At 72.0% G+C, this 94,179-nt stretch carries 81 protein-coding genes and 3 pseudogenes (1 of these 84 only partly in view); 40 read left to right on the top strand and 44 right to left on the bottom strand.

All coding sequences use genetic code 11. The features are described from left to right. Positions 1–761: the 3' portion of a hypothetical protein gene (locus ACLQ2W_RS12935; RefSeq protein ID WP_425786584.1), read on the top strand. 4 nt of this gene lie to the left of the window's left edge; only the last 761 of its 765 coding nucleotides appear in the window; its start codon lies off the left edge, out of view; it ends in the stop codon at positions 759–761. On the opposite strand, the gene ACLQ2W_RS12940 is transcribed toward ACLQ2W_RS12935, so the two are convergent. The 8 genes from ACLQ2W_RS12940 to ACLQ2W_RS12975 all read right to left on the bottom strand — a co-directional run bounded on the left by ACLQ2W_RS12940 (position 754) and on the right by ACLQ2W_RS12975 (position 8,299). After that, positions 754–1,368, bottom strand: a complete 615-nt coding sequence (locus ACLQ2W_RS12940) for a bifunctional 4-hydroxy-2-oxoglutarate aldolase/2-dehydro-3-deoxy-phosphogluconate aldolase (protein ID WP_425786585.1) — start codon at positions 1,366–1,368, stop codon at positions 754–756. The two genes, ACLQ2W_RS12935 and ACLQ2W_RS12940, sit on opposite strands and share 8 nt — an antisense overlap. Next, positions 1,365–2,348, bottom strand: a complete 984-nt coding sequence (locus tag ACLQ2W_RS12945; RefSeq protein WP_425786586.1) for a sugar kinase — start codon at positions 2,346–2,348, stop codon at positions 1,365–1,367. The genes ACLQ2W_RS12940 and ACLQ2W_RS12945 overlap by 4 nt, the downstream gene beginning before the upstream one ends. Beyond that, complete coding sequence (locus ACLQ2W_RS12950) at positions 2,345–3,313, bottom strand: PmoA family protein (protein WP_425786587.1); 969 nt, start codon at positions 3,311–3,313, stop codon at positions 2,345–2,347. The genes ACLQ2W_RS12945 and ACLQ2W_RS12950 overlap by 4 nt, the downstream gene beginning before the upstream one ends. Next, complete coding sequence (locus tag ACLQ2W_RS12955) at positions 3,310–3,936, bottom strand: hypothetical protein (protein WP_425786588.1); 627 nt, start codon at positions 3,934–3,936, stop codon at positions 3,310–3,312. The genes ACLQ2W_RS12950 and ACLQ2W_RS12955 overlap by 4 nt, the downstream gene beginning before the upstream one ends. Further along, positions 3,933–4,805 (bottom strand): carbohydrate ABC transporter permease, encoded by an 873-nt coding sequence (locus ACLQ2W_RS12960; RefSeq protein ID WP_425786589.1) that lies wholly within the window; start codon positions 4,803–4,805, stop codon positions 3,933–3,935. The genes ACLQ2W_RS12955 and ACLQ2W_RS12960 overlap by 4 nt, the downstream gene beginning before the upstream one ends. Beyond that, positions 4,802–5,785, bottom strand: a complete 984-nt coding sequence (locus ACLQ2W_RS12965) for a carbohydrate ABC transporter permease (RefSeq protein WP_281941823.1) — start codon at positions 5,783–5,785, stop codon at positions 4,802–4,804. The genes ACLQ2W_RS12960 and ACLQ2W_RS12965 overlap by 4 nt, the downstream gene beginning before the upstream one ends. Before the next feature lie 26 nt (positions 5,786–5,811). Beyond that, positions 5,812–7,155, bottom strand: coding sequence for an ABC transporter substrate-binding protein (locus ACLQ2W_RS12970; protein ID WP_425786590.1), 1,344 nt, complete (start codon positions 7,153–7,155; stop codon positions 5,812–5,814). 97 nt (positions 7,156–7,252) lie between these two features. After that, the gene (locus tag ACLQ2W_RS12975; RefSeq protein WP_405089737.1) at positions 7,253–8,299 is read right to left on the bottom strand and encodes a LacI family DNA-binding transcriptional regulator; all 1,047 of its coding nucleotides are present in this window, start codon (positions 8,297–8,299) and stop codon (positions 7,253–7,255) included. Between the two features lie 238 nt (positions 8,300–8,537). On the opposite strand from ACLQ2W_RS12975, the gene ACLQ2W_RS12980 reads away from it, so the two are divergent. From ACLQ2W_RS12980 to ACLQ2W_RS13015, 8 genes are all read left to right on the top strand, one after another. After that, on the top strand, positions 8,538–9,866 hold the full coding sequence (locus ACLQ2W_RS12980) for a Gfo/Idh/MocA family protein (RefSeq protein ID WP_425786591.1): 1,329 nt from the start codon (positions 8,538–8,540) through the stop codon (positions 9,864–9,866). A 13-nt stretch (positions 9,867–9,879) separates the two neighbouring features. Next, positions 9,880–11,313 carry a glucuronate isomerase gene (gene uxaC / locus ACLQ2W_RS12985; protein ID WP_425786593.1) on the top strand — a complete coding sequence of 478 codons (1,434 nt, stop codon included), beginning with the start codon at positions 9,880–9,882 and terminating at the stop codon, positions 11,311–11,313. Beyond that, a complete protein-coding gene (locus ACLQ2W_RS12990) occupies positions 11,310–12,611 on the top strand; it encodes an enolase C-terminal domain-like protein (protein WP_425786594.1) in 1,302 nt (433 codons plus the stop codon). Before uxaC ends, ACLQ2W_RS12990 begins: the two co-directional genes overlap by 4 nt. Beyond that, positions 12,602–14,092 (top strand): mannitol dehydrogenase family protein, encoded by a 1,491-nt coding sequence (locus ACLQ2W_RS12995; protein ID WP_425786595.1) that lies wholly within the window; start codon positions 12,602–12,604, stop codon positions 14,090–14,092. Before ACLQ2W_RS12990 ends, ACLQ2W_RS12995 begins: the two co-directional genes overlap by 10 nt. Positions 14,093–14,168: 76 nt before the next feature. Continuing rightward, positions 14,169–15,374: a Gfo/Idh/MocA family protein gene (locus ACLQ2W_RS13000; RefSeq protein WP_425786596.1), complete on the top strand. Its 1,206-nt coding sequence runs from the start codon at positions 14,169–14,171 to the stop codon at positions 15,372–15,374. Then, on the top strand, positions 15,367–16,746 hold the full coding sequence (locus tag ACLQ2W_RS13005) for a pectate lyase family protein (protein ID WP_425786597.1): 1,380 nt from the start codon (positions 15,367–15,369) through the stop codon (positions 16,744–16,746). The genes ACLQ2W_RS13000 and ACLQ2W_RS13005 overlap by 8 nt, the downstream gene beginning before the upstream one ends. Before the next feature lie 234 nt (positions 16,747–16,980). Next, positions 16,981–17,391 carry an ATP-binding protein gene (locus ACLQ2W_RS13010; RefSeq protein ID WP_425786598.1) on the top strand — a complete coding sequence of 137 codons (411 nt, stop codon included), beginning with the start codon at positions 16,981–16,983 and terminating at the stop codon, positions 17,389–17,391. 59 nt (positions 17,392–17,450) lie between these two features. Continuing rightward, complete coding sequence (locus tag ACLQ2W_RS13015) at positions 17,451–18,170, top strand: HD domain-containing protein (protein WP_425786599.1); 720 nt, start codon at positions 17,451–17,453, stop codon at positions 18,168–18,170. 124 nt (positions 18,171–18,294) lie between these two features. Here the strand turns inward: ACLQ2W_RS13015 and ACLQ2W_RS13020 are convergent, their stop codons facing one another. From ACLQ2W_RS13020 to pglY, 9 genes are all read right to left on the bottom strand, one after another. After that, complete coding sequence (locus ACLQ2W_RS13020; protein WP_425786600.1) at positions 18,295–18,636, bottom strand: barstar family protein; 342 nt, start codon at positions 18,634–18,636, stop codon at positions 18,295–18,297. A gap of 129 nt (positions 18,637–18,765) precedes the next feature. Beyond that, complete coding sequence (locus tag ACLQ2W_RS13025; protein ID WP_425786601.1) at positions 18,766–19,206, bottom strand: ribonuclease domain-containing protein; 441 nt, start codon at positions 19,204–19,206, stop codon at positions 18,766–18,768. A gap of 177 nt (positions 19,207–19,383) precedes the next feature. Continuing rightward, on the bottom strand, positions 19,384–22,314 hold the full coding sequence (locus ACLQ2W_RS13030; protein ID WP_425786602.1) for a M36 family metallopeptidase: 2,931 nt from the start codon (positions 22,312–22,314) through the stop codon (positions 19,384–19,386). Positions 22,315–22,432: 118 nt separating this feature from the next. Next, positions 22,433–22,960: a hypothetical protein gene (locus ACLQ2W_RS13035; protein WP_425786603.1), complete on the bottom strand. Its 528-nt coding sequence runs from the start codon at positions 22,958–22,960 to the stop codon at positions 22,433–22,435. 199 nt (positions 22,961–23,159) lie between these two features. Beyond that, positions 23,160–23,798 carry a hypothetical protein gene (locus ACLQ2W_RS13040; protein WP_425786604.1) on the bottom strand — a complete coding sequence of 213 codons (639 nt, stop codon included), beginning with the start codon at positions 23,796–23,798 and terminating at the stop codon, positions 23,160–23,162. 359 nt (positions 23,799–24,157) lie between these two features. Continuing rightward, on the bottom strand, positions 24,158–26,281 hold the full coding sequence (locus ACLQ2W_RS13045) for a DEAD/DEAH box helicase (RefSeq protein WP_425786605.1): 2,124 nt from the start codon (positions 26,279–26,281) through the stop codon (positions 24,158–24,160). Between the two features lie 8 nt (positions 26,282–26,289). Then, positions 26,290–27,603, bottom strand: a complete 1,314-nt coding sequence (gene brxD / locus ACLQ2W_RS13050) for a BREX system ATP-binding protein BrxD (protein WP_425786607.1) — start codon at positions 27,601–27,603, stop codon at positions 26,290–26,292. Next, positions 27,600–30,329 carry a BREX-2 system phosphatase PglZ gene (pglZ, locus tag ACLQ2W_RS13055; protein ID WP_425786608.1) on the bottom strand — a complete coding sequence of 910 codons (2,730 nt, stop codon included), beginning with the start codon at positions 30,327–30,329 and terminating at the stop codon, positions 27,600–27,602. The genes brxD and pglZ overlap by 4 nt, the downstream gene beginning before the upstream one ends. Beyond that, a complete protein-coding gene (gene pglY / locus ACLQ2W_RS13060; protein WP_425786609.1) occupies positions 30,326–34,015 on the bottom strand; it encodes a BREX-2 system ATPase PglY in 3,690 nt (1,229 codons plus the stop codon). The genes pglZ and pglY overlap by 4 nt, the downstream gene beginning before the upstream one ends. A 307-nt stretch (positions 34,016–34,322) precedes the next feature. Between pglY and ACLQ2W_RS13065 the strand changes: the two genes are divergently transcribed. Together ACLQ2W_RS13065 and ACLQ2W_RS13070 are read left to right on the top strand one after the other, a co-directional pair. Further along, on the top strand, positions 34,323–36,305 hold the full coding sequence (locus ACLQ2W_RS13065) for a GmrSD restriction endonuclease domain-containing protein (RefSeq protein WP_425786610.1): 1,983 nt from the start codon (positions 34,323–34,325) through the stop codon (positions 36,303–36,305). 29 nt (positions 36,306–36,334) lie between these two features. Next, positions 36,335–37,522, top strand: a complete 1,188-nt coding sequence (locus ACLQ2W_RS13070) for a restriction endonuclease (protein WP_425786611.1) — start codon at positions 36,335–36,337, stop codon at positions 37,520–37,522. Between the two features lie 420 nt (positions 37,523–37,942). Here ACLQ2W_RS13070 and ACLQ2W_RS13075 read toward each other — a convergent pair whose 3' ends face one another. Genes ACLQ2W_RS13075 through ACLQ2W_RS13095 form a run of 5 tightly spaced genes read right to left on the bottom strand, consistent with a single transcriptional unit; the run spans position 37,943 to position 41,529 of the window. After that, the gene (locus ACLQ2W_RS13075; RefSeq protein WP_425786612.1) at positions 37,943–39,019 is read right to left on the bottom strand and encodes a hypothetical protein; all 1,077 of its coding nucleotides are present in this window, start codon (positions 39,017–39,019) and stop codon (positions 37,943–37,945) included. Further along, the gene (locus tag ACLQ2W_RS13080; protein ID WP_425786613.1) at positions 39,016–39,618 is read right to left on the bottom strand and encodes a thymidylate synthase; all 603 of its coding nucleotides are present in this window, start codon (positions 39,616–39,618) and stop codon (positions 39,016–39,018) included. Before ACLQ2W_RS13080 ends, ACLQ2W_RS13075 begins: the two co-directional genes overlap by 4 nt. 15 nt (positions 39,619–39,633) lie before the next feature. Then, positions 39,634–40,251 (bottom strand): hypothetical protein, encoded by a 618-nt coding sequence (locus ACLQ2W_RS13085; protein WP_425786615.1) that lies wholly within the window; start codon positions 40,249–40,251, stop codon positions 39,634–39,636. Then, positions 40,248–40,574: a hypothetical protein gene (locus ACLQ2W_RS13090; protein ID WP_425786616.1), complete on the bottom strand. Its 327-nt coding sequence runs from the start codon at positions 40,572–40,574 to the stop codon at positions 40,248–40,250. The genes ACLQ2W_RS13085 and ACLQ2W_RS13090 overlap by 4 nt, the downstream gene beginning before the upstream one ends. Before the next feature lie 40 nt (positions 40,575–40,614). Further along, entirely contained in the window at positions 40,615–41,529 is a 915-nt protein-coding gene (locus tag ACLQ2W_RS13095; RefSeq protein ID WP_425786617.1) for a hypothetical protein, read from the bottom strand. A gap of 275 nt (positions 41,530–41,804) precedes the next feature. Here ACLQ2W_RS13095 and ACLQ2W_RS13100 point away from each other — a divergent pair. From ACLQ2W_RS13100 to ACLQ2W_RS13115, 4 genes and pseudogenes are all read left to right on the top strand, one after another. Further along, a pseudogene (locus tag ACLQ2W_RS13100) lies at positions 41,805–41,996 on the top strand (transposase); the annotation flags it as partial. Positions 41,997–42,188: 192 nt separating this feature from the next. After that, positions 42,189–42,836 (top strand): hypothetical protein, encoded by a 648-nt coding sequence (locus tag ACLQ2W_RS13105; RefSeq protein ID WP_425786618.1) that lies wholly within the window; start codon positions 42,189–42,191, stop codon positions 42,834–42,836. A gap of 75 nt (positions 42,837–42,911) precedes the next feature. After that, positions 42,912–43,883, top strand: a complete 972-nt coding sequence (locus tag ACLQ2W_RS13110; protein WP_425786619.1) for a protein NO VEIN domain-containing protein — start codon at positions 42,912–42,914, stop codon at positions 43,881–43,883. A gap of 34 nt (positions 43,884–43,917) precedes the next feature. After that, positions 43,918–44,187 (top strand): DUF7662 domain-containing protein, encoded by a 270-nt coding sequence (locus ACLQ2W_RS13115; protein ID WP_425786620.1) that lies wholly within the window; start codon positions 43,918–43,920, stop codon positions 44,185–44,187. Between the two features lie 61 nt (positions 44,188–44,248). Here the strand turns inward: ACLQ2W_RS13115 and ACLQ2W_RS13120 are convergent, their stop codons facing one another. The 7 genes from ACLQ2W_RS13120 to ACLQ2W_RS13150 all read right to left on the bottom strand — a co-directional run bounded on the left by ACLQ2W_RS13120 (position 44,249) and on the right by ACLQ2W_RS13150 (position 55,623). Further along, positions 44,249–44,647, bottom strand: a complete 399-nt coding sequence (locus ACLQ2W_RS13120) for a hypothetical protein (protein ID WP_425786621.1) — start codon at positions 44,645–44,647, stop codon at positions 44,249–44,251. Then, entirely contained in the window at positions 44,640–45,638 is a 999-nt protein-coding gene (locus ACLQ2W_RS13125) for a hypothetical protein (RefSeq protein WP_425786622.1), read from the bottom strand. The genes ACLQ2W_RS13120 and ACLQ2W_RS13125 overlap by 8 nt, the downstream gene beginning before the upstream one ends. Then, on the bottom strand, positions 45,623–46,861 hold the full coding sequence (locus ACLQ2W_RS13130) for a hypothetical protein (protein ID WP_425786623.1): 1,239 nt from the start codon (positions 46,859–46,861) through the stop codon (positions 45,623–45,625). The genes ACLQ2W_RS13125 and ACLQ2W_RS13130 overlap by 16 nt, the downstream gene beginning before the upstream one ends. A gap of 35 nt (positions 46,862–46,896) precedes the next feature. Then, positions 46,897–49,866, bottom strand: a complete 2,970-nt coding sequence (locus tag ACLQ2W_RS13135) for a hypothetical protein (RefSeq protein WP_425786624.1) — start codon at positions 49,864–49,866, stop codon at positions 46,897–46,899. 54 nt (positions 49,867–49,920) lie between these two features. Further along, positions 49,921–51,096, bottom strand: coding sequence for a hypothetical protein (locus ACLQ2W_RS13140; RefSeq protein ID WP_425786625.1), 1,176 nt, complete (start codon positions 51,094–51,096; stop codon positions 49,921–49,923). Beyond that, on the bottom strand, positions 51,093–54,683 hold the full coding sequence (pglX, locus tag ACLQ2W_RS13145) for a BREX-2 system adenine-specific DNA-methyltransferase PglX (protein WP_425786626.1): 3,591 nt from the start codon (positions 54,681–54,683) through the stop codon (positions 51,093–51,095). The genes ACLQ2W_RS13140 and pglX overlap by 4 nt, the downstream gene beginning before the upstream one ends. Before the next feature lie 94 nt (positions 54,684–54,777). After that, positions 54,778–55,623: an alpha/beta fold hydrolase gene (locus ACLQ2W_RS13150; protein WP_425786627.1), complete on the bottom strand. Its 846-nt coding sequence runs from the start codon at positions 55,621–55,623 to the stop codon at positions 54,778–54,780. Positions 55,624–55,697: 74 nt separating this feature from the next. Between ACLQ2W_RS13150 and ACLQ2W_RS13155 the strand changes: the two genes are divergently transcribed. The 3 genes from ACLQ2W_RS13155 to ACLQ2W_RS13165 are packed head-to-tail and all read left to right on the top strand — an operon-like array spanning position 55,698 to position 56,469. Next, on the top strand, positions 55,698–55,895 hold the full coding sequence (locus ACLQ2W_RS13155) for a hypothetical protein (RefSeq protein WP_425786628.1): 198 nt from the start codon (positions 55,698–55,700) through the stop codon (positions 55,893–55,895). 12 nt (positions 55,896–55,907) lie between these two features. Further along, positions 55,908–56,330, top strand: coding sequence for a phosphotransferase (locus tag ACLQ2W_RS13160; protein WP_425786629.1), 423 nt, complete (start codon positions 55,908–55,910; stop codon positions 56,328–56,330). Continuing rightward, the gene (locus ACLQ2W_RS13165) at positions 56,323–56,469 is read left to right on the top strand and encodes a hypothetical protein (RefSeq protein WP_425786630.1); all 147 of its coding nucleotides are present in this window, start codon (positions 56,323–56,325) and stop codon (positions 56,467–56,469) included. Before ACLQ2W_RS13160 ends, ACLQ2W_RS13165 begins: the two co-directional genes overlap by 8 nt. 6 nt (positions 56,470–56,475) lie before the next feature. On the opposite strand, the gene ACLQ2W_RS13170 is transcribed toward ACLQ2W_RS13165, so the two are convergent. After that, positions 56,476–56,715 carry a winged helix-turn-helix domain-containing protein gene (locus ACLQ2W_RS13170; protein ID WP_281941888.1) on the bottom strand — a complete coding sequence of 80 codons (240 nt, stop codon included), beginning with the start codon at positions 56,713–56,715 and terminating at the stop codon, positions 56,476–56,478. Between the two features lie 313 nt (positions 56,716–57,028). Here ACLQ2W_RS13170 and ACLQ2W_RS13175 point away from each other — a divergent pair, with 313 nt between their 5' ends. From ACLQ2W_RS13175 to ACLQ2W_RS13195, 5 genes are all read left to right on the top strand, one after another. Then, positions 57,029–57,307: a DivIVA domain-containing protein gene (locus tag ACLQ2W_RS13175; RefSeq protein ID WP_425786631.1), complete on the top strand. Its 279-nt coding sequence runs from the start codon at positions 57,029–57,031 to the stop codon at positions 57,305–57,307. Between the two features lie 2 nt (positions 57,308–57,309). Then, positions 57,310–57,633: a hypothetical protein gene (locus ACLQ2W_RS13180; RefSeq protein ID WP_425786632.1), complete on the top strand. Its 324-nt coding sequence runs from the start codon at positions 57,310–57,312 to the stop codon at positions 57,631–57,633. Beyond that, complete coding sequence (locus ACLQ2W_RS13185) at positions 57,578–58,606, top strand: ADP-ribosylglycohydrolase family protein (protein WP_425786633.1); 1,029 nt, start codon at positions 57,578–57,580, stop codon at positions 58,604–58,606. The genes ACLQ2W_RS13180 and ACLQ2W_RS13185 overlap by 56 nt, the downstream gene beginning before the upstream one ends. Before the next feature lie 79 nt (positions 58,607–58,685). Beyond that, positions 58,686–58,982, top strand: a complete 297-nt coding sequence (locus tag ACLQ2W_RS13190; RefSeq protein ID WP_425786635.1) for a hypothetical protein — start codon at positions 58,686–58,688, stop codon at positions 58,980–58,982. 18 nt (positions 58,983–59,000) lie between these two features. Continuing rightward, positions 59,001–59,654: a hypothetical protein gene (locus tag ACLQ2W_RS13195; RefSeq protein WP_425786636.1), complete on the top strand. Its 654-nt coding sequence runs from the start codon at positions 59,001–59,003 to the stop codon at positions 59,652–59,654. Here the strand turns inward: ACLQ2W_RS13195 and ACLQ2W_RS13200 are convergent. From ACLQ2W_RS13200 to ACLQ2W_RS13210, 3 genes are all read right to left on the bottom strand, one after another. Then, positions 59,651–60,676 carry a hypothetical protein gene (locus tag ACLQ2W_RS13200; protein ID WP_425786637.1) on the bottom strand — a complete coding sequence of 342 codons (1,026 nt, stop codon included), beginning with the start codon at positions 60,674–60,676 and terminating at the stop codon, positions 59,651–59,653. The two genes, ACLQ2W_RS13195 and ACLQ2W_RS13200, sit on opposite strands and share 4 nt — an antisense overlap. Before the next feature lie 502 nt (positions 60,677–61,178). Next, positions 61,179–65,594, bottom strand: a complete 4,416-nt coding sequence (pglW, locus tag ACLQ2W_RS13205; RefSeq protein ID WP_425786638.1) for a BREX system serine/threonine kinase PglW — start codon at positions 65,592–65,594, stop codon at positions 61,179–61,181. A gap of 87 nt (positions 65,595–65,681) precedes the next feature. Continuing rightward, the gene (locus tag ACLQ2W_RS13210) at positions 65,682–66,230 is read right to left on the bottom strand and encodes a hypothetical protein (protein ID WP_425786639.1); all 549 of its coding nucleotides are present in this window, start codon (positions 66,228–66,230) and stop codon (positions 65,682–65,684) included. Between the two features lie 346 nt (positions 66,231–66,576). On the opposite strand from ACLQ2W_RS13210, the gene ACLQ2W_RS13215 reads away from it, so the two are divergent. After that, positions 66,577–67,473: a hypothetical protein gene (locus ACLQ2W_RS13215; protein ID WP_425786640.1), complete on the top strand. Its 897-nt coding sequence runs from the start codon at positions 66,577–66,579 to the stop codon at positions 67,471–67,473. Positions 67,474–67,681: 208 nt separating this feature from the next. Here ACLQ2W_RS13215 and ACLQ2W_RS13220 read toward each other — a convergent pair whose 3' ends face one another. Then, positions 67,682–69,433, bottom strand: a complete 1,752-nt coding sequence (locus tag ACLQ2W_RS13220; RefSeq protein WP_425786641.1) for an ABC transporter ATP-binding protein — start codon at positions 69,431–69,433, stop codon at positions 67,682–67,684. 119 nt (positions 69,434–69,552) lie between these two features. Between ACLQ2W_RS13220 and ACLQ2W_RS13225 the strand changes: the two genes are divergently transcribed. Then, positions 69,553–69,972: a MarR family winged helix-turn-helix transcriptional regulator gene (locus tag ACLQ2W_RS13225; protein ID WP_281941906.1), complete on the top strand. Its 420-nt coding sequence runs from the start codon at positions 69,553–69,555 to the stop codon at positions 69,970–69,972. 71 nt (positions 69,973–70,043) lie between these two features. Here ACLQ2W_RS13225 and ACLQ2W_RS13230 read toward each other — a convergent pair whose 3' ends face one another. Beyond that, positions 70,044–71,249, bottom strand: coding sequence for an RNA polymerase sigma factor (locus ACLQ2W_RS13230; protein ID WP_425786642.1), 1,206 nt, complete (start codon positions 71,247–71,249; stop codon positions 70,044–70,046). Beyond that, entirely contained in the window at positions 71,246–71,596 is a 351-nt protein-coding gene (locus ACLQ2W_RS13235; RefSeq protein ID WP_405089757.1) for a YciI family protein, read from the bottom strand. The genes ACLQ2W_RS13230 and ACLQ2W_RS13235 overlap by 4 nt, the downstream gene beginning before the upstream one ends. Positions 71,597–71,717: 121 nt before the next feature. On the opposite strand from ACLQ2W_RS13235, the gene ACLQ2W_RS13240 reads away from it, so the two are divergent. From ACLQ2W_RS13240 to ACLQ2W_RS13250, 3 genes are all read left to right on the top strand, one after another. After that, complete coding sequence (locus tag ACLQ2W_RS13240; RefSeq protein WP_425786643.1) at positions 71,718–73,043, top strand: flavin monoamine oxidase family protein; 1,326 nt, start codon at positions 71,718–71,720, stop codon at positions 73,041–73,043. Positions 73,044–73,166: 123 nt separating this feature from the next. Continuing rightward, positions 73,167–73,913 carry a lysozyme gene (locus ACLQ2W_RS13245; RefSeq protein WP_281941912.1) on the top strand — a complete coding sequence of 249 codons (747 nt, stop codon included), beginning with the start codon at positions 73,167–73,169 and terminating at the stop codon, positions 73,911–73,913. 68 nt (positions 73,914–73,981) lie between these two features. Continuing rightward, the gene (locus ACLQ2W_RS13250) at positions 73,982–74,656 is read left to right on the top strand and encodes a peptidoglycan recognition protein family protein (RefSeq protein ID WP_107159717.1); all 675 of its coding nucleotides are present in this window, start codon (positions 73,982–73,984) and stop codon (positions 74,654–74,656) included. Between the two features lie 52 nt (positions 74,657–74,708). On the opposite strand, the gene ACLQ2W_RS13255 is transcribed toward ACLQ2W_RS13250, so the two are convergent. From ACLQ2W_RS13255 to ACLQ2W_RS13265, 3 genes and pseudogenes are all read right to left on the bottom strand, one after another. Further along, positions 74,709–75,563, bottom strand: coding sequence for an MMPL family transporter (locus ACLQ2W_RS13255; protein WP_425786644.1), 855 nt, complete (start codon positions 75,561–75,563; stop codon positions 74,709–74,711). A 244-nt stretch (positions 75,564–75,807) separates the two neighbouring features. Beyond that, positions 75,808–76,236, bottom strand: a pseudogene (locus ACLQ2W_RS13260) (MMPL family transporter); the annotation flags it as partial. Between the two features lie 127 nt (positions 76,237–76,363). Further along, positions 76,364–76,636 (bottom strand): annotated as a pseudogene (locus tag ACLQ2W_RS13265) (response regulator); the annotation flags it as partial. Between the two features lie 84 nt (positions 76,637–76,720). Between ACLQ2W_RS13265 and ACLQ2W_RS13270 the strand changes: the two are divergent. The 4 genes from ACLQ2W_RS13270 (at position 76,721) to ACLQ2W_RS13285 (ending at position 79,009) form a co-directional block, all read left to right on the top strand. Next, entirely contained in the window at positions 76,721–77,086 is a 366-nt protein-coding gene (locus ACLQ2W_RS13270) for an ArsR/SmtB family transcription factor (protein WP_405089764.1), read from the top strand. Then, complete coding sequence (locus ACLQ2W_RS13275; protein ID WP_425786645.1) at positions 77,083–77,727, top strand: SRPBCC family protein; 645 nt, start codon at positions 77,083–77,085, stop codon at positions 77,725–77,727. The genes ACLQ2W_RS13270 and ACLQ2W_RS13275 overlap by 4 nt, the downstream gene beginning before the upstream one ends. A 120-nt stretch (positions 77,728–77,847) precedes the next feature. Continuing rightward, positions 77,848–78,405, top strand: coding sequence for an NADAR family protein (locus tag ACLQ2W_RS13280; RefSeq protein WP_425786646.1), 558 nt, complete (start codon positions 77,848–77,850; stop codon positions 78,403–78,405). Between the two features lie 94 nt (positions 78,406–78,499). Further along, positions 78,500–79,009, top strand: a complete 510-nt coding sequence (locus ACLQ2W_RS13285; protein WP_405089767.1) for an NUDIX domain-containing protein — start codon at positions 78,500–78,502, stop codon at positions 79,007–79,009. 13 nt (positions 79,010–79,022) lie between these two features. On the opposite strand, the gene ACLQ2W_RS13290 is transcribed toward ACLQ2W_RS13285, so the two are convergent. After that, positions 79,023–80,189, bottom strand: coding sequence for an LLM class flavin-dependent oxidoreductase (locus ACLQ2W_RS13290; protein WP_425786648.1), 1,167 nt, complete (start codon positions 80,187–80,189; stop codon positions 79,023–79,025). 142 nt (positions 80,190–80,331) lie between these two features. On the opposite strand from ACLQ2W_RS13290, the gene ACLQ2W_RS13295 reads away from it, so the two are divergent. Genes ACLQ2W_RS13295 through ACLQ2W_RS13315 form a run of 5 tightly spaced genes read left to right on the top strand, consistent with a single transcriptional unit; the run spans position 80,332 to position 84,889 of the window. Next, on the top strand, positions 80,332–81,303 hold the full coding sequence (locus tag ACLQ2W_RS13295) for a sulfonate ABC transporter substrate-binding protein (protein WP_425786649.1): 972 nt from the start codon (positions 80,332–80,334) through the stop codon (positions 81,301–81,303). After that, positions 81,300–82,133, top strand: coding sequence for an ABC transporter permease (locus tag ACLQ2W_RS13300; protein WP_425786650.1), 834 nt, complete (start codon positions 81,300–81,302; stop codon positions 82,131–82,133). The genes ACLQ2W_RS13295 and ACLQ2W_RS13300 overlap by 4 nt, the downstream gene beginning before the upstream one ends. Then, complete coding sequence (locus ACLQ2W_RS13305; RefSeq protein WP_425786651.1) at positions 82,106–82,831, top strand: ABC transporter ATP-binding protein; 726 nt, start codon at positions 82,106–82,108, stop codon at positions 82,829–82,831. The genes ACLQ2W_RS13300 and ACLQ2W_RS13305 overlap by 28 nt, the downstream gene beginning before the upstream one ends. A gap of 16 nt (positions 82,832–82,847) precedes the next feature. Continuing rightward, on the top strand, positions 82,848–84,254 hold the full coding sequence (locus ACLQ2W_RS13310; RefSeq protein ID WP_425786653.1) for a selenium-binding protein SBP56-related protein: 1,407 nt from the start codon (positions 82,848–82,850) through the stop codon (positions 84,252–84,254). Continuing rightward, the gene (locus ACLQ2W_RS13315) at positions 84,251–84,889 is read left to right on the top strand and encodes a hypothetical protein (RefSeq protein ID WP_425786654.1); all 639 of its coding nucleotides are present in this window, start codon (positions 84,251–84,253) and stop codon (positions 84,887–84,889) included. Before ACLQ2W_RS13310 ends, ACLQ2W_RS13315 begins: the two co-directional genes overlap by 4 nt. Positions 84,890–84,995: 106 nt before the next feature. Here ACLQ2W_RS13315 and ACLQ2W_RS13320 read toward each other — a convergent pair whose 3' ends face one another. Both ACLQ2W_RS13320 and ACLQ2W_RS13325 read right to left on the bottom strand, forming a co-directional pair. Continuing rightward, a complete protein-coding gene (locus ACLQ2W_RS13320) occupies positions 84,996–85,997 on the bottom strand; it encodes a hypothetical protein (RefSeq protein ID WP_425786655.1) in 1,002 nt (333 codons plus the stop codon). A gap of 99 nt (positions 85,998–86,096) precedes the next feature. Beyond that, positions 86,097–86,984 carry a helix-turn-helix transcriptional regulator gene (locus tag ACLQ2W_RS13325; protein WP_425786656.1) on the bottom strand — a complete coding sequence of 296 codons (888 nt, stop codon included), beginning with the start codon at positions 86,982–86,984 and terminating at the stop codon, positions 86,097–86,099. Between the two features lie 142 nt (positions 86,985–87,126). Between ACLQ2W_RS13325 and ACLQ2W_RS13330 the strand changes: the two genes are divergently transcribed. Further along, on the top strand, positions 87,127–88,398 hold the full coding sequence (locus ACLQ2W_RS13330) for a sulfite oxidase (RefSeq protein WP_425786657.1): 1,272 nt from the start codon (positions 87,127–87,129) through the stop codon (positions 88,396–88,398). Here the strand turns inward: ACLQ2W_RS13330 and ACLQ2W_RS13335 are convergent. Continuing rightward, positions 88,385–88,933 (bottom strand): RNA 2'-phosphotransferase, encoded by a 549-nt coding sequence (locus ACLQ2W_RS13335; RefSeq protein WP_425786658.1) that lies wholly within the window; start codon positions 88,931–88,933, stop codon positions 88,385–88,387. The two genes, ACLQ2W_RS13330 and ACLQ2W_RS13335, sit on opposite strands and share 14 nt — an antisense overlap. A 195-nt stretch (positions 88,934–89,128) precedes the next feature. Further along, positions 89,129–90,178 (bottom strand): aldo/keto reductase, encoded by a 1,050-nt coding sequence (locus ACLQ2W_RS13340; RefSeq protein ID WP_425786659.1) that lies wholly within the window; start codon positions 90,176–90,178, stop codon positions 89,129–89,131. A 281-nt stretch (positions 90,179–90,459) separates the two neighbouring features. Between ACLQ2W_RS13340 and pgi the strand changes: the two genes are divergently transcribed. Continuing rightward, a complete protein-coding gene (gene pgi, locus ACLQ2W_RS13345; RefSeq protein WP_425786660.1) occupies positions 90,460–92,094 on the top strand; it encodes a glucose-6-phosphate isomerase in 1,635 nt (544 codons plus the stop codon). 390 nt (positions 92,095–92,484) lie between these two features. Continuing rightward, positions 92,485–93,909 (top strand): hypothetical protein, encoded by a 1,425-nt coding sequence (locus ACLQ2W_RS13350; RefSeq protein ID WP_425786661.1) that lies wholly within the window; start codon positions 92,485–92,487, stop codon positions 93,907–93,909. Positions 93,910–94,179 lie beyond the last annotated feature (270 nt).

The following is a 94,179-nucleotide window of genomic DNA, read 5'->3' on the forward strand; positions in this document are numbered from 1 at the left end:
GTGAGCTGCGGAAGCCGTTCCTGCTGCTGGCGCTGCTGGCGGTGGCGCTGGTGGTGGGCGTGGAGCTGGGCGCGGCGGCGCTGACCGGCGGCGGGGACGCGGGCGCCGCGCTGCGGGACAGCGCCGGCGGGCTCGGCGTCGAGCTGGGCGACGTCGGCGCGGTGGCCGAGCCGTCCGGTCGGGGCACCGGCTACCTGGCGCTGATCGACGTGGTGGCGCTCTGGACCACCGGGCTGTTCGCGCTGAGCCTGGTGCTGCCCGACCGGGTCCAGGGCCGGGTGCAGGGCGCGGCCACGCTGGTCTTCTCGGTGGTGCTGCTGCTGGTGTCGCTGGTGCTGCTGGTCGTCGCGTTCGTCGAGCTGACGGTGATGGTCTCGCTGTTCCTGGCGGTCCCGTTCGGCACGCTGGCGTACCTCGCGGTGTGGGGGTTCTTCCCGGTCGGCGACGCGGCCGTGCTGCTCGGGCTGGCGCTGCTGCTCAAGCTGGTCTGGGCCGGGCTGCTGCTGGCCGCGCAGCCGCGCTTCCTGCGCAACAAGGGGCTGGTGCTGCTGGCGTCGACCACGCTGCTGTGCACTGTGGTGTTGCAGTTCCTGCACGGCCTGGTGCCGGTGATCCTGGTCAGCGTCGTCGACGACCTGGGCGCGGTGGTCTTCGCGGTGGTGGCGATCATCTGGGCGCTGGTGCTGCTGGTCGGCTCGATCCCGGCGATCGTCAAGGCGGTGCGGACCACCGCGACGACGTCCGGGCGCACCGTCAGCTGACCGGGTCGCCGGTGGCGAGCGCGGCCAGGCGCGGGAGCTGTGCCGGGTCGGTGAGCGCCGAGCCGACCGCCACCACGCGTACGCCGGCGGCCAGGAAGTCGCCCGCGTTGCCGGCGTCGATGCCGCCGGTGGCCACGAACCGTGCCTCCGGCAGCGGCCCGGCGACCGCCCGGAACCAGGCCGGGCCGAGACTGACCGCCGGGAACGCCTTGAGCCAGACCAGGCCGTGGTCGAGCGCCCGCTGCGCCTCGGTCGGGGTGGCCACGCCGGGCAGGTGCGGAATGCCGTAGCCGCGCGCCGTGTCCGCGACGGCCAGGTCCAGGCCGGGGGCGACGGTGAACGCCGCGCCGGCGCTCATCGCCTGGCGGACCTGCGCCGGGGTCCGGACCGTGCCGGCGCCGACGAGGCGGTCCCGGCGACGTCCGGCGGTGACCGCGGCGCTCAGCGCGGGCACCGCCGCGGGGGTACGGATCGGGACCTCCACCACGCCGATGCCGAGATCCCAGGCCAGCTCCGCGAGCCGGACCGTCTCCTCCGGCGGCAGGTCGCGCAGGATCACCATGACCCGCCCGTCGCCGAACAGCGGTGCGAAGTCGTGCTCGGTCATGTGCCGCTCCCTTCGTCGCGCCGCCTTGCCGGCGCCGCCCATTCCCGGTCCGTCAGCGCCAGCGCCCGGGCGATCCCGGCCGGATCGGGCGGCGGCGCGGTGTCGCCCGGCGTGGCCAGCACCGGCGCGGCGGTGAGATGACCCATCCGCAGGCAGGCGCGCAGGTCGAGGTCGCGCAGCAGCCCGGCGAGGAAGCCGGCGGCGAACGCGTCCCCGGCGCCGACCGGCTCCACCACGTCCACCGGGGGCGTCGGCACGAAGACCGCCGGCCCGGTACGCGGCAGCGCGGTCGCGCCGACCGGCCCGTCCTTGACCACCACCAGCTCCGGCCCCGGCAGCAGGTCGCGGACGGCGGCCGGGTCGGCGCCGCCCCACAGCGTCCCCGCCTCGTCCAGCCCGACGAGCACCACGTCGGCGCGGTCGGCCAGGTCGCGCAGCGCCGGCGCGGCCCGGTCGGCGGGCCAGAGCGCCGGACGGTGGTTCACGTCGAACGTGGTCCGGGCCCCGGGCAGCGCCCGCCCGGCCAGCGCGTGCGCGAGCAACTCCCGGCAGGAGTCGGAGAGCGCGGCGGTGATCCCGGACAGGTGCAGCAGCCGCACCCCGGCCAGCCGCGGATCGGCCAGGTCCGACGCGCCGAGGCGGCTCGCCGCGGACCCGGCGCGGTGGTAGTGCACGCGGGTGCCGGCCGGGCCGGGATCCTTGAGGTAGACGCCGGTCGGCGCGGCCGGGTCGACCGTGACCGTGCGGACGTCCACCCCGGCGGCGGCGATCTCGGCGACCACCCGGCGGCCGAACGGGTCGTCGCCGACCCGGCTGACCCAGGCGGCGCGGTGGCCGAGCCGGGCCAGCCCCATGGCCACGTTGGACTCCGCGCCGCCGACACCGACCGCCAACCGGCCGGCGTGCTCCAGCGGCCCGCCGTCGTCGGGCGCGAGCACCACCATGGTCTCCCCCACGCAGGCGACCTCCGGGCCAGTCATGGTGTGTCCTGTGTGCGCGACTGCGGGGCTCGCAACCCCGGCTCACTCCTCGCGCTCACGGTGCCCACCTTTGTGCGCGACTGCGGGGCTCGCAACCCCGGCTCACTCCTCGCGCTCACGGGAGCCGCCATCCGTTCCGCGACCTCGGCCCGGGCCAGGTGGCCGTCGACGACGAGCACCCGGTGCCGGTTGCGGCGCGGCCGGTCGGCGGCGACCACCGCCGGGCGGTCGAACGCGTACGCGACGCAGACGCCCGGGTACATGGCGGTGCGGACGAACCACCTGTCGCCCGGCCCGAGCCCGCTGAACACCAGCGTGTACGCGGCGCCGCCGGGCGCGGTGCCGGACAGCGCCAGCCAGGGCGCGGCCGAGCCGTTGACCTCCTCCTCGCCGACCGCGTCCACGGTGCACACCCGGGGTTCCGGGCCGGCGACGGCCCGCCAGAAGAAGCCGCCGTAGCCGGCGCCGCCGGGGCGACCGTTGGTGGCCGGGCTGCCCAGGTGGACGTCGGCGCCGGTGGCGGACGTGAAGGTGGCGGACAGGTCGAGCCACCAGGCGTCGTCGCCGGCCGGCGCGGCGGTGAGCCGGCGGTGCTCGCGCAGCAGCGTCCGGCCGTCGGCGTCCCGCCAGTCGAGGTCGTGGTCGAGCCGGTCGGCGGCCCGTTCCCGCCAGCCGGTGTGGGCGATGACGCCGTGGTCGTCCCGCCAGGTGTAGCCGGTGCCGCGCACGTACGTCCGGCCGCCCCAGAAGTTGGCGCCGGCCACGTCCGGCACGGTGAGGGACGCGCCGAGGTGCCAGAGGTGGTCGGCCGGGAGCGCGTCGGTGACCGGGGTGCCGGCGCGGGTGCGCACCGGATGCAGGTAGGGACGCGGGCCGTGGCGCGGGTCGAGGTCGGGGCGGACCAGGTAGCGGGCCACCTCGACCCCGGCCACGACCAGCCGCTCCTCGCCGGGATCAGCGGTCACGACGCCTCCGGCCGGAGCGCGGCGGAGTGGGCGCGCGCCCGGCGTCGGGCGTCCACCGCGTGCAGCGCGGCGAGGGCGTATCCGCCGAGGATCGGCACCGCCACCGGGGTGACGAGCGCGGCGAGCAGCGCGGCGAGCCCGCCGATCCCGGCCGCGGCGGCCCAGCCGCCGGGGTGTCGGGCGCAGACGCGGGCCACCTCGCGGGCGGCGCGACGCCAGCCCCGCCCTCCGGTGCGTCCGACCGCGACGGCGACCAGGCCGGCGTACCCGAGCACTGCCGCGACCACGACGGCGGTGACCGCCAGGGCGGGCCCGCCGCCGGGCACCCGGCCGGTGGCCAGCGCCAGCAGGTCGACGGCGAGCAGCGCGGCGACCGCGAGCACGACGGCGCTGACCGCCGTGCCGGCCGGCACCGCGCGGCCGAACCGGGTCAGGCTGGTCCGGGCCGGCGGCCAGCTCCCGGTGACGGACCGGTCGTGCAGCGCGGCGGAGGCGGTGGCGACGGCCGGGGCGAGCGTGAGCACCGGCAGCGACGCCGCCGCCACGGCGAGGCCGAGCAGCGCCAGGTCGGCCGCCTCGGCCACGGTGTCCTGCCAGTCCCGGCGGGGGGCCTCGGCGCTCATCCCTTCAACCCGCTGGTGTTGATGCCCTCGACCAGCATCCGCTGGAAGGCGAGGAAGAACAGGAACACCGGCAGCAGCGACAGCACCGACATGGCGAACATCGGGCCGACCGCGCTCTGGCTGGTCGAGTCGATGAACAGGGTCAGCGCCACCGGGACGGTGTAGTCCTCCAGCGTGGACAGGAAGACCAGTTGCCGGAAGAAGTCGTTCCAGGTCCAGATGAACGAGAAGATCGCGGTGGTGACCAGCGCGGGGCGGCTCAGCGGCAGGATCACGTGCCGGAAGACGCCGTACGGCGACGCGCCGTCGATCTTGGCGGCCTCGTCCAGCTCGCGGGGGATGCCGCGCATGAACTGCACCATGAGGAAGACGAAGAACGCCTCGGTGGCCAGGAAGTGCGGGATGAGCAGCGGCAGGTACGGCCAGTCGCCGCCGACCAGGCCGAGGCTGCGGAACAGGATGTACTGCGGCACGATCAGCACGTGCCCGGGCAGCAGCAGGGTGCCGATCATGACGGTGAACCACGCCTTGCGGAAGCGGAACCGCAACCGCCCCAGGGCGTACGCGGCCAGCAGGCAGGACAGCGCGTTGCCGACCACGGTGAGCAGGCTGACCATGGCGCTGTTGAGGAAGAACCGGCCGAAGCTGACGTCGAAGTTCGTCCAGCCCTCGGTGTAGTTGCCGGGGGTGAACTCCTCCGGCAGCAGGCCGATGTTGTTGACGATCTCGGCCGGCGACTTGACCGAGGTGCCGAGCATCCAGATCAGCGGGTAGAGCACCACCGCCACGATCGCCACGAGCACCACCAGGCGCAGCGCCTGCCGGTTGCGCGGGCGGCGGCGGCCGGCGACGGCGGTCACCGCAGTCATGAGTCGTCCCCTCCGTCCGAGTAGTGCACCCAGAACCGGCCGGTGCTGAAGAACACGGCCGTGATGAGCGCGATGGCCAGCAGGAACACCCAGGCCATCGCCGAGGCGTAGCCCATCTCCAGGTCGGTGAAGCCGGAGATGTAGAGCTTGAGCGTGTACATCAGGGTGGAGTCGACCGGGCCGCCGGTGCCGTTGCTGAGCACGAACGCGGCGGTGAAGCCCTGGAAGCCGTGGATGGTCTCCAGCACCAGGTTGAAGAAGATCACCGGGGAGAGCATGGGCAGGGTGACCGCGCGGAACCGCCGCCAGGTGCCGGCGCCGTCCACGGCCGCCGCCTCGTACAGCTCGACCGGGACCTGCTTGAGCCCGGCCAGGAAGATCACCATGGGCGCGCCGAACTGCCAGATCGCCAGCACCATCAGCGTCTGGAGCGCCCAGTCCGGGTCGGCGACCCAGGGCAGCCCCTCGATGCCGAAGAGCGCGAGGAACGAGTTGAACGCGCCGTCCCGGTTGAACATGTTGACCCAGACGATGGCCAGCGCGACGCTGCCGCCGAGCAGCGACGGCAGGTAGAACAGGCCGCGAAACAGCCCGACGCCGCGCCAGGTGCGGTTGAGCAGCAGCGCCACGCCGAGCGCGGCGGCGAGCTTCAACGGTACGGCGACAAGCGCGAACGTCAGCGTGACGCGTACCGCGTGCCAGTACGACGGGTCGGCGGTGAACATCCGCTCGTAGTTGGCCAGTCCGACCCAGCGCACCTCGGACAGCGGGGTGAGGATGTCGTAGTCGGTGAAGCTCAGCCAGAGCGAGAGCAGCATGGGGATCGCCGTGACGCCCATCAGTCCGATGAGCCAGGGCGAGAGGAAGACGTACCCTGCCAGGCCCTCGCCGAGCCGGGCCCGGCCGGCCCCGCGCCGCGTGGGGCGGGGGCCGACCGGTCCGGTTCGCGGGCTCCGGCCGGGCGCCGTGGTGAGGGCCACGGGTCCGGTTCCTTTCCGTCGAGGGGTCAGGCGATCGCGGCTTTGCAGGCGGTGACGAACTGCTCCGCCGCCTGGGCCGGGGTGGCGCGGCCGTACTGGGCGTTCTCGGCGGCCTTGGTCAGCTCCGACTTGACCTTGCTGTGTCCCTTGATCGGGACCTGCGGGGACGGCCCGAACTTCTGCGCCAGCTCGGACTCGACCTGGATGGACTGCTTCATGGCCGGGTCGGTGGCGGTCTCACTGACCTTGGCCCGCAGGTCCATGTTGGAGGGCAGGCCACGGTCGGTGCCGAGCAGCGCCACCGCCTCCGGGTCGTTGTTCAGGAAGTTGATCACGTCGACCGCGACGTCGCGGTGCTTGCTGCCCTTGAACACCGACCAGTACATGGAGGCGCGGGCCCACTGGGCGCTCGGGTCACCCGGGTACGCGACCACGCCCAGCTCGTCCTTGGTGTTCTTCTTCAGGTCCGGCATCTGGTTGGCCCAGACCCAGGAGGTGGCCGCCTTGCCGGTGACCACGAGCTGCTTGGTGATGTCGGTGGCGTTGCCCTGGTGGATGACGTCCGCGGTCGGGGTGGCGCCGGAGTCCCGGGCGCCCTTCCACAGCTCGAACCACTTCGTCACGTCCTCGACCGTGAAGCCGAGTTCCTTGCCCCGGTACAGGTCCTTGCCCTGCTGGCGCAGCCAGACCCAGAGCGCCTTGTAGTCGGCGCTCGGGTCCTGGGTGCCGGGCACCTTCGTCTTCTTCGCCACCTGCTCCGCCCAGGCGATGTGCTCCTCCCAGCTCATCCCGGTGGTCGGCTCCGGCAGCCCGTTCTTCGTCAGCAGCGTCTTGTTGTAGACCAGGCCCTGGGTGTTCTCCCCGGCGGCCACCCCGGCGAGCTTGCCGTCGACCACGCCGTACTCCAGCAGGCTCTTCGGGAACTTCGACACGTCGAGCTTGCCGGAGTCGCGGTAGCTGCCCAGGTCGAGCGTGGTGCTGCGGCCGGCGTACTCGGCCAGGTAGTTGTCGTCGATCTGGAACAGGTCGGGCGGGTTGCCGCCGGCGGTCAGCGTGGCGAGCTTGTCGAAGTAGCCCTGGTTGGCCTGCCAGGTCTTCTCGAACGTCACGTCGGGGTGCTTCTTGGTGTAGAGGGCCAGGGCGTCCTCGGTGAGCTTGGCCCGGGCCTCGCCGCCCCACCAGAAGACGGAGAGCTTGACCGGGCCGCCGTCGCCGGCGGCGTCGTCGTCGCCGCAGCCGGCCGCGCCCAGCGCGAGCGGTGCGGCCAACGCGACGACGGCCAGGCCGCGGACGAATCGACGTCGGGACAGAGGGGTACGGTGATCCCGCCCGGCGGGTGCGCCGGCGGTGGGGGGCGTTGCGGCGTGCATCTGCGCTCACTCCTCGGCTGTGGGAGGCGACGACGTCACCGGCGGCCGTCCACGGGTCGCCCGGGTCCGCACCGCTATGCGGGCCCGGGCCACCTGCTCAGGCCCCGGTGCCGTCCCGACCGGGCTCGGGAACGGGCCCGGTCGAGTCGCGGACGACCAGTACGGTCTGGAGCATTACCTGTGCGGTGGTGCGACGGTCGCCGGCCGACGCGCCCCGGCCCCGCACGCCACGCGGCGCGTCGGAGTCGAGTTGCAGCAGCATGTCGACGGCCGTCCGGCCGGCGGCCGCGGTCGGCGTGGCCACCGTCGTCAACTTGGGGCGGGTGAGCCGGCTCAACGCGATGTCGTCGACGCCGACCACGCTGACGTCCTGCGGCACCCGCAGCCCGAGCGCGTCCAGCCCTTCGATCAGGCCGATCGCCATCAGGTCGTTGTAGGCGAGCACGGCGGTGACGCCGCTGCGGCGTACCTGGTCGGCGAGCGCGCCGCCGCCGGTCTCGGTGGGCTGGTTGGGCCCGAGCAGGGTCAGCTCGGCGCCGCCGCCCCGGGCGGCCGCCGAGGCGGCCCGGCGCATCTCCCGGGCGGTCCAGGAGCCGCGCGGGCCGCCGAGCAACGCGATCCGCCGGTGACCGAGGCCGAGCAGGTGCTCGATCGCGGACCGGGCGCCCTGCCCGACGTCCATCATCACGCAGGGCAGGCCGGCGACCTGGCGGTTTATCACCACCACCGGGACCTCGCGGCTGACCTGCTCGATCAGGCTGTTGCTCATCCGGGGGCTGCACAGCAGCACGCCGTCGACCTGTTTGGCGAGCGCGTGGACCAGGTCCTCCTCGGCGGCCACGTCCTCGTTGGTGTCGGCCACGAACACGTGGTAGTCGCGGTGCCGGGCCTGTCCCTCCGCCGCCTTGATCAGCGGCGGGAAGAACGGGTTGGCGATGTCGGCCACGATCAGGCCGATGTTGTGGGTCCGGCCGGTGATCAGGGCCCGGGCGGCCCGGTTGGGCCGGTAACCGAGGTCCTCCGCACAGGCCAGCACCCGGACCCGGGTCTCCGGGTTGACCAGGTGCGGGGCCGAGAACGTGCGGGAGACGGTGGAGATGTGCACGCCGGAGGCCCGGGCGACGTCCCGGATGGTGGCTGGCACGGCGGGCTCCCTCGTCCGATGTGGTGGGGGTCACGGGGTGCCGCCAATTAATGCAAACGGTTGCGCCGGTGTCAACGGTCCATTGTTACGGCTCGATTGCGGTACCGCTCCCGGGGGGTGCATAAAAACGCATCAATGCGGATTGATGGGGCGGGATGTTCATCGACCGTTGACGTCGTATCGGCCGACGTGGTTTCTTCGGCTGCAAACCTTTGCATAACCGCGGGAGGCCGACGTCATGTCACCACCGGCCCGGAAACGGGTCCGCCACGCCCTGGTCGGCGCCGGGGCGCGCGCCGAGATGTTCGTCCGCGCGCTCGCGCTCGACCACGCCGACACCGCCGAGCTGGTCGCCCTCGCCGACGTGAACCAGGCCCGGATGGACGCGCACAACCGCTGGCTCGCCGACCTCGGCCACCCGACGGTGCCCACCTACGCCGCCGCCGACTTCGCCACCATGCTGGCGAAGGAGCGGGTCGACGTGGTGCTGGTGACAAGCGTCGACGTCACCCACGACGAGTACGTGACCGCCGCGCTGCGGGCCGGCTGCGACGTGGTCACCGAGAAGCCGATGACCGTCGACGCGCCCCGCTGCCGGCGCGTGCTGGACGCGGTCGCGGAGACCGGCCGGCAGGTCACCGTCGCGTTCAACTACCGCTACAACCCGCTGCACGAGCAGCTCCGCCGGCTGCTCGCCGACGGCGCGGTGGGCGAGATCGGCTCGGTGCACTTCGAGTGGCTGCTGGACGTACGGCACGGCGCCGACTACTTCCGCCGCTGGCACCGGGACAAGGCCACCTCCGGCGGCCTGCTCGTGCACAAGGCCAGCCACCACTTCGACCTGGTCAACTGGTGGCTGGACGCCCGACCGGTCGAGGTGTACGCGGCCGGCCGGCTGTTCTTCTACGGCGAGACCGGCCGCCGGCACGGCTACGCCCGCGACTACGACCGGGCGCACGGCGCCCCCGCCGCCGCTGACGACCCGTTCGCGCTGCGACTGGCCGAGCACCCCCGGCTGCGCGAGCTGTACCTCGACGCCGAGGCCGAGGACGGCTACCACCGGGACCGCAACGTGTTCGCCCCCGGCGTGACCATCGAGGACGACCTCGCGGTGCTGGCCCGCTACTCCACCGGCGCGACCATGACCTACCACCTCACCGCGTACGCCCCCTGGGAGGGCTACCGGGTGATGGTGAACGGCAGCCGGGGTCGCCTCGAACTGGAGGTCACCGAGAGCGACCACGTCAGCCCCGGCGGCGCGTCCGCGCTCAAGGGCGCCGCGCTGCACGGCGACGAGGCCGCGGTGGAACGCGGCGCGGCCCGGCTCACGCTGCGCCCGTTCTGGGCGCCGCCGGTGGAGATCGGAGTGGAGGGCTGGACCCGGCGCGGGCACGGCGGCGCGGACGCCCGGATGACCCGGGTGCTGCTCGGCGGCGAACCCGACCCGCTCGGCCGTGCCGCCACCGCGTACGACGGCGCGCTCGCGCTGCTCACCGGCCTGGCCGCCAACCGCTCGCTGGAGACCGGCGCGCCCGTCCGGGTCGCCGACCTGCTCACCCTGCCCTGACCGAGGAGCCCCTGTGCCGATCGTCTCTCCCAGCGATCTGCTGCTGCCCGCCGAGCCCGGCCAACGCGCGCTGGCCCGCGAGCTGTACGCCCTGGCGGCCACGCAGCCGATCATCTCCCCGCACGGGCACGTCGACCCGGCGCTGCTGGCCGAGGACCGCCCGTTCCCCGACCCGGCCCGGCTGCTGATCGTGCCCGACCACTACCTGACCCGGATGCTGCTCAGCCAGGGCGTGCCGCCGGCCGACCTGGGCGTGCCGAGCGTCGACGGCAGCCCGGTCGAGACCGACGGGCGGACCATCTGGCGGCGTTTCGCCGCGCACTGGCACCTGTTCCGGGGCACCCCGTCGCGGCTGTGGCTGGAGCAGACGTTCCGGAACGTGTTCGACGTGCACACGCCGCTCTCCCCGGCCACCGCCGACCCGGTCTACGACGCGCTCGCCGCCCGCCTCGCCGAGCCGGCGTTCCGGCCCCGGGAGCTGTTCACCCGCTTCGGCATCGAGGTGCTCGCCACCACCGAGTCGCCCCTGGACGACCTGGGCCGGCACGCCAAGCTCGCCGCCGACGGCTGGGGCGGGCCGGGCGGGCGGGTGGTCACCACGTTCCGCCCGGACGACGTGGTGGACATGGAGTTCGACAACTGGGCGGCCAACGTGGACCGCCTCGCCGACGTCTCCGGCGAGGACACCGGCACGTACGCCGGCTACCTGGCCGCGCTGCGGCAGCGCCGGGCGGCGTTCGTCGCGGCCGGCGCGACCTCGTCCGACCACGGGCACCCGACCGCCCGTACCCTCGATCTCGACCCGGCGCAGGCGGCGGCGCTGTACGACAAGGGCCGGCGCGGCCTCGCCGACCCGGGCGACGCGGAGGCGTTCCGGGCGCACATGCTGCTGGAGTTCGCCCGGATGTCGCTCGACGACGGCCTGGTGATGCAGCTGCACCCGGGCGCGGTGCGCAACCACAACCGGTGGCTGCACGCCCGCCACGGCCGCGACGTCGGCGGCGACGTGCCGCAGGCCACCGACTACGTGCACGGGCTGGCCCCGCTGCTGGACGCGCACGGCAACGACCCCCGGCTGACCGTGGTGCTCTACACGCTCGACGAGGACACGTTCACCCGGGAGTTGGCGCCGCTCGCCGGCGGCTACGCCGCGCTGCGGCTCGGCGCGCCGTGGTGGTTCCTCGACTCGCCGGAGGTGCTGCGCCGGTTCCGGGAGGCGGTCACCGAGACCGCCGGCTTCTACAACACCGCCGGGTTCGTCGACGACACCCGCGCGTTCTGCTCCATCCCGGTCCGCCACGACGTGGCCCGCCGGGTCGACGCCGGTTTCCTGGCCCGCCTGGTCGCCGAGCACCGCCTCGACGCCGACGAGGCCGCCGAGACCATCGTCGACCTGGCGTACCGGCTGCCCAAGCAGGTCTTCAAGTTCTCCGGAGGGCGCTCATGACCAGGATCGTCGACGTCGAGGTGCACGACGTGCGCTTCCCCACCGCCGCCAGCGGCGACGGCTCGGACGCGATCAACCGGGGCGACTACTCGGCCACCTACGTGGAGCTGACCACCGACGGCGGGCCGACCGGCACCGGGTTCACGTTCACCAACGGCCGGGGCAACGAGATCACCTGCGCGGCGGTCCGCGCGCTCGCCCACCACGTACGCGGGCGCACGGTCGCCGAGATCGCCGCCGAGCCGGTGGCGTTCTGGCGGTCGCTCACCGCCGACGTGCAACTGCGCTGGCTCGGGCCGGAGAAGGGGGTGATCCACATGGCCACCGGCGCGCTTGTCAACGCGGTCTGGGACCTGCGCGCCAAGCTGGCCGGCAAGCCGATGTGGCGGTTCCTCGCCGAGCTGCCCACCGACGAGCTGGTGGCCACCGTCGACTTCCACCACATCACCGACGCGCTCACCCCGGACGAGGCGGCGGCCATCCTGGACAAGGGACGCGACGGGCTCGGCGAGCGGCTGGCCGGGCTGGAACGCGACGGCTTCCCGTCGTACACCACGTCGGTGGGCTGGCTCGGCTACCCGGACGAGCAGGTGCGCGCGCTGACCCGCGACGCGTACGCGGCGGGGTGGCGGGCGATGAAGATGAAGGTCGGCGGGCGGCTCGACGACGACCTGCGCCGGGCGAGGATCATCCGGGCCGAGATCGGCCCGGACGCGCTGCTGATGATGGACGCCAACCAGGTCTGGGACGTGGACGAGGCGATCGCCGCGATGAGCGTGCTGGTCGAGGTCGACCCGTACTGGATCGAGGAACCCACCCACGCCGACGACGTGCTCGGGCACGCCCGGATCGCCCGCGCGGTGACCGAGCTGTCCGGCGGCCGGTGCCGGGTCGCCACCGGCGAGGTCGCGGCCAACCGGGTCATCTTCAAGCAGTTGCTCCAGGCCGAGGCGATCGGCGTGATGCAGGTCGACGCGTGCCGGGTCGGCGGCGTCGACGAGGTGCTCGCCGAGCTGCTGCTGGCCGCGAAGTTCGGGGTGCCGGTCTGCCCGCACGCCGGCGGCGTCGGGCTGTGTGAATACGTGCAGCACCTCGCGGTCTTCGACCACCTGCGGGTGAGCACCGGCCTGGACGGCCGGATGGTCGAGTACGTGGACCACCTGCACGAGCACTTCGTCGACCCGGTCCGCACCCGCGGCGGACGCTACCTGCTGCCCACCGCGCCCGGCTACAGCGCCGCCATGCGGCCGGAGTCGATCGCGGAGTTCCGCTTCCCGGAGGGACCGGCATGGCGCTGACCGTCGACACCGACCGGCTCGGCCTGGCCACCCTGCGCCGGCTGCCCGAGGAGAGCCGGCCGCTGGTGCGCCCCGGCACCGTGCCGGCCGGCATCGTCCACCTCGGGCTCGGCGCGTTCCACCGCGCCCACCAGGCCGTGCACACCGAGGCCGCGGTCGGCGCGGCCGGCGGCGACTGGGGCATCGTCGGCGTCGCGCCGCGCAGCACCGACGTGGTCGAGGCCCTCGCTGCGCAGGACGCGCTGTTCAGCGTCACCACGCTCGCCGCCGACGGCGCGTCGACCCGGGTCGTCGGCGCGCTGGCCGGGGTGCGGCACGCCGCCGCCGACCCGGACGCGGTGGTGCGCCTGCTCGCCGACCCGGCGATCCGGGTGGTCACGCTGACCGTCACCGAGAAGGCGTACCAGCTCGACCCGGTGACCGGCGCGCTGGCCGCCGACGCGGAGCTGACCGCCGACCTGACCACCGACCGGCCGCCGCGCACCGTGCCCGGGCTGCTGGTCCGCGGGCTGCTCGCCCGGGCCGCCGCCGACGGCGGGCCGCTGGCGTTGGTGAGCTGCGACAACCTGCCGGCCAACGGGCGCCGGCTGCGCAGCCTGGTCGACCAGTGCCTGGCGCTGGCCCGGGTGCCCGACGCGACGCTGGACCGGGTGGCGGCGCAGGTCACCTGCCCCGGCACGATGGTCGACCGGATCGTGCCGGCCAGCACCGACGAGACCCGGGAGACCGCGCGGCGCGCGCTCGGCGTGACCGACCTGGCTGCGGTCGCGGCCGAACCGTGGTCGCAGTGGGTGATCGAGGACGACTTCCCCGGCGGCCGACCCGCCTGGGAGCGGGCCGGCGCGGTCCTCACCGACGACGCCGGCCCGTGGGAACGGCTGAAGCTGCGCGCGCTCAACGGCGTGCACTCCGCCACCGCGTACCTCGGGGCCCTCGCGGGCGCGGAGACGGTGCTCGACGCGCTGGCGCTGCCGCACCTGGACGCGGTGCTGCGCCGGCTGGTCGCCGAGGAGATCGCGCCGAGCTTCACCCCGCCGCCCGGCGTCTCCGTGCCGGACTACGGGGAGCAGGTGCTCGCCCGCTTCGCCAACCCGGCGATCCGCTACCGCACCGCGCAGGTCGCCTCGGACGGCTCGCAGAAGCTGCCGCAGCGGGTGCTGCACACGGCCGTCGACCTGCGCGCGGCCGGCCGGTCGGCGCGGTGGAGCGCGCTGGTGGTGGCCGCCTGGCTGCGGTTCCTGCACGGGCACACCGACGACGGCCGGCCGCTGCCGCTCGACGACCCGCTCGCCGACCGGCTGCGCGCGACGCTGGCCGACGGTCGGCACACGCCGGCCGGCGTGGTCGACGCGGTCTTCGCGGTCCGCGAGGTCTTCCCCGCCGAGCTGGCCGCCGACGAGGAGTTCCGGGCGGCCGTGACCGGCTGGCTGACCGCACTGGACCGGCACGGCGTCCGGGCCACCCTGGCCGGCGCCCGGTGACCGGCGGCACGCCGGCACGACCCGGCGACGGCGACGGCGCGCGGCCCGACAGCGACGACGCGCCGGGGGTGGACCGGTGAGCGGCGGCGCGCCGCCGCGGGTGGCGTTGGTCGGCGCGAACGGGCACGGCCGCTGGCACCGGCGGGTGATCGCCGCGCTGCACGGCGCCGGCCGGCTGCGGCTGGTCGCGCTTGTCGACGTGCGGCCCCCGGAGGAGGAACCGGACGCGCCGACGCCGCCCGGGACCGGGATCTTCACCGACCACCGGGCGATGCTGGCCGCGTCCCGGCCGGACGTGGTGGTGGTGTGCACGCCGCCGCACACCCACCTGCCGATCGCGCGCGACGTGCTCGCCGCCGGCGCGGACCTGCTGCTGGAGAAGCCGCCCGTGCTCGACCTGGCCGAACACCGGGCGCTTGTCGACGCCGCCACCGCCGCCGGGCGGGCGGTGCAGGTCAACTTCCAGGCGCTCGGCTCGGCGGCGCTGGCCGAGCTGACCGGCGCGCTGGCCGCCGGGCGGCTCGGCCCGGTCACCGGCATCGCCACCGTCGCGGCCTGGCAGCGTCCCGACGCCTACTACGCCCGCTCCCCGTGGGCCGGCCGGCGGTCGGTGGACGGCCGGCCGGCGCTGGACGGCGCCCTGGCCAACCCGCTCGCGCACGCGCTGATGCAGTGCCTGGCGGTGGCCGAGGCGGTGGCCGGCGAGCCGGTGCGACCGGCCCGGATCGAGGTGGAGCGCTACCGGGTCCGCCCGATCGAGGTGGACGACACCACGGTGCTGCGGCTGACCCCGGACGCCGGGCCACCGGTGCTGGCCGCGCTCACGCTGGCCGCCGAGGAGCACGTGGCCGGCGACGTGCTGGTCACCGGCGAGCGGGGACGGGCGGTGCTGGAGTACCCGACCGACCGGCTGCGCCTGCCCGGCGACGCCCGCCCGCGCGTCGTGCCGGGCCGGGTCGGGCTGCTGGCGAACCTGCTGGACCACCGCGCCGCCGGCGTGCCGCTGATCGCGCCGCTGGCGCGTACCGGGCCGTTCACCGAGGTGCTGGACGCGCTGCGGGACGCGCCCGAGCCGACGCTGCTCGACGGTGACCTGGTGCGCACCGTGGGCGACGGACCGGAGCGGGTCCGGGTGCTCCGCGGCGTCAACGCGGTGCTGCGGGACGCGGCGGAGACCGGCGTGCTGCCGTCCGAGGCGGGCGTGCCGTGGGCGGTCCGGCCGTACCTGGTGAACCTCGGCGTCGACATCCCCGACAGACAGGACGGAACACATCATGCGTAGACGAACGGTCACCGCCGCGATCCTCGCCGCCACGCTCGCGGCCACCACCGCCGTACCCGCGTCGGCCGCGCCGGCCGGGCAGCGGTCGTCCCGCGCGGCAGAGCCGATCGGCCGCCAGGAGCCGGCGGCGGGCCTGCTCGGCCGCCAGGCGCTGCCGGCGAACGACGGGTGGGCCGCCGAGGGCGCCGGCACCACCGGCGGCGGGGCCGCCACCGCGGACCGGGTACGCGTGGTGCGGACCCGCGCCGAGCTGGTCGCCGCGCTCGGCGGCGACAACGCCACGAACGCGACCGACGCCACTCCCAAGATCGTGTACGTGGCCGGGCCGATCGACGGCTTCGAAGGGCCCGACGGCACGCCGCTGGGCTGCGCCGACCTGGCCGACCCGGAGTACTCGCTGCCGGCCTACCTGGCCGCGTACGATCCGGCGGTCTGGGGCCGAGTGGACCCGAGCGGCCCGCTGGAGGCGGCCCGGGTCCGGTCGGTGGCCGCCCAGACCCGGCAGACGCAGATCAACGTCGGGTCCAACACCACGATCATCGGGCTGCGCGGCGCCCGGCTCACCGGGCTGACCCTGATGATCGACCGGGTCACCAACGTGATCGTGCGGAACCTGGAACTGGCCGACGCCCGGGACTGCTTCCCGGCCTGGTCCCCCACCGACGGCGACGCCGGCAACTGGAACTCGCAGTACGACCAGATCTCGGTGCGGCGCAGCGAGCACGTCTGGGTGGACCACAACACGTTCACCGACGGCGACAACCCGGACCGCGCGCAGCCGAGCTACTTCGGCCGGCCCTACCAGGTGCACGACGGCTCGCTCGACGTCACCCACACCGCCAGCCTGGTCACCGCGTCCTGGAACCGGTTCGTCGGGCGGGACAAGCTGATGCTGATCGGCTCCTCCAACACGGTCGGCCCGGACGTCGACCGGCTGAAGGTCAGCGTGCACCACAACCTGTTCGACGGGGACCTCCAGCGGCTGCCCCGGGTGCGGTTCGGCCAGGTGGACGTGCACGAGAACCACTACCGGCTCGGCGGCCCCGGCTTCGAGTACGCGCTCGGCGTCGGCGTCCGGTCCGCCATCGTCGCGGAGCACAACTTCTTCACGCTCGCCGACGACGTCGACCCGGCGGACCTCATCCGGGACTGGGGCGGCACCGCGCTCACCGAGCGCGGGAGCTGGGTGCGGCAGGGTGACGGCCGGGCCCGGCCGGTGGACCTGCTGGCCGCGTACAACGCCGCGCACGACCCGGACCTCGGCGGCGACGCCGGCTGGACGCCGACGCTGCGCGCCGCGCCGCCGCTGCCGACGCCGCTGGTGCCGCTGGTCGTCGGCGCCTGGGCGGGTGCCGGTCGCCTCCCGCTCTGACCGCTGACCCACCCGCGCTCCGGGCCGGCGTCCGCACCCGACGGACGCCGGCCCGACGGCTTCCGTCGGGGTGTCGGCTGACACGCCGGCCCCGATGCGCGATGATCACCTTTGCCGGACCTCACCGTCGGTGGCATGAATCGGCGGTCACCGGGGACAAGAGGGTGAGAAGCGGGTGGTGACAGCGGAAGTGGATGCCCAGGCCCGGAGACGGGCACGGGACGGAGGCCGGACGTGACGGGTGGGACATCCGGCCGGGTCCTCACCATCGACCTGCCGGCCGACCCCGGCCGGCTCGCGCCCACCCGGGAGCGGCTGCGCGGCTGGCTGCACGCGCACGGCATCGGCGAGTGGGATGTCGAGACGGTGCTGATCGCCACCGGGGAGGCCTGCGCCAACGCGATCGAGCACGGCTACCGTTTCGCCCCCGACGGGATCACCACGCTCCGGGTCGAACTGCGCGACGACCGGCTGGAGATCGAGGTACGCGACCACGGCGCCTGGCGACCGGCCGACGGCGGCGACGAGAGCGACCGCGGCCGGGGGCGGCTGATCATGGCGCGGGTGATGGACGAGGCGACAATCGTCGGCACGCCGGAGGGCACCTGCGTACGCCTGGTCAAGCGGCTCAACCCGGCCGGCTGACGCCGACCCGGGTTCCGGTCGGCTGTCCCCGGCGAGCGAAGATCAGCTATAAGGGACGTATGGAGTTCCCCGCGTACCTCGCCACCATGCCGATGCACGCGATCACCGAGATCCACGGTGAGCCCGGCCTGCTGGCCCGTTTCCGGCTGGAGGTCGCCGCGTTCGACGACGCGGCCCGCGACCGGTTGACCGAGGCGCTGGACCTCGCCACCGAGCTGCACCGCGACGACCGGCGGGTCCGGGAGCCGTACCTGAACCACCTGCTGCGGGTGGCGATCCGGCTGATGCACCACTACCAGGTGCGGGACGTGGACGTGATCGTCGCGGGACTGCTGCACGACGCGGTGGAGGACCACCCGGTCGAGCTGGCCGGACCAACTGTGGACGGGGACGTGACGACCGCGGCGCTGGCCACGCTCGCCGCGCGGTTCGGCGCGCGGGTGGCGCGACTGGTCGCGGCGGTCACCAACCCGGAGTACGACCCGGGCCGGGACCGGGACGCGCAGTACCGGGAGCACGTGGCGACCAGCCTGGACCGGGAGCCCTGGGCGCGGGTGATCAAGGTGTCCGACTTCACCGACAACGGCGTCGGCGTGATCCACACGGTCGGTCCGAAGGTGGCTCGGGCGGCCACCAAGTACCGCCCGCTGGTGCCGGTCTTCCGCGAGCTGGTCGCCCGCCCGGACACGCCGCTGTCCATGCCGGTCAAGCGACACATCTTCGCCCAGCTCGACCTCGCCGAGGAGCGCTTCAGCGCCATCCTCGACCCCCAGCCCTGACCCACCCCTACCCCCTCCACCCCAAACAGCCTCTTTCACGGAAAGCGTGGCTGATCCAGGCGGATCAGCCACGCTTTCCGTGAAACAGCGGCCAGGGGGTGGGGCGCCCAGGGGCGGCGGGTGGTCAGGCGGGGTCGGGGGTGCCCAGGGCGGCGGCGACCCTGGCGCGCAGCGCGGGCAGCCGCTCCGGGTGCTCGCGCAGCACCACCCGCAGGGTGGCGTGGCCGCCGGCGGCTGCCGCGCCGAGCACGTCGAGCAACGTGCCGAGCTGGGCCGGCGGCTCGTCGGCGAGCAGGTTCGCCGCGTCCCGGACGACGAGGGTCAGCGGCCCGGAGTCGATCCGGTCGGCCAGGGCGTCGGCGAGGGCGTCCCAGTTGCGGCCGTACCAGTCGGGCAGCGGCAGCGCCTCGGCAAGCGTCTCGTGCAGGGCCGCCCGGGTCCGGGTGGCCGGGCCGGGGAGCGGCACACCGGCCGGCTCGGGCGCCGCCCGGGCGTCGCGCGCCCGCCGGGCGGGGGGGTGGGGGTGCGGGGCGCCCGTGGTAACGGCCCTTGCCCCCCGCGGGCGCGGGCGGTGCGGGCCGGCCCCGACGGCAACTCAGAGCCGGTAGAAGTTGGCGTAGTGGTCGGGTGAGAACCAGGTCGCCCCGGTGCTCCTGTTCACCACGATCCGGTACGCGTCCCGGGCGGCGTTGCAGGCGCGCGGGTAGACGTCGTACTCGTAGTAGGCGGCGTTGGTGGGCAGTTGACCCTCGCGGTTGTAGAACTGCCCGCCGGCGAAGTTGCACTGGCCGCCGCTCCACGAGTACCAGCCCCGGCTGGTCGGGAAGCTCTTCGCCGACCAGCCGGAGCGGGCGGTCCGGGCGTCCGTGCAGCGCGACAGCGTGCAGGAGCTGTAGACGGCAGCCTCGGCGGGCTCGGCGAGTCGGGTGGAGACCGTGGCGGGGGCCACGAGCGCGGCGGCGGCCACGGCGGTGACCAGGGCGGACGCGGCCAGAGCGCGGCGTACGCGGGTGACGACGGCGCGGAACGGGGTCAAGGGATCCTCCTTGAGCGAGCCGACAGGGCATCGACCAACATCGTTGGCTGGTCGGCGCTCAGTCTGCCCAGGATCCTGCCCGGCGTACAGCCCTCACCCGGCGACCGTGCCCCGAATCCCGGGTGAACAGGCGGTGGCGGGTGCGGACGGACCGAGCCGCCCGCACCCGCCGTGTGCTCAGCGCGCGAACGCCTGGAACTCGGCGATCCGCACGTTCTGCGCCTGCGGGCTGGCCGTCGCGCAGTCGGTCGCCGCCCGCGGGTCGGCGTCCTGCTCACCGGCGTAGTCCGGCGCGCCGGTGCACTGGTTGGTCAGCACCTCGACGCGCAGGTGGGTGGCCCGGGTGCGGGGGATGTCGAACGAGCGCAGGATCAGCTCCGGCGCCCGGGGACGCGGCGCCACCGCCGGGAACGCGTCCGGCCGGCTCGTGAACACCGGCCGGAAGTCGGCCGCGTCGGCGCAGCTCACCGTGCCGTCGGCGGTGCACGCCAGGACCCGGAACTGCCGCACCGCGGAGTACCGGCTCTGGGTGCCGGCGTCCGGGTCCCCGGTCACCGGCGGGCGCAGCATCGCGCTGACCTGCACCCGGCGTACCTGCTGGAGGCCGCCGGCCAGGTCGACGGTGACCTGCCGCCCGGCCACCGGCGCGCCGAGCGAGGCCCAGTTGGTGGCCTCGTCGTCGTCCGCGACCGACGCCAGGTTGACGCCGTCGCCGGCGACCGTCGCGCCCGCCGTCGTCGAGGCCAGGTTGGGCCGCAGCACCACCGGCAGCGTCCGGTTCTGGCCGGCCTTCACGGTCACCGGGCCGATCCGGGTGTGCCCGTACCCGGGCGCCCGGACCACGAACTCGTACGTGCCGGGCACCAGGTCCACCCGGTCGGCGAGCGGGGTGGCCGCGTCGGTGTCCGCGACCGGCACCGCCCGCGCCTGGTAGCGCCCGACGAACAGCTGCGCGCCGGCCACCGGCCCGCGGTCGCCGAGCGGCAGCAGCCGCAGCGAGCCCTCCTCCGCGTACGGGGAGGTGAAGCCCGGCGTCGGATCGGGGTCGGCGTTGCCGACGCTGGCCGCGGTCTCGCCGAGGCCCCGCGCGGCGAACGCGTTCCAGAGCAGGTCCTGGTTGGCCCCGCCGAAGCGGATCCGGTCGGCGGCGAGCATCGCGTCCCGGGCGTCGACCATGCTGACCTGGCTGACCGCCATCAGCAGGAACGAGTCGACGACGAGCTGGATCCAGCGCCGGTTGCCCGGGCAGGCCGTCACGTCACGGGCCCCGGTCGCGCACGCCTTCTGCACGGCCGGCGTGCCGGCGCCCCAGCGACGCATCATGGCCGCCCGGATGTCGGTGTTGGTGGCGCTCCACACCTCGCCGGACGCGTGCACCTGGAGGCCGGTCACGTCGTAGTCGACCGACGAGTAGTTCAACGGGCTGGCGCTCATGTTGTAGTTGCGGATGCCCGCGTTCGGGTCCTGCGTGGTGTACTCGCCGATGGTGAAGCCACGCCGGCCGGGCGCGGCGTACCCGTGCTCGAACAGGTATTCCATGGCGAGCTGGTCGGACCAGCTCTCGCTCATGCCCTGCGGGGAGCTGACGCCCGCGCTCGGGCCGGCGATCATGCGGTTGGTGACCGCGTGGCCGTACTCGTGGGCGATCACCGACATGTCGAAGTCGCCGTCCACGCAGGGCGCGTAGAACGAGCCGGCGACCGGCTGCCACAGGTACATGTTGGTGGTCGGCGCGACGCCGTCCGGCGGGGTGATCTGGTTGGCGTTGTTGCGGGCCGGGAACGTCGGCGGGCCGCCGCTCACGCCGCCGGCCTGCGCGTTGCCCTGCTCGGCGTCGCCGCCGAGACCGCCCCGACCGAGGTTGTCCTGTTGCAGGTTCCAGGTCTCCTCGGTGAAGCCCAGGTGGTAGGTCCAGTCGTGCATCCGGTTGTGCATCCCGAACAGGTTCGCGCGGGCCGCGTCGATGTCGTTGGCCTGCGGCGAGGTGAACACCTCCGGGTCGCAGCGCCGCTCCTGCCACTGGTTCGTCCACGGGTACGCGTAGACGCGGTCCGGACGCGGCGTGGCGGGCTCGGTGCCGACGCTGAACGGGTCGTTGCTGAACCAGTTCTGCACCGCGATCGCGTTGTTGCCCCTCGTGGTGGTGGTGGACGCCCCGGTGGCCGGGTCCACGTCCCACGCCGGGTGCCCCGGCACGCCGACCACCTCGCGGCAGCCGGCCGCCGGCACGGCGCACCAACGCACCCGGGTGTCGACCGAGGACCTGTCGACGCGCGGCGAGTTCGGGAACACGTCCCAGGACGGATTGTCCTCCGCGTGGTCGATCAGGTCCGCACGGACCAGCACGCCGCCGTCGCGGGCGTCCACGTAGGTGGAGTAGGCGGCCGGGTCCGCGCCGGTGGTGTCCGCGCCCAGCACCACCTCCCAGGCCGCGCGCGGCCCCCGGTCCGCGGTGGGCACCGCGACCAACGAGGTACGCAGGACCTGCGCGTCGGCGCGGCCGGCGTCCGCGATGGCGGCGCTGCGGGCCTGCGCGGCGTCGATCGTGGCCGGCGCCGGCGTGCCGGCGTCCCGGGCCAGTGACGAGCTGACGTGCCAGACCGCCCCGTCGCGTACGCCAATCGCCAGCATGCCGTCGACGGCGGCCGGCAGGTTGCCGAAGCGCTGCCGGAACAGCACTGTCGCGCCCGGCCCCATCGGCGCCACGGTCAACTGCTCCAGCGCGGCGGCGCCCTCGGCGGTCAGCCCGAGCACGTCGGAGTTCGCCGTCACGTAGGCGCGCGCGGCGGCGGCCGGGTCGGCGGGCAGCCCGGTGGCGAGCGGCTTCCCGGTCGAGGTGAGCGTGGCCGGCGTACCGAAGTCGGTCCAGCGGACCCGCGCGCCCAGCGCGGCGACCCGGTCCCGCTGCCGCGCGCTGGCGGCGACGCGGCCCTTGCGGTTGTCCTTGGCCCGGGTGTCGTGCCGGTCCCCCGGCAGGTGGTCGGGTACGGCCCCGGTGCGGGCCTGGTCCCGGGGTGCGGCCTGACCGCCGGCTCCGGCGGTCAGGACCATGCCGGCTGCCATGAGCAGCGCGGTGGTCCCCGTCAACGCACGGGATGGTGTGCGCACGGTCCCTCCTGTCATCGTCGAACGGCGATGTCCGTGCCGCCATCCGACCAGGATGATCGACCGGCCGACACCCGCCGAACATCCATTAATTACAGTGCGTCGATGCCTTGGGCACCCGTCAGTGCGGCTGCTGGCCGATCAGGGCGCAGACCGCCAGGTACACCTCCCGACGGCGGATCTGGTCCTTCCGCTCGACCACGAACACGAGGTCGCCCCGGCGGGTGCGCAACAGGACACCCGGGAGCATGTTGGACGCCCCCAGGAGGCGGCTCACCGGATGCCTGACGTTGCGGTCGGCGACGGCTCCCGCGAGACCCGTCATCTGGAACTCGTCCTCGCGCGCCGACAGGATGTCGCCGGCGGCGAGCCGGTCGGTCACCAGCCGTCCGCCGGCCATCAGGCTGCGCGTCACGGCGAGGTGGTCGACGAAGACCCGCATCACCGCGTGGATCCGGCTGGCGTCGGCGCGGGCGCCGAGGCCGGCGGTGTACCCCTCGAACGTCACGAGTGGCGCGGCGTCCCCACCCGTGGGGGCGGTGCGCAGTCTCCGCTTGCCGCGACGGGCCGCCATGACGCCGAGCAGGAGCGGAGCACCCCCGATCAGCAGACACAGCAGGAAGCCGAGCGCGGGACTGTTCCGGCTCATGGGTGTTTCCCTTCCCTCGACGGCGGAGCGGGCCTCGATCCGACCACAAGGGACGGTTGGCGGGATCGGTTGCCGGGCCGCAATCAACGGCGCGGTCGCGGGCCACCGCGCCTGATCGGCCGACTCGACCGGCCTCGACGGCGACCCGGCCCGCCCGATCAGGCGGCCCTGACGGGCGTGTCCGGGCGCCCGAGGACCGTCAGGCGGACGGACGGGGCTGATCGTGGGAGTCTGCCGGCTGGCCCGGGTCCCGGTCCCGCGGGCTCCGGGGCGCCAGTGCCGCCGGTCCCGGTCGACCAGGTTTCGGGAGCAGGTGCCGCACCTGCTCCACCGAACCCCCGCGAACACCCAGGCTCTCCCGGGCGGCCCGGTAGAACCGGTCACGTCCCACGTCGGCCCGATGGATCATCCCGGGCACGTCCGACGGCGGCCGAGGCAGGTCCCGGGCCGCCGATTCGATGTCGCGGACCGCGTGCCGCCACTCGGCGGCGGCCCGGACCGTCGCCTCGTCACCGAGCAGCAGCACCGCCTCCCAGGCCAAGGTGTGCCGGACGTCGGCGTCGGCCAGTCGCGCCACTCCCTCGTGGTGGGCGAGCGCCGGCCGCCGCGCCCCGGGACGGTGCTCGCCGAGCATCTGGGTCGCCACGGCGTGGATCTCCTTGACCGCCTTCGTCAACTCCACGTACGCGTCGAGACGCCGTTCGTCCCACCGGACGGTCTGGCTCCGGCGCCACCGGGTCCGCTCGTTCAGGCCGGTGGCGAACATCGTGCCCACCGTTCCGATCAGGACGCCGAGCAGAGCCGGTAGTTGCGTCCCGAGGTTTCCCAGCACGCTCATCGACTCCACCTCACCCGTCCGTCCGCGCGGTCACACGCTATCGCGCGCCAGGAAGGCGGTCACCGCGTGGCGGAAGCCCTGCGGATCCCCGACCCAGGGCAGGTGACCGGCCGTCCAGAGCGCGGCACCGCGCGACCATGTCAGCGTCCCGCAATTCCCGCTTCACCCCGGCGTTGCTGTCCGGTTGCAGCCCCGGTTGACGCTCAGCCGCGGTCCGCGTCAACGAACGGGATGCTATACGCACGACTCCTCCTGTCATTGCCGAACAGCAATGTCCCTCGCAACCGCCGACCTAGATGACAGGGCCGTCGGCGCCTCGAAGATCCGTTAGCGGCAGTACCTCGATGTGTCAGGTCGAGTCAGCCCAGGTGTGTCACGCGCACCGGCTCGCCGAGGACCGCCTCCGCGGCCGGGACGTCGGCGAGCCGGGTGGCCAGGGTCGCCACGGCAAGGCGGGGTGGTAGTGCGGCACTGAACTTCAGACCGTTGACGGCGGCGTCGTCGACGACCGGCAGGCACACCCGTCCGGCGGTCGCGGCGAGCCCGGAACGGAGTTCGTCCCGGCTCAGGCCGGCCCGCAGCCGGATCGACGCGTCGTCGAGGCGCTGGGTCGGATCCGTCAGCTCACTGAGTGTGGAGATCAGGGTGGCGTTGGCCCGGTAGCCCGCCCAGGTCCACCATCGCGCCTCGCCGTCACGATCTTGCACCACCAGCGTGCCGCCCGGATGGACCAGCGACGAGTGTTCCTCGCGCAGACCGGCCAGCCGGCTCGCGGCCCGCCCGGTCATGGCGATCGGCGGGTCGACGCCGAGCAGGACATCCCGCATGGCGCGCAGCATCGGGAACGATCGCCCCGTCGGGGTTCCGCCGGTCATCCACAGCGCCTTGCCCCCGCTCTCCGCCGGCTCCACGAAGCATCGATGACGTTTCCAGTCGATGTGGGTGACCCGCCAACTGCGTCCGGCGAGCAGCAACAGTCGCGGTCCCTGCACCCTCGCGGTCAGCAGCGCCGGATCCGTGCGGCCGATCTCGGAGCGTCCCGACATCACCGTGAACTGGGGCGGCGCCGTGAACACCGCCAGCATGTCCATGAAGTGCCGCCGACCGAAAAGCCGTTCCGCCTCCGGACCGACGAAGAGCATCCCGGAGTCGGAGTCGAGGTATCCGTGGTCGACGAGGTGCCGCACGATGACCTCGGCGTTCCCGTCGAACGGGGGCAGGTCGTTCCATCCGTGCCGCCAGAGCCGGTCGCCGATCCGGTGCTCCTGCAACGCGAGCGCGAGCACCTGCTGGGCGACGATGTGTCGAGGCTCGGGCGGCGGGACGACCTCCTCGACCCACCCCTGGCCCCAGAGGTGGAGCAGCCCGGCCGCCTGAAGCAGCCCGTCGCCGTCGAGCGCCAGGAACAGGCAGTTCCGGTTGGTTCCCGGCCGGCGACCGGTCCGGCCGAGCCGTTGCAGGAAGGCGGCGACGCTGCGTGGCGCGTCGATCTGGACGACCCGGTCGAGGTCACCGACGTCGATGCCGAGTTCGAGTGTGCTGGTGGCGACGATGACGCAGTCGCGTTCCTGGGCGAACGCCTCCTCGGCGCGACGCCGCTCCTCCGCCGACAACGAGGCGTGCGACAGGTAGGTCGTCACCCCGAGCGCGCGGAGCCGCTGCCCGAACTCCTCGACCAACGCACGGGACTCACAGAACACCAAACGCTTCTCTCCCCGGTGCAACGCGGCCAGCACCTTGGCCGCGTTGTGCACCGAGCCCACATAGTCCACCTCCACGTCGCCCGGTGGCCGGCCGGTGAGCCCGGCGGAGGCCGGCCGCGCGTCGGACGCGACGACGCGACCGGGCTCGCGGTCCCGGCCGGCCCCCTGCAACCAGGTCAGCAGGGTCTCGGGATTGCCGACCGTGGCGGAGAGGCCAACGCGCTGCACGGGTCGACCGGCGACGCGGCTGAGCCGTTCCAGCAGGGCCAGCAGGTGCCAGCCCCGGTCGTCGCCGGCGAACGCGTGCACCTCGTCCACCACGACCGCCCGAAGCCCTCGGAAGAACTCGTCGTGATCGACAGTGACGCTGACCAGCATCGACTCCAGTGACTCCGGAGTGGTCAGCAGGACGTCCGGCCGCTCCCGGAGGATCCTGCGTCGTCTTCCCGCGGTCACGTCACCGTGCCAGAGCGCGGCCCGACGCCCCAACCAGCCGGTGTAGGTCTCGATGCGAGGCAGCAGATTGTTGAGCAGGGCCTTGAGCGGGCAGACGTAGAGCACCGACGTGCCGGACCATTCCTCCCGCGCCATCCGGGACAGCAGCGGGAACATGGCCGCCTCAGTCTTGCCGCCGGCGGTGGGTGCGAGAAGCAGCGCATGCTCGCCGTCGAGAAGCGGTCGCACGGCTGCCTCCTGCATGGGTCGGAGGGCCGGCCACTGCAACGAGTTCACCACGTGGTGCAGGACCACCGGGTGCAGCAGCTCGGCGTCCGTCGACATTCCGCTCCCTAGAGGTCCAGATCGACGTCGGCGGCGCTGGTGACGTTGCGTTCCACGTCGGTCATCTCCGTCGGCGACAGGGTCAGCGCGTAGTGGCGGCGCGGGTCGAACTCGGCGAACTGGTCCACCCGGTCGAGCACGTCGGCCACCAGTTTCTTGAGGAACAGCCGCGGCGCCACGCCCACCTTGCCGCCCAGCCCACCGGCGACGGCCCGGGCGAGGTCACCGAGGTAGGCGTCGTCCACACGGGTGCACAGCCGATCCGGCGCGGTCGACCCGTCCGCATACAGATCCCGCACGCGACCGCCCAGTTCGACCAGCGAGTCGACGGTGAAGCCGGGCAGCCGGACCTGGACCGCGCGCGGGTTGTCGAAGCGCGGGTCCGTGGTGAAGTCGACCGCGAGCCGCTGCGCAAGGGGTGCGAGCCGCTGGACTCCCTGCGGGCCCTCGTAGAAGGCCGGGGTTCCGGTGATCACCAGATACAGGCCGGGAAATCGGCCTGAGTGCACCTCGTCGATGAGCTGACGCAGCGCGTTCAGGGCCTTGTCCCGCGCGTCCGATCGGACCCGCTGCAGCGTTTCGACCTCGTCCAGGACCAGGAGCAGACCCGGATGGCCGCTGTCGCGCAGCACGGTCAGCATCCCCTGAAGGAAGCTGAGCGCGGCGAAGTGGTCGAGATCGCCCCGGACGCCCGCAACGCGGCGGGCCGACGCGGCGACGTGCGGCTGGCCACCGAGCCAGGCGAGCACTGCGTCAGCCGTGGCCGGGTCGTTGTCGAGACCGGCGCTGCGGTAGCCGCGTAGAGCGGCCGCGAAGGCGGGCGCGCTCCGGCTGACGGCGGCCAGTCGCTGCTCCAGCAGCGCCGTCACGGCCCAGTCGAACGCACCCCCGTCCTCCGGCGAGACCTCCCCGGTCGCGAGCACGTCCTCCTCGAGCGCGTAGAACCAGCTGTCGACCACCGGCCGCAGCGCGCTGGGCGGAAACGTAGCCGTGCTCAGGCGCTCGGTGAGCCGTCGGTAGACCGTCTCCAGCTTGTGCAGCGGTGTCTCGTTCTCGGAGATCTGCACTTCGGCGGCGGCCAGGTTGGCGCGTTTCGCCCGCTCGGCGATCCAGCGGGTGAAGAACGTCTTGCCGGAGCCATACTCACCGCGGACCGCCTTGAACACCGATCCTCCGGCGGCGACCGTTTCCAGGTCCTCGCTCACCGAGGTCAGGAAGCGGTCCAGGCCGACAGCCAGAAGGTCCAGGCCGGCCGACGGCACGGCGCCACGCCGCAGGGCGTCGATCACCTCCCGCCGCCGGGCCGGGCTGACCGTGGTCACGGCGCACCCGGCGGCAGACCGAACTGGGTCCGCAGCAACGAGATGTCCAGGCGAACGGTGCGTCCTTCGTCGATCAGGGACAGCACGGGATAGTTGTCGATGTTGAAGATCCTCTGCAGGGTGGCGAGGAAGCCGGACGCCCGTGCGGGCAGTTCCCCCGCCCGCTGGGCCAGGACGGCCAGCGCCAGCACACCCCGGGCCTCCACGAGCGCCCGCAGTGCGGCCTCGATCTTGCGGAGGTCGAGCCTCCGTGGGGTCAGGCTGTGCTGCGCACGGAAAATGTCCGAGCCCAGGAGGACCGTCACCAGGTCACTCTCGGCCGCCGTGGATGTCGGCGCCACCTCCGGCAGGTCGAACAGCGCGGGCTCGCCCGACCTCGCCTGCGGTTTGCGGCGAGGCTTGGACGCGCCCACCGGCGGCGGCCCGGTCTGCGCCACCTGTGGTTCGTTCGTCTCCCACCAGCGGGGCCGGTCCGCGGGCAGGGGCGCCCACCCGTCGGGGATCTCGTCGGCGTTGGGCAGCAGGAAGGTCAACAGCGGGATCGTCACCTCGCCCAGTGACGCTCCACCGTGGTAACCGGCCTTGGTGGGACGATAGCGCCGCAGCGGATCCCAGAGCGCGATGATCCGGTTTCCCTCGGCCACGACCCGAGGGCCGGTGAGTTCCACCTCGCCGTCGCCGGCAGGCCGGTCACCCGTCCGGTGCCGGGCCGAGGCCGCATCATCGGCCTTGACCAGCTCGCCACCCCGCTCCAGCACGTGCCCGTGGTCGCTGGTGATCACGACGATCCGCCCAGACGACCGCGCGAGGTCGAGCAGGCTGCCGAGGAAGCCCAGATCACCGAGTTGCCAGCCGGCTTCGTTTCCTTCCCTGCCATGGGACAGTGAATCGTCCACGGTATTGATCACCACGGCGACGAGGCGCGCGGTGCTCGCCAACGCGTCCGCCAGTTCGCCCGCGAGCACCTCTCCCGCGCCGCCACGAGCCGGCCCCTTGTGAAAGATCCGGGCGTCGTCCCCCCACCGGCCCTTGCCGAAGATCTGCTCTTCGTTGGACTGGGTGCCGGAACGAAGCGCGCCGGCGAACAGCGAGGTCCGGGACACCGCCGTCAAGGTGGGCAACGCCGCCGCGATGCCGCGCCGCCGGGCAGCACCGCTGCCGGCGAGGGCGTCGTATTCCACCCACTGGTGCGACAGCACGGCGGCGAGGTCGACCGAGACCGCCGCGCTCATGCCGTCGAGCACCACCAGGAGCACCTGCCGGTGCGCGCGAATCAGCGGATCGACGACCCGTGGCAGAAGGTTCTCGACCGTCAGGAGGTCACCGTCGTTGCTCGGGCCGGCGGTGGCCCACGCCGCGAGCCGGCTCGCGAACGCCCGGTCGAGATCACGGCGACGCTGGTACGCCCGGTCATGGATGGCGCCGAACGCGCGTTGCAACTCCGGGTGGACGTCCTCGCCGGCCCAGACATGGTTCAGCGCCAGGTCGACCCAGCCCCACTCCGCGACCTGTCGCTGCACGCCGTCAGCGACACTGGCCGGCGGCTCGGCCGGAACGCTCAGCCATCGGACCAGCCGCTGAGCCATCCGCACCCGCCGGACGCGTTCCGTCTCCTCCCCGGCCAACCGGTGCGTGGCGAGCCGGTCCACCTGAGCCTCCAGGTCAGGGGCGTCGGCCTTTCCCAGCGCGGAAAGAAGGGCCGCGGCGACGTCTTCGATCCGCCTGGACAAGCCGGTGCGGAGGATCTGACTGTGTCCGGCGCTGCCCACGGCGTTGAACTGGATGAGTAGCTGTTCGGCCCGGTCCAGGACGGCTTGCCCCTGCCGCCGCACCGCCGGGTCCCGATCGGTCAGCATGCCGCCGACCACACCGACGGTGGCGTCTGCGAACCCGCGGACCGTGGCATCGTCGTCGAGACCGCCGAAGTACTGCTCGATCCGGCCGCGCGCGCGGAGCGCCTCGGGCATGTCGACGGTCCACAGGGCGTCACACACCAGGCCCAGTGGCAGCGCGTCCGTGCCTCGCCCCACACCGACGAGGGCGAACAGCGCTCGGGCCGGACGCCGGAACTCGTCGACCAACCAGCGGGTGAGGCCGTCCTGCTCGTCTTGCGTCAGCAGGGTGAACGCCTCCACCGCTCCGGGTTCGACGCTCCACCGCAGCAGGGTTCGCACGTCGAGCGCGTCCGGGTCGTCCCCTCGTCGGGGCAGGCCGAGCCGGACCGCCGCGAGGTGCCGCAACGCGATGTCCCGGCTGAGCACCTTCGTGGCGATTCGCGGCCACCCACCGGGCGGCATCGCGTCGAGCAACGCCGGCCCCGCCCATTCCTCCCGCTCCAGCGCGGAGTCAGGCACTCGGGCACCGAACGCGTCGACCACGAGATCCCACGGCTCGACGGTGAGCACCCGCTGCCGGAACACGCGGCTCAGGATGCCCGGGCCGAGCTTCGACTCAGGGGCGCCGGTGAGCAGCACCAGCACCTCCGGCCCGCGCTCGGCGACGAGCCGCTCCCAGATAGCCAGCGGCGAGACGCACGGGACGACCCGGATCTGGCGTCCGTCGGGCAACGTCAACGTGGGCTCGTGCGGCCAGTCCGGCTCCGCGGCCACCACCATGACCGGGTACGCGTCGCCGCTACGGTGCCGGTCGAGCTCCTGCGCCACCTTCTGGGCGAGAGCCGCCGGGCTGATCCGCAGCACCTGGGAGGCAACGGTCGCCTGAGTCATCGCACGATTCTCCAGGTCACCTCGATGGTCGCCTCGGGATGATCCTCGACGTAGTCGCGCAATCTCCCGAACGCCTGATCCGACGCACCGCGAGTGATGACTTCCCGCTCCGTAGCCGTGGGCGGCGGAGGGGGCGGAGGCGGAGGCGGCAGCTTCCTGGTGGCCCGCCGGATGAGATCGACGGTCTCGGCCTGGGCACGGCGCATGGCTGGCGCCAGTGGTGCGGTCAGTTCGTCTGCCTTCGCCACGCGACGCAACTCGGACAGGATGGGGGCAGCATCCCCGGCATACGGCTCGGGAAGATCAGCGACGATTTCGAAGTTGTCCCACGAGGCGCCAGCCAACGCTGCCGCGATCGCCCCGGCACTGCTGATGCTCCGACCCATCCGATCTGGCGGTCCCGCCAGATCGGCGCGGGCGATCCTCTCGATGGCATCCTTGGATGTACGCGCTGTTGCGAGCGCCTCGATCAGCTCGGCGGCAGCACGGGCGGTTGCCAGTCGCCCCGAATCGCGATTTAGCTGCAGTTGGTCCGCGTGCTGCTTGAGCTCTGCGACCAAGGCGTGCGCGGCTTCACGGTGTCGCGACGCCTGCGTAATCAGGTCCCGGCCGAACAGTCCGACCAGGCGGCCCCGCCGCAGGGCGAGGGGCTGGAAGCCGAAGATCGCGGCGGCCCGAGCGCGCGCCTGTTCCCAGTCCTCCTCGCTCGGCAGGCTCTCCTCGCGCAGGGAATGGTCGGCGGTGATCCGGCCGATCTCCGGCACCGGCATGACCTGGCTGCCGTGCAGATAGAACGCCCGGTCGGTCTGCTCGGCGAAGGCGGCCACCACGAGCTGCGCCACGATCGGGTCCAGGCCGCGTGGTTTCGGCTCGTCGATCCAGCGCAGCAGGTCGGCGACCCGAAGCTCGCCGGTGATGCCCTCGCTGGCGGCCTTCTGATGGAAGTGCTGCGCCCACTCCCCCTCGGCGACGAAGGCGGCCTCGTGCATCGTGCCGAGCCGCAGCGGGTTGACGATCCGCCGCACGGTCAGCCGGTGGGCACGCTCCACCTCTACCCGGCCTTCCGGGGACTCCACCGCCTGTTGGACGTAGCCGAACACCGTCCTGACCTCGGGAAGTCGCAGCGGTTCGCCCTTGCGGTCAGGGTCGAAGTCCGGGTGCCCCGGATACTGCTGGCTGAGCATCTGGTCGCCGAGGCTGCGCAGGGCGTCGTTGAAGGTGGCGCCCATCGGCAACGTGGGTTCCAAGGCCCGGGTCAACGACTGGAGATGGTCGTCGAAGCCGAGCTGGACGTCGGACGACTGCTTGGTGGCCAGCCCGTAGGCCTGGCGCAGCACGCCCTGCATCTTGGCCAGCAGCGCGCTGCGCTGGTTGGTCAGCGCGCCGTGCGCGCGGCGGCGGTCGTCGGGGTTGAGGTGCTCGGCGTGACTGTCGAATCGTTGCCCCTCGAGCAGCTTGTCGATGATGACGAGCTTGCCCAGCTCGTTGCGCCGTTCCACGGTGAGGGCCGCCGGGATCCAGCAGATCGTCCGCGCGGTCGTGCGACTGAGCAGGTTCTGTACCCGCTGCCGATCGTCGGCCGGCCCGTGGGTGCCGTCGTCGAAGGGATAGTCGACGATCATCCGCCAGCCGGTCGGATCGTCCGGATGGAAGGCTTCGTCGCGGATGTCGTGGGGGTCGCGGACGTTGCCGTAGACCAGCTCGATCGCGCGCCGGCTGCCGCGCCAGGTCAGCCCGGCCTCGGCGAAGAACGAGTCGGTCCAGGGCACCCCGAGTTGCGTCCAGAGCAGCCGCTGGACGATGTGCTTGCGCGCGCCCTCGTTGTCGTAGTGCTTGGCGGTGGCGAGCACGCTGTCGACGTCGACACCGACCAGCTCCAGCGACACCACCGGGTCGTCGCCCTCCCCGATGCGGATCTCGGGGAACTGGCCCGCCCAGTCGGCGAGCTTCCGGTTGACCTGGGCCACCTCGCCGCCGGGGATGGGGCTGGTGATACTGCCGTGGTTGAGCGCGGAGAGGCGCCGACCGGTGAGGTTGCGCAACGCCGGGACGCTGGGTGCCAGAGCGGCCAGCAGCAGCGTCTTGATCAGGCGATCGTCGCCGGTGAAGGCTCGGATCCGCCCCGCGAGCTCGAGGCTCGGCCGGTCGCCGCGACGTGCGGCGTCGAGGTCCTCCTCGACGAGCCCGTGCTGGCCGAGCAGGTGTGGCCGCAGCTTCAGGTCGTAGAGCTTCTGGGCCATCTCGAACTCGGCCTTCAGCTTCTCGGTGAAGGGCTGGTCACCGCCGCCGCTGATCACGTCGTACAGGTCGCCGAGGGGCACGAGCTGCCCGAGCCGCAGCGTCTCGCGCCGGTCGACCAGGAGCTGCCGCATGAGCTTGAGTGCGGTACGGGAGCGCTGCAGGGCGCTGGAGACGTGCACCAGGGTGGAGAGGAAGGCGGGGCTGAACGGATACGTCGACCGGAACGCGTCGATGTCGGCGCCGCTGCCGGAGTCGCTGCCGAGGAGGGTGTCGAACACCTCCCGGCGTACCTTCGTAGTGCTCTCGAAGGCGCGCGACATCGCCTCCCCGGCCTCGCTGGTGAGCGGTTTGAGCAGCCGGCGGCGGGCGATCTCCGGGAGGTTGCGGTCCTCGAGCTTGATGACGTCGAAACGGCCGCTGGCCAGGTTGAGGGTGTCCTGATAGCTCAGCTCGTTCGCGCCGACCACCTCCTCGCCCACCAGCTCGCGAAGGTCACGCTGCCGGGCGATGAAGCTGATCACCGGAATGGGCCGCCGGGTGTCGCCGCCCTCGACGAAATTGGTGATCTTCTGGATCTCTCGAGAGACGAACTGCTGGTCACCGATGGAGTTGGCCAACCAGAGGATCAGCTCGTCGAGGAAGAGGATCAGGCCGTGGTAGCCGAGTTCCTTGGCGTGCCGGCTGATCTCGGTGAGCCCTCGGTCCAGTGAGATGAAGGCCTCGGCGTCCTCCCGGGCGTTGCTGAAGAACCCGACGTTCCAACTGGTCAGCAAGTCGTTGACCAGCTTCCGGCGCAGGTCGTCGGGGTAGGCACCGGCGAACGCCTGGTCCAGCCGCTCAGGCGTCCAGAACGCCTCGGTGTCACCCCACTCGTCCTCGACGTCGCCGCCGGGCAGGCCGGCGATGAACTGCGCGTCGCCGATCTTGTCCCGCAGCGAGGCGGCCTGCCCCAGCAGGGCGTCGGTGCGGTGCACCGCCGGGATGGACGCCTCCGGGTGCAGGGCCCGCACCCGGTCCACGTACCCGCCGAGGACCCGCTGCTCCAGCGACCGCGCGTCGAGCAGGTGGTACGGAACGAGCAGGAACTTCCGTCCGTCCAGCCAGACGCTGTGCTTGGCGACCAGGGGCGCCAACTCGTCCCGTCCGCGCGCGGCCGGCTCACCACGCAGCAGCGCGTGCAGCACCGCCATGAAGTGCGACTTGCCGGAACCGAAGGAACCGTGCAGGTAGGCAGCCTTGGAGGCGTGGCCCTCGACGGCGGAGCGGATCAATCCGAGCGCCTCGTCGAAGTTCGCCAGCAACCGGTCCGTGACGACATAGTCACGAAGGGTGGCATCGGCGTCGGCGACACTGTCCGCCAGCTTGAGCACGAAGTCGCTTGTGCTCGTGCGCTCCGGGATCTCGATGAACTCTCGAAGCAGCGGCGCGGGCGTGGGCGAAGACATGCTGAACACCGTACCGATCACGGTCGGTTGCCTGAGCGTGGGCGCGCAGTGCCGGAAGCGACATGGACCGACGGGGGACCCAGGCGCAACCGGACAATTGTTCCGGGCGGCGTAGGGCTGGGATAGAACGGCTGATCATGGGGTGGACACCCGAAACCAGACAGGGTAGGACATCAGTCGGGGCCGTTCCGTACCGCCGCCGTCGGCGCCTCACCGTCGGAAAGCGGCCTGGCTCGTTCAATGCCGCGGCAGAGGCCCTGGCTCGGCTTTCATCTTCTCGGCATGAAGAGGTTACTGACTGATGCACGTGGACAGGATCGAACGGTCCATCGGAAAGCTGATCGACGAGATCTCGAATGCCGAGATCCTGCTTCCCGAGATCCAGCGCGAATATGTCTGGAAGCCGACACAGGTGGCCAAGCTGATGGACTCCATCTACCGGGGCTATCCCTTCGGATCCCTGCTGTTCTGGGAGACCGACGAGGCGCCGGAGACCCGCGATATGTTCATCAGCGGACCGGAGGCGGTCCCGAGCAAGCCGCCGCTCTTCCTTCTCGACGGCCAGCAACGCCTTACGTCGCTGCACCGGGTGTTCACCGACCACCCGGAGGCCCAGGTCGTCTTCCACGTGGAGAACCAGAAGTTCCAGAACCAGAGCGCCGCTACCCAACGCGACCCGAAGTGGGTCAAGGTGGCGGACGTGCTCGATCAGAAGACCTCGATGGTGCGCCTGACCCAGCGGCTGCTCGATGCCAAGTCGTCCCTGGAGGACCACGAGATCGAAGATCGACTCAGCCGGATCAAGGACCTGCGCAATCGTCGATTCGTCATGGAGGTACTGAAGGGCTTTCCGTACGAGGAGGTCGCGGAGATCTTCGTCCGGGTCAACAGCGGTGGCCGCCGCCTCGGCACCCTCGACCTGGCGATGGCCACCCTGTCGACGCGGTGGAAGGGAGTGCTGGCCGAACTGCAGAGCGAGTCGGAGCACTGGCTCCGCCACGGCTACGGGCACATCGACGTCAATTTCCTGTCCCGGGCGTTGGCGGGGGTGGTCCTGGGACGGGGCCTGTCGGTGTGGTCCCACAGCAAGCTCCGGCAGACCAGCGACGCGGAACTGGAGCGGGGTTGGGAGGTGGTCAAGCACGGCCTGCGGCGACTGATCCCGCTGCTCCGGTCGCACCTCGGGCTCACCCGATCCGACCCGCTGCCGTCGATGATCGTCCTGATCCCGCTGGTCGTGCTCCTCGGCGAGCGCAGTGACGAGACCATCGATCCGGAAACCTCGAACGGCATCATCTACTGGTTGCTGCTGGCCACCATCCGCACCCGCTACAGCGGATCCACTGACACTCGTCTGAGCCAGGACATCCGCGCCGCCCGACAGCCTGATCCGGTCCGCTCCCTGCTGGAGGGACTCAACGTCGAGAACTCCCGGGCCGAGGTCACCGAACGAGCGCTTCGCGGACGGACGAAGGAGAGTCCCTACTTCTTCCTCAGCCTGCTGGTGGCGCTGGCCGCCAACGCCCACGACTGGTGGTACGGCGGCGAGATCCTCCCGGACGCCGCGAACGCGCCGAAGCTCGAGCACCACCATGTCCACCCGCCATCGACGCTTGACGACCCCCGGTTCGACAAGGGGATGATCAACGACCTGGCCAACCTGGTGTTCATCTCCAGCCAGGCCAACAAGAAGATCAACGGGCGGAGCCCGGCCGAGTACTTCCCGGATCTGAGCGATGACGAACTGCGGGCGCATCTTGTGCCCCTTCACGAGGCATTGCGGAGCCCCAAGGGTTACCAACGATTCCTCACTGCGCGTCGAGCCCTGCTCGTGGACGCCATGAACGCACTCCTGGACCGCTTCCGTCCATCGTTCCTCGACGAGGTGCCCCGCGAGAACGCCGACCCGAGTGCCGGCTATTCGCTCGACCTGGCGTTGTACGGCGGCATCCGCGACGGTGGCCGGATCGTGTTCACCGCCTTCGGGGACGGCATCGCCTGGACCGGGTCGGCAAGCATGGCCGAGTTGGACAGCGCGATCGAGTCGGCTCGGGTCGCCGGCATCGACAGTGATGTGACCATCTCGGGCGAGTCCGTGCCGGTCGAGATGATCGAGGATTCGCTGCAGGTGCCTATCGGACCGTTCCTGGTGACAGGCACCCCTGAGGAATGGCGGACCGTCTTCGATCGGGAGCTCGACACGTCGCTACCGCTCTCGACCCTGCCCGTCATCGAGACGAAGCCCTGGGACGGAAGCTCGGTGAAGTTCCCGATCACCAGCACGGACTGACCGCTCACGCACTCGCACAGAGGAACCTGATGGCACAAGCATGGATCGTCCGGGCCGGCCGTGACGACAACTACGATGCACTCGCCCTCGACAAGCACCTGATCGCGGTCGGCTGGTCGGCGGCGGGAGACCTGACCGGCACCGTGAGTCCCGCGGAGATCAAGGACCGGGTCCGGGCGGCCTATCCGGACGTCGAGGGGCGTGCGGTGGAGAACTATGCGATCCAGTTGATCGCGTTCCGATCGCGGATGGCCGTGGGCGACGTCGTGCTCTTCCTCCGGGCGACGAGCCCCGATGTCGCTATCGGCAAGGTGGTGGGGCCCTACGAGTACCGGACGGACCTCCCGTCGGGGATACGGCACGCGCGCGCGGTGAGCTGGTCGCGCACCGACGTGCCACGGGCGTCGGTGGAGCGAGAGGTGCTCGCGCTGCCGTCACTCACCACCGTCTACCGAATCAACCACGCCGACAGCATCGCGCGCCTCGAACGACTCCTGGGTTCGACGGCGCCGATGCTCGTCCTGCCCGAGGAGCCCGTCAACGCCGCCGAACTCGACCACGACGTCGCACCGTTCACCAACCTCAAGCGCAACCTCAACTACGCCCGTAGCCTTGCCACCGCTGGTCAGCATCTCGCTCAGCTCAAGGTGGGCGCATTCGAGGTGTCCGACGTCTTCCGGGCTGCCTGGGTGCAGAGCGTGGCAGCGCTCGACCACTGGGTACGGCAGGAGGTCCGCGCCCGGATGCTCAAACTCGTCGCTCAGCCCTCGATCCAGAAACCCAAGGCGTTCGCCGCCTTCCAGGTGGCACTCGGGCTGGTCGAGCAGGTCCAGCTCGGCACGAAGACCCTCGTGGACGCCCTCGACCAGCAACTGCGGGACCAAGGCCACCTCGTCTACCAGAACCCGGACAAGATCCGGGAAGGCTTCGCCCTCGTGCACGACACCAAGGGCTTCTGGGATCGCGTAGCGCAGGTACTCACCCAGCAGGGTGGGGACGGGGTCTCGTTCACCGGCAAGGAGGTGCAGGAGCAGCTCCGGCAGATCGTGCAGCGCCGGCACAAGATCGCCCACGAGTACGACGACGACCCGGCCAACCCCACGGGGAAGCGACCCATCGACGGGGCCGAGACCACCCGGACCATCGACTACATCGAGCAGGTTGCTGCCGCGATCCTGGATGTCCTCAACAGCGCTTCCGATCACCCGACCGGGTGAGACCATGACCGGCCTCGTCGGCGCGCGGGAGGGTCCTTGAGCCATGGTCGGCAGCGTGGCACTCTCCCCTCATGCCGGTGCCGATCTTCGCCCGTGAGGCTCCGACATGACGCTGTTCCGGTCGCGGCGTCGCATCACTCGCGGGGAGAGCCTGGCGATCGTCTCGGCGGCCGCCTCGCTCTCCTCGATGTTCGGGGTCGCGTGGACGGTCGAGGATCGGGTCCCGCAGCGGAGCGTGACGGCGTGCGCCGACGCTCTGCGTCTTGGTGGACGACGGGACGCCACGCTCCGCCTTCCACGGGAAGCTCGAGACTGGTTCGACCTGGATTTCGACGCCCCGGAGGCCGGCTACGCGTTGGCGTTCGTCCTCGTCTGGTCGCTTGCCGTGGCCGATACGGCGGCCGAGCCGTCGGGTCGAGATCATGTGCGGGTGGCGATGTGGCACCTCACCCACCTGCTGCCGGCGTCGGCGCGCCGCATACTGACGGACATCGAGGAAGCGCTGCGAAAAGCTGGTGGGCCGCCTCGACGCGCGGTCGCCGGCCTCAGGTGAGCCGGTCGGGGGCGTGACCCGACTGCCGGAGGGATCTCTCCAGGTGCATCAGGAGCAGGAACGGCCTCGCCCGCCGTACGGCCTTCCGCCAGGTCAGGGCACGTAAACCGTATTTGAGGCACGGTGGCGCCGAGGACGTCCCAGACCACCTCCTGGGCCACCTGCCCGCCGATGCGCGGTCGAGCGAACTCGGCAACGGTCTCCCGGTATCGACGTGCCAGTTCACGAGCGGTCGCCTCCGGGGTCAGGACCGGGTCGTGGCCCCGTGCCACTGCCGACAGAGACTCGTCGAGCAGTGTTCGGAAGCCAGCGTTGTATCGCCGCGACTCGAGGATCTGGTCGACGTTAAGCTGGTCGAGCGTCCCGATCTGGAGTTGTGCGAGCACGTCCCGCACCACCGCGGCCTCGAAGCGTTCGGGTTGCGGCCGGCCGAGATGCCGGGTCAGTTCGGTCCGCACCGCGGGGTTGGACAGCATGCCGTCCTGCCCCAGTTCGGAGGAGATGACGAGGGAGGCCATGTGGTTGCGCAGGCTCACGATCTCCGCCGCACCCTGGCGTAGCGAACCACGGTCGCCGTCGTGGCGGCGGTACGCCTCCTCCCGGATCGCACGCATCACCTCGTCCATGCGGGTCAGGCTCGTGCGCATCTGCCCCTGCGGGATGACCAGGTCGGCACGTCGCCGCCGCCCCGAGGGCGGGCCGTAGCGCACCCGGCCGCTATCATCGACCTCGTACTCGTGGCCCCACAGCCGCAGGAGCCCGGCCTCGTGCAGTTCGTCGACCCGACGGTTGATCTCGCCGGCACGCTCGCGGTAGGCGGACGCGACCTCGAAGGACGCGCGCAGGACGACACGGTCGGAGAAGAACATCACCGACTGCAGAACCCGGTCGATGGTGTGCGGGTCGACCAGGCCGCTATCCAGCAGCGTGAGCGAGCGGGTCATGACGCGCCTGCGAGATAGGTGAGGTAATCAACCTCGTAGATGTGGGCGCTCCACGAGTGGTAGCAGACCTTGGCGCCCTTCGTGCCGAGAGCGAGCGCGGCGCCGGCCGCCAACTGGGCGAAGGTCAGCATCTCGGGCACGAACCCGACCCACACGTCGACGCTGCGGGCGGTCAGGAAGAGCACGAGGTCGTCGCCGACGATCCGGAGCGCGCCGCCCACTGGCGAACCCGGAAAGCGGCCGCCCAGGTCCTCCTCCGGCCGCCACATCGAGAAGACCGCCGACCGGCTGTGTGCGTCCTGACGAAGCAGTTCCGTGGCTTGCGCGAGCTGGTCGATCGGTGCGCCGTCCGGGCCGATCCAGCCGCGCAGTCGCTGGTAGAGCAACGAGGACTCGCGCTGGTCACCGAAGATCCGGTCCCGGTAGTCCTTGATGAGTTCCGGGTAGAGGTAGCCGGACGGCGGTGTCAGGTCCGCCGCATTGCGCAGCCGGACCGTGAGGCCGGGAACGTCGAAACAGATGCCGTGCCGGGTCGTGACCCGGTCGGCACGGACGAAGATCGACAGGACGTCCGCCCAGCCGGCCGCGACGGTGGCCATCTCCATCTCCACTGCTCATCTCCCCGAGGAAAAGCTCGGCAGGGTGAGGGCCGTCAGATCGGCCGTCCCCGGCCATCTGACGGACTGGGACCGGGTCACGACGCACATGTCGGTCGCGAGGAGGGGTACGTCGATGTCCAGTCCATTCGCGGAAAGCGTCTCCCCCGACGTCACGAGCAACACGCCGGCACCATGGCCATCGACGCGGATCACACCCTCGGTTGAGCCGTGCAGCCGCACGATGCGCACTGGTCGCTGTTCGGCACGAGCGCTCAACCATGCCTCGGTGATGGCCGGGTACTCGGTATAGATCGTCTCGACGTCCCGGCCCGCGACGGTGCAGTAGGTGACGAAGGAGGTGCGGGCCGCGGGCAGCGCACGCATGATCAGTGGTTCGCCGGTGGCGAGACAGAACTCGACACGCACGTCATAACCGGTGATGCCCAGGTCGACGGCGCCCGAGGCCACCAGTTCGGGGATGTCGAAGCCCCGACACCGGACGAGCACATCCGTGCCGGACCGCTGCCACAGTGACCGTGGGTGCGATCCTTGTGGCGCGGCGAGGAGGTGACCGAACATGTCGGCGACCGGTTCGAACAATCGACTGGACGGCCCCGGGGCAGCAATGATCACGGTGACGTCCTAACCGCGCCGTCGGGATACCTCCCGGATCGGATGCCGTCGCTGATCCCGTAAACCGGCACCACCGCGTCGACGAGTGCGCGCAACGCGAATTCGGCCGGCAGCTCGGAGAACAGGACGGTCTTCCCCTGCCCGGCGGCGTAGCCGACCTCGATGCAGACGCTCGCGCCCGCGTAGCCGTCCTCGGCGACCACGAACACGGCATCCGATTTGGTGATCTTCGCGAGAAACTCGTGGGTGAGGCGGAACTTGTCCGCCTCGTCGACCGTGACCACTTGCTCGTTGTAGTCGTATCGCGGCGTGTAGACGATCATCCCGAGGGCACGGAAGGCCGCCTCCGCCTGGCGGGCCGTGTCATAGAACTTCGAGCTGCTGCAGATCGTGACGGACCTGAGGTCTGGCATCGTTCCTCCGAGTGCGGGCGACAGGTGAGGGGCTCAGGTGAGCGGTACCAGATGTCGCGGCATCGCGAGGTACCCGACGTGCCGCCGAAGAATTCCTTCCCAGGTGACTGAGGGAGCTTCGCCCGGGCCCGGTTAAGGCAGTCGCCGGCGATCGGCCTGCCAATGCCGGGTAGTCGAGATGGAAGGGGCGTACCGCCAGTCGTCGCGGAAGCCCGGTGCTGATCCGGACCAGTTCGGCGTAGAGCGATTCGAGTTGTGTGGCGGTCCAGTCACTCGCGCCGATCGCCGGGTACACGTCGAAGCCGATCTCGATCGCCAGGGCGAGCCCGTCGCGAATGGCTGGCCATTCCTGGCTGTCGGGTGGATGGTGCAGCGTGGTGTGGAGCTTTATGCCGCGGATCGCCGCCGGATCGCGCGCTGCGGGATGAGCGCCGTTCAGACGCCAGGCGTACGCCAGCGTGGAGAGGTTCGACTCCACCTTGAGGACCACGGAGTCCAGCAGGTCCCGCACGGCCAGCGCATGGTGGATCTCGAAGACGAGCGATGGCGCCAGCAACGGCTCTCCGCCACTGATTCGTAACAGGTTGAGTCTCCGGCCGGCCCGCAGGAGCGCCTCCCGGAGCGCGACGAACTCCGCGACGACGGCGTCGGCGCTCGCCACGAAGTGATCAGCGCCGGCCAGGTGCGCATAGTCGACGTAGCAGTAGGAACACCGAAAATTGCAAGCGGCGACGTGGGTGATGGCCGCCAGGTTGTGATCGGTCCAGTGGCCGCCGAGCTGGGCGGCCACCGTCACCGGGCTGTCCGACAGGTTGGCCACGTGGCGAAGCTCGGTGAACTCCGGCAGGGCGGTCGGAAGGCGCATCCGGGGGCGGCTGACCGGCGTGAAGAGGCGAACTGCCGCGTCTGCACGTTGCCGAGCTTGGTCCGGCGAAGGTCGGTGAAGGCATAGTCGCCTCCGTCGGCGTTGACGATCTGATATGCCCGGCGCAGGAGCGGGCGCACATCCGGGGTGGGAAGGGGGACCTCACGGGCCACACGGCCTACCTGCCTCGATCGAGCCTCGACGACGGATGCCATCGATGTCCTACGAATCGTCTCGTCAGCCGGGAATCAGGTCAAGGCATCAGCCCTCGGTCACTGCTGGACCACCTCTACCGCCGCTGCGCGAATACCGACCTGCCCGAACTCGAACGCCTCGCCACCACCGTGCAGACTCGGTGGCCCCAGATCCTCACGTTCATCCACACCGGGATCACCAACGCCGGCTCCGAAGGCACCAACCGAGTGATCAAGACCGTCGCCCGCGACGCCTACGCCTTCCGCAACCCCGCAATCTTCGTTGATCCTCGTTATCCCGGCCCCCGCCCGGAACGGGAACGAGGATGTCGCCGGCTGGCCCTATCGTGTACGGACATCCGCGCTCGCGTCTCAGGCGGTCCGGGTCGTACCTCCACTTTGTCGGCTCTACCAACAAGGAAATCGATGTTTCGCAATCTAATGGGCATTTCCATGGTCGCTGTCATGGCGACGTCTCTCACCCTTACCGGGTGCGGCCCTGAGTCGCCGCGCCCGGAGCCTGCCGCCTCGGGGGCGTCCGCACCGTCCACGGCGCCGACCCCCGAGCCCTCACCGAAGGCACCGACATACAAGATTCTCGACAAGAAAGCCCTCACGAAGGCGTTGCTGCCCCTCAGCGCCATGCCGACGGGTTACAGCGAAGACGAGTCCGGCAGCTCGGACGGCTCGGACAAAACCTTCTGCGACTACCGGCAGCCGTACACCGCCAAGATCAAGGTTTCCCGGTCGTACCAGAAGGGCGGCGGATTGAGCGCGCAGCTAATCATGCTGAGCCTGCGGCAGCACGCCAGCCCGGAGCAGGCGAAGGCGTCCTTCGACAAGATGGCGAAGACGCTGGAAACCTGCCGCAAGGACACGTCCGACGGCCAGAAGGTCACGTACGCCCTCATGAACCTCCCAGGGCTCGGCGAGAGGAGCCTCGGCGTACGCATCGAACTGCGGGGTGGCACCGCCCTGCAGGGCTTCGCTCTCGTCGGGCCGACTTTGGTCGCCGCGGGCACAGCGGGCGTGTTGAACGCCGATGCGGACGAGGTCGCAGATCTGCTCGGCAAGCAGGTGGACGGATATTCCAGCGTAGCCGTCGAGGAATGACAGCGGACGCGAACGGCAGCGCCCATCGGCCGATCCGGCGATGACGCACGACGACAGCCCCAGGAGTATGGGCCAATGACAGCACGCAACGTGGCAGCGATCCAGGCTCCCGATCCTGGGCGGCAGCAGGGCACGGTCGTGAATCGTCTGGTGACAGTGGAGAACCTGGGCGCCTGGATGCTGAAGTGCAACCCTGGGGTGTGGGATCTGGCAGCCTTCCTGGCGGACGGTGGAGAGACCATCGATCGATGGTCGGTCGTCCCCAATTACCGCAGCGCCCTCATGGCTGAAGGGCAGCAGGTTCTGTTCTGGGTGACCGGGCCGACCCGGGCTTATCCGGAACCCGGGCTGTGGGGGCGAGGGACGATCCTCGGGCGGGCTGGCTATTTCGACACGACGCACGAGGACCCGGGGTACTGGCAAGACGAGCGGCTACGACGGCAGTCCAAGCACTTCGTCCCTCTCGACATCCGCCTCTTCGATGAGCCGATCCCCCGGGCGAGCCTGAAGCGCAACCCTCGTCTGGCCGATCTGGAAGTCTTCCGGCAGCCTCAAATGGGCAACCCGCTGGCGGTCACGAAGACTGAACTTGCCCTCCTGGAACGGCTCCTGCCTTCCCAGCCGCAGAAGATCACGGTGACCACCGCCGGCGCGGGCTTCGGTAACCCAGTCACCAATGCCGAGGTCGAAGCAGCGGGGATGAAGGCGGTGACGAGACACTACAAGCGCGGCGGGTGGCGTGTGCAGGACGTGAGCAAGCAGAATCTCGGCTGGGATTTGGCTTGTTCCGCTCCGAACGGTGAGGTGCACCAGGTCGAGGTCAAAGGCGTCAGCGGCCTGGTGCCGAAGGTCTTGCTGACGCGCAATGAAGAGCGTGCCGCACGAGAGAAATCGGGTTGGCGGCTGGCGGTCGTCACCAAGGCGCTGATCGAGCCGACCCTGCATTTCTTCGACGCGGACACCACGATCAGGGCCGCCGAGTCCTTCCTGTTCGAAGTCGATCTCCGCCGGTCACGAGCTGTCGTACCTGACCAATCGCGGCTGTGAGCCGAGAGCCGCACCGTCTGAACGACCCGTCCACGTGCAGGAGGGTAGGGACTTGTCGAAGTATGACGGTCTGCGCGACCACCTTCGAACCCGAGGTGGCGAGGTGACGTACAGCCTGGAAGAAGTAGCGGGCTTGGTACCCGGCGGCTTGCCGCCCTCCGCCTACCGCCACGCGGCATGGTGGTCCAACGGCGATCGCACCCACTCGCACAGCCGCTCATGGGAGGACGCCGGCTACACCGCGCACCCCGATCTCGCGCTCCGGCGGGTCCGCTTCGTACCCACGCCGCATATCTCCCGCTGAACCTAGCCCGCCGCGCGCGGATCCCGACAGCGCCGTGTGCTCCTCACTGCCGCGTCGATTACTAGATCTCGATCACCGCGTTCGGGTCCGCCCACACGGATCGGAGTTCCACGATGTCGTTGAGCGGCGAGTGTTTGATGACGTCGACGATGCCGGTCACGCATGCACGGATGGTTTCCGGGTCGCGATCCTCGATAGCCTTGTCGAGTCTGACGAAGAAGCCCTGGTGCAGTTCGCGGCGCTCGTCGAAGACGCGATCCAGATAGTCCCGCAGGCCTTGGCTCGCGGCGCTGATCCTGGCGATCTCCTTGTCGCGGTCTGCAGCAATTCGGGCGCGCTCGGTCAGGTTGGCGTCGACGCGCTTGGCGACGTCGACAATTGCCATGAGGTACTGAGCGGCGTCCGGTGTCGCGGCCATCCAGCCGATCCCCTTGGCGGTGTTCCGACGGGCATCAGGCATTCGTGTGCTCCGGGTGGTAGTCGCGGTATTTTATTACGAGGAATTCACCATCGGGGTCGAGCGTCAAGTCGTCATCGACGATAGGCGCAGCGCTGACTTCGCCGACGCCCTTCACGACGTGGAGCGCCGCCTGAAGACGGTGGGCATGATCATCGCTGTCGAGATCAAACCCGCCAGGCTCGCGCTCGGCCTGCTCCAGACTGTCGATCGTCTCGCCTGCGCACCTCACGAGGTCGGCCAGCACCTCTTGCACCTCGCCGACCCGCTCGTCAACTCCGTGAAGTAGCTCGTTCTGATGGTGGTATGTGGCGATGGCCGTCTTGACGTCCGCATCGTACTTGGCGACAGCCTTGTCGGCGTCAGATTTCGACTTGATCATCAAGCCTACGCTGAGCGCGACTGCCGGGGCTGCGGTGATGATGTTGAGGCGGAGCGCACCTGCTGCGATCCCCCCGCCTCCTGCCGCCTTGGCGCCGCCTCCGATCGCCGCGAGGGTTGCGTTTCGCGCTGCCGCGCCGCTCAACGCGTTGATCGCAGTGCCCGTAGAGGCCGTGGCCACCTTCGCTACGGTTGTGTAGGCGGCAACACTGAGGCCATTTCCTGCGGCAGCCGATACGATGCCGGCCATCGCGGTCGCGATGTCGCCAGGACTTGAGACCTCAGGTGTCGCGTCGATCTCGCGCCTTTCGGGTGCTTCTCCGTCCTCGACGACCTGGCGTCCCCGCATCCGCAACTGACGCTCGTTCCGTTCGGCAAAGGCTTGTATGCGGGGCATCACCGCGTCGAGGGCCGACTGTTGGCACTCGCCCAGTCTTCTCAGCCTTTCTGAGGTGGAGTCGGCAACGGCACGGTGCCTCGCGTACTCCTCGTCGTGCTGGCCGGCTATCTCTGTAATTCTCTTCTTCGCTTGATTCTCAATGATCTTGTTTCCGATAAAACTGACTGCCGTGGTTCCTGCGGCAACGGCGACCAGAACTACAGGGAACGGCATGACCCACCTCGAAACTCCGTCATTGATGCTGCGGCTGCCGCCGCATCGAGCTTTGCGGGCCAGGTCGGCTCGTCTTCCGCGGTCAGCAGCAGCACTCCGCTGTCGGCGCATATCGCTGGCCAGACCGGGTCCGTGCACTGCGAGACCAGCAGGACTGCGGTAGTGGCAGCACCGTGGGCCGCGAGTCGATGCCGGTACTCCAGCACCTGCCCGAGGCCGAGCCGGAGCTGCTCGACCTCGTTGCCGGCGAGCACGCTCTTCACCTCGGCGATGAACTGGTGTCCGTCGGCGTCCCGCCACGCCAGATCGACGTTCACCCCTCCCAGGCCGGACCCCGCTGCCACAGCCGAACGGGACAGGTGAGCAATCAGCGAGCGGCACAGGCGGTCGTGCTCGTCCACGCCGGCCCGGTAGACCTCGGTGTCGAACGACCGCTGCGCCGGCAGGTCGCCGGTCATCGTCACACCGGTGTACGACCGATCAAAGCCGATCCCGCCACCGGTCAGCGCAGCATCAACGTCGCCGCCGGCCAGCAACTCCGACGCTCGCCAGGCTCGTCCGACGACCTCCGGCCGATACCGTCCCTCAAACGAATACGGTCCGGCGGCCACCCAGCAGGACAGCAGCCGAAGCCCGGCGACGATCGGCGGCTGCCGCAGCAGCCAGCGTGCGGTGTCGAGGTCGGGACAGCTGAGGAGGACTTTCTCATCCGCGAGGGTCTTGGTGCCGTCCACCTCCATGTCGATGCCGCGGCGCCCCCACTCCTCCGGGACGACTGCACCGACGTCCATGGCCGAGATGATCGGCGCGGCGTGGGACCGGAGCCAGACCTTGTCCCCCGTCTCGTGCAGGCCAAGGATCTCCAGCACCCCGACCGTCAGCCGCAACGTGGCAGGTGCGGCGTCGCGCAGGTGGGACAAGATCCAGTACTTACCCGCGGTGTGGGTGGCGTCCGGCACGACCATGCGGGCCACCCAGCCGGCGAACGCCCACGCCTCGTGACCCGCCTCGTCGAGGCCGCTCGCCCAGTCGTCGTCGACGTCGACCGGCGCTGGGGCGAACGGCGACGGAGCAGGCTCCGCGAAGACCCACGCGGCCAGTTCGGCGGGGTCCACGAGTTGCCAGAGCCGGGAGCGACGCGAAGCGAGCATCTCGGCCACGTCCTTCACGTCGCCCGCGTTCCACCACCTTGCGCCGGCATCAACCTCGACCAGGTCGGACACCCGTCACCTCCAGATCTCGTCTGTGAAAAGCGTGCTCAGCGGTTTTTCTTGTGAGGCTCCACGTAGGTGTGCGTGTCGGGCAGCTCGCGCTCCACGACCTGAAAGGATCGCACCGCTTCCTTGAAGGCCTCAATCCGTTCTTCGGATGCCTTTGCCCCAGATGGAAGCCGCCGCAGGTGTCCGGGCACTTTGTAGCCTCGCCGGTGCGGATGCCCCTCTGCGGATGCCGTCCGCTGCGCTTCCACGGCTTCCACTCGTGGGACGTACCGCAGGAGCGGTATGCGGTGTCGGCCGGGCTGAGCCGGATACCAGGGACGGCCATCGACGTCCAGGCTGCCCTGCACTCGCTGAATACGACCGGAACGCAGGAGTTGGTCGACGGCTGCGCCGACGCGGCCCGCACGGTGGCGCGGAAGCCCGAGAGCAAGACAGTTCCGCACGAGTGCGTCCTCGACGAGTGTGGCGGTGCCGTCCACGCTCAGATAGCCGAGCTTGCGCAAGGTGCGGAGGACCCAGCTCGCGTCGGACAGGTCCGGGACTTCCCGATCCTGGTCGAACCCGGGTGCGCTTTCCCGACTGACGACCTGAACGTCGTAGCGGTGCAGGAACTCGACGCCGTCCACCTGCTCAGGCTGCGGCAGCAGTGCCGTGCGCGCCTTGATCATGGAGGTGTCCGAGCGCCAGCGAAACGTGACGATCACACCCGGTGCCAGTCCGCGGGGCCAACGGATGTCCCCGAGCTCCCACTGGCCGCCGCGGCGGCGCACGGTCACCTCCTGCACCTGCGCGACCGACGGACGCAACCTCTCCTCGTGGTCGATCCGCAGGCGTAGCCGCCCCTCCTGCCACGACTCACCCGTGCGGGGTTCCGGCAGCGCACACCATCCGCCGTCGATATGCATCCGGTACAGAGCCGTCCGCCATGTCAGCTCGTTTCGGCGCGACGGCCCGGTCTCCTCCGCCGACAGCCACCAGGCGTGGTCGCCCTCCTCGTCAGGGCTGGTGGGCTTGTAGCCGACACCCCTGCCGAAGTTGCGGGCGATCATGTCGAGTTCGACGCGCAGACGACGAGATCTTCCGCCTGGCCCCTCGCCGGCGGAGAGAGCGAGCACGGCAAGGTGGCCGGCGGTCTCGGCGCCGCGGTGCGGACGTGGGCAGAGGTCGGCGTAGACGGAAATGTGCCGGCGGTACGAGACCATCTCGACGAGAAGGCCGATGGTGTCGCTCGACAGAGCGAATTCAGGGTTCGGCGGAACAGTGCCGGTCCGCAGGACGAGCTGCACGAAGGCGGCCGCTTTGGCGTTCCGCGAGACCAGATGTACTCGGCGCTGACATTCGCCGAGCCCGAGAGCGGCTCGGCAGAGGGCCTGGACGGACGCCTCCTGCGGATCCGCCGCCGCGCCGATACCGCTGCGCAGCTCGCCGTCTTCCGTCACCCAGGCGTAGCCGAACTGTGGTGTGCCCGGCACGGTGTGCGTCTCCACCACCGCAAACCCGCTCGGCGTCTCCGGCGCGAGCCGCTGTCGCGCTCCTGAGCAGATGAACGCGTTCGGGTTGTCGGGCTCGGTGGGTGCCGAGGCAGCCACCTGCTGTGTCAGTTCCGCGATGGCCCGGTCGACCTCTGCCTCGAGCGCCGCTTCCCGCGCGGGCGACCGCCCCGCCCGCTGCCGAGTTCGGTGCGGACGTACCCGCTCGGCGACCTCCTCGGCGCAGTTGGCGCACGGGTGCGGGTCGTTGACCTTGACGCATCGGGCACGGTGGTCCGCGCAGGCCGACGCGACCAGGGCGCCGAGCTCCGGGTCGGCGTCGGCGACCTGGCCCGCCGCCTCGGTGAAGCATTCGGCGCGCAGGCGCTGCATGGGAGGTTGCCGGTGGAACCGTACCGCGCGGAGCCGCAGTTCCTTGAGCAAGAGCTCGGACATGGCCCGGCGGGCACCGGCCCGCGCGAGGGCCTTGGCGTCTGCCTCCAGACGGCCAGGTCGTGAGCCCGCCTTCACCGCTTCGGCCCTGTCGAACGCGTCCGCGCTCTGGTCTCGGGTCGCCTTCAGGCGGGCGTACACCCGGCCGGACTGGGCATGCCATCGTTCGACGACGGCGGGGTGTGCGAGGAAGCCGTTCGGCCGGGTGCCGTCAGCATCGGCATGCAGTACCCGCAGGAAGGCCTGGGCGTCCATTCGCCGCAGGTCCCGCACCTCGGGCGGCAGGGCCTCCTCCGCGCACGTCGGGTCAAGTCGACTGTCCGCGATCCAGGCCCAGTATCCGCTCGTCGGGACGTCGACGGCACCGGGCGGCAATCCACGCTGGTGAATTACGGCGTCCAGGGCGCGCCGGAACGGCTTGCCGCCAACATGCCGCATCACCATCGCGTCGAGGTGGTCCGGTGCCTTGGAGGCCCTACGGGCGGCGGCGAGCCGCGTCTCGTACCGCTCGTGCAGCCGCTGTAGCGCGACGCCGCGCTCTTCGGCGAGGATGCCCGCGGCGTCGGCCGACCGCCGCCGGGAACGGCGGTCGAACTCGACCTGCGCTACCAGGGCGTCACCTTCGGCAAGCAATTCGGCGTAGCGCAGGGCGACGACAGTCACGTTCTCATCAGCCAGCGACTTCAGCGCCTTCCGGTCATCCGTCGCGAGCTGACGCTCACCCTCCTCGGCCCGGATCCGCAGCAGCTTCGCCAACTCGACGACGTTCCTGCGGAGTTGGTCGGCACGACCTCCCTCGGCACCCCCGATCGAGTCGGGCACCTGCCTCGGCTGGGCGGACGCTGGAGCAGGTGCCGCCGGCAGGGCCGAGGCCGCCTGCTCGTTCGACAAGAGGAAGCCATGGCAGCCGTTGCAGAGCAGCGACGACCAGCTCCCGTCGACGACACAGACCAACCGGGACGTCTTCTCCCGGTCGCAGCGCGTGCAGCGGAAAACGACTCGGTCCTGGAGCCGGACCTGCTGCAGCCGTCCGCGAGCTGGACGGACCGTAGCGACCGTCCAGCCATTCGGCGCGCCCATGGTCATTGCTCCTCCCCCGAAGCAGCGAGTGGCACGAGTCGACCCTTCAGGCGTGGTTCGTCAGGCGAGCCAAATGGGCAGGTCATCTTCGGCAAGCAGCACGACATCGCTGTCATCGCAGGTGCCCCACCAGGCAGGATCGCCGTACTGCGATACCAGCAGGACAGCGGTGACCGGCACGTCGAGTAGGGCCAACCGATGCCGATATTCCAGAACCTGACCGAGCCCTAACCGAAGCTGGTCGGTTGCATTGCCAGTCGTCACACTCTTCACCTCGGCGATGAACTGTCGACCCTGATCGTCCAGCCAGGCCAGATCCACCGGTACGCCGTGCAGGCGGGTGCCCGCCGTAAGCCCCAGCCGTCTCAAGTGTCCGATCAGAATCTTGCAGAGCCGGTCGTGTTCCTGCACGCCGGCCAGGTAGGCGTCGCCGTCGTAGGACCTCTGCTTCGGCACCCGTGCCGGTAACGCGGGTGCCGAGTAAGGCTCATCGAAACCCTGGCGGGTGGCAGGTAAGCCGGCCTGTACGGCCGTCCAGACCGCACACCAGACCTCGCCCGCCAGCCACGCCTTCGTCGCGTGGTCACGCCGGTACTTGCGCGGAAACGGATAGCCCTTGGAGGACAGCCCGGCGGCGAGCATGCGAAGGCTGGCCACGATCGGTCGCTGCAGTAGAAGCCCGATCGCTGCGCTCAGGTCCGGGCAGGTGAGCAGGACCTTGTCCTCCTCGAAGGTCACGGTTGGGTCGTCGCGCAGCTCGATTCCCCGCTCGGGCCAGTCGGTGTCCATGTCCAGCATGCCGGCATCGGTCGCGAGTTCGAGTGGGAGCTTGGCCAGCCGGAGCCACACCTCTCCCCCGTCCTCGGGGAGGGAAAGGAGCTCCAGCGGGCCGACGACCAGCCGCAGAATCGGACCGTCGCCCAGATCGAACCTCGCCACATGCCAGTGCTGACCTGCGGTGGACAGCGCCTCGGGTACGGCCATGCGGATCACGAAACCCACCAGCGCCCACGACAGCATCTGGGTCGCGTTCAGACTCGGGAGGCCCGGATCGACGCTCGCCGGCGCGGGTTCCGGCTCAGCCGGAACGGGATCAGCGAAGACCCACTCGGCGAGCGTGGCCGGGGAGGTCAGTTGCCACAGTCTGGATCGACCGCGGCCGGTCAGCCACCACTCGACGTGGGCGACATCCTCAGGGAGCCACCACGTCGTGTCGGCCTGGGCGGAAGTGGTCACGGCTTCGCCCTGCGGCCGCGGGTGGCCTTCGGCGGGCGCCACGAGGTGAGCGCCTCGTCGGTGAGGTGCAGCCGGTTGGTGGTCTCGGCGAGGAAGCCGGCGTAGATGTCCGCCGGCGACGAACCCCACATCGGGTCGAACTCGCCGTGCCACTGGCGTACCCAGGGCAGGATCTCGCGCAACCCCGCGACCAGCGGCAACAGCCGGTCGGCGGCCCAGCCGCCCTCCTGCTCGCGGGCCACGACCAGGGTGGCGAGTGCCTGGGCCTGCTCGCGGTGGTCCCAGCCGGCCCAGCCGATCAGCAGCGACGGGTCACCGTCGCGGCTGGCACCGGGGTACGAGACGAAGCGTTCCTTGGGTACGTCGAGCTTGCCGCGATGCTTCCAGTAGCTGCCCTTGAGGAAGTCCGCCGACGTGTACTTCGGCGGCACCGGGATCCGCTTGCGGAACTCCCGCTTCGCCGCCTCGTCGGGCAGCGCGTCCTCCTGCCGTTGCAGGTCCCACACCTGCTCCCAGTCGGCCCGCTTGGCCAGCCCCGAATCCTTGTAGCGCAGCGCGGCCAGGTGCGGCACGTGCTCGTCGGCGACCAGGTCGGCGATGACCTTGCCGAGGTCCTGAACGGGCGCGTAGATGCCGGCGACGGTGAGCACGTCGTCGTCGCGGCGCAGCTCGTCGGCGAGCTGCGCGGTGGTCAACGGGCGCGGCTGCTCCAGACCGTCGACGTGGTGGTACCACAGCTCCCGCGCCTCGCAGCGGTCCAGCAGCCAGTCGCGCAGCGCCTTGCGCTGCATCGCGTCCCAGCCCTCGGTGGCCCACCGCCGCTTGCACTCGGGCCGCTCGATCAACCCGATGTTGCGGTTGCCCTCGATGACCGCGATCCGCCGCTCCACGACCGCCCGGTACTCAGGCGACCAGTGCGCCGGCATCTCGGTGATCGGCTGGAACTTGTGGTTGTGGTGCGTGAACCACGTCGTCTCGACCTCGCCAGCCTCAACCTTCCGAGCAAGCACAATCTCAAAGGCTCGTTCCCCTGGCTTTAGCTCCGGCACCGAGCCTGCCGGGGCAATCAGCTCCTCAGCCAGCAGGCCGTACAGCGCGTAGACCCCCCAGTCCAGCTCCTCCTGCAAGGCGACCATTCGCGCCCGCGCCGAATGCCATTCCTCACGACAGGCAGCAAGGCGCTCACGTGAAGGCGTCACAGAAGCGGCAAGCACCGCCGGGCTCACTGCGTTTAGCCGCTGCGCCAGAGCATCGATCCCACGGCTTAGTTCGATTTGGAAGACCAACGGCAGCGGAAAGTCCTGCAGCTTCGTTCCGCTGAATTCATACCGGTGTTCCCACGGCTCGTCGGCTCCAGCCTGTTCCGCGCCTGGCCGGCCTTTATTGTGGCTAACCTGCTTAAGCCAGAAGCAGGCAGTTGAGCTATTAATCAAACCGAGAATCTTCAAATAGTCAGATTCCGTTGACCCTTCCTCCAATTTGATTACTGGTGCATGGCGGTTAAATGCATTGCCACCCCGATCAAGCACTAAGTGAGGGTGAGTGGCGACAGAGGCGAACGTCAAGGACAACAAAGAGGCGTATCGCTCCTTAATCCATCTATACCAACTCCACCAAGGCTCGCCAGAATCGAGTCGAGTCACTCCCCCGAAGCCCGTAAGAGATTGAAGTGCGCGGCGCATGGACCATAAGTGGCGACCCCAACGCACGTTGCGATCATACTGGATTAGATCGCCGTGTTCGTCATATGGCACCAGTGCGAATTCCGTCGCAGAAAACTGCCAGTCGCGCAGATACTCACCAGTGACTAGGGGACGCACCATCACATCGGGCACCTCGGCTCGTCTATGCCAACTGCTGGTCAGGAAGAATGGGGCATCCATACCTGCAAAGCTCGCGGGACCGATTTGCCCTGGTATTAAATGTCCAAGGGTTTCAACTGAGGATGCCTCGATTGCCGCCAGAAGGTTGGGCGCCCCACCACCCGTCATGCTCCAAGGATGAGATGCCAGCGCTGCGCGTGGAGTGTCAGCGACGTCGACCCAGTTGCTTTGCAAGCTCAGATTACCCAGTTGATCAATTATCGCGCGCCAAACGATACCCATCGCCGGGTCGACTGGCGCGCTCGGTTCACTCTGGATACCCATGACTATACGGACAGTTCCCGGTCGGTTCCGGTTACTGTTGCGCCCTGCCAAGATCACTGTCGGTGTACCGTGGCCCGGGATGTAGGCACCAGAGGTATCGATGACGTGGGTCAGGGTCACGTCCACGGCGAATAGCTTTTCGATCATCTTCTTGCCGAACTCGCGCTTCATGAACGAGTTGGCAGTGATCTGCCCGACATGCCCCGCACCCTTGCCTTCGCCATCGCCGGGCTTCGCGAGTTGAAAGAACCGTTGCGCGAAGGGGACGGACAGCGCGTACTTGCCGGAGCAGGCGTCGTACATCTCGCGGTATGCCTCGTTGAGGACCTTGTCCTTCACCGTGATGTAGGGCGGGTTGCCGACCACGACGTGGTAGCGGCCGGGGCTGAGGATCCCCGGGTGCTCCTGCACGTCCTCGGTCGCGTACGCGAACTCGGTCATCGGATCGTCGCCGAACAACGTGCCCGCGCGGTGCTTGATCAGCGCGTCACCGACCGCCAGGTGCATCGGGAAGGTGTAGCCGGCCGAGTCGGCGAGCGTCTTGACGTCGCTGGCGCGGAGGGCTGCGGCCAGTAGGCGGAAGCGAGCAATGGCTACCGCGAACGGGTTGATGTCCACCCCATGGACGGCGTCGAGAGCCAGGCGTACCCGCTCCTGAAGATCGCGGTTGGGGGCGTGCTGCTCCCACTCCTCCAGCAGCCGGTGGAATGCGCCGAGGACGAAGTGACCGGACCCACAGGTCGGGTCGATCATCTTGACCACGTCGTGGCCGAACTCGGTGATCGCAGGGGTGAGCGTCAGGTCGAGGATGAACTCCTCGACGAACTCCGGCGTTTGGAGCAGCGCATACGTCTTCCGGGCCGCCTCGGACAGGTCCTGGTAGAGGTCGCCGAGGAAGCGGGTGTCCCACTCCGGGTCGGTGAAGTCGTGCACCATGCCGCCGGCCTCATCGCGCCGACGCCAGAAGGCGATCAGGTTCTTCGCCTCGTCGTGCGAGAGCGGGATCTGGTAGAGCGGGTTGTGCCGCTCGTCAAACAGTGACTTGCCGGCCTGCGAGCTGGCGATCGCCGCAAAGCCCTGTTTCAGCCAGCCGCGAAGCGTCTCGTCCGGCTGGTCGCGGAAGAACTGCGCCTCGGCCTCCTCGGCGAGGACCAGGCGATCCCCCGGGCCGGACAGGTAGGGGTCGGGCAGCAGCCCGTTGTCCTCGCAGAAGCGAACGAAGACGGTGCCGAGCACCCAGGCGACGGCGGCCTGCGTGACGCGCTCGTCGCGCCAGGTTGTCCAGGTGGCGGCGGTGCGCCCGACCTTGAACGCGTGGTCGTACTCACCGCTCAGCTTGAGGCGCACCTCCTCGACCGACTCGGCCTGCTCCCGCAGGTCCTTTTCCAGGTTCTTGACCTGCTTCTGCAAGTCGGACAAAAGCTGCTTTCGGTCGATCACGCGAAGACTCTAGCCGTCCCGTGGACGGGACGGGGGTACCCGTAAGTACCGATCTGGTCGACAGGCCGCTACCGAGTCAGGTTCGGACGACGGCTCACGCCGTCGCGGCGAGGAAGGCGGTCACCGCTCGGCGGAAGTCGTGCGGATTCTCGACCCACGGCAGATGACCGGATCCGGGGAGGCTCACCCGCTCGCAGTTCGGCAACGCCTTCTCCAGTGAGTCGACGCCCCAGCGGGGACGGATGTCCTCGGGCCCATCGATGATCAGCACGGGCAGGTCGAGCGCTCGGCACCGCGCGGCAATGTCGGCCTCCCTCAACTCCCGTTTCACCTCGGCGTTGAGGGCCTGGTTGCAGTCCCGGTTGAGACCCAGCCACGGCGTGGTCATGCCCTCGGCGTGCCGCAGCGCGGTCTCCGGGTCGGCGAAGTCGGCCGACCATTGCAGGACCGCCCGTTCGCGTTCCACGGCCGGGGTGTCAGCGCCGGCCTCCAGCGCCTCCCATCGGTCCCGGTGGGGTTCGAGCCGCCGTCGGAGGCTCCGCTCGTAGTGCGGGTGCCAGCCGCGTTCGGGGTCGATGCCGGTGCCGGAGACGTAGATCAGGTGACTGACCCGCTCGGGGTGGTCGAGCGCGTACCGCAGCGCCAGGTGCGCGCCCCACGAGTGTCCCAGCAGCGCCGTGCGCGGTCCGGCCAGGCGCTCGTGCACCGCGTCGAGGTCGGCCACGAAGCGGTCGACCGTGTAGGGCCCGCGCCGCTCGGAGCGCCCGCACCCGCGCTGGTCCCACCGGATGACGCGGACGTGGTCGTCGACCAGCCGGGCGACCGGGCCGAGGTAGTCCCACATGCCCGGACCGCCGTGACACACCACCAGCGGCGACCCGGCGCCGGCCTGGTCGGCCCACAGGCGACAACCATCTTCGGTACGCACGTGAGCGCCCATCGCGACAGTATGGCGATTCGTGCGCCGGCCGGTGGGTGCCTGCGGCGCGGCTGCCGATGTGGCACGTTGGGCGGATGAGCGCCGAGGAGATCCCGCTCGCCGGCGGGAACGTGACGGCGGGCGTGGTGCGCGTCGGCGACACCGTACGCCGGCAGGCCGGCCCCTGGACCCCGGCGGTGCACGCGCTGCTCGCCCACCTCTGGTCGGTCGGCTTCCGGGGCGCACCCCGGCCGCTCGGGGTCGACGAGCGAGGGCGGGAGGTGCTCACCTAGGCGGCCGGTGAGGTGCCCTGGCCGCACCGCTTCGAGCTGCTCGAACCGCTGGACCAGCTCGCCCGGATGGGTCGACTGGCTCGCGAGCTGCACGACGCGCTCGCCACGTTCACGCCGCCGCCGGACGCGCGGTGGAACACCCTGATCCCGGCCGACCGGAACGAAGTGATCGTCCACCACGACCTCGCGCCGTGGAACCTCGTGATCGGTGACCGCTGGGTCGTCATCGACTGGGACAACGCCGGGCCGGGCTCGCGCCTGTGGGATCTCGCCTACGCGGCGCACGGCTTCGTCCCGCTGTCGGCGCACCCCGACTGGCAGCGCGCCGACGCGGGCGCGCGGCTGCGCGCGTTCGTGGACGCCTACGGGCTGGACGAACGGCAGCGCCGCGACCTGGTGCCGTTGCTGACCGTGCGCACCCCGGGCCATGTATGACTTCCTGCGGGAGCAGGCCGCGCTCGGGGTGGAGCCGTGGGCGACGCACTGGCGGACCGGGCACGGCGACGCGTGGCGGTCCGACGCCGAGTACACCGAGCGCCGCACGGACCAGTGGATGAAGGCCCTGCTGGACTGACGCCGGTTACGGCTCTCTCATCCAGGTCTTCGGGTCCGTCACGAAGACGCCCTTGCCCTGCTGGCGTCGGATCACCCTCAGCGCTTCGAGGCGAACATAGGCCAGTTGCACTGTTCCGTAGCTGACGCCATAGTCCGCGCGGGTCTGCGCGACCGACGGCAGTCGATCGCCGGGCTTGAACTTCCCTGACTTGACGTCAGACATCACGTCGTCAGCGATGCGGAGGTACTCGGCTGATTCGGGCATGGCACTCCTCGCGTGGCAACCCGAATTCGATCACAACCCAAATGTCTTAGCAATGCGCTTTGACTTCCCTGTGTTCCCTAGTTATGTTGGAGTGGAGCCGGTCCTCGCGTGGCAACGAGTTCGGCTCATTCCCCCGGTCGGGGCGGGTGCGCGTGCCCGTCCCGACCCACCGATGCGCTCCGCCTCCGTACCGCCGATCCGGGCTGCGGCGGCGGAGCGGGCGGGCCGTCCGCACGCCGGCCGCGGACGGCCCGCCCTTCCAGACCCACCGCACCGACCCTCCGCGCTTCCGCCTGCCCGCGAAAGGACCGACGTGACCGAGGTGTATCGCTCCGGCCAGCTCTACGGGACCGGACTGCCGGCCCGGATGACCCCGCGCGAGGCGCGGACCCGCGCGTTCGACCCGCGTCGTCGTGGCGTCGACAACGAGCAGGTACGCGCGTTCCAGGCCGAGGTCGCCGACGAGTTGACCGACCTGCACCGGCAGATCCACCGGCTGACCGTGGAGAACGAGCGGCTGAAGCGGGCCCTGCGCGACTGGCAGGCCATGCATGCCCGCGAGTGCCGCCCACCGAACCAGGGTCACTGGTAGCGGTGCGCCCGCAACCGGGTGACCTGCTGCGGGTCGACGGCCGCGCCTCGGTGCAGTTCGGCGGCGACCGCGCCCTGACGTTCCGGGTCGTCTCGGTCGGCCCCGAGCTGACCCACCTCGGCTGGATCTGGCTGACCGGCTACGTCCTCGACCGTCATGGCCTCGCCACCGCGAAGCGCGAGATCTTCGTCCAGCTCGCCGGCCTCCGCCCACCTGTCGACATCCCGACGCCGAGCCGGGCTCGCGTCACCCGCCCCTATGCTGCTCGGAATGACCAGGGTGACGGCGGAGCAGCTCGCGACGGCTCGGGGGTGCGTGCTCGGTGACGCGATCGGTGCGACCGGCGGGACCGTGCCGGCCGGCGGGACGCTGCGCGCCACCAGCGCCGGGCAGCTCGCCTGCTTCACCATCGACGGCATCATCCGTGCCAACGTCCGGGGCGCGCACAAGGGCATCTGTCACCCACCCAGCGTGGTGTGGCACGCCTACACCAGGTGGGCCGCGATGCAGGGCATCCCCGGCATCGAACGCTGGCGGGAGGAAGACTGGCCGGACGGCTGGCTCGCCCAGGTGCCGGCCCTCGGAAAACGGCGCGGTTCCGCCCCGGCCACCGTGTCCGCGCTCCAGGCACAGCCGATCCTGCAGCCGGACGGACGCACCTGGACCAGCACCGGAGCACACGGGCTCACCCGTACCCTGCCGGCCGGGCTCATCCAGTGGTGGGGGCCGGAGCTCGGCCGCTTCGCCGCAGAGGTCGCGGCTACCACGCACGGCCAGGAGGCGGCCGACGCCGCCGCGCTCGGCGCCACGCTGATCGGCAACATCGTCGCGGGCCGGAACGTCGAAGAGGCGACGGAACGGGCCCAGCGGGAATGTCAGTCCCTCGTTCAGGTCATGACCGGCGTGCCGCTCTCCCTGGCGGTGCATGCGGCGCGCGACAGTCCACGCCAGCCGGCGGCTCTGACGCAGCTCTGCCCGGATGCCCGGGCCGCCTCGGCGCTGGCCGGAGCCGTCTACGTCGCCCTCTCGTTCCCCGACCGGGAACAACTGGGCGACGCCCTGCTGTTCGCCGCGTCCGCTCCCTACGGCAGGCATGTGGCCGCCACCGTCGGAGCGTTCCTCGGCGCCGCGCACGGCGTCGACGCCCTTCCGGTCGCGTGGGTCTCCCGGCTGGAGCTGGCCTGGGTCGCTGACGTGCTGGCCCGCGACCTCGTCACCGAGTTCGTGGACGGACCGTCGGGCACCGAGTACACCGCCGCCACTGATCCCCACTGGTGGGACCGGTATCCCGGCTGGTGACCCATCTGACGTCACTCAACCCCCGCGTCGGTCCACCGAGCACTGCCGTGCACGGCTCGGAAGAGGTATGAAGGGTCCCATGGAACTAACCGTCGAGGTCCAGCCACCGGACAGCCCCGGGGCACTGTCGACGCGAGATGCCGCCGACGGCTCTCGGGTGGATGAACTCGCGACCGCGATAGCCCTGATCAGCGACAGGTTGGCTGCCCGGCTCGACGCCGGGCCCCATCCTGGTCAGGGTTGGACGCTCGACGGGCTCGAGGCCACCTTCCAGCTTGATCTGCTGCCCGATGCCGGTGTCCTGCTCGTGCGGGACGACGAGCGTCACGCCGTCTCGGTGAAGTGCACCTACAAGCGCGTGTCCGGATCCTCCTAGGAGTCCGCGAACAGCACCGTGAAGCAAATACGTCTCTGGCTGGGGTTGATCGGCCTTGTCACCACCAGCTACCTGATCTTCGACCCGGTCGAGCGCTTCGCACTCGCGTGGGCCACGTTCACCGAGTTCGGGCCATACGCCTTGGCGGCTCTCGCCCTGGTGAACCTCGGACGAGCGCTGACCCGCTCGGCCGTCGCCTACATCGGCCCGGGCATCCTGGCCACGATCGCGGCCATCGTGGCACTGCGACCAGCCGTAACCCTGGCCCAGGCAACCAACATCACCATCGCGGTGGTGTTCGTGGGCGCCGTCGCCCTGGCGGCGTCGGCCGTGCAGGACGAACACCCGTGGACCCGGGTGATGTGGACCGGACGCGTCGCCGCACTGAACGCCCTGCGCGGGCAGCTACGTGCGGTCGTGGTCCTCGGCGAGATTCGAGTGGACATGCTCGGCTCGCAGCCTCAGGGACAGCCCGTTCTCACCGCGGTCACCTTCGGCGGGCGGGTGGTGGTCGACGTTCCCCGCGAGTGGCGGATCCTGGCCCGGCCGCCAGCCGGGCCACTACTTCTCGTCCGCGAGTCGGGTCGGCGCGAGCTGCCCGACACCGGAAGCCACGACCTTGAGGTGCGGCTGATCAGCTTGGGCGGAGCACTGGAACTCCGCCGAAGCTAGTCGCCCCTCGGGTGCACGTAGAACAGCTTCAGCTCGTCCTTCGCGGACGGCGGATCTGGCTTGCTGTCGCTGACCGCGAAGAAGAGGGACAACTGATTGTTCCGGGCCGCCTCGTTCTTCGGGGTCGCGGGAAGACCGAGGTGAAGACTTTCGATGAGATCGAAGCGGTGCAGATCGTAGGCGACCGACATCACCAGGCCCTGATCGCCCGCTGCCGCGATTGCGGCTCGGTAGGCGGCGACAGCGAGCACCAGCAGAGCGGCGGGGACCAGCCGCATCCATCCATCGTTGGCGAAGGCCACAAACCCCAGCGCGGCCATGACCAGGAAGGTGACCGCCAGGTTGGCGGAGGCGTCCACGCCGTCGCTGTCCGAGTCGAACGCGTCCGCGACCTTCTTGCTCAGCAGCGGATAGAGGCGGGGCCAGGTCCTGAGCGTGTCCAACGCGTAGCGCTCACCCGCTACCCGTTCGTTCCGCCGAAGGGTGTTGCCGAGCATCGTGGGCAGTACTGGCTCCATGGGCGGCGGGTACGACATGAGCTTCGCCTCGGCGCGCTCCGACCGGGCTTCGAGTTTCCGCGCTCGCCGCTGCGCTCGGACCTGCGCGGCTATCGGCATGCGGGCGAGTTCGGCATCGTTGACCTCCGGTTCGGAGAGGTTCGCCACCTCACGCAGCCTCTCCCGTCGCCGGCTGTGGACCGCAGTGGCGAGGCGAGTGGGAAAAGCTCCCAGCCAGCCAGCCCAATAGCCCTCGAGCATTCGGACGAGCCGAATCTGAAACGGCTGAATCACCACGGTCAACGTGACCACCAGGAGCACGAACACCAGCAGCCCGCCCGCGTCCGTCTTGAACCTGATCCGCGCAAGCGCCTCAGGAAACACCAACGGACCGGTGCTGGTGAAGGCACCGGTCGTCACGAGAACCCAGACGTAGGCCACCAGGATGGCGTTCGGAAGCAGGCCGACGATCAGCAGGCGACCGAAGCTCGCCGCGGTCGGGGTGAACAGGGTTCCCAACCACATGTCTCACACCTCACTGGGTACGCAGGGGCCGAGGGTCATGCTGGCCGGGGCCTACATGTCGGCTCTCATCAGCATCGAAGTCATGCGGATAGACCAGCGTCTGCGAGCAGCCGCCGCACGAATACAGCCTCACGTAGACCTTTTGCACTCCTACTCCCGGATGCTGCGCACACCTGACGCTGGCGTCGTCCACGCGCAGCAGGCGGCTGACCCAGGGACAGCCAGCGGCTTGGCAGCGATAAACGAACCGAGGACGTTCGTTCGGCAGGCCGCGAAGTTGCAGCCGGTATCCGAACCAGGTGAACGGCAGCCGGGAGATGATGATCAACAGAAGCCATGATCTCACCCGGCTTCCTCCAGGAGTGAGGCTGTGGTGACAGCGAGTTTGCCACGACGTCTCAGCGAGAGGAACGCCCCGATCGGTTGACTGGGTGCCGCCGCCGGGACCGCCGTCGGACATCGAAGCGATGGACGACGCGCCGACAGCTCGGACAGGACAGTCTCACGCGACTGCCGCGCTGCGGTGGGCGTTGACGACCCATGCCTCCGGCAGCGCGATCCACTCGTTGTCGCCCACCCGCACCACAGTGCCGTCCAGCTTCGGCAGCAGCGCCGGGTCGTCCATCGGGCAGAGCACCCACACGCCGCCCGCCCCGGCGCGCGCCGCGTCCGCCAGCTCGTGCAGCCGCTCCATCGCCCGGTAGCGGGCCAGCACCGCCGCGTCGTGCAGCAGCACCGGCCCGGCGTCCACGCTCAACCGCGCGCGCAGGAGCGGCACGACGAGCTGCCACGCCTGTTCGACGTACTCGCCGAGCTTGATGGCGGCCCGCGAGTTCTCCGGCGCGTTGTCGGCCCCGACCACGGTCTCCCAGGTGGGTTTCGGTCGGGCGTCGACCAGACCGCGAAGCTCCCGCACGAACTCCTCGGCCACACTGACCGGGCGGGCGTCGAAGCGGCGGACCAGCTCCTCCCGGGCCGGCGCGTAGCGGTTGAGGCGTACCGTCAGGGCCCGGAACCCACCGGCGGACCTGGCCCCGGTCAGGCGCTCCTCGGCCCGCATCGCCTCGGCCAGCTCGGGCGACTCGGCGGCCCACCGGCTCGGCACGGTGCTCGCCGACGGACGCCGCTGGATGATCGACATGGATGACGAGCCCGCTCGGGGTGGCGGCGGGAGGAACCGGTCGCGGTCCCGGCGCAGCTCGAAGCCCGCCTCGGCCAGCAGGCGGTCCAGCCTCCGGTCCGTCGGCAGCGGCGCCAGCTCGGGGAAACGCGCCGACACCCGCTGCTGCACCAGCTCCGGACTCAGGGCCCGCTGGTTGTCCGACGCCGGGGGCACCACGCCGGCCTGGGCGAGCCGCAGCGCCCGCACCGGGTCGAGGTCGCGCGGGTAGAGCTCCAGCCGCGCAGTGGCGGCGGCACGCTCCGAGGCCACCGCGGCGAGCAGGACCCGCCGCCGCTCGTCGATGACGTCGGCCGCGCCGCCGGGCGCGGTCACCGTGGCGAGGGTACGCATCACCGTCGCGGCGCTGGGCAGCACGTCACTCGCGGCGAGCCGGTCGGCGGCCTCGCCGAGCGCGTCGGCGTAGTCGAGCAGCGCCGGCGCGGCTGGCGTGTCCGGCGCGTCGTCCTCCCCGGCCTCCAGCGCGAGGAGCAGGCGGTCGCCGCGCGGGTGCGGCCTGCCGTCGACGTCGGTGCGGGCGTGCCGGCGCAGCAGCAGGCGCGGCTCCTCCTCGATCGCGTCGATCTCGACGGCCGCCCGCACGGCGGCGACCGCGACCGCGAGCCGCAGCGCGTCGCCGGTGCGCACCGAGCCGCGGCTGGTCAGCAGCGCCGCGGCCAGCTCGGCGACGCCCATCACCCGGCCGTCGTCGCGCAGCAGCTCAACGATCTGGGTACGCACACTGCGCACCACCGGCAGCTCGTGCCAGCGCTTGCGCTGCTTGCCGAGGATCTGCGCGATCCGGCCGGGGGTCACCCCGACGGCTGCGGCGACCAGCGGCTGCCGCGGCCAGAGCGGCAGCGCGGGCAGCGCGCCGGTGTCGTCGGGCAGATTCAGCAGCAGGCGCGTCGCCTCGGCCTCGGCGGTGTTGCGGCTGGTGCGGGCGGGCACGAGCAGCGTGGCGATGGCGTCCAGACCGACGCGTACGGGGTCGGTGTCGCCGGCCGTGGTCTCGGTGGCGGCCTCGACGCTGGCGGCCCGGCGGGCGGCCGATGAGGTCGGGATGGTTTCCCGCTCCCCCAGCCGGCTACGCCACTCCTTGACCCGGCGCTGCAACTCCTTGCGCGTCTTGGCGCCCAGACCGGGGAGCGTGGCGAAGGTGTTGTTGCCGACCGCGAGCAACTCGCCGACGGTCGTGGCGTCGACCCGGTGCGCGGCGGACACCGCCCGCGGGGTGAGCCCGGCGGCCTCCAGCGCGGTCGCCCGGGTGGCCCGCGCCGCCGCCTCCTCGCGGATCTGCTCGGCGACCTGCTCGTCCGGCTCCTCGGCCTCGGTCTCCGGGTGCTCCGAGCCGACCGGGGTGCTGGCGTCGGACCGGCGGAACACCTGCTGCCAGGCGTCGCGCATGTCCTTCAGCGAGCCGAAGCGCCGGCGGTGGTCGCGGTGCAGAGCCTGGTGGAGGAACTCGACCAGGCCGTCGCGCACCGCCGGGTCGAACGCCTCCGCCGCCAGCACTGGAGGGCCCTCGGTGAGCTGCGGTTCGGTGCCGCCGTCACCCCAGACCGGCAGCTCGCCGGAGGCCATCTCGTGCAGCGTGACGGCGAGGGCGTACCACTCGGCGTGCTTGTCGTAGACCTGCCGGTTCGCGGTGCCGAGGAACGGGTCCAGGTAGCGGGGGGTGCCTGCGGCGAGTTCCTTGACCGAGACCCCGGCCAGCGAGAAGTCGAAGAGCACGAGCTGGCGGGTCCGGTTGGGCCGGACCCGGACGGCGATGTTGTCCGGCTTGATGTCGCGGTGGTAGACGCCCTCGCCCTCCAGGTAGTCGAGCGCGCCGAACAGGTAGTCGCTGTAGGTCTCCAGCTCGTCGACGGTGAGCCGGCCCTCGTCGCGGAGCTTGCGGGCCAGCGTCAACTCGCCGGCGTGCTCCAGCACGACCACGGTGCGCTCGGCGATCCGCAGCGGCTCCGGCCTCGCCAGCCGGATGATCCGGGAGTCGGTGAGCGGGCGGAGCACCTTCGCCTCGTGGGCGAGCCGGGCGGCCTTCTCGTCGGATAGGCCGACCTTGAGCACCTCGTCCCGGCCGGTGCGCCCGTTGTGGGCGAGGAACGCGCGGCAGGTCGAGCCGGTGCCCAGCCGCTTCCTGATCGTCCACTCCCCGACCCGGTCCCCGCCGCGTGCCTCCAGCGGATCGGTCTCCGCCGGCTCCGGCTCGTCCGGATGCGTCGACGGCGGCGGGGCGGTCAGCTCGTTCTCGACCTCTTCGAGCATCTCGACGAAGTCGGCGACAGTGGTGAGGCGTTGCGCGGGCACCGGGGCGGTGGCCGCCTGGATCAGATCGTCGGCGAACTCGCTGATCCCGTCGGTCACCGACGAGGGACGCAGGCCGTTGTCGCGGGCCAGCCGCGACAGCAACTCCTGCCGCTTGGCGGCGGGCGGCTGGCCGGTGAGGATCAGGTAGGCGAGCGCGCCCAGACCGAACACGTCCATGGCGATCGGGTCCGGTCGCGGCGCGGTCAGCTCGGGCGCGAGGTATGCCTCCGCGGACAGCTCGATGTGCGCGGCGGCGTGCGAGGAGATGCTGACCGGGTCGCCGCTGCTGCCGCCGCTGGTGTCCACGGCGCGCGTGGCGGCCTGCCAGTCGCTGAGCTGCAACTGCGGCGTGAGCCACGCCTCCTCCTCGCTGCCCCCGCGCCGCCTGCGGCCGGGCGTGACCAGCACGCTGCGGGCCGACAGCGCGCGGTGGTGGAGGTGACGCCGGTGCGCGTAGGCGACGGCGTCGGCGATCTGGCGGACCAGCGCCACCCGGGCCAGCGGGTCGAGCCGCTCGCCGTACTGGGCGACGTAGTGGTCGAGCCGGACGGCTCGGGGATCGTGCCGGAAGATCAACGCCGGTCCTGCCTCGTGCGACTCCATCGAGTCGACCCGCACGATGCCGGGGTGGTTGATGCCGTGCAGCACCGTCATCTCGCGCCGGGCCGCCCGCTCGATGCTGGCCCGGTCGGCTTGGACGGCGTTGCGCTCCACCAGGTAGATGCGGATGCGGCGGTGCTCCCGCTCCAACTCGCGGTGGCGGGCGTGATGATCCTGCCAGGTGGGGCCGAGATCGTAGGGCCGCGATTCCAGCTCCCACGCCCCGACCTGGTAGTGCTTGCGGCTGCGGGCCACCCCCACGGCTTCGAGCAGGCCCGGCAACGCCGCGGAGACCTCCTTGCCGAGCCGCTGTCGTTCGTCCTGCGGCGGCCGTTGCAGCAGCGAGCCGATCGCGGGCAACGGGCCGGGCTGGTGCCCGGGCGCCGGCTCGGGCCCGTAGACCCCGTGCAGGTGGTGTTCGGAGAGCTCGACGTGCAGGCCCGGCTTGGACAGGAAGACCGCCGCCTGCACGAACGGCACCCTGATCGGCGTGCCCCTGCGCCGGGCGGCGGCGGCCTGGAGCAGGCCCTTGAGCTTCTTGGCCTTCATGTCGGCGAGGTGCAGCGGGTTGTCGAAGGTCCGGGTGCGGCTCGGGCTGGTCTGGATCCAGTTGGAGCCGCTCGAGGTCAGCCGGCCAGTCAGGCTCTTGATCTCGATCAGGTAGAGCCCGCCGGGGCCGGCGACCAGCAGGTCGACCTCGTAGGGGTGCCCGGTCGGGGCGGTGAAGGTGAAGTTCGACCAGGCGCGGTAGGGCTCGGTGTCGGGCAGCAGCGCCTGGACGTACGCCAGCGCCTCCCGCTCGTGCGCGAACTGCGACGGGGTGATCGTCGTCCACCGGCCTTCCTGCATGCAGGAGATCCTAGGCCGCCAGCCGGCAGGCCCGGATCCGCCGGCTGGCGGCGGCGAGCCTGCGGCCGCCGGCCCTGGGATCACCGGTCAGTCCTGCGTGCAGGCGAACAGCGTCCAGGCGTCCACCTCGGTCGGGTTGAGCGGCCGGGCCGCCGGGAGGTACGCGGACAGGTCCCGGAAGTCGGCGGTCGCGTTGTGGACACTCACCGCCAGTGCGCCGTCGAGCAGGTCGCGGACAGCCTGCGCCTCGGGCGCGGTCACGTCCTCCAGCAGCGGACTCCACACGTCGAGCGTGAACACCACGTGGCAGGCGCTCTGGTCGGCCTTCACCACGCAGTAGTAGCGCCCGGTGTCAGCCAGCCGGTTGCGGATGTTCGCCCAGTTCATCGCGCCGGAGATGTCGGCGACGTCCGCGCCGGGCGCGCACGCCATCTGGAAGAACCAGCGGGTCGGGTCGCCCTGGACCACCGCGCCGTAGACCAGCACCAGCCCACCGTGGTGGTACACCACGAAACCCTGCACGTCGGGGGTGAGGGTGAGGAAGTCGGGGGTCCAGACCCGGTCGTACTGCCGCTCCGCGAGCGACCTGAGGAATTCGATGGTCCGTCCGGCGGCCCGGCGAGCTTCCACGCCCATGCGTTCAGTCCCTCCCCGCGCCCGGCCCGGCGGGCGCGCCCCACGCTACGAAGCGCGACGTAGCGGAATCAAGACATCACCCTGAGATCAGCGTCCGCTCTGGACGGTCGGTCCCGTTGACGGGACCGACCGCATTGAGCACGTTAACAGACTTGGCGGCAAGTCCCGTCGATCGGACTACCCGACACGTCGTCCGATCGGACGGACACGAGCCTCGACCCGTCCGCGCGGCTGCCGGCTCCCGCCGTACCCGGTTGTTAGGTTGACTCCGAGACACCCCTCACCCGACCGACCCGCCGCCCACGACGGCCGGGCGGCCGGCTGCCGTCCGGCGGAGAGGGGTGCGATGACGGCGATGCCACCGGACCCCGGCCCCGCCGGCCGTCGACCGGGGCCCGGCGCACCTGTCGACGGCCGGCGGCGACGCTGGGCCGGCCGGGCCCGCGCGCTCGGCGACGCGACGCGCCGGCGCGCTGGGCGGTTCTGGGCCGGCGCGCAGCCCACGCTGCGGCGCCTGTGGTGGACCGAGGAGCCGGCGACGCCGGTGACCACCGTCGACCGGCGGCAACCGGAGCAGTTGGTGGTGCCGGCCCAGGGCCAGGTCTACGTGTTCGGGATCCGGGCCACCTACACCTGGTCGTCGGAGACCGCCCGGCCGGAACTGTTCGGCTGGTACGTCGACTATTTTCAGCCGCAGGCGACGCAGCGGCTGCACCGGCTGGCGGTCCGCTGCGCGGCGGAGGTGCCGCCGCACCGTCCGCGCGACCTGCTCGCCGCGCTGACCGCGGCGCTCGCCGAGCACGATCCACCACCCTGGGCGTACGCGCGGGGCGCCGTGACGTTCACCTGCGAGCCCGACGTGACGGTGCACCTGGACGAACGGGTCCGCCGGCTGCTCCTGCCGTACTGGGAGCAGCGCATCGCGCTGGAGTGCGAGCGCGACCTGGCCCGCCGACGCGCCGAGTACGCCGCGGAACGCCACCGGCACGACCCGCCGTCCACCCCGTCCGGGCCGCACCCGGACGCGAGCCGCCCACCCAGGGATCCGGCGGACCGGATGGACCCGACGCGGCCGACCAGACACGCGAGTCGTCCCGCGACTCGGGGCGGGCCACGCCCAGACACTCCGGTGGAGGCGTTCACCCCGCTGGAGCCGCTGCTGCCTCCCCCAACCCCACGCCCAACTCCCCACCAGCGACCCCACCCGCCCTTGCCGACCGACCCGACCCCACCCACCCCCTGAACCACCACCCCGCCACTCCCACGCCCGCCCCCGCGCCCACCCCCGCGCCCGCTCCCGCCTCCGCCTCCGCCTCCGCCGATCTTGGACTTGTGGTGCCATGGAATGTTCTCTTTGATGGGATTTCGGAGGTGCCACAACTCCAAGATCGGCGCGCGGGGCCCGCGGGCTGCGCGGGGTGCGCGGGGTGCGCGGGGTGCGCGGGGTGGGGTCAGCCGACCAGGGTGGCGTAGCGGCCCTGGTGGTCGAGCAGGGTGGTGTGGGTGCCGGACTCGACGATGCGGCCGTGGTCGAGCACGGCGATCCGGTCGGCGTCGCGCACGGTGGAGAGGCGGTGCGCGATGGTCACCACGGTCCGGCCCCGGGCCAGCTCGTCCAGGGCCCGCTGCACCGCGCGCTCGGTCTCGGTGTCCAGCGCGCTTGTCGCCTCGTCGAGCACCAGGATCCGCGGGTCGCGCAGCAGTGTGCGGGCGATGGCCAGGCGCTGCTGCTCGCCGCCGGAGAAGCGGTGGCCACGGGAGCCGACCATGGTGTCGTACCCGTCGGGCAGCGCGGCGATCAGGTCGTGGATGCGGGCGGCGCGCGCGGCGGCCTCGATGTCGGCGTCGGTGGCGTCCGGCCGGGCGTACCGCAGGTTGTCGCGCACGGTGGCGTGCAGGAGGTACGTCTCCTGGCTGACCACGCCGACGACGGCGGCCAGGTCGGCCAGGCGCAGGTCGCGCAGGTCGACGCCGTCGATGGTGATCCGGCCGGCGTCCGGGTCGTGCAGGCGGCTGATCAGGGCGGCGAGCGTGCTCTTGCCGGAGCCGGTCTCGCCGACCAGGGCCAGGCTGGTGCCGGCCGGCACGTCCAGGGTGACGCCGGCCAGCGCGGCGGTGTCACTCCCCGGGTAGCTGAACGTGACGTCCTCGACCCGCAGGTGGCCGCGGACCGTGGCCGGGTCCAGCGGCGTCGGGCGGGCCGGCTCGGCGACCTCGACCGGCAGGTCGAGGTACTCGAAGATGCGGGCGAAGAGCGCGAGCGAGGCGGTCAGCGTGACGCCGACGTTGAGCAGGCCCATCAGCGGGCGGAACAGGTTGCCCTGCAACGCGGTGAACGCGACGAGCGTGCCGATGGTGAGCGTGCCGGCGGTGCCGGGCAGGCCGGCGCCGAGGTAGATCACGGCGGGGATGGCGGCGAAGACCACCGTCATCGCGGCCATCCGCCAGCGGCCGGCCAGTTCGGAGCGCAGCTCCAGGTCGACCAGGCGGGCCGAGGAGGCGGTGAACCGGTCGACAAGCGCCGCGCCGGTGCCGAGCGTCTTGGCCAGCCGGACGCCGCTGACCGACAACCCCTCCTCGATGGTGACGGTGAGGTCGGCCAGCTCGCGCTGGCGCCGGGCGGTGATCTCCCGGCGCAGCCGGGCGACGCGGCGGGTGAGCCAGAGCGCGGGCGGCAGCACGATCACCGAGACGAGCGTGAGTCGCCAGCTCAGCGCCACCATGGCCACGGTGGTGGCGACCACCGTGGTGAGGTTGGCGGCGATGGAGGTGGCGGTGGAGGTGACCACCGACTGCATGCCGCCGATGTCGTTGGTGATGCGCGACTGCACCTCGCCGGTGCGGGTGCGCACGAAGAAGCCGATCGACTGCCGCTGGAGGTGGGCGAAGACGTCGGTGCGCAGCCGGTGCATGACCTCCTGGCCGACGCGGGTGGAGATCCAGGTCTGGACGACGCCGAGCACGGCGGTGACGGCGGCCACCGCGATCATGGCCGCGACCAGCCAGGCCAGCAGCGTCAGGTCGCGGTCGGGCAGGGCCCGGTCGATCACGGTACGCAGCAGGAACGGCGAGGCCATCGCGATGATCGACGACGCCACGATGATCGCCACCACGGCGGCGAGCGGGCCGCGGTGGGCGGTGAAGAGGCCACCGATGCGGCGTAGCGACACGTCGCGGGCCTGGGCCTTCTCGGTGGGGGACACGGTTCGGCCGGCTCCGCGGCTGTCGGGGATGCGATCCAAGGGGGTGCTCCTTCGTCGGGGTGATGCTGAGGTTACCTCATCATGAGGGAACAACAGGATCGGCTGCTACCGTATTCCGGGTGAGCGGCAGCGACGAGGAGAGCCCGGCCGAGACGTTCTGGGCGGTGGCCCGACGGCTGCGCCACCAGACCAAGCGCGCGCTGGAGCCGTGGGAGGTCAGCCCGGGACAGGCGCGGGCACTCGGCGTCCTGCTGCGGCACGGCGCGTTACGCCCCGGCGCGCTCGCCGAGCACCTGCACATCGCGCCCCGCTCGGCCACCGAGGTGGTCGACGGCCTCCAGGAGCGCGGCCTGGTCGAGCGGCGGCCCGACCCGGGCGACCGGCGGGCCACGCTCGTCGCGCCCACCGCCGAGGGCGAACGGGTCGGCGCCGCCATCCGGGCGGCCCGGGCCACCGAGGCGGAACGGTTCTTCGGCGCACTCGACCCGGGCGACCGGGCGGAGCTGACCCGGATCCTGCGCCGGCTCCGCGACGAGTAGCGCCGCCAGCCGGTCGACCGCCCGCGACGCCGACGGACCGCCCCGACCGCGGCGCCGACGGGGCCGTCGTGCTAGCCGGCCAGTCGGTCGCGGCGGCGGCGCAGGAACGCCTGTTCCGCCTCGTTGCCGGTGCCGGCGATCGCCGCGTCGTACGCGGCTCGCGCCTCGGCCGGCCGGTCGAGGCGGCGCAGCAGGTCGGCCCGGACCACGTGCCACACGTGGTACCGGCCCAGGTCGAGCCGGTCCACCTCGGCCAGGGCGACGGCCGGTCCGCGTACCTCGGCCAGCGCGACCGCCCGGTTGAGCGCCACCACCGGCCCCGGCGCGCACGCCGCCAGCCGGTCGTAGAGCGCGAGGATCTGACCCCAGTCGGTGGCGGCGGCGGTGGCCGCGTCCGCGTGCACCGCGTTGATCGCGGCCTGGATCTGGTACGGGCCGGGCCGGGCCCGCCGCAGGCAGCGGCGCACCAGGTCCTGACCCTCGACGACAAGCGTCCGGTCCCACCGGCTCCGGTCCTGTTCCGGCAGCGTCACCGGCACCCCGTCCGGGCCGGTCCGGGCCGCCCGCCGCGCCTCGGTGAGCAGCATCAACGCGAGCAGTCCGAGCGCCTCCGGCTCGTCCGGCATCAGGGTCACCAGCAGCCGGCCCAGCCGGATCGCCTCGGCGCCCAGCTCGACGCGGCCCAGGTGCTCCCCCGCGCTGGCCGTGTGCCCCTCGTTGAAGATCAGGTAGACCACGGCCAGCACCGCGCGCAGCCGGTCCGGCAGGTCGGCGTCGCGGGGCACCCGGTACGGGATCCCGGCGTCCCGGATCTTGGCCTTGGCCCGGACCAGGCGCCCCGCCATGGTCGACTCCGGCACCAGGAAGGCCCGCGCGATCTCGGCGGTGCTCAGGCCGCCGAGCAGGCGCAACGTCAACGCCACCCGGGCGGCCGGACCGAGCGCCGGGTGGCAGCAGGTGAAGATCAGACGCAGCCGGTCGTCGGTCACGGGCCCCTCCTCGGCGGGCGGGTCGGCGGCGTACAGCAGGGCGGCCTGGGCGTGCCGGGCGGCGCGGGTGGACTCGCGACGCAGCCGGTCGATCGCCCGGTTGCGGGCGGTGGTGACGATCCAGCCGGCCGGGCTCGACGGCGGCCCGTCGACGGCCCAGCGGCGCACCGCGACGGCGAACGCCTCCTGGACCGCCTCCTCGGCGAGGTCGATGTCGCCGAGGAGGCGGACCAAGATGGCCACCACGCGGCCGTACTCGGCCCGGAAGACGCGTTCGACAGCGGTCATCCCTCGCCCTGGAACGGCCGGACCTCGATCGGCAGCGTGGTGGCGCGGGCGTAGCGGCGGCCCCAGTCCAGCGCGGCGTCCAGGTCGGGCGCGCGGATGATGGTGACGCCGCCCAGGTACTCCTTGCCCTCGACGAACGGCCCGTCGGTGACCAGCACGTCGTCGCCGGCCGCCCGCAGCACGGTCGCGGTCTCCGGCGCGTGCAGGCCGTCGCCGAACACCCAGCAGTCGGCCTCCCGCAGCTCCCGGCCGATGGCCTCCACCTCGCGCATCACCCCGGCCAGGAACGCCGGGTCCGGCCGCTGCGCGCCGGCCGGCTGGTACATGCTGATCAGGTACTGCTTCACGGTTCCTCCTCGGCACCACGGGCGACCCCCTGCCGCCCTCCACCCTTCACACGAACGGCGGACGCCGGTCTCGACACGCCGGGCGGGCGAGATTCCCGCCGGGATCCGGGTATGCCCGGCCGTGGGCGACGGCCGGGTGATCGTGGTGGGGGCGGGGTTCTCCGGGTTGGCCTGCGCGCTCGCGGTCGAGGCGGCCGGCGCGCGGTCGCTGCTGCTGGAGGCCCGGGACCGGGTGGGCGGCCGGACGCTGAGCCGACCGCTGCCCGGCGGTGGCTGGCTCGACCTCGGCGCGCAGTGGATCGGTCCCACCCAGGACCGGATGTACGCGCTGGTCGCCGCGTACGGCCTGGAGACGTTCCCGTCGCCGGCCCGGGGCGCGCCGACGCTGGTGCTCGACGGTGCGCCGGTGGCCGGGCCGCCGGCCGGGCTGGCCGGGCTGCTCGACACGCTGGACGCGTTGGCGGCCGGGGTCGACCCGGTCGCGCCCTGGCGGGCCGCCGGGGCGGCGGAGTGGGACCGGACGACGCTCGGCGGGTGGCTCGCCGCCACCGCGCCCGACCCGGTCACCGCCCGGTACGCCGGCCGACTGCTGGCCGGTGGGCTGCTGGCCGCCTCGCCGGCCGAGGTGTCGCTGTTGCAGATGCTGTTCTACCTGCGCAGCGGCGGTGGCGTCGGGTCGCTGCTCGGCATGGCCGGCGGCGCCCAGCAGGACCGGATCGTCGGCGGGCCGGCGGCGCTGGCGCAGCGGATGGCCGGCGCGCTGCCGCCGGGTCGGCTGCGCCTCGACGCACCGGTGGACGCGATCGCCCAGGACGCCACCGGCGTGCGGGTCCTCGCCGGCGGTCAGGTGCACCACGGCGACGCGGTGGTGGTCGCGGTGGCCCCGGCGCTGGCCGGCCGGATCCGGTACGACCCGCCGCTGCCGGCGCTGCGCGACGGGCTGACCCAGCGGATGCCGATGGGCGCGGCGGTCAAGGTGCACGCGCGCTATCCGGAACCGTTCTGGCGGGCCGACGGCCGCTCCGGGGTGGCCACCACGGACACCGGGCCGCTCACCGAGACGGTGGACAACTCACTGCCCGGCTCGCCGGGCGGGGTGCTCACCGCGTTCAGCTACGGCGCGCAGGCCCGGGCGCTGCGCCGGCTGTCGGACGGGGCGCGCCGGGCCGCGTTGCGGGACGCGCTGGTCACGTTGTTCGGCCCGGCCGCCGCCGACCCGGTGGACCTCGTCGAGTACGACTGGTCGGCCGACCCGTGGACCCGGGGCTGCTTCTGCGGCATGGTGTCGCCCGGCTCCTGGTGCGACTACGGCCCGGAGTTGCGCGCGCCGGTGGGCCGGGTGCACTGGGCCGGGACGGAGACCGCGACCCGGTGGAGCGGCTACCTGGAGGGCGCGGTGACCGCTGGCGAGCGCGCCGCCACCGAGGCCCTCGGCAGCCTCGGCTGACCCGAATTCAAAGAAAATCTTCGATACGTCTATTGAAAAGTTTCTCCGTCGTGTGACCTAATGTTGACAGTTCCTTTCGGCATACTCCCGCCGCCGCGAGGCGGCAACCCCCAGGGAGGAAAGATGCACCGTCACCTGCGATCGGCGCTGCGCGCGGCCGGCGCCGCCCTGCTCGCCACCGTCACCGCCGCCGCCGCGGCCCTGGCCGGCGCCGCGCCCGCCCAGGCCGCCCCGGCCGGACTGCCCGGCATGGACGTCTCCAGCTACCAGGGCAACGTGAACTGGTCCGGCGCCTGGGCCAACGGCGCCCGGTTCGCGTACGTCAAGGCGACCGAGGGCACGTACTACACCAACGCCTACTTCGCCCAGCAGTACAACGGCTCCTACAACGTCGGGATGATCCGCGGGGCCTACCACTTCGCCCGCCCGGACACCACCACCGGCGCGACCCAGGCGAACTACTTCGTCGACCACGGCGGCGGCTGGTCGCGGGACGGCCGGACGCTGCCCGGCGCGCTCGACATCGAGTACAACCCGTACGGCGCCACCTGCTACGGGCTGAGCCAGGCGTCGATGCGGAGCTGGATCGCCTCGTTCGTCAACCAGTACTACGCCCGTACCGGCCGGTGGGCCACCATCTACACCACCACCGACTGGTGGAGCACCTGCACCGGCAACACGTCGCAGTTCGCGGCCAACAACCCGCTGTGGATCGCGCGGTACTCCAGCAGCGTCGGCACGCTGCCGGCCGGCTGGGGCACGTACTCGTTCTGGCAGTGGTCCTCCTCCGGCGTGTTCCCGGGTGACCAGAACGTCTGGAACGGCACGCTGGACCGGCTCCGCGTGCTGGCCTGCAACGGCACCTGCTGACCCCACCGGCGGGGCGGGTCGCTGCGGCCCGCCCCGCCGCCGTGTCCGAACCCGACGAGGAGGCCCCGATGTCCGTTCCTCTCCCCCGGCGGGCCGTGCTGCGCGGCGCGGTCCTGCTCGGCGCCGCCGCCGGCGCCGGCGCGCTGACCCAGGTCGGCGCCGGCCGCGACGCCCGGGCCGCCGCCACCCGGGTCGACCAGCCGACCATCGCCAACTGCGCGACCTGGGGCGCCCGTCCCCCGTCGTCGCCGGTGAGCGTGGTGCAGAGCCGACCCAACAAGATCATCATTCATCACACCGCGTTCCCGAACACCACCGACTACAGCCTCGCCCAGGCCTACCGGAACTCCCGCGACATCCAGAACCTGCACATGGACAGCAACGGCTGGCTCGACTCCGGGCAGCACTTCACCAACAGCCGGGGCGGCTACCTGACCGAGGGCCGGCACGGCAGCCTGTACGGGCTGCTGCACGGGCAGAGCATGGTGCAGGGCGCCCACTGCGTCGGGCAGAACAGCCAGGCCATCGGCATCGAGAACGACGGCATCTACCTCGACGTGCAGCCGCCGCAGGCGCTCTGGGACAGCCTGGTCTGGTTCTGCGCGTTCACCTGCCAGCAGTACGGCATCGCGCCCACCGAGATCTACGGGCACAAGGACTTCAACTCCACGCAGTGTCCCGGCCTGCTGCACGACCGGCTGCCCGAGCTGCGGCGTACCGTCGCCGGCCGGCTCGGCGCCTGAGATGTAAGGCGGGGGCCCTTCTTAACGCATTCGGTAGAGGAAGGGGCCCCGCCTAACTCGACGGACCGGCCAGGCGCTCGCCCACTCGGCTCCGTCGGCCGGGGCGCCACCAGTTCGCCCGGCCGAGCAGGGCCATGGTGGCCGGCACCAGCAGGCCCCGCACCACGGTGGCGTCGACCGCGACGGCCACCGCCATACCGAGACCGAACATCTTGATCACCGGATCGCCCTGGAGCACGAAGCCGGCGAAGACGGTCACCATGATCAGCGCGGCCGAGGTGATCACCCGGCCGGTGCCGGCCAGCCCCTCGCGGACCGCCACCCGGTTGTCGCCGGTGACCCGCCAGGACTCCTGCACGGCGGTCAGCAGGAACACCTCGTAGTCCATGGAGAGCCCGAACAGCAGCGCGAACAGCATCATCGGCAGGTAGCTCTCCACCGGCACCGGGCCGGACAGGCCGGTCAACCCGACGCCCCAGCCCCAGGCGAAGACCGCCGTCAGCACCCCGTACGCGGCCCCGATCGAGACCAGGTTCATCACCGCCGCCTTGACCGCGACGACCGGCGCCCGGAAGGCCGCGTACAGCAGCACGGTGGAGAGCCCGACCACCACCGCGATGACCCACGGCATCCGCGCCCCCACCCGGTCGGCGAGGTCGACCCGGGTGGCGGTCGCGCCGCCCACGTGCACGGCCACGCCCGGCACGTCCGCGGCCCGCAGCGTCCGCACCAGCGCCGCGGTGGTCGGATCGCTCGGCGCCGTGCGCGGGTACGCGGTCAGCGCCACGGTCCGCCCGTCGTCGGCGAGCCGGACCGGGGTGACCCGGGCGACGCCGGCGGTGCCGGCCACCCGGGCGGTCAGCCCGGTGACCCGGGGGTCGGCGCCGGAACCGGCCGGCGGCGTCAACTCGGGCGACCACCGTCAACGGTCCGTTCACGCCCGGCCCGAAGCCGGCCGCGAGGCGGTCGTAGCTGGTCCGCCCGGCGGTGCCGACCGGCTCGTCCCCCGCGTCCACCTGACCCAGCCGCAGGTCGAGTGCGGGCGCGGCGAGCGCGCCGAGCAGCAGCACCGCGAGCAACGCCCACCGCCACGGCCGGCGGGTGACCCGGTCCGCCTGCCGGGTCCACCCGGTCGTCCGGCCCGCCCCGGCGCCGAGGTCGCCGTCGGGGCCGGCGCCGGAGTCGGTGACGGGGCCGGCGCCGGAGTCAGCGTCGGGGTCGCCGTCGGTCCCGGTGCCCGTGGCGGGCGGCGGGGCCGGGCGCCGGCGGCGGAGGCGCAGCCGGTCGATCCGGTGCCCGAGCAGCGCCAACAACGCCGGCAGCAGCGTCACCGCGCCGGCCACCGCGACGACCACCACCAGGCCGGTGGTCCAGCCGAGCGTGCCGAGGATCGGCACCCCGGCCACCGCCAGTCCACCGAGCGCGACCACCACCGTCCCGCCGGCGAACACGACCGCGCTGCCCGAGCCGGCGACGCTGCGGGCGACCGCCTCGGCCGGCGGCACGCCCTCGGCCAGCAGCCGGCGGTGCCGGGTGACCAGGAACAGCGCGTAGTCGATGCCGACGCCGAGGCCGACCATGGTGGCCAGCGTGCCGGCCACCGACGGAACCGCCACCAGGTGCCCGGCCAGGCCCACCGCGCTGACCGACCAGTTCGTCGACCGAGAACGGCTTGGTCACGTAATCGTCGCCGCCCCAGGTCAAGCCCGCGATCTTGTCGCGTGGCGCGTCGCGGGCGGTGAGGAAGACGATGCCGAAGCGGTGCCCGGCGGCGCGCAGGCGGCGGCAGAGCGCGAAACCGTCGCCGTCGGGCAGCAGCACGTCCAGCACCAGCAGGTGCGGTGGCCGTTCGCCGGACAGCCGCTCGGCGTCCCGCGCGGTGCCGGCGGTCACCACCTCGAAGCCGTGGAACCGCAGCACCGTCGCCACCATGTCGACGATGTTCGGCTCGTCGTCGACCACCAGGACCGTCGTACCCATCGGGACCAGCAGAGCACAGGTCGATGAGAGTTCGATGAGAATACAGTCATCGCTTATATAAGCCTGGCATGATATAAAGAGGTCGTGCACGCTTTCGACGTCCTCGGTGACCCGGTGCGCCGCCGCATCCTGGAGCTGCTCGCCGACGGCGAACAGCCGGCCGGCGCGCTCGGCGAGACGGTGCGGCGCGAGTTCGGCATCAGCCAGCCGGCGGTCTCGCAGCACCTCAAGGTGCTCCGCGAACACGGCTTCACCACCGTGCGCGCCGAGGGCACCCGCCGGCTCTACGCGGTCGACCCCGGCCCGCTGCGCGAGATCGACGCCTGGCTGGCCGGCTTCCGTCGCTTCTGGACGCCGCCGCTGGCGGCGCTCGCCACCGAACTGGCCCGGGGTCGCCGCGAACGGCGGCTGCGCGAGGACGATCCCGACGACGAGAGGACCAACCCATGATCGACGTGACCGGGCAGATCAGCGCCGTCGAGCGCCGCATCGGCGACCGTACGCTCCCCGCCGGGCAGGCGCGGGTGCTCACCATCAGCCAGACGTACGACGCTCCGGTGGCCGACGTCTTCGACGCCTGCACCAACCCGGAACGCATCCCCCGCTGGTTCCTGCCGGTCTCCGGTGACCTGAGCGTCGGTGGCCGCTACCGGCTGGAGGGCAACGCCGAGGGCACCGTGCAGCGGTGCGATCCGCCGCACGGCTTCGCCGCGACCTGGGAGTTCGGCGGGGAGGTCAGCTGGATCGAGGTGCGCCTGCGCGACGCCGGCGACGGCCGGACCCGGTTCGAGCTGGAGCACGTCGCCCACGTCGACGACCAGCGGTGGGCCGAGTACGGCCCGGGCGCGGTCGGCATCGGCTGGGATCTTGCCCTGGTCGGGCTCGCCTCCCACCTCGGCACCGGGCAGGTGCCGGCCGGCGCCGGCGTCGACCCGGCGGCGGCGGCCGAATGGATGGCCTCCGAGGAGGGCCGCCGGTTCGTCACCGAGTCCGGCGCGCGGTGGACGGCGGCCGGCGTGGCCGCCGGCACCCCGGCGGACCAGGCGCGCGCCGCCGGCGAGCGGGTCGTCGCCTTCTACACCGCGCCCTGAGGTAAGGCGGGGCCCCTTCTTAACGTATTCGGTGGAGGAAGGGCCCCCGCTTAACTCGACGGGCCGTCGGCTCGGAAAGCGGCGTGCGGAACGTCGGCGGGGGCAGGCAGGATGTGGGGCATGCCGATCCGATCCGTCGCCGACCTGACCGCCGCGCTCGACGCCGGCCAGTCGGTGCGATACCTGCACTTCTGGGGGCACCGGCCGCAACGGGACGGCAGCGTCGGCGCCGGCTGCCTGAGCCAGTGGTGGCCGGTGGCGTTCACCGTGGACGGTCGGGAGTTCGCCACCGCCGAGCACTGGATGATGTGGCACAAGGCCACCGTCTTCGACGACCACGCGACCGCCGAGCGGGTGCTCGCCGCCGCGCACCCGCACCGGGCCAAGGCGCTCGGCCGGCAGGTGCGCGGCTTCGACGAGGCCGTCTGGGTGGCCCGCCGCCGGGAGATCGTCGTGGCCGGCAGCGTGGCCAAGTTCGGCCAGCACGAGCCGTTGCGGCGGTTCCTGCTCGGCACCGGTGACCGGGTGCTGGTCGAGGCGAGCCCGACGGACCGCATCTGGGGCATCGGCCTGACCGCCGACGATCCGCGCGCCGCCGACCCGGCGACGTGGCGGGGCGAGAACCTGCTCGGTTTCGCCCTCATGGAGGCGCGCGAGCAGCTGGCCGGCCGGGCGTGACGACGGCCAGCCCGGTTCCGGCCCCGGGATCCGCACCGGGTGCGCCACCCGACGGGGCAGCTCGGCGGCCGGTGGGCCGGGTAACGTGCCCGACGTGACCGCGTACTCGCACTGCTCCTTCTGCGGCGCGGCCTACCCGGCGGACGCCGGGTGGCCCCGCGTCTGCCCGGCCTGCGGCGAGACGGTGTGGCGCAACCCGCTGCCGGTGGCGGTGGCGGTGCTGCCGGTCCGCACGCCCGACGGGCTCGGCGTGGTGGTCGTCCGCCGCGACATCGAGCCGGCCCGCGGCCAGCTCGCGCTGCCCGGCGGCTACATCGAGTTCGGCGAGGAGTGGGACGAGGCGCTGGTGCGGGAGCTGCGCGAGGAGACCGGGCTGCTCGCCGAGGCCGGCGAGGCGCGGCTGTTCGCGGTGCACGGCACACCGGCCGGCGGCACCATGATGGTCTTCGGCGTGCTGCCCGAGCGGCCGATCGGCGACCTGCCGCCGTCCGCGCCGACCGAGGAGGCCACCGAGTGGCTGGTGCTCACCGAGCCGGTCGAGCTGGCGTTCTCCACGCACACCCGGGTGCTCGCCGACTTCCTGGCCGGCCGGCGCCAGCGCTGACCACGGTGGCGTCTCAGCCCCGGGCCGGCACCGGCCGGGGTGCGAACGGCACGCCGACCGACGCCTCGACGGCCGGCTCGCCGGCCGGGTGCCGCCACAGGCCACGTCGGCGCAGGATCGGCAGCACGCCCTCGCCGAACCAGTACGCCTCCTCCAGGTGCGGGTGGCCGGAGAGGATGAACTCGTCGATGCCGAGCGCGTGGTAGTCAGCGATCCGGTCGGCGACCTCGGTGTGGCTGCCGACCAGCGCGGTGCCCGCGCCGCCCCGGACCAGCCCCACCCCGGCCCACAGGTTGGGCGCGATCTCCAGCCGGTCGCGGGAGCCGCCGTGCAGGTCCAGCATCCGCCGCTGCCCCTCGGACTCGCTGCGCCGCAGCCCTTCCTGCACGGCCCGGATGTCGTCCTCGGCGATGCCGTCGAGCAGCCGGCGGGCCTGCGCCCACGCCTCGTCGGCGGTGTCCCGGCTGATCACGTGCAGCCGGATGCCGTAGCGCAGCTCGCGGCCGGCGGCGGTGGCCAGGCCACGGATCCGGTCCAGCTTGTCGGCCACCTGCGCGGGCGGCTCGCCCCAGGTCAGGTAGACGTCGCTGTGCCGGGCGGCCACCGGCCCGGCGGCGGCGGACGACCCGCCGAAGTAGACCGGCGGCACCGGGTCGGGCAGCCGGCCCAGCCGGGCGCCGGAGACACGGAGGTGGGCGCCGTCGTGGTCGACCGTCTCGCCGCGCCACAACGCCCGCACCACGTGCAGGAACTCGTCGGTACGCGCGTACCGGGCGTCCTTGTCGAGGAAGTCGCCGTACGCCCGTTGCTCGGTGGACTCGCCGCCGGTGACCACGTTGAGCAGGAGCCGGCCGCCGGAGAGCCGTTGGAAGGTGGACGCCATCTGCGCGGCGAGCGTGGGTGAGAGCAGGCCGGGCCGGAACGCCACGAGGAACCTCAGCCGCTCGGTCACCTGGGTGAGCATGGCGGTGGTCAGCCAGGCGTCCTCGCACCAGGCGCCGGTGGGGGTCAGCGCGCCGACGAAGCCGAGCTGTTCGGCGCTGCGGGCGATCTGGCCGAGGTAGGCCACGTCGGCCGGGCGGGCGCCCCCGGCGGTGCCCACCGGCACACCGTGCCCGCCGCCCACGATGTCCCGGCTGTCGCCGTACGTCGGCAGGAACCAGTGGAAGGTGAGCGACATGGGGGCCTCCGGCGCGGGTCGGGCGGGCCGCCTCCTGAGGGGTGGGACGACCGCGCCGACAGACTACCCATAAAACCTATCGGGTTGGTAGGTTGCTGACGCCCGCCGATGTGCCGGGCTCCACCCCTTCCGAGGAGTCGTCATGCGTACCCCGTCGAGACCCCGCCGCCGGGTGACCGCGCTGCTCACCACGCTCGTGCTGCTCGCCGCCGCGACGCTGACCGGCTGTGGCGGCGAGGCCGCCGACGCCCGCGACGGCGACGGCGGACCGCTGCGGATCGGCTACCAACGCTTCGGCGGGCTCAGCCTGGTCAAGGCGCGCGGCACCGCGAAGAACGTCACCTGGTCGCTGTTCGAGAGCGGCCCCGCGCTCACCGAGGCGCTCAAGGCCGGCTCCATCGACATCGGACAGGTGGGCGAGGCCCCACCGGTCTTCGCCGCCGCCGGGAAGATCCCGTTCTCCGTGATCGGCACGTCCGAGCCCATCCCGCAGGGCGAGGCGGTGCTGGTCAGGGCGGACAGCCCGTACCGGAGCTTCGCCGACCTGCGCGGGAAGACGGTCGCGCTGAACAAGGGCTCCAACGTGCACTGGCTGCTGGTGAAGCTGCTGGAGGCGAACCGGATGACGCTCGCCGACCTCAACGTGAAGTACCTCAAGCCGGCCGAGGGACGACCCGCGTTCGACAACGGGCAGGTCGACGCCTGGATCATCTGGGACCCCTACTTCGCGCTGGCCGAGCGGCCCGGCGTGCGGGTGCTCGCCGACGCCACCGGCCTGGCCGGCAACCGGGAGTACGTGCTGGCCGCACCCGGCGCGGTGAAGAACCGCACCGACGACGTCCGGGCCTTCCTGGACACCTACCGTGAGACCACCGACTGGGGCATCGCCCACCCGGCCGAGCGGGCCGCCGTGCTCGCCCCCGAGCTGAAGATCCCGCTGGACGTGACCACCCGGGCGCTGGCCCGCAGCGCCAAGCCGCTCGCCCCGGTCACCCCGGACATCGGCCGCGAGTTGCAGGCCATCGCGGACAGCTTCGTGGCGCTGAAACTGGTGCCGGGACCGGTGGACATCGCCGGCCGGGTGGACGACCGGTTCACCGAGGCGTTCCGGTGACCGGCCCGGCGCTGGCCGAGGCGCCCGCCCCGGTCGTACCGTCGCCGGCGCCCCGACGACCGCGGGCCCGCACCGGCCGGCGGTGGTGGCGGCTGGTCAGCCCGGTCGCGCTGGTGGTCGCCTGGGAGGCCGCCGCGCGGACCGGCCTGCTCTCCGCGGAGAAGCTGCCGGCGCCGAGCACGGTGCTGGCCACCGGCGCGCGGCTGGCCGCCGACGGCACGCTCGGCACGCACCTGCTCGACTCGCTCACCCGCGCCGCGCTCGGCCTGCTCATCGGCGGCGGCCTGGCGCTGGTGCTCGGCGCCGCCGCCGGGCTGCTACGGCTCGGCGACGACCTGGTCGACCCGCCGGTGCAGATGGCCCGGATGCTGCCGCACCTGGGCCTGGTCCCGCTGCTCATCATCTGGGTCGGCATCGGTGAGTCGCTGAAGGTCACGCTTGTCGCGCTCGGCGCGTTCTTCCCGATCTACTTCAACCTGTACGCTGGCATCCGCGACATCGACGAGCGTCTCGTCGAGGCGGCCCGCACCTGCGGACTCGGCGCGGCGGCCCGGCTGCGGCACGTGGTGCTGCCGGGCGCGCTGCCCGCGCTCTTCCTCGGGCTGCGGCTGGCCATCGGCGCGGCCTGGCTGAGCCTGGTTGTCGGCGAGCAGGTCAACGCCCAGACCGGCGTCGGTTTCCTGATGATGGAGGCCCGCGAGTTCAGCCAGACCGACGTGGTGGTGCTCGGCCTGCTCGTCTACGCGCTGCTGGGCCTGGCCTCGGACCTGCTCATCCGGTACGCGGAACGGAGGACGCTGACGTGGCGACGCGGGCTGCGCGCGACCTGACGCCACCGGTGCTCACCGCACGCGCGGTGACCCGGTCCTTCGGCCCCGCCGTGGTGCTGGCCGGGGTCGACCTCACCGTCGCCGCCGGGGAGACGGTGGCGCTGCTCGGCGGCAGCGGCTCCGGCAAGAGCACGCTGCTGCGGGTGCTGGCCGGGCTGGACGACGACGCCGGCGGCACGCACCGGGTGCACGGCGCCGCCGCGGTGGTGTTCCAGGAGCACCGGCTGCTGCCCTGGAAACGGGTGGCCGACAACGTGGCGCTCGGCCTCACCGGGCCGGACGTGGGCGACCGGGTCGGCCGCGCGCTGGCCGAGGTCGGGCTCGCCGACCGGGGCCGGGCCTGGCCGGCCGAGCTGTCCGGCGGGCAGGCGCAGCGCGTCGCGGTGGCGCGCGCGCTGGTCCGGGAGCCGGACCTGCTGCTGCTCGACGAGCCGTTCGGCGCGCTGGACGCGCTGACCCGGCTGCGCATGCAGGGGCTGCTGCGCCGGCTGCGCGCCCAGCACGGCTTCGCCGCGCTGCTGGTCACCCACGACGTGGAGGAGGCGCTGCTGCTCGCCGACCGCGTCCTCCTGCTCGACGGGGGCGTGATCGCCGAGGAGGTCCCGGTGGGCCTCGGCCCCGCCCCGAGCCCCGACGACCCGGCCCTCGGCACGCTGCGCCGCCGGCTACTCGACCGCCTCGGCGTACCCACCTCGTGACCATGATGGAGCACCGATGACCCGCTGGACCCCGGACCCGACGTTCTACCCCTCCCCCACGCTGGCCGCCGCCGCGCCGGCCGAGAAGCTGGCGTACGTGGCCGCGTTCGACCGCGCCGGGCGGCAACCGGACGCGATCGCGGTGCTGGACACCGACCCGGACTCCGACACGTACGGCCGGGTGGTGGGCTGGACCGAGCTGCCGCACACCGGCGACGAGCTGCACCACTTCGGCTGGAACGCGTGCAGCAGCGCGCTCTGCCCGACCGCGCCGCACCCGCACGTGGAACGCCGCTACCTGATCGTGCCCGGCCTGCGCTCGTCCCGGATCCACGTGCTGGACACCAAACCGGACCCGCGCCGGCCCGAGCTGGTGAAGGTGATCGAGGCGAAGGAACTGGGCGAGCGCGCCGGGTACTCCCGCCCGCATACCGTGCACTGCGGGCCGGACGGCATCTACGTCTCCGCGCTCGGCGGCGCCGACGGCGAGGAGGGTCCGGGCGGCATCGCGGTGCTCGACCACACCACGTTCGAGGTACGCGGCGCGTGGGAGGCCGACCGGGGACCGCAGTTCCTGGCGTACGACTTCTGGTGGCACTACACGCAGGACGTGCTGGTCACCAGCGAGTGGGGCACCCCGTCGATGATCGAGGACGGCATCGTCGGCGAGCTGTTGCTGGGTCGCCGCTACGGGCACGCGCTGCACTTCTGGGACCTGGCGAAGCGTCGACACGTGCAACGCGTCGACCTCGGCGACGCGTACCAGATGGCGCTGGAGCTGCGCCCCGCGCACGACCCGACGAAGTCGTACGGCTTCGTCGGCGTGGTGATCAGCGTCGAGGACCTGTCCGCCTCGGTCTGGCTGTGGCACCGCGACGGCGACGCCTGGGCGGTGACCAAGGTGATCGACATTCCGGCCGAGCCGGCCGACGCGGCGGACCTGCCCGAGCTGCTCAGACCGTTCGGGGCGGTGCCGCCGCTGGTCACCGACATCGACCTGTCGGTGGACGACAGGTTCCTGCACGTCTCCTGCTGGGGCACCGGCGAGCTGATCCGCTACGACGTCAGCGACCCGTTCCACCCGGTACGGGTCGGCTCGGTGCGCCTGGGCGGCATCGTCGCCCGCACCCCGCACCCGGCGTACCCCGACGAGCCCCTCGCCGGCGGGCCGCAGATGGTGGAGATCAGCCGCGACGGCCGCCGCGTCTACGTCAGCAACTCGCTCTACGGCGCGTGGGACGACCAGTTCTATCCCGACGGCGTGGGCGCCTGGGTGGCGAAACTGGACGTCGACCAGGAGCACGGTGGCCTCGTGCCGGACCCGCGCTTCTTCCCACGCGGGGACGAGTTCCGCGGCCGGCGGGTGCACCAGACCCGGTTGCAGGGCGGCGACGCCTCGTCCGACTCGTACTGCTTCCCGTGACCGGCGCGACCTGGGCGGCGCTCGTCGGCCTCGGCGCGTTCCACGGCCTGAACCCGGCGATGGGCTGGCTGTTCGCGGTGGCCCGGGGCCTCCAGGAACGCCGCCGGGCCGCGCTGCTGGCCGCCCTGCCGCCGATCGCGGCCGGGCACCTGGCGTCGGTGGCGGTGGTCGCCGCGCTGGTCAGCGCCACCCGCTCGGTGACGGCCGGCACGGCGGTCACGGTCGGCGGCGGGGTGCTGCTGGTCGGGTTCGGGCTGTGGCGGCTGCTGTCCGACCGGCACTTCCGCTGGGCCGGGATGCGGCTGTCGGCGGCCCAGCTCACCGCCTGGTCGTTCCTGATGTCGGCGGCGCACGGCGCGGGCCTGATGCTGCTGCCGGTGCTGCTCGCCGAGCCGGCGGTCGGCGGCGGGCCGCACGCCGGGCACCTGGCCGCCGCGCCGGCCGGTGCGCTGACCGGGCTCGCCGCGGCGGCCGTGCACACCGGGGCCATGCTCGGTGTCGCGCTGGCGGTCGCGCTGCTGGTGTACGAGGTGCTCGGCGTCGGCGTGCTGCGCCGGGCCTGGTTCAACGTGGACCGGCTGTGGGCCGGCGTCCTGGTGGCCGCCGGTGTGGTGACCCTGCTCGGCGCCACCTGAGGGCCGGCAGCGCCGGACCACCCGTCGCCGTCATCCGACGGTGGCGGGCGGTCCGGGTGTGCAGGATCGAGGGAACGACCCGCGCCGCGTTACCGCGTCCGCCCGGTCAGCGGCCCGGCAGCGTGGCCAGCACCAGGTTGGGGTCGACACCGGTGGTGTACGCGGCACTGAGCACCGCGACGGTACGACCCCGCACGGCCACCGAGGTCGGGTTCTGCAACCCGTCGGCGGCGGTCAGCAGCGTTCGTGACCGGCCGGCCGCGTCGATGCCCACCACCGTGTTCGGCCCGTTCAACGCGGCGACGACCTGCCGGTCACCGGCACCGACGAACGCGAAGTCGTCGATGCCGGCCAGACCGGTGGCCGCCACCCGGACCGGGCCGGGCCGGCCGTGCCGCACCGGGATGCGCAGGAGCGTGCCCTGGTCGAGGTTGGTCGCCCACACCGCGCCGGCGCGCACCTTGATGCCGTTGGCACCGAGGAAACCGGTCGCGGCGAGCTCGGGCGCCGAGGACCAGACCTCGACCCGGCCGCCGTCCAGCGCGACTGTCGAGATCGTGCCGCGCACCGAGTCGGTGAGGTAGAACCGCTTCGCCGTCGCGTCGAACGCCAGGCCGTTCGGCAGTCCGTCGGCCGGCAGGGCCGCGATGCGGTGCGGGACCTGGCCGGGCCGTAGCCGGTACAGCCCGGTCGAGGCGGCCTCGCCGCTGGCGTACAGGAAGAAGAGCGTGCCGTCGGCCGTTCGGACGATGCCCGTGGTCAGCGCGAACGAGAGCACCGGCGTGCGGACGCCCCCGTCGGCGGGGGCCGGCAGGGTCGCCAGGATCCGCGTCCCACCGGAGGGGGTGACCGCGGCGACCTGTCGGGCGGCCGCGAAGGTGACGTAGGCCGTGCCGTCCGGGCCGGTCGCGACGTTCTCCGGCATCTGCCCCTTCGTCAGGTCGAAGTGGACCGCGATCCGCGAGGCCGGCGGCGAGCCGAACGGTCGGACCGACCCGACGGTCTGGGTCCGGGCGGTCGCGGCCGGCGCGTTCGGCGGCAGGACGGTCACGACGCCGATCCCCGCCGCGGCGAGCGCGACGGCGAGGGTCATCATTCTCTTGCGCATTCTTGTTCCTCACTGACGGTCTGCTTGGTGGGCGTGAAACGGGCGCGACGGGTCCGGCGCTCCTCGCGGAGCACCTCGCGTCGCACGATCGGGGTGGTGCTATTCGCGCCGGACAGGCGGGCGCGCAGCGCCGGCCCGGGCGGTGGTGACGCTGTGCACGAGCAACGTCATCGCCGCGTGCGAGGCCGAGCCGGGTTCGGTGGTGGCGACGACGAGGGTCTGACCGGCCTCGGTCCGCAGGACCTGCTGCGTCACGTCCATGGCGCCGACCAGCGGGTGACGCATCCGGTGGACGGTGTCGCCGCCGGCCTTCACCCGGTGGTCGGCCCACATGGCGGCGAACTCCGGGCTCCGCAGGGTCAACTCGCCGACCAGCGCGGCCATCAGCGGGTCGTCCGGATCCTGCCCGGAGGCCATCCGCAGCGTCGCCACCACCGCGCGGGCCTTGGTGGGCCAGTCCGCGTACAGGTCGCGGGTGTGCGCGTCCAGGAACACCAGCCGTGCCATGTTCGGGGACCGGTCCGACCGCTCCGGGATCTCCGGAGTCAGGTGGCCGGCGAACAGCGCATGCCCCGGGGTGTTCCACGCCAGCACGTCGGCGCGACGACCGAGCACCAGCGCCGGCACGTCGCCGAGCGCCGCGACGAGCTGGCGGACCGCCGGGCTCACCCGCTCCGGGGCCGGGCGGCGCACGGCGGGCCGCCGGCGGGTCCCGGCCGCCAGCTCGGTCAGGTGGCGGCGTTCCGCGTCGTCGAGCCGCAGTGCCCGGGCGAGCGCGTCGAGCACCTCGGGGGAGGCGTTCCCGGCCTGGCCCTGCTCCAACCGGGAGTAGTACGACACGCTCACCCCGGCCAGCAGGGCGAGTTCCTCGCGGCGCAGGCCGCGAACCCGGCGCCGCTCGCCGTACGTCGCCACGCCGGTGTCTTCCGGCCGTAGCTGGGAGCGCCGGGCCCGGAGGAAGTCGCCGAGCTGTCCTCTCGCGTTCATGACTCGAAGTATCGCCAGCCCCGCCTGCGCCAACCACTCCCTGCCAGGGATAGGCACCGCGGGCGAGGCAGGCCCACGTCGACGACAGTCAACTCCTACTGATTCAATAGGAAAGGCAGTGTCGCCGAGCCCGGAGGTCCCCGTGAGCCCGTCCCCCACCGAAGCCGCCCACGACACCGAACGGAGCCGGCAGTGGCTCGCCGGTGCGGCCCGCGGCGACGGCGTCGACCGTGACGCGCTGCGGGAGCTGGGCGCCGCCATGGCCGCGGTCACCGCCGCCGCCGCGGAACGCGAGCCGGTCGCGGTGACCGCCGTCCCGGTCGGCGTCGACCCGCCGATCGCCAAGCCGCTGCCGCCGGAGCTGCTGCGCCGGTTGGACACCAACGCCGAGATGCACTGGTCGGCGATGGCCGGTCAGGGATACGTGGTCCCGACCGACCGGTTCTTCGTCCGCAACCACACCGTCACCCCGCGACTCGACCCGGCCACCTGGCGACTGTCGTTGTTCGGCGACGGGCTGCACGGCGCACCGACCCGGACCGCGCCGGTGGAGTTCAGCCTCGACGAGCTGCGCCGGCTGCCGGCCGAGGAGAGCACCGCGCTGGTCGAGTGTGCCGGCAACGGGCGGCGGTTCTTCGCCTCCCAGCAGGGCGAGCCGGCCCCGGGCGTGGCCTGGGGGCTGGGCGGTGTGGGCGTGGCCCGCTGGCGCGGCGTCCGGCTCGGCACCGTGCTGCGCCGGGCCGGCCTGCGCGACGACGCGGTCGACGTGATGCCCGAGGGCCTGGACCCGCACTACGTCACCGGCGGGATCGACCTGGGCCGGGTCCGCCGGCCGCTGCCGGTCGCCAAGGCGCTCGACGACGTGCTGCTGGCGTACGAGATGAACGGCGCGCCGTTGCCGGCCGACCACGGCTTCCCGGTACGGGTGGTGGTGCCCGGCTGGATCGGCATCTCCTCGATCAAGTGGGTGGGGCCGGTGGAGGTCTCCACCACGCCACTGTTCTCCCCCTGGAACACCCGGTTCTACCGGCTGTTCGGCCCCGGTCACCCGGACGGCGGCACGGTGCTCGGCGCGCAGCCGGTGAAGAGCGCGTTCGAGCTGGCCTGGGACGCCCGGGTGCCGGCCGGCGAGGAGTTGCTGCTGCGCGGCCGGTCCTGGTCCGGCACCGGCCCGATCGAACGGGTCGAGGTGGACACCGGCGACGGGTGGCGCGCGGCCGACCTGGTGGCCGCCGACCGGGGCGGCCCCTGGCAGCGCTGGACCGCGCGCTGGCGCCCACCGGCCGCCGGCCGGCACACGCTGCGGGCCCGCGCCACCGACCGCACCGGCGCCGGCCAGCCCGACCGGGCCGAGCCGAACACGCTGGCCTACGCCTTCGACGCCGTGGTGGCGCACCCGGTCACGGCGTGCTGACGGTCAGGTAGCCGGGCGGGACGGTGTCGGTCAGCCACACCCCGTTCGCCGACCGGTAGAACAGGTAGCCGTGGTCGGCCATGGCGGCGGCGTCGACCGCGAGCACGACCACCGTGCCGGAGCGCCGCGCGCCGACCCGCCGGGCCGTCGCCACGTCCGGCGACAGGTGTACGTGGTGCCGGCGTCCCCGCCGCAGCCCTTCGGCCCGGATCGCGTCAAGCACCTCGTCGGCGGTGCCGTGGTAGAGCCGGCCGGGCGGCGACGCCGGCGTCAGACCGAGCTCGACCGGGACCGAGTGGCCCTGGTTGGCCCGGATCCGGTCGGCCCCGTCCGGACCGGGCTCCACCGCGAAGCGTTGCTTGTCGTTGCCGGCGACCACGGCGTCCAGCTCGACGCGGCTGATCCGCATCGCGGCGAGCAGGTCGGTGACCGGCACCCAGCCGGCCCGGTCGAGCGTCAGGCCGAACCGGTCGGGACGGTGCCGCAACGCCAGCGACATCCGTCTGCTCACCCGGACCAGGTCACGGTGTTCCATCCGGACAGTGTGGGCGCTCGCCCGCGCCGCGTCGACCGGGTTCGGCGGGTGGCTCGTCGGGGCCTGGGGGCCGGCTCAGCGGGTGGCGGCCGATGTCGGGACGATCATGACCGGATCGATGGAGATCTTGGTATGAAATGGCCCCTGGAGGGGCCGTTTCGTACCAAGATCTCCCGACGGACAGTGCGGGCACCGTCAGGCGGCGGCGCGGTCGGGCAGCGGGCGGCGGCGCAGGGCGGGGTCGGTCAACGACGGCGGGGCCCACGCCCCGTCCGCCTGGTAGAGGTTCGTGCCGGGCGGCACGATCTTGTCGATCCGGTCGAGCACCGCGTCGTCGAGCGTCAGTGTCGCACCGGCGAGCAGCGCGTCCAGGTGGTCCATGGTGCGCGGTCCGATGATGGTCGAGGTGACCGCGGGATGCGCCGCGGTGAACGCCACGGCCAACTGCGGCAGGGTGCAGCCGACCTCCTCGGCGAGCGCAGCCAGTTCCTCGACGGCGGCGTACTTGGCGGCGTTGCCGGGCAGCGTCGGGTCGAACCGGGCCGGGGTGAGCGCCGGCCGGCCGGCGGTGAGATCGACGGGCCGGTCGCGCCGGTACCGCCCGGACAGGAAACCGGAGGCCAGCGGGCTCCAGACCAGCACGCCCATCCGGTAACGGTGGCAGACCGGCAGCACCGACGTCTCGATCCCGCGCGCCAGGATCGAGTACGGCGGTTGCTCGGTGCGGAACCGGCCGAGCGCCCGTCGCTCGGCGACGTGGTGCGCCTCCACGATCTCGTCGGCCGGGAAGGTCGAGCAGCCGAACGCGCGGATCTTGCCGGCCCGGACCAGGTCGGTGAGCGCGCCCAGCGTCTCCTCGACGTCGGTGGTGTGGTCGGGCCGGTGCACCTGGTAGAGGTCGATCCAGTCGGTGCCCAGCCGGCGCAGGCTCTCCTCGACCTCGCGGACGATCCAGCGCCGCGAGTTGCCGCCCCGGTTGGGGCCCTCCCCCATCGGGAAGTGCACCTTGGTGGCGAGCACCACGTCGTCGCGCCGACCGCATAGCGCCTTGCCGACGATCACCTCGGACTCGCCCGCCGAGTACATGTCGGCCGTGTCCACGACGTTGACGCCGTGATCGAGCGCGGCGTGCACGATCCGGACGCAGTCGTCGTAGTCGGGGTTGCCGACCGCGCCGAACATCATGGTGCCGAGGCAGTGGGCGCTGACCTCGATGCCGGTGCCGCCGAGCACGCGGTGGCGCATGGGAACTCCAGGAGGGTGACGCCGCGCTGACCGGGCGGCGGCCGGTCCGGTCACGGTAGGAGTTCGAGGGCGCTGGAGGTCAATGCTCGGCGGCCGGTCGTCAGCGTGCCGTGGCCGCCCCGCAGTACGAGGCGGCCCGGCCCGGGTGCCGCCGCACGGGGCACGCCCAGCAGGTGGGCGATGCCGGGTCGCGTCGCGGGAACCGGCCCCGGATGGCAGGCTGGTGGGGTCGCCGGCGAAGGCCCGCCGACCGCCCCGTCGTGAAGGAGAAGATCGACCCGATGGCTGTGGACGTCACCACCACCGACGAATGGCAGGCGCTGCGCAAGCACGCCGAGGCGATGCGCGCCACCCACCTGCGCGACCTCTTCGCCGCCGACGGGCAGCGGGGCGAGCGGCTCACCAGCGAGGTCGCCGACCTGCACGTGGACTACAGCAAGAACCTGGTCACCGACGAGACGGTCGCGCTGCTCACCGCGCTCGCCGAGCGGGTCGGCCTCACCGACCGGATCGCGGCCATGTTCGCCGGGCGGCACATCAACGTCACCGAGGACCGCGCCGTGCTGCACACCGCGCTGCGCCTGCCCCGGGACGCCACGCTGCACGTGGACGGCCAGGACGTCGTCGCCGACGTGCACGCCGTGCTGGACCGGATGTCGGCGTTCGCCGACCGGGTGCGCTCCGGCGGGTGGCGCGGTCACACCGGTGAGCGGATCACCACCGTGGTCAACATCGGCATCGGCGGCTCCGACCTGGGCCCGGTGATGGCGTACGAGGCGTTGAAGGCGTACCGGGACGCGGGGATCTCCTGCCGGTTCGTGTCCAACATCGACCCGACCGACATCCACGACAAGACCGCCGACCTGGATCCGGCGCGCACGCTGTTCGTGGTGGTCTCGAAGACGTTCTCCACCCAGGAGACGCTGGCCAACGCCGACCAGGCACGACGTTGGCTGCTCGCCGGGCTGGACGCGGACGACGACGCGGTCGCCCGGCACTTCGTCGCGGTCAGCACCAACGAGCAGCGGGTGCGCGACTTCGGCATCGATCCGGAGAACATGTTCGGCTTCTGGGACTGGGTGGGCGGGCGGTACTCGCTGCCCTCGGCGGTCGGGCTGTCGGTGATGCTGGCGATCGGCCCGGACCGGTTCCGCGAGATGCTGGCCGGCTACCACGCCGTCGACGAGCACTTCCGCTCGACTCCGGTGGAGCGCAACGTGCCGGCGCTGCTCGGGCTGCTCAACGTGTGGTATTCGGACTTCCTCGGCGCGGAGACCCACGCCGTGCTCCCCTACGCGCAGTACCTGCACCGGTTCCCGGCCTACCTCCAGCAGCTCACCATGGAGAGCAACGGCAAGTCGGTACGCGTCGACGGCTCCCCGGTGACGTACCCGACCGGGGAGATCTTCTGGGGCGAGCCCGGCACCAACGGTCAGCACGCCTTCTACCAGCTCATCCACCAGGGCAGCCGGCTGATCCCGGCGGACTTCATCGCGTTCAGCCGGCCCAACCACGACCTGGGCGACATGCACGACCTGTTCATGTCGAACTTCTTCGCCCAGACCGCCGCGCTGGCGTTCGGGCGCACCCGGGAGCAGGTGGAGGCCGAGGGCACCGCGGCCGACGTGGTGCCGCACCGGGTGATGGCGGGCAACCATCCGACCACCTCGATCCTGGCCCCGAAGCTCACCCCGGCGACCCTGGGCCAGCTCATCGCGCTCTACGAGCACATCGTCTTCACCGAGGCCGCGGTCTGGGACATCAACGCCTTCGACCAGTGGGGCGTGGAACTGGGCAAGGTGATGGCCAACCAGCTCGCCCCGAAGCTCACCGGATCGGCGCCGGATCTGGCCGAGGTGGACACCTCGACCGCGGAGCTGATCCGCCGTTACCGCGCCGAGCGCGGCCGGAGCTGACCTCCGCCGACGACGCCCGGGTGGCCCGACCGCCCGGGCGTCGTCGTGACCTGCGACGACGTAAACCCGCCATTCGGTTGCACGAATTGCTCGACTGCTTACTCCCCGACAGTCGCCACATTTACCCGCGCCTCACCTTGACCCTCGCGTCGGCCGCCGCAACCATGGATGAGCCGACGTCGATTCGCATTTCGACGACGGCGCGGCGGACCACCTGAGCAGTGGGGCGCCGGTTCGCAACGGGGGCTCGACGGGGAAATGCTTTCCGCACGTCACCGATCCGGACGGCATTCCGGACGTGCTGGCGCGCGCCATTTTCCCGCACCCGTGATCCGTTGCGGAAACGGCATTGCCGCCGCCATTCGACAGCGGATCACGACGGGGGAAATCGTGGATCAGATCCTGTACTGGAACGAGGTGGCCCTGGAGGCGAACCGGGTCACCCACACCACCGGCGACGTCACCGAGGCGCACTCGCAGGGGCCGGTGGGCAGCGCCCGCGCGCTGGCCATCGTCCACCTGGCCATGCACGACGCGTACGTCGGGCTCACCGGGGCGTACGAGCCGTGGCTGGGCGACCGGCTGCCGGAGCCACCCGCCGACGCGGACCCGGACAGCGCCGTGGCGGCCGCGGCCCGGACCACGCTCGCCGTCCTGCACCCGGCACAGCGGGCGTTCTTCGAGGCCCGGCACCTCGCCGCGGGCCTGGTCGCCGGCAAGCACGACGCGGCCGGGCACGCCTACGGCCGACAGGTCGCCGAGGAGGTGCTGCGGCTGCGGGCCGGCGACCCCGGTCTCGGCGACGACGGCTACGTGCCGTCCCTGGCGCGCCCGCACCACCGCGTCGACCCGGACAACCCGGGGCAGGGCTACCACGCGCCCTTCTACGGCGCGCGGTCACGCTGCTTCGCGGTGACCACCCGGCACCAGCTCGACGCACCGCCGCGCCCGGGCGACCGGGCGTACGAGCGGGCGCTGCGCCAGGTGCGGGGCAAGGGCGTCGCGCCGCACCTGGCCGGCACGCTGCCGGACCGGCTGCCGCGCCGGACCGCCGCCGAGACCGCCGTCGGGCTGTTCTGGGCCTACGACGGCGCGCGTGGCGTCGGCACCCCGCCCCGGTTCTACAACCAGATCGTCCGGGCGGTGGCCCGGGCCCAGGGCCACGACACGGCCCGCAACGCGCGGCTCTTCGCGCTCGTCAACGCCGCGATGGCCGACGCCGGCATCCTCTGCTGGGCGGAGAAGTACCGCCACGACCTGTGGCGACCGGTGCTCGGCATCCGGGAGCACGACAGCTCGTTGGGGCCGACCGGCACCGGTGACGCCGCGCTCGACCCGGCCGGCGACATCGGCTGGCTGCCGTTGGGCGCACCGAACACCAACAGCGTCGGGCAGAAGAACCGGACGCCGAACTTCCCGGCGTACCCCTCCGGCCACGCCACGTTCGGCGCGGCGGCGTTGCAGACGGTGCGCCAGTTCCACGGGCGCGGCGGGCGCGGCCCGGACGACCTCGCCGACGGGCTGGAGTTCGTCTCCGATGAGCTGAACGGCGTCAGCGTGGACAACACCGGCACGGTCCGGCCGCGCTGGGCCCGCCGCTTCCCGGACGGGTTGTGGCAGATGATCGAGGAGAACGGCCTGAGCCGCGTCCATCTGGGCGTGCACTGGTCGTTCGACGCGTTCGCGCTCGACGACGACGGCCGGGTCGACCTCGGGCAGAACGTCGGCGGGGTGCGCCTCGGCCTGGAGGTGGCCGACGACCTGGCCGCGCACGGTTTGCGCGCCGACGCCGCCGCCGGCCCGGTCGAGCCCTGAGCGGCAGCGGCCCGGTCACGCCGCGAAACGGCAGCGGCCCGATCGAGCCCTGAACGGCAGCGGCCCGGTCACGCCGGGACGCGGCAGCGGCCCGATCGAGCCGTGAGCGGCGACGACCGGGACGCGCCCGGAAGCGGCGGCGGTCACTCGGGCCGCCGCTCGGACGGCCGTCGTGGGGGGCGCCCCCGGGGGGGGGGCGGGCCGCGGGGGCCCGGCGGGGGGGGGGGGGGGGGGGCCCGGGGGGGGGGGGGGGGGGGGGGGGGGGGGGGT

Source organism: Micromonospora sp. DT227 (assembly GCF_049841835.1).
GTDB lineage: Bacteria > Actinomycetota > Actinomycetes > Mycobacteriales > Micromonosporaceae > Micromonospora.

Coding starts and splice junctions, on each gene's coding strand:
- ACLQ2W_RS12940 (WP_425786585.1), bottom strand. CDS start 1,368: ATGACCGAGCACGACTTCGCACCGCTGTTCGGCGACGGGCGGGTCATG.
- ACLQ2W_RS12945 (WP_425786586.1), bottom strand. CDS start 2,348: ATGACTGGCCCGGAGGTCGCCTGCGTGGGGGAGACCATGGTGGTGCTC.
- ACLQ2W_RS12955 (WP_425786588.1), bottom strand. CDS start 3,936: ATGAGCGCCGAGGCCCCCCGCCGGGACTGGCAGGACACCGTGGCCGAG.
- ACLQ2W_RS12960 (WP_425786589.1), bottom strand. CDS start 4,805: ATGACTGCGGTGACCGCCGTCGCCGGCCGCCGCCGCCCGCGCAACCGG.
- ACLQ2W_RS12970 (WP_425786590.1), bottom strand. CDS start 7,155: ATGCACGCCGCAACGCCCCCCACCGCCGGCGCACCCGCCGGGCGGGAT.
- ACLQ2W_RS12980 (WP_425786591.1), top strand. CDS start 8,538: ATGTCACCACCGGCCCGGAAACGGGTCCGCCACGCCCTGGTCGGCGCC.
- ACLQ2W_RS12990 (WP_425786594.1), top strand. CDS start 11,310: ATGACCAGGATCGTCGACGTCGAGGTGCACGACGTGCGCTTCCCCACC.
- ACLQ2W_RS12995 (WP_425786595.1), top strand. CDS start 12,602: ATGGCGCTGACCGTCGACACCGACCGGCTCGGCCTGGCCACCCTGCGC.
- ACLQ2W_RS13005 (WP_425786597.1), top strand. CDS start 15,367: ATGCGTAGACGAACGGTCACCGCCGCGATCCTCGCCGCCACGCTCGCG.
- ACLQ2W_RS13015 (WP_425786599.1), top strand. CDS start 17,451: ATGGAGTTCCCCGCGTACCTCGCCACCATGCCGATGCACGCGATCACC.
- ACLQ2W_RS13035 (WP_425786603.1), bottom strand. CDS start 22,960: ATGAGCCGGAACAGTCCCGCGCTCGGCTTCCTGCTGTGTCTGCTGATC.
- ACLQ2W_RS13040 (WP_425786604.1), bottom strand. CDS start 23,798: ATGAGCGTGCTGGGAAACCTCGGGACGCAACTACCGGCTCTGCTCGGC.
- ACLQ2W_RS13045 (WP_425786605.1), bottom strand. CDS start 26,281: ATGTCGACGGACGCCGAGCTGCTGCACCCGGTGGTCCTGCACCACGTG.
- pglZ (WP_425786608.1), bottom strand. CDS start 30,329: ATGACTCAGGCGACCGTTGCCTCCCAGGTGCTGCGGATCAGCCCGGCG.
- pglY (WP_425786609.1), bottom strand. CDS start 34,015: ATGTCTTCGCCCACGCCCGCGCCGCTGCTTCGAGAGTTCATCGAGATC.
- ACLQ2W_RS13070 (WP_425786611.1), top strand. CDS start 36,335: ATGGCACAAGCATGGATCGTCCGGGCCGGCCGTGACGACAACTACGAT.
- ACLQ2W_RS13075 (WP_425786612.1), bottom strand. CDS start 39,019: ATGACCCGCTCGCTCACGCTGCTGGATAGCGGCCTGGTCGACCCGCAC.
- ACLQ2W_RS13080 (WP_425786613.1), bottom strand. CDS start 39,618: ATGGCCACCGTCGCGGCCGGCTGGGCGGACGTCCTGTCGATCTTCGTC.
- ACLQ2W_RS13090 (WP_425786616.1), bottom strand. CDS start 40,574: ATGATCGTCTACACGCCGCGATACGACTACAACGAGCAAGTGGTCACG.
- ACLQ2W_RS13095 (WP_425786617.1), bottom strand. CDS start 41,529: ATGCGCCTTCCGACCGCCCTGCCGGAGTTCACCGAGCTTCGCCACGTG.
- ACLQ2W_RS13105 (WP_425786618.1), top strand. CDS start 42,189: ATGGCGACGTCTCTCACCCTTACCGGGTGCGGCCCTGAGTCGCCGCGC.
- ACLQ2W_RS13110 (WP_425786619.1), top strand. CDS start 42,912: ATGACAGCACGCAACGTGGCAGCGATCCAGGCTCCCGATCCTGGGCGG.
- ACLQ2W_RS13120 (WP_425786621.1), bottom strand. CDS start 44,647: ATGCCTGATGCCCGTCGGAACACCGCCAAGGGGATCGGCTGGATGGCC.
- ACLQ2W_RS13125 (WP_425786622.1), bottom strand. CDS start 45,638: ATGCCGTTCCCTGTAGTTCTGGTCGCCGTTGCCGCAGGAACCACGGCA.
- ACLQ2W_RS13135 (WP_425786624.1), bottom strand. CDS start 49,866: ATGACCATGGGCGCGCCGAATGGCTGGACGGTCGCTACGGTCCGTCCA.
- ACLQ2W_RS13150 (WP_425786627.1), bottom strand. CDS start 55,623: ATGGGCGCTCACGTGCGTACCGAAGATGGTTGTCGCCTGTGGGCCGAC.
- ACLQ2W_RS13155 (WP_425786628.1), top strand. CDS start 55,698: ATGAGCGCCGAGGAGATCCCGCTCGCCGGCGGGAACGTGACGGCGGGC.
- ACLQ2W_RS13165 (WP_425786630.1), top strand. CDS start 56,323: ATGTATGACTTCCTGCGGGAGCAGGCCGCGCTCGGGGTGGAGCCGTGG.
- ACLQ2W_RS13170 (WP_281941888.1), bottom strand. CDS start 56,715: ATGCCCGAATCAGCCGAGTACCTCCGCATCGCTGACGACGTGATGTCT.
- ACLQ2W_RS13185 (WP_425786633.1), top strand. CDS start 57,578: ATGACCAGGGTGACGGCGGAGCAGCTCGCGACGGCTCGGGGGTGCGTG.
- ACLQ2W_RS13190 (WP_425786635.1), top strand. CDS start 58,686: ATGGAACTAACCGTCGAGGTCCAGCCACCGGACAGCCCCGGGGCACTG.
- ACLQ2W_RS13200 (WP_425786637.1), bottom strand. CDS start 60,676: ATGTGGTTGGGAACCCTGTTCACCCCGACCGCGGCGAGCTTCGGTCGC.
- pglW (WP_425786638.1), bottom strand. CDS start 65,594: ATGCAGGAAGGCCGGTGGACGACGATCACCCCGTCGCAGTTCGCGCAC.
- ACLQ2W_RS13210 (WP_425786639.1), bottom strand. CDS start 66,230: ATGGGCGTGGAAGCTCGCCGGGCCGCCGGACGGACCATCGAATTCCTC.
- ACLQ2W_RS13215 (WP_425786640.1), top strand. CDS start 66,577: ATGACGGCGATGCCACCGGACCCCGGCCCCGCCGGCCGTCGACCGGGG.
- ACLQ2W_RS13230 (WP_425786642.1), bottom strand. CDS start 71,249: ATGACCGCTGTCGAACGCGTCTTCCGGGCCGAGTACGGCCGCGTGGTG.
- ACLQ2W_RS13245 (WP_281941912.1), top strand. CDS start 73,167: ATGCACCGTCACCTGCGATCGGCGCTGCGCGCGGCCGGCGCCGCCCTG.
- ACLQ2W_RS13250 (WP_107159717.1), top strand. CDS start 73,982: ATGTCCGTTCCTCTCCCCCGGCGGGCCGTGCTGCGCGGCGCGGTCCTG.
- ACLQ2W_RS13275 (WP_425786645.1), top strand. CDS start 77,083: ATGATCGACGTGACCGGGCAGATCAGCGCCGTCGAGCGCCGCATCGGC.
- ACLQ2W_RS13280 (WP_425786646.1), top strand. CDS start 77,848: ATGCCGATCCGATCCGTCGCCGACCTGACCGCCGCGCTCGACGCCGGC.
- ACLQ2W_RS13290 (WP_425786648.1), bottom strand. CDS start 80,189: ATGTCGCTCACCTTCCACTGGTTCCTGCCGACGTACGGCGACAGCCGG.
- ACLQ2W_RS13295 (WP_425786649.1), top strand. CDS start 80,332: ATGCGTACCCCGTCGAGACCCCGCCGCCGGGTGACCGCGCTGCTCACC.
- ACLQ2W_RS13310 (WP_425786653.1), top strand. CDS start 82,848: ATGACCCGCTGGACCCCGGACCCGACGTTCTACCCCTCCCCCACGCTG.
- ACLQ2W_RS13320 (WP_425786655.1), bottom strand. CDS start 85,997: ATGCGCAAGAGAATGATGACCCTCGCCGTCGCGCTCGCCGCGGCGGGG.
- ACLQ2W_RS13325 (WP_425786656.1), bottom strand. CDS start 86,984: ATGAACGCGAGAGGACAGCTCGGCGACTTCCTCCGGGCCCGGCGCTCC.
- ACLQ2W_RS13335 (WP_425786658.1), bottom strand. CDS start 88,933: ATGGAACACCGTGACCTGGTCCGGGTGAGCAGACGGATGTCGCTGGCG.
- ACLQ2W_RS13340 (WP_425786659.1), bottom strand. CDS start 90,178: ATGCGCCACCGCGTGCTCGGCGGCACCGGCATCGAGGTCAGCGCCCAC.
- pgi (WP_425786660.1), top strand. CDS start 90,460: ATGGCTGTGGACGTCACCACCACCGACGAATGGCAGGCGCTGCGCAAG.